This is a genomic window from Enterococcus sp. DIV0421, from assembly GCF_051713745.1.
Lineage (GTDB): Bacteria > Bacillota > Bacilli > Lactobacillales > Enterococcaceae > Enterococcus_D > Enterococcus_D casseliflavus.
Map to the genome: position 1 here is coordinate 2,076,715 of NZ_JBIOQM010000001.1, position 115,343 is coordinate 2,192,057.

The 115,343-nt window shown below is 42.0% G+C and carries 105 protein-coding genes and 3 pseudogenes (2 of these 108 only partly in view); 85 read left to right on the top strand and 23 right to left on the bottom strand.

The annotated features are described in order from the left end of the window. From IGI96_RS10015 to adhE, 8 genes are all read left to right on the top strand, one after another. Positions 1-569 carry the 3' portion of a YitT family protein gene (locus IGI96_RS10015; protein WP_086339079.1) on the top strand. Its footprint begins 274 nt before the window's first position, so only the last 569 of its 843 coding nucleotides appear in the window; the start codon falls outside the window, past its left edge; the stop codon is at positions 567-569. Between the two features lie 26 nt (positions 570-595). Next, positions 596-1,324 (top strand): GntR family transcriptional regulator, LSA1692 subfamily, encoded by a 729-nt coding sequence (locus IGI96_RS10020; protein WP_005227344.1) that lies wholly within the window; start codon positions 596-598, stop codon positions 1,322-1,324. Between the two features lie 25 nt (positions 1,325-1,349). After that, complete coding sequence (locus IGI96_RS10025; RefSeq protein WP_086339080.1) at positions 1,350-2,651, top strand: Sapep family Mn(2+)-dependent dipeptidase; 1,302 nt, start codon at positions 1,350-1,352, stop codon at positions 2,649-2,651. A 124-nt stretch (positions 2,652-2,775) separates the two neighbouring features. Beyond that, positions 2,776-3,723: a N(4)-(beta-N-acetylglucosaminyl)-L-asparaginase gene (locus IGI96_RS10030; protein ID WP_086339081.1), complete on the top strand. Its 948-nt coding sequence runs from the start codon at positions 2,776-2,778 to the stop codon at positions 3,721-3,723. Positions 3,724-3,762: 39 nt separating this feature from the next. Beyond that, complete coding sequence (locus IGI96_RS10035; RefSeq protein WP_005227348.1) at positions 3,763-4,095, top strand: PTS sugar transporter subunit IIB; 333 nt, start codon at positions 3,763-3,765, stop codon at positions 4,093-4,095. A gap of 68 nt (positions 4,096-4,163) precedes the next feature. After that, positions 4,164-5,519 (top strand): PTS cellobiose transporter subunit IIC, encoded by a 1,356-nt coding sequence (gene celB, locus IGI96_RS10040; protein ID WP_086339082.1) that lies wholly within the window; start codon positions 4,164-4,166, stop codon positions 5,517-5,519. Positions 5,520-5,536: 17 nt separating this feature from the next. Then, the gene (locus IGI96_RS10045) at positions 5,537-6,055 is read left to right on the top strand and encodes a GrdB-related putative oxidoreductase (RefSeq protein WP_074934382.1); all 519 of its coding nucleotides are present in this window, start codon (positions 5,537-5,539) and stop codon (positions 6,053-6,055) included. Positions 6,056-6,438: 383 nt separating this feature from the next. After that, the gene (adhE, locus tag IGI96_RS10050; RefSeq protein WP_010748754.1) at positions 6,439-9,030 is read left to right on the top strand and encodes a bifunctional acetaldehyde-CoA/alcohol dehydrogenase; all 2,592 of its coding nucleotides are present in this window, start codon (positions 6,439-6,441) and stop codon (positions 9,028-9,030) included. A gap of 244 nt (positions 9,031-9,274) precedes the next feature. On the opposite strand, the gene arfA is transcribed toward adhE, so the two are convergent. Then, positions 9,275-10,807 (bottom strand): arabinosylfuranosidase ArfA, encoded by a 1,533-nt coding sequence (gene arfA / locus IGI96_RS10055; protein ID WP_438785085.1) that lies wholly within the window; start codon positions 10,805-10,807, stop codon positions 9,275-9,277. Positions 10,808-10,908: 101 nt separating this feature from the next. Here arfA and IGI96_RS10060 point away from each other — a divergent pair, with 101 nt between their 5' ends. From IGI96_RS10060 to sufB, 10 genes are all read left to right on the top strand, one after another. After that, positions 10,909-11,676: an AraC family transcriptional regulator gene (locus IGI96_RS10060; protein WP_015508907.1), complete on the top strand. Its 768-nt coding sequence runs from the start codon at positions 10,909-10,911 to the stop codon at positions 11,674-11,676. Between the two features lie 91 nt (positions 11,677-11,767). Then, positions 11,768-12,253 carry a hypothetical protein gene (locus IGI96_RS10065; protein ID WP_086339084.1) on the top strand — a complete coding sequence of 162 codons (486 nt, stop codon included), beginning with the start codon at positions 11,768-11,770 and terminating at the stop codon, positions 12,251-12,253. 110 nt (positions 12,254-12,363) lie between these two features. Continuing rightward, positions 12,364-12,906: a GNAT family N-acetyltransferase gene (locus IGI96_RS10070; RefSeq protein ID WP_086339085.1), complete on the top strand. Its 543-nt coding sequence runs from the start codon at positions 12,364-12,366 to the stop codon at positions 12,904-12,906. 169 nt (positions 12,907-13,075) lie between these two features. Then, entirely contained in the window at positions 13,076-13,318 is a 243-nt protein-coding gene (gene mazE, locus IGI96_RS10075; protein WP_016611354.1) for a type II toxin-antitoxin system PemI/MazE family antitoxin, read from the top strand. Further along, a complete protein-coding gene (locus IGI96_RS10080) occupies positions 13,311-13,661 on the top strand; it encodes a type II toxin-antitoxin system PemK/MazF family toxin (protein ID WP_086339086.1) in 351 nt (116 codons plus the stop codon). The genes mazE and IGI96_RS10080 overlap by 8 nt, the downstream gene beginning before the upstream one ends. 305 nt (positions 13,662-13,966) lie before the next feature. Beyond that, positions 13,967-14,740 carry a Fe-S cluster assembly ATPase SufC gene (gene sufC / locus IGI96_RS10085; protein ID WP_005232112.1) on the top strand — a complete coding sequence of 258 codons (774 nt, stop codon included), beginning with the start codon at positions 13,967-13,969 and terminating at the stop codon, positions 14,738-14,740. 13 nt (positions 14,741-14,753) lie between these two features. Beyond that, on the top strand, positions 14,754-16,094 hold the full coding sequence (gene sufD / locus IGI96_RS10090; protein ID WP_015508910.1) for a Fe-S cluster assembly protein SufD: 1,341 nt from the start codon (positions 14,754-14,756) through the stop codon (positions 16,092-16,094). Beyond that, positions 16,091-17,335, top strand: coding sequence for a cysteine desulfurase (locus tag IGI96_RS10095; RefSeq protein WP_074934372.1), 1,245 nt, complete (start codon positions 16,091-16,093; stop codon positions 17,333-17,335). Before sufD ends, IGI96_RS10095 begins: the two co-directional genes overlap by 4 nt. Further along, a complete protein-coding gene (sufU, locus tag IGI96_RS10100) occupies positions 17,313-17,807 on the top strand; it encodes a Fe-S cluster assembly sulfur transfer protein SufU (RefSeq protein WP_005232105.1) in 495 nt (164 codons plus the stop codon). The genes IGI96_RS10095 and sufU overlap by 23 nt, the downstream gene beginning before the upstream one ends. Before the next feature lie 29 nt (positions 17,808-17,836). Continuing rightward, entirely contained in the window at positions 17,837-19,228 is a 1,392-nt protein-coding gene (sufB, locus tag IGI96_RS10105) for a Fe-S cluster assembly protein SufB (protein WP_005232103.1), read from the top strand. A gap of 133 nt (positions 19,229-19,361) precedes the next feature. Here sufB and IGI96_RS10110 read toward each other — a convergent pair. Both IGI96_RS10110 and IGI96_RS10115 read right to left on the bottom strand, forming a co-directional pair. Next, positions 19,362-20,655: pseudogene (locus tag IGI96_RS10110) on the bottom strand (ISL3 family transposase). Positions 20,656-21,029: 374 nt separating this feature from the next. Next, complete coding sequence (locus IGI96_RS10115; RefSeq protein ID WP_438785088.1) at positions 21,030-22,046, bottom strand: MATE family efflux transporter; 1,017 nt, start codon at positions 22,044-22,046, stop codon at positions 21,030-21,032. Between the two features lie 390 nt (positions 22,047-22,436). Here IGI96_RS10115 and IGI96_RS10120 point away from each other — a divergent pair, with 390 nt between their 5' ends. Together IGI96_RS10120 and IGI96_RS10125 are read left to right on the top strand one after the other, a co-directional pair. Next, the gene (locus IGI96_RS10120) at positions 22,437-22,952 is read left to right on the top strand and encodes a hypothetical protein (protein WP_008377855.1); all 516 of its coding nucleotides are present in this window, start codon (positions 22,437-22,439) and stop codon (positions 22,950-22,952) included. A 13-nt stretch (positions 22,953-22,965) separates the two neighbouring features. After that, on the top strand, positions 22,966-24,252 hold the full coding sequence (locus IGI96_RS10125) for a hypothetical protein (protein ID WP_074934370.1): 1,287 nt from the start codon (positions 22,966-22,968) through the stop codon (positions 24,250-24,252). A 270-nt stretch (positions 24,253-24,522) separates the two neighbouring features. Here IGI96_RS10125 and IGI96_RS10130 read toward each other — a convergent pair whose 3' ends face one another. Beyond that, on the bottom strand, positions 24,523-24,831 hold the full coding sequence (locus IGI96_RS10130; protein WP_008377858.1) for a hypothetical protein: 309 nt from the start codon (positions 24,829-24,831) through the stop codon (positions 24,523-24,525). Positions 24,832-25,712: 881 nt separating this feature from the next. Between IGI96_RS10130 and IGI96_RS10135 the strand changes: the two genes are divergently transcribed. From IGI96_RS10135 to IGI96_RS10220, 18 genes are all read left to right on the top strand, one after another. Continuing rightward, positions 25,713-27,407, top strand: coding sequence for a DUF2075 domain-containing protein (locus IGI96_RS10135; RefSeq protein ID WP_074934369.1), 1,695 nt, complete (start codon positions 25,713-25,715; stop codon positions 27,405-27,407). Continuing rightward, a complete protein-coding gene (locus IGI96_RS10140; protein ID WP_061053736.1) occupies positions 27,370-27,705 on the top strand; it encodes a nucleotide pyrophosphohydrolase in 336 nt (111 codons plus the stop codon). The genes IGI96_RS10135 and IGI96_RS10140 overlap by 38 nt, the downstream gene beginning before the upstream one ends. A gap of 482 nt (positions 27,706-28,187) precedes the next feature. After that, on the top strand, positions 28,188-28,931 hold the full coding sequence (locus IGI96_RS10145) for a hypothetical protein (RefSeq protein ID WP_074934368.1): 744 nt from the start codon (positions 28,188-28,190) through the stop codon (positions 28,929-28,931). Positions 28,932-29,637: 706 nt separating this feature from the next. Beyond that, a complete protein-coding gene (gene celB, locus IGI96_RS10150; protein ID WP_074934366.1) occupies positions 29,638-30,918 on the top strand; it encodes a PTS cellobiose transporter subunit IIC in 1,281 nt (426 codons plus the stop codon). Beyond that, complete coding sequence (locus tag IGI96_RS10155) at positions 30,919-31,818, top strand: DUF7916 family protein (protein ID WP_074934365.1); 900 nt, start codon at positions 30,919-30,921, stop codon at positions 31,816-31,818. 290 nt (positions 31,819-32,108) lie between these two features. Further along, a complete protein-coding gene (locus IGI96_RS10160; protein ID WP_074934364.1) occupies positions 32,109-32,690 on the top strand; it encodes a GNAT family N-acetyltransferase in 582 nt (193 codons plus the stop codon). Positions 32,691-33,186: 496 nt separating this feature from the next. Beyond that, positions 33,187-34,206 carry a serine hydrolase domain-containing protein gene (locus IGI96_RS10165; RefSeq protein WP_086339089.1) on the top strand — a complete coding sequence of 340 codons (1,020 nt, stop codon included), beginning with the start codon at positions 33,187-33,189 and terminating at the stop codon, positions 34,204-34,206. A 261-nt stretch (positions 34,207-34,467) separates the two neighbouring features. Next, positions 34,468-34,704 carry an addiction module antidote gene (locus IGI96_RS10170; protein ID WP_016609673.1) on the top strand — a complete coding sequence of 79 codons (237 nt, stop codon included), beginning with the start codon at positions 34,468-34,470 and terminating at the stop codon, positions 34,702-34,704. Then, positions 34,701-35,111 carry a type II toxin-antitoxin system death-on-curing family toxin gene (locus IGI96_RS10175; protein ID WP_074934362.1) on the top strand — a complete coding sequence of 137 codons (411 nt, stop codon included), beginning with the start codon at positions 34,701-34,703 and terminating at the stop codon, positions 35,109-35,111. The genes IGI96_RS10170 and IGI96_RS10175 overlap by 4 nt, the downstream gene beginning before the upstream one ends. 393 nt (positions 35,112-35,504) lie before the next feature. Beyond that, complete coding sequence (locus tag IGI96_RS10180; protein ID WP_086339090.1) at positions 35,505-37,742, top strand: ATP-binding cassette domain-containing protein; 2,238 nt, start codon at positions 35,505-35,507, stop codon at positions 37,740-37,742. A 241-nt stretch (positions 37,743-37,983) separates the two neighbouring features. Next, positions 37,984-39,459 (top strand): helix-turn-helix domain-containing protein, encoded by a 1,476-nt coding sequence (locus IGI96_RS10185; protein WP_074934360.1) that lies wholly within the window; start codon positions 37,984-37,986, stop codon positions 39,457-39,459. A gap of 374 nt (positions 39,460-39,833) precedes the next feature. Next, positions 39,834-44,414 (top strand): hypothetical protein, encoded by a 4,581-nt coding sequence (locus tag IGI96_RS10190; protein WP_086339091.1) that lies wholly within the window; start codon positions 39,834-39,836, stop codon positions 44,412-44,414. A 39-nt stretch (positions 44,415-44,453) separates the two neighbouring features. Further along, a complete protein-coding gene (locus tag IGI96_RS10195) occupies positions 44,454-44,972 on the top strand; it encodes a hypothetical protein (protein WP_015508953.1) in 519 nt (172 codons plus the stop codon). Positions 44,973-44,997: 25 nt separating this feature from the next. Further along, the gene (locus IGI96_RS10200) at positions 44,998-45,561 is read left to right on the top strand and encodes a hypothetical protein (protein ID WP_074934358.1); all 564 of its coding nucleotides are present in this window, start codon (positions 44,998-45,000) and stop codon (positions 45,559-45,561) included. A gap of 34 nt (positions 45,562-45,595) precedes the next feature. Further along, positions 45,596-45,925: an LPXTG cell wall anchor domain-containing protein gene (locus IGI96_RS10205; RefSeq protein WP_016609681.1), complete on the top strand. Its 330-nt coding sequence runs from the start codon at positions 45,596-45,598 to the stop codon at positions 45,923-45,925. A gap of 172 nt (positions 45,926-46,097) precedes the next feature. Further along, entirely contained in the window at positions 46,098-46,493 is a 396-nt protein-coding gene (locus IGI96_RS10210) for a hypothetical protein (RefSeq protein WP_086339092.1), read from the top strand. A 124-nt stretch (positions 46,494-46,617) separates the two neighbouring features. Next, positions 46,618-46,965, top strand: a complete 348-nt coding sequence (locus tag IGI96_RS10215; RefSeq protein WP_016609683.1) for a DUF7006 family protein — start codon at positions 46,618-46,620, stop codon at positions 46,963-46,965. A gap of 156 nt (positions 46,966-47,121) precedes the next feature. Next, the gene (locus IGI96_RS10220) at positions 47,122-47,970 is read left to right on the top strand and encodes a MerR family transcriptional regulator (protein ID WP_074934356.1); all 849 of its coding nucleotides are present in this window, start codon (positions 47,122-47,124) and stop codon (positions 47,968-47,970) included. A 295-nt stretch (positions 47,971-48,265) separates the two neighbouring features. Here the strand turns inward: IGI96_RS10220 and IGI96_RS10225 are convergent, their stop codons facing one another. Beyond that, positions 48,266-49,009 (bottom strand): EAL domain-containing protein, encoded by a 744-nt coding sequence (locus IGI96_RS10225; protein WP_010748787.1) that lies wholly within the window; start codon positions 49,007-49,009, stop codon positions 48,266-48,268. Positions 49,010-49,143: 134 nt separating this feature from the next. Between IGI96_RS10225 and IGI96_RS10230 the strand changes: the two genes are divergently transcribed. The 3 genes from IGI96_RS10230 (at position 49,144) to IGI96_RS10240 (ending at position 51,635) form a co-directional block, all read left to right on the top strand. After that, positions 49,144-50,268 (top strand): GGDEF domain-containing protein, encoded by a 1,125-nt coding sequence (locus tag IGI96_RS10230; RefSeq protein ID WP_228074223.1) that lies wholly within the window; start codon positions 49,144-49,146, stop codon positions 50,266-50,268. Positions 50,269-50,716: 448 nt separating this feature from the next. After that, positions 50,717-51,034 (top strand): hypothetical protein, encoded by a 318-nt coding sequence (locus IGI96_RS10235; RefSeq protein ID WP_086339094.1) that lies wholly within the window; start codon positions 50,717-50,719, stop codon positions 51,032-51,034. 58 nt (positions 51,035-51,092) lie between these two features. Beyond that, positions 51,093-51,635, top strand: coding sequence for a DUF3267 domain-containing protein (locus tag IGI96_RS10240; protein ID WP_086339095.1), 543 nt, complete (start codon positions 51,093-51,095; stop codon positions 51,633-51,635). A gap of 193 nt (positions 51,636-51,828) precedes the next feature. Here the strand turns inward: IGI96_RS10240 and IGI96_RS10245 are convergent, their stop codons facing one another. After that, positions 51,829-52,248 (bottom strand): DUF2000 domain-containing protein, encoded by a 420-nt coding sequence (locus IGI96_RS10245; RefSeq protein ID WP_005232083.1) that lies wholly within the window; start codon positions 52,246-52,248, stop codon positions 51,829-51,831. Further along, positions 52,241-53,074, bottom strand: coding sequence for a helix-turn-helix domain-containing protein (locus IGI96_RS10250; protein ID WP_086339096.1), 834 nt, complete (start codon positions 53,072-53,074; stop codon positions 52,241-52,243). Before IGI96_RS10250 ends, IGI96_RS10245 begins: the two co-directional genes overlap by 8 nt. A gap of 368 nt (positions 53,075-53,442) precedes the next feature. Between IGI96_RS10250 and IGI96_RS10255 the strand changes: the two genes are divergently transcribed. Continuing rightward, positions 53,443-53,559 carry a putative holin-like toxin gene (locus IGI96_RS10255; RefSeq protein ID WP_086339097.1) on the top strand — a complete coding sequence of 39 codons (117 nt, stop codon included), beginning with the start codon at positions 53,443-53,445 and terminating at the stop codon, positions 53,557-53,559. Positions 53,560-54,091: 532 nt separating this feature from the next. Here the strand turns inward: IGI96_RS10255 and IGI96_RS10260 are convergent. Then, positions 54,092-55,483: a PLP-dependent aminotransferase family protein gene (locus IGI96_RS10260; RefSeq protein WP_086339099.1), complete on the bottom strand. Its 1,392-nt coding sequence runs from the start codon at positions 55,481-55,483 to the stop codon at positions 54,092-54,094. 90 nt (positions 55,484-55,573) lie between these two features. On the opposite strand from IGI96_RS10260, the gene IGI96_RS10265 reads away from it, so the two are divergent. The 7 genes from IGI96_RS10265 (at position 55,574) to IGI96_RS10295 (ending at position 63,147) form a co-directional block, all read left to right on the top strand. Then, positions 55,574-56,542: an ornithine cyclodeaminase family protein gene (locus tag IGI96_RS10265; protein ID WP_086339100.1), complete on the top strand. Its 969-nt coding sequence runs from the start codon at positions 55,574-55,576 to the stop codon at positions 56,540-56,542. Next, the gene (locus IGI96_RS10270; protein ID WP_086339101.1) at positions 56,539-57,324 is read left to right on the top strand and encodes a PhzF family phenazine biosynthesis protein; all 786 of its coding nucleotides are present in this window, start codon (positions 56,539-56,541) and stop codon (positions 57,322-57,324) included. The genes IGI96_RS10265 and IGI96_RS10270 overlap by 4 nt, the downstream gene beginning before the upstream one ends. Before the next feature lie 278 nt (positions 57,325-57,602). Further along, complete coding sequence (locus IGI96_RS10275; RefSeq protein WP_086339102.1) at positions 57,603-59,642, top strand: BglG family transcription antiterminator; 2,040 nt, start codon at positions 57,603-57,605, stop codon at positions 59,640-59,642. Further along, complete coding sequence (locus IGI96_RS10280) at positions 59,639-59,920, top strand: PTS sugar transporter subunit IIB (RefSeq protein WP_005227537.1); 282 nt, start codon at positions 59,639-59,641, stop codon at positions 59,918-59,920. The genes IGI96_RS10275 and IGI96_RS10280 overlap by 4 nt, the downstream gene beginning before the upstream one ends. A gap of 16 nt (positions 59,921-59,936) precedes the next feature. Further along, positions 59,937-61,301: a PTS ascorbate transporter subunit IIC gene (locus tag IGI96_RS10285; RefSeq protein ID WP_005232062.1), complete on the top strand. Its 1,365-nt coding sequence runs from the start codon at positions 59,937-59,939 to the stop codon at positions 61,299-61,301. Between the two features lie 22 nt (positions 61,302-61,323). Further along, entirely contained in the window at positions 61,324-62,181 is an 858-nt protein-coding gene (locus tag IGI96_RS10290; RefSeq protein WP_086339103.1) for a transketolase, read from the top strand. Positions 62,182-62,184: 3 nt separating this feature from the next. Continuing rightward, positions 62,185-63,147: a transketolase family protein gene (locus tag IGI96_RS10295; RefSeq protein WP_086339104.1), complete on the top strand. Its 963-nt coding sequence runs from the start codon at positions 62,185-62,187 to the stop codon at positions 63,145-63,147. 117 nt (positions 63,148-63,264) lie between these two features. Here IGI96_RS10295 and IGI96_RS10300 read toward each other — a convergent pair whose 3' ends face one another. Next, the gene (locus IGI96_RS10300) at positions 63,265-64,731 is read right to left on the bottom strand and encodes a PH domain-containing protein (RefSeq protein WP_086339105.1); all 1,467 of its coding nucleotides are present in this window, start codon (positions 64,729-64,731) and stop codon (positions 63,265-63,267) included. Next, the gene (locus tag IGI96_RS10305) at positions 64,721-65,212 is read right to left on the bottom strand and encodes a PH domain-containing protein (RefSeq protein WP_086339106.1); all 492 of its coding nucleotides are present in this window, start codon (positions 65,210-65,212) and stop codon (positions 64,721-64,723) included. The genes IGI96_RS10300 and IGI96_RS10305 overlap by 11 nt, the downstream gene beginning before the upstream one ends. Positions 65,213-65,476: 264 nt before the next feature. Between IGI96_RS10305 and IGI96_RS10310 the strand changes: the two genes are divergently transcribed. The 4 genes from IGI96_RS10310 (at position 65,477) to IGI96_RS10325 (ending at position 69,019) form a co-directional block, all read left to right on the top strand. Continuing rightward, the gene (locus IGI96_RS10310) at positions 65,477-66,196 is read left to right on the top strand and encodes an ABC transporter ATP-binding protein (protein ID WP_086339107.1); all 720 of its coding nucleotides are present in this window, start codon (positions 65,477-65,479) and stop codon (positions 66,194-66,196) included. Continuing rightward, positions 66,193-66,933: an ABC transporter permease gene (locus tag IGI96_RS10315; RefSeq protein ID WP_016609706.1), complete on the top strand. Its 741-nt coding sequence runs from the start codon at positions 66,193-66,195 to the stop codon at positions 66,931-66,933. Before IGI96_RS10310 ends, IGI96_RS10315 begins: the two co-directional genes overlap by 4 nt. Positions 66,934-66,954: 21 nt before the next feature. Next, positions 66,955-67,788: a MerR family transcriptional regulator gene (locus IGI96_RS10320; protein ID WP_086339108.1), complete on the top strand. Its 834-nt coding sequence runs from the start codon at positions 66,955-66,957 to the stop codon at positions 67,786-67,788. A 388-nt stretch (positions 67,789-68,176) separates the two neighbouring features. After that, entirely contained in the window at positions 68,177-69,019 is an 843-nt protein-coding gene (locus tag IGI96_RS10325; RefSeq protein ID WP_086339109.1) for a class I SAM-dependent methyltransferase, read from the top strand. Between the two features lie 123 nt (positions 69,020-69,142). On the opposite strand, the gene IGI96_RS10330 is transcribed toward IGI96_RS10325, so the two are convergent. The 3 genes from IGI96_RS10330 to IGI96_RS10340 form a co-directional block, all read right to left on the bottom strand. Continuing rightward, positions 69,143-69,604: a GNAT family N-acetyltransferase gene (locus IGI96_RS10330; protein WP_034868779.1), complete on the bottom strand. Its 462-nt coding sequence runs from the start codon at positions 69,602-69,604 to the stop codon at positions 69,143-69,145. Between the two features lie 99 nt (positions 69,605-69,703). Further along, positions 69,704-70,222, bottom strand: coding sequence for a helicase (locus IGI96_RS10335; protein WP_086339110.1), 519 nt, complete (start codon positions 70,220-70,222; stop codon positions 69,704-69,706). 40 nt (positions 70,223-70,262) lie between these two features. Beyond that, positions 70,263-71,171, bottom strand: coding sequence for a helix-turn-helix transcriptional regulator (locus tag IGI96_RS10340; RefSeq protein ID WP_015508973.1), 909 nt, complete (start codon positions 71,169-71,171; stop codon positions 70,263-70,265). A gap of 93 nt (positions 71,172-71,264) precedes the next feature. Between IGI96_RS10340 and IGI96_RS10345 the strand changes: the two genes are divergently transcribed. From IGI96_RS10345 to IGI96_RS10360, 4 genes are all read left to right on the top strand, one after another. Next, on the top strand, positions 71,265-71,693 hold the full coding sequence (locus tag IGI96_RS10345) for an effector binding domain-containing protein (RefSeq protein WP_015508974.1): 429 nt from the start codon (positions 71,265-71,267) through the stop codon (positions 71,691-71,693). A 15-nt stretch (positions 71,694-71,708) separates the two neighbouring features. Next, positions 71,709-72,221 carry a ClbS/DfsB family four-helix bundle protein gene (locus IGI96_RS10350; RefSeq protein WP_015508975.1) on the top strand — a complete coding sequence of 171 codons (513 nt, stop codon included), beginning with the start codon at positions 71,709-71,711 and terminating at the stop codon, positions 72,219-72,221. A gap of 422 nt (positions 72,222-72,643) precedes the next feature. After that, a complete protein-coding gene (locus IGI96_RS10355; RefSeq protein ID WP_086293993.1) occupies positions 72,644-75,007 on the top strand; it encodes an HAD-IC family P-type ATPase in 2,364 nt (787 codons plus the stop codon). 229 nt (positions 75,008-75,236) lie between these two features. Further along, positions 75,237-76,163 carry a LacI family DNA-binding transcriptional regulator gene (locus IGI96_RS10360; RefSeq protein WP_176324019.1) on the top strand — a complete coding sequence of 309 codons (927 nt, stop codon included), beginning with the start codon at positions 75,237-75,239 and terminating at the stop codon, positions 76,161-76,163. Positions 76,164-76,577: 414 nt separating this feature from the next. Here IGI96_RS10360 and IGI96_RS10365 read toward each other — a convergent pair whose 3' ends face one another. After that, complete coding sequence (locus IGI96_RS10365; protein ID WP_005227564.1) at positions 76,578-76,766, bottom strand: hypothetical protein; 189 nt, start codon at positions 76,764-76,766, stop codon at positions 76,578-76,580. Positions 76,767-77,369: 603 nt separating this feature from the next. Then, entirely contained in the window at positions 77,370-80,117 is a 2,748-nt protein-coding gene (locus IGI96_RS10370) for a sigma 54-interacting transcriptional regulator (RefSeq protein WP_086339111.1), read from the bottom strand. A 252-nt stretch (positions 80,118-80,369) separates the two neighbouring features. Here IGI96_RS10370 and IGI96_RS10375 point away from each other — a divergent pair, with 252 nt between their 5' ends. The 9 genes and pseudogenes from IGI96_RS10375 to IGI96_RS10415 all read left to right on the top strand — a co-directional run bounded on the left by IGI96_RS10375 (position 80,370) and on the right by IGI96_RS10415 (position 88,777). After that, entirely contained in the window at positions 80,370-80,810 is a 441-nt protein-coding gene (locus IGI96_RS10375; RefSeq protein ID WP_086339112.1) for a PTS sugar transporter subunit IIA, read from the top strand. A 1-nt stretch (position 80,811) separates the two neighbouring features. Beyond that, entirely contained in the window at positions 80,812-81,294 is a 483-nt protein-coding gene (locus IGI96_RS10380; protein ID WP_086339113.1) for a PTS system mannose/fructose/N-acetylgalactosamine-transporter subunit IIB, read from the top strand. 2 nt (positions 81,295-81,296) lie between these two features. After that, positions 81,297-82,070, top strand: a complete 774-nt coding sequence (locus IGI96_RS10385) for a PTS mannose/fructose/sorbose/N-acetylgalactosamine transporter subunit IIC (protein ID WP_086339114.1) — start codon at positions 81,297-81,299, stop codon at positions 82,068-82,070. Beyond that, positions 82,067-82,891 carry a PTS system mannose/fructose/sorbose family transporter subunit IID gene (locus IGI96_RS10390; RefSeq protein ID WP_074536577.1) on the top strand — a complete coding sequence of 275 codons (825 nt, stop codon included), beginning with the start codon at positions 82,067-82,069 and terminating at the stop codon, positions 82,889-82,891. Before IGI96_RS10385 ends, IGI96_RS10390 begins: the two co-directional genes overlap by 4 nt. A 48-nt stretch (positions 82,892-82,939) precedes the next feature. Beyond that, the gene (locus IGI96_RS10395) at positions 82,940-85,522 is read left to right on the top strand and encodes a family 78 glycoside hydrolase catalytic domain (RefSeq protein WP_086339115.1); all 2,583 of its coding nucleotides are present in this window, start codon (positions 82,940-82,942) and stop codon (positions 85,520-85,522) included. A 203-nt stretch (positions 85,523-85,725) separates the two neighbouring features. Then, positions 85,726-86,250: pseudogene (locus IGI96_RS10400) on the top strand (hypothetical protein). 231 nt (positions 86,251-86,481) lie between these two features. After that, complete coding sequence (locus IGI96_RS10405; protein WP_086339116.1) at positions 86,482-87,789, top strand: DUF3440 domain-containing protein; 1,308 nt, start codon at positions 86,482-86,484, stop codon at positions 87,787-87,789. Positions 87,790-87,825: 36 nt separating this feature from the next. Next, positions 87,826-88,317: a hypothetical protein gene (locus tag IGI96_RS10410; RefSeq protein WP_074934567.1), complete on the top strand. Its 492-nt coding sequence runs from the start codon at positions 87,826-87,828 to the stop codon at positions 88,315-88,317. Next, a complete protein-coding gene (locus IGI96_RS10415; protein WP_005227576.1) occupies positions 88,244-88,777 on the top strand; it encodes an IbrB-like domain-containing protein in 534 nt (177 codons plus the stop codon). Before IGI96_RS10410 ends, IGI96_RS10415 begins: the two co-directional genes overlap by 74 nt. 63 nt (positions 88,778-88,840) lie before the next feature. On the opposite strand, the gene IGI96_RS10420 is transcribed toward IGI96_RS10415, so the two are convergent. The 3 genes from IGI96_RS10420 to IGI96_RS10430 form a co-directional block, all read right to left on the bottom strand. Next, a complete protein-coding gene (locus tag IGI96_RS10420) occupies positions 88,841-88,993 on the bottom strand; it encodes a hypothetical protein (RefSeq protein ID WP_010748814.1) in 153 nt (50 codons plus the stop codon). A gap of 490 nt (positions 88,994-89,483) precedes the next feature. Then, positions 89,484-90,359 carry a LysR family transcriptional regulator gene (locus tag IGI96_RS10425; protein ID WP_016609730.1) on the bottom strand — a complete coding sequence of 292 codons (876 nt, stop codon included), beginning with the start codon at positions 90,357-90,359 and terminating at the stop codon, positions 89,484-89,486. A 459-nt stretch (positions 90,360-90,818) separates the two neighbouring features. Further along, positions 90,819-92,324, bottom strand: a complete 1,506-nt coding sequence (locus IGI96_RS10430) for a helix-turn-helix domain-containing protein (RefSeq protein ID WP_438785095.1) — start codon at positions 92,322-92,324, stop codon at positions 90,819-90,821. A gap of 267 nt (positions 92,325-92,591) precedes the next feature. Between IGI96_RS10430 and IGI96_RS10435 the strand changes: the two genes are divergently transcribed. Next, the gene (locus IGI96_RS10435) at positions 92,592-92,873 is read left to right on the top strand and encodes an LPXTG cell wall anchor domain-containing protein (protein WP_254907889.1); all 282 of its coding nucleotides are present in this window, start codon (positions 92,592-92,594) and stop codon (positions 92,871-92,873) included. Between the two features lie 167 nt (positions 92,874-93,040). Here IGI96_RS10435 and IGI96_RS10440 read toward each other — a convergent pair whose 3' ends face one another. Continuing rightward, entirely contained in the window at positions 93,041-93,616 is a 576-nt protein-coding gene (locus IGI96_RS10440; protein WP_086339118.1) for a recombinase family protein, read from the bottom strand. A gap of 177 nt (positions 93,617-93,793) precedes the next feature. Here IGI96_RS10440 and IGI96_RS10445 point away from each other — a divergent pair, with 177 nt between their 5' ends. Next, positions 93,794-95,284 (top strand): helix-turn-helix domain-containing protein, encoded by a 1,491-nt coding sequence (locus IGI96_RS10445; protein ID WP_034868770.1) that lies wholly within the window; start codon positions 93,794-93,796, stop codon positions 95,282-95,284. 196 nt (positions 95,285-95,480) lie between these two features. On the opposite strand, the gene IGI96_RS10450 is transcribed toward IGI96_RS10445, so the two are convergent. After that, positions 95,481-95,684: a hypothetical protein gene (locus IGI96_RS10450; protein ID WP_005232004.1), complete on the bottom strand. Its 204-nt coding sequence runs from the start codon at positions 95,682-95,684 to the stop codon at positions 95,481-95,483. Positions 95,685-95,866: 182 nt separating this feature from the next. Here IGI96_RS10450 and IGI96_RS10455 point away from each other — a divergent pair, with 182 nt between their 5' ends. After that, a complete protein-coding gene (locus tag IGI96_RS10455; RefSeq protein ID WP_254907890.1) occupies positions 95,867-95,989 on the top strand; it encodes a DUF7006 family protein in 123 nt (40 codons plus the stop codon). Between the two features lie 117 nt (positions 95,990-96,106). On the opposite strand, the gene IGI96_RS10460 is transcribed toward IGI96_RS10455, so the two are convergent. Continuing rightward, entirely contained in the window at positions 96,107-97,594 is a 1,488-nt protein-coding gene (locus IGI96_RS10460; protein WP_086339119.1) for a helix-turn-helix domain-containing protein, read from the bottom strand. Between the two features lie 478 nt (positions 97,595-98,072). Here IGI96_RS10460 and IGI96_RS10465 point away from each other — a divergent pair, with 478 nt between their 5' ends. The 13 genes and pseudogenes from IGI96_RS10465 to IGI96_RS10525 all read left to right on the top strand — a co-directional run bounded on the left by IGI96_RS10465 (position 98,073) and on the right by IGI96_RS10525 (position 109,734). Next, on the top strand, positions 98,073-98,468 hold the full coding sequence (locus tag IGI96_RS10465; protein ID WP_005227597.1) for a DUF7006 family protein: 396 nt from the start codon (positions 98,073-98,075) through the stop codon (positions 98,466-98,468). Between the two features lie 762 nt (positions 98,469-99,230). Next, complete coding sequence (locus tag IGI96_RS10470) at positions 99,231-99,518, top strand: hypothetical protein (RefSeq protein ID WP_086339121.1); 288 nt, start codon at positions 99,231-99,233, stop codon at positions 99,516-99,518. Positions 99,519-100,102: 584 nt separating this feature from the next. Next, on the top strand, positions 100,103-100,612 hold the full coding sequence (locus IGI96_RS10475; RefSeq protein ID WP_086339122.1) for a hypothetical protein: 510 nt from the start codon (positions 100,103-100,105) through the stop codon (positions 100,610-100,612). 22 nt (positions 100,613-100,634) lie between these two features. Then, positions 100,635-101,243 (top strand): hypothetical protein, encoded by a 609-nt coding sequence (locus IGI96_RS10480; RefSeq protein WP_086339123.1) that lies wholly within the window; start codon positions 100,635-100,637, stop codon positions 101,241-101,243. Positions 101,244-101,264: 21 nt separating this feature from the next. Continuing rightward, on the top strand, positions 101,265-101,588 hold the full coding sequence (locus IGI96_RS10485; RefSeq protein WP_086339124.1) for an LPXTG cell wall anchor domain-containing protein: 324 nt from the start codon (positions 101,265-101,267) through the stop codon (positions 101,586-101,588). Between the two features lie 443 nt (positions 101,589-102,031). Next, entirely contained in the window at positions 102,032-102,400 is a 369-nt protein-coding gene (locus IGI96_RS10490; RefSeq protein WP_086339125.1) for an LPXTG cell wall anchor domain-containing protein, read from the top strand. Between the two features lie 12 nt (positions 102,401-102,412). Further along, the gene (locus IGI96_RS10495; RefSeq protein WP_086339126.1) at positions 102,413-103,237 is read left to right on the top strand and encodes a WxL domain-containing protein; all 825 of its coding nucleotides are present in this window, start codon (positions 102,413-102,415) and stop codon (positions 103,235-103,237) included. A gap of 23 nt (positions 103,238-103,260) precedes the next feature. Beyond that, entirely contained in the window at positions 103,261-104,184 is a 924-nt protein-coding gene (locus IGI96_RS10500; protein ID WP_086339127.1) for a WxL domain-containing protein, read from the top strand. A 93-nt stretch (positions 104,185-104,277) separates the two neighbouring features. After that, positions 104,278-105,342, top strand: a pseudogene (locus tag IGI96_RS10505) (DUF916 and DUF3324 domain-containing protein). Between the two features lie 367 nt (positions 105,343-105,709). Then, entirely contained in the window at positions 105,710-107,128 is a 1,419-nt protein-coding gene (locus tag IGI96_RS10510) for a helix-turn-helix domain-containing protein (protein ID WP_086339128.1), read from the top strand. A gap of 76 nt (positions 107,129-107,204) precedes the next feature. Beyond that, positions 107,205-107,684 (top strand): signal peptidase I, encoded by a 480-nt coding sequence (gene lepB, locus IGI96_RS10515; protein WP_086339129.1) that lies wholly within the window; start codon positions 107,205-107,207, stop codon positions 107,682-107,684. Positions 107,685-107,758: 74 nt separating this feature from the next. After that, positions 107,759-108,523, top strand: a complete 765-nt coding sequence (locus IGI96_RS10520) for a hypothetical protein (RefSeq protein WP_086339130.1) — start codon at positions 107,759-107,761, stop codon at positions 108,521-108,523. Between the two features lie 47 nt (positions 108,524-108,570). Beyond that, positions 108,571-109,734, top strand: coding sequence for a hypothetical protein (locus IGI96_RS10525; protein WP_086339131.1), 1,164 nt, complete (start codon positions 108,571-108,573; stop codon positions 109,732-109,734). 54 nt (positions 109,735-109,788) lie between these two features. Here IGI96_RS10525 and IGI96_RS10530 read toward each other — a convergent pair whose 3' ends face one another. Next, complete coding sequence (locus IGI96_RS10530; RefSeq protein WP_015509014.1) at positions 109,789-110,238, bottom strand: MerR family transcriptional regulator; 450 nt, start codon at positions 110,236-110,238, stop codon at positions 109,789-109,791. Between the two features lie 89 nt (positions 110,239-110,327). Here IGI96_RS10530 and IGI96_RS10535 point away from each other — a divergent pair, with 89 nt between their 5' ends. Both IGI96_RS10535 and IGI96_RS10540 read left to right on the top strand, forming a co-directional pair. After that, complete coding sequence (locus IGI96_RS10535) at positions 110,328-111,377, top strand: zinc-dependent alcohol dehydrogenase (protein WP_254907893.1); 1,050 nt, start codon at positions 110,328-110,330, stop codon at positions 111,375-111,377. A 428-nt stretch (positions 111,378-111,805) separates the two neighbouring features. Then, the gene (locus IGI96_RS10540; RefSeq protein WP_086339134.1) at positions 111,806-113,284 is read left to right on the top strand and encodes a helix-turn-helix domain-containing protein; all 1,479 of its coding nucleotides are present in this window, start codon (positions 111,806-111,808) and stop codon (positions 113,282-113,284) included. Between the two features lie 100 nt (positions 113,285-113,384). On the opposite strand, the gene IGI96_RS10545 is transcribed toward IGI96_RS10540, so the two are convergent. Further along, positions 113,385-114,878 carry a helix-turn-helix domain-containing protein gene (locus tag IGI96_RS10545; protein WP_086339135.1) on the bottom strand — a complete coding sequence of 498 codons (1,494 nt, stop codon included), beginning with the start codon at positions 114,876-114,878 and terminating at the stop codon, positions 113,385-113,387. Between the two features lie 209 nt (positions 114,879-115,087). On the opposite strand from IGI96_RS10545, the gene IGI96_RS10550 reads away from it, so the two are divergent. Beyond that, on the top strand, positions 115,088-115,343 hold the start of the coding sequence (locus IGI96_RS10550) for a VWA domain-containing protein (RefSeq protein WP_086339136.1). The gene runs 1,874 nt beyond the window's last position; 256 of the gene's 2,130 nt are visible here — the first part of the coding sequence; it begins with the start codon at positions 115,088-115,090; the stop codon falls past the right edge of the window.

The following is a 115,343-nucleotide window of genomic DNA, read 5'->3' on the forward strand; positions in this document are numbered from 1 at the left end:
CTGTTATGATGAAGGTGGTCCCGGTCATTGCTTTAACGACCGATCCGGTGATCTGTGCCGTGTTTGGCGGATTGCTGCACGGGGTGTCGGTGGGCTTGACATTGAACGACGATTTTTCAACGGGTGGGCTTGACATTTTAGGGATTTTAGTGAAAAAAGCCACTGGTAGAAGTATCGGCAGTTTCTTTATCGGCTTCAATGTCAGTTTGCAGCTAGCAGCTGGGCTGATCTTTGGCTGGCCTTATGCTTTTTATAGTGCCATTTCCTTCTTCATCAGTGGGCGGATGGTCGACTACGTCAACCTGAAGCAGCGGCGTGTACAGCTGCTGGTCGTTACAGAAAAAGCAGAACCCGTCATTACGACGTTGCAATGTGCCTTGCAGCGAGGCATCACGGTCATCAACGATGTCGAAGGTGGATTTGATCATCAACAGAAAAAACTATTATTACTGGTCATTTCCCATAGAGAACTCAAGACCGTCGAAGGCATGATCCAAGGAATCGATGAACAAGCGTTTGTCAGTGTTTCTTCTGGCGTCAGTGCCAATCGATCGTTTTATGAATGGTAGCAAAGTGAAAGAAAGTAGGAGAGACGTTGAAAAAACAAGCAGTATTTCAAGAAGTTGCCCAGCAGATTGCGCAACGGGTTCATGAAGGTACGTACGTGACGAGCCAAAAGCTTCCTTCCGATTATGATTTAGCAGAGGAATTTCAGTGCAGCCGTTTAACGGTGCGCAAAGCCATCGATCTATTAATTGGCCAAAATTTGTTAGTGAAAGAAAAAGGCAAAGGAACCTATGTCATGAAACAGCCCAAGATCCAAAGCGGCTCTGGCGGGCTCCAAAGTTTTACCGAGACCGCCAAAATCCAAGGGAAAAAGACCCGTACGGAAGTTTTGCATATCGAAACCGTCAAAGAGCTCCCGATAGAGATTGGTCAGCTGTTTGGCGATTACGCCAAGGAACCAATCGTTTATTTGGTGCGCTTGCGCTACTTTGATGATGAGCCGATGACGGTGGAAAATCTTTACGTACTGAAACGCTATCTGCAAGAAGACACCGCAGAACTCACGAAAGCTCAATTAGAGTCGTCTTTGTATCAAGTCATTGAAGCCAACATCGAGATTGGTTATTCCCATCAAGAGGTGGAAGCTGTGAAAAGTCCTGCCGATATTGCGAAACTTTTACAGGTGCCTCAAGAGGAACCGATGCTTTTGGTCCATTCGATGACCTATTCCGCATCAGCCAAACCGATCTTATACGATATATCCTATTACCGAGCAGACAAATATACCTTCAAAAATACATTAGTGCGTCAAAAATAAAATCAATCCTTTAGAGGTGAAGACAATGGATCCACTCACAGCAAGTATTGAAGCCAATTGGTCAGAATTTCTCACGCTTTTGAGCGAGGTGATGCAGATCGCAAGCGTCAAAGGTGAGCCGGCGCCTCATGCGCCTTATGGCACAGGACCACGAGAAGTGTTAGCATACGTCATGGAAAAAAGCGCAGCATACGGTTTTCAAACAACGGTCATCGATGATGCGATCGGCTATGCCCATTGGGGACCAACGGATACCGACTATATCGGTGTGTTAGGACACTTGGATGTCGTCTCGGCAGGTTCTGGTTGGAGCTACCCACCGTTTGCACTAACTGAAAAAGACGGCAACTTTTATGGCCGAGGGATCTTAGATAACAAAGGCCCGATCATCAGCTGTTTGTTTGCCATGAAAGTATTGAAAGACCTTGGTCATCAACCGCAATTACCGCTGCGGATCATTTTCGGTACAGATGAAGAAAGCGGCATGTCGGATATCCCGCATTATCTAGCGGTTGAGCAGCCACCGCGTTTTGGTTTTACGCCAGACTGCAAGTATCCAGTGGTTTACGGCGAACGGGGTGTCGTCAATGTGCAACTTGATTTTCCATTGCCCGTCCAAGAACAGCAGCTGTTAGCTGCGTTTTCTGGCGATCAATTCCGCGATCATGTGCCAGACCACCTATCGGTAACCGTAGGCAGCCAGTCCTTTGAAGCACTAGGCAAACGCTCCCCTAGCAATGCCCCTGAGCTAGGGGACAATGCCATTACAAAACTTGCGCAGCAAGCGGCACCGCAACTGGCGGCGACACCGTCATTGCAAGCAGCTTTGCAGTGGATCACCCAAAGTTTTCACCAGCAGCACTATGGCGAAGGCATTGATTTGGTACTAGAAGATGCCGACTCAGGAAAATTGATCTTGACCCCTGTGGTTCTCCAAAAATCCGCCAGTGGACTAGCGTTAGAAGTGGCCTTTCGCTATCCTGTATCGGTAACGGAGGAACAAGTGCTCGCTGGGGTGCAAAAGGCATTGCCAAAAGGGGCAAGTCTTACGATCCTTCGCAGCATTCCAGGGTTCTGCCGATCAAAAGATGCCCCCGAAATCCAAAAGCTATCGACAATCTATCACCAAGTAACGGGCAATGATCCAACCCCCGTGACGACTACAGGAGCAACCTACGCCCGCAAGATGCCAAACATCCTTGCTTTTGGTCCGTCTTTTCCAGGGCAAAAAGGGATCGCTCATAACCAAGATGAGTACATGGCGGTTGCCGATCTACGGACGAATCTTGAAATTTATTTGCGCAGCTTACAAGCACTGACAAAATAAGCGAAGACACGAACGAAGAAGAGTTTTTCCAATTTTTTTGAGAAACTCTTTTTTTAGTATAGACATAGTAGTATATACCGTATAGAATATACTTGAAAGCGCTATGAAAAATGGAGGGATATTTATGTGGGGAATGATTGCTACATGGCGGATGGCACACGATGGCGTGCTCGCTGCTAAAGCAATATTAGAGCAACAAGGCTCCTGCCAAGATGCAGTAGAAACAGCCATTAAAGCAGTGGAAGATTATCCATTTTATAAATCGGTGGGGTATGGCGGACTGCCCAACGAAGAAGGCGTGTTGGAAATGGACGCTGCCTTCATGGATGGTGATACCTTCAAAATTGGTGCCGTCGCTGGGATCGTCGATGTGGAAAATCCTATTTCCGTGGCACGCAGCCTAAGTGAGGAGAAATTCAATAGTTTTCGGATCGGCCAAGGAGCGGTCGCTTATGCGCTTGCCGAAGGATTCCAGCCCAAAGAGATGCTGACACCGCGAGCTAAAACCATTTGGGAAAAGCGCAAAGCAGAGATCGCTGCCAACAACCTCGATCCCTATGACGGCCACGATACAGTGGGAGTAGTTGCGCTGGATGAACACCAAAGCATGGCAGCAGGAACCTCTAGTTCTGGTTTATTTATGAAAAAAAGCGGTCGTGTTGGCGATTCACCTTTATCTGGATCTGGTTTTTATGTGGATAGTGAAATCGGCGGTGCCGCTGCCACAGGGTTAGGGGAAGACTTGATGAAAGGCTGCCTTTCCTACGAGATCGTCCGTTTGATGGGAGAAGGGCTAGCACCGCAAGAAGCATGTGATCAAGCCGTTTACGACTTTGAAGCGCGATTGAAGAAGCGCTACGGCAAAGCCGGCGCCTTCTCGCTGATCGCCTTAGATAAACAGGGTCGCTGGGGGGTGGCAACCAATGTAGAATTTACCTTTAGTGTCGCAACCACCAATCAAGAGCCTGCTATTTTTATGGCAACACCAGGACCTGAGCAGACAACCATGATCGAGCCTATTACGAAAGAATGGTTGGAAGCGTATGAAGAACGAATCAAAGCGCCGGTCTAACAACCGCGATTGAGAAAAACAAACATTGGAGGAATGGATATGGCAACGAAAAAAATCTATTTGTTTTGTGAAGCTGGAATGTCAACGAGTATCATGGTCAATAAAATGATGGAAGTCGTCAAAAAGCACAACATGCCTTTGACGATCGAAGCATTCCCTGCGATCCATGCAGAAGAAAAAGTCGAACAAGAAAAACCAGTCGCTATTTTGTTAGGTCCACAAGTACGACACTTAGATAGCAAAATGAAAGCAACTTTCGAGCCAATGGGGATTCCAGTCGGCACGATCGCGACAGAAGCATACGGCATGATGGATGGCGAACGAGCGTTGAAAGATGCCTTAAGCTTGATCAAAAAAGCCAAAGCAAAGTAATAAAAGTGTTGGAGTAACAGGGGACTACGTGTTATCTGCCAGATAGCACGCAGATGGGAGGAAGAAAAATGCAGAAATTTTTAAACTGGTTAGAAAAAGTGTTAACACCGATGGCAAAGACGATCGGTGAAAACAAATACTTGATTGCGATTCGTGATGGTTTCTTATTATCCACACCGTTGTTGATCGTGGGTTCACTCTTTTTAGTCTTGACCAATTTTCCGATTCCAAATTGGAACGAGATGATGAGCAGTTTGCTGGGAGACAACTGGGCAACGATGTTGAATATGCCAGCAACAGCCAGCTTTGACATTATGACGATTTTAGCCGTTGGTGGGATCGGGTATAGTTTGGCAAAACAGTTTAAAGTTGATGCCATGCAAGCAGCCATTATTTCACTCGTTTCTTTTTTTATCGTGACACCATTTACGACCGTTTTCACACCAGAAGGCTCTACGGAAGTATATGAAGTTGGCAGCCTGCCATTACGATGGATGGGTTCTAGCGGTTTGTTCTTAGGGATGGTTGTTGCCTTGATTTCCACCAGAATGTTCGTTGCGTTATTACGCAAAGGGTGGACGATCAAAATGCCTGACGGTGTTCCCCCAACTGTGGTGAAATCCTTTGAGGCGTTGATTCCCAGCTTTGTGATCGTGACGGTCTTTATGATCGCCAACTGGTTAGCCAACTTGACGTCTTATGGCAATCTGCAAGAGATCCTCTTTAAGTTCTTACAGACACCGTTGTTAAGTTTAGGAAATACTTTAGGTGCCATGATCATAGCCTACCTATTTTTGCATTTTTTCTGGTTCTTTGGGATCAATGGTTCCAGTGTGGTCGGCGCTGTCTTCAACCCTATCTTACGAGCATTATCTATTGAAAATTTAGATGCTTTCAAGAATGGCGCAGAAATTCCTAACATCATCACCGGTCAATTTCAAGACATGTTCGCGACCTTTGGTGGGGGCGGTTCGACATTATCTTTGATTTTAGTCATGATCTTAGTCTGTAAAAGCCAACGGGTCAAAAAACTATCACAGTTATCGTTAATCCCAGGTATTTTCGGGATCAATGAACCCATCATCTTTGGGTTACCGATCGTCTTGAATCCAGTTCTGCTGATTCCTTTTGCTTTAGTGCCAACGATCAATATTATTATCTCTTACTTCTGTATGGATCTTGGGTTAGTCAACTATACCAATGGAATTCAACTGCCATGGACCACGCCACCGATTATTTCTGGTTTCTTAGTCAGTGGTTGGCAAGCGTCCGTGTTACAAGTCTTGTTGATCCTCTTAGGAATGGCTATTTATTATCCGTTTATCAAAGTCTTAGATAATCAATATCTAAAAGAAGAAGCGGATACCGTTGAACAAGAAGAAGAGGAAATCAATTTTGATGATTTCGATTTTGATGATCTATAAGAAAAGAGGCACCGCTCATGAAAAAAATAATTTTGATTCTCAATCATGTCACTGCAGGGATGGGAAGTGATGAAAATGCTCAGTTGCCGCCAAGCGGCAAAAAAGCTGCCCTTGGTCCAGGTCGAACCTTGAATCCACTTTTTCAAGAGCAAGACGCACAAATCGTTGCAACGCTTTATTGTGGTGACCAATATTATCACGAGCATCAAGAAGAAGTGAACAAAAAATTTGTGGGGTTTGCTAAAAAATTTGACGCCGATGCCGTTCTTTGCGGACCTGCGATGCATTATCCTAATTTTGGCGAAATGGCAGCAGGATTGACGAAAGTATTCAATGCGCAAGGAATTCCAGGGGCTGCAGCGATGTCAGAGGAAAATCCAGCAGTGACAATCTATGCCAAAGACATCTATATCTTGAAGATGCCGAAAAAAGGCGGAATCGGATTGAATGATTCCTACAAAAAGATGGCGCACGTTGTTTCCCAGCTTGCCCACGGAAAGCCTCTAACAGAAGCCGACCAAGAGGATTTGTTTTAAAGAGAAAGACGATCAGCGATGGCTGGTCGTTTTTTTGTCCTCGATAGACACTAATAGCCATTGAAAGAAGGGCAGAATACTAGAGGGAGTATACGGCAATCTTAGATAAAATAGTAGAAGGAAGAGTGATTTTTTTCAAAAGTGAACAAAAAGTTTTTTTAACCTATTGTTCAACTTAGCACATGACATTTTTCTTAATAAAAACCGAAACTTTTGTCCACTTCTTTTCCTTAAAAGTTCTTGAAAACGCTTAATTTAAAGGGAGTTTAATAAAACTGTGAAAAAAATCACAAAAACTATTTACAAACGAAAAAAGATGTTGTATGATCTGTATGTGAAGTAGTTAACAAACAAAACATGTTTAAAAACTAGGAGGACATACAATGGCTAAGACATTGGAAAAAGAAGTGACAATCGACGTACAAGCAATGATTGACGATTTAGCAACGAAGGCAAATGTGGCGTTAAAAGAAATGGAAAGCTTTGATCAAGAAAAAGTGGACCACATTGTTCATGAAATGGCAATGGCAGCATTAGACAAACATATGCCTTTAGCTAAAATGGCAGTAGAAGAAACTGGCCGTGGTATCTATGAAGATAAAGCGATCAAAAACATGTACGCTTCAGAATATATTTGGAACAGTATCAAACATGACAAAACAGTCGGCGTGATCAATGAAGACAAACAAAAAGGCTTGATCGAAATCGCTGAACCAGTTGGTGTCGTTTGTGGGGTAACACCAACAACTAACCCAACATCTACAACGATCTTTAAAGCAATGATCGCTTTGAAAACACGTAACCCGATCGTTTTTGCTTTCCACCCATCTGCACAAAAATGTTCAGCAGAAGCTGCACGTATCGTTCGTGATGCAGCCATCGCTGCTGGGGCACCTGAAAACTGTGTGCAATGGATCGAACATCCATCAATCGAAGCGACTGGCTTATTGATGAACCACCCAGGAATTGCGATCGTATTAGCAACTGGTGGCGCTGGCATGGTCAAAGCAGCATACTCAACTGGTAAACCTGCATTAGGTGTTGGACCAGGGAACGTACCTGCATATATCGAAAAAACAGCGAAAGTGAAACGAGCAGTCAATGACTTGATCGTATCAAAAACTTTTGATAACGGAATGATCTGTGCCTCTGAACAAGCAGTGATCGTTGATAAAGAAGTCTATGCCTCTGTGAAAGCAGAATTTGAAGCACATCAAGTCTATGTTGTAAAAGCAAAAGAATTACAAAAACTTGAAGATGCCGTGATGAACGAAGGAAAATATGCCGTAAATCCAGCAATCGTTGGACATTCAGCAATGGAAATTGCGAAATTAGCAGGCATCAACGTACCAGAAGGAACAAAATTATTGATCGCTGAACTTGACGGTGTCGGTGCTGATTACCCACTATCAAGAGAAAAACTTTCTCCAGTTTTAGCAATGATCAAAGCAAACAACACAGAAGACGCGTTCGAAAAATGTGAAGCAATGCTTGATTTAGGCGGATTAGGCCATACAGCGGTGATCCACACTGAAAACGAAGACTTGCAATTAGCATTCGGCCTACGCATGAAAGCTTGCCGTATCTTAGTTAACACACCATCTGCAGAAGGTGGTATCGGAAATATCTACAACGAAATGATTCCATCATTGACACTTGGTTGTGGTTCATACGGGAAAAATTCTGTATCACGAAATGTTTCTGCTGTGAACTTGATCAATGTGAAAACTGTAGCGAAACGGAGAAATAATATGCAATGGTTTAAATTGCCACCAAAAATCTTCTTTGAAAAGAACTCTCTAATGTACTTGGAGAAAATGGAAAACGTTGAACGTGTCATGATCGTTTGTGACCCTGGTATGGTTCAATTCGGCTATTGCGATACGGTTCGTGAAGTACTTGCTCGTCGTAAAAATGACGTGAAAATCGAAGTCTTCTCTGACGTAGAACCAAACCCATCAACAAACACCGTTTACGCTGGAACAAAAATGATGGTTGATTTCAAACCAGATACAGTGATCGCCCTTGGTGGTGGATCAGCAATGGATGCTGCCAAAGGCATGTGGATGTTCTATGAGCACCCAGATACTTCATTCTTCGGCGCGAAACAAAAATTCTTAGATATCCGTAAACGGACATACAAGATCGACAAACCAGAAAAAACGCAATTCGTTTGTATCCCAACAACGTCTGGTACTGGTTCTGAAGTAACCCCATTTGCGGTTATCACTGACAGTGAAACACACGTGAAGTACCCATTAGCTGATTACGCATTGACACCAGATGTAGCAATCGTTGACCCTCAATTCGTAATGTCAGTACCTGCTTCTGTTACAGCAGACACTGGAATGGACGTTTTGACTCATGCGATCGAATCTTATGTGTCAGTAATGGCATCTGATTACACTCGTGGATTGAGCTTACAAGCAATCAAGTTAGTCTTTGACTACTTAGAAAAATCAGTGAAAACACCTGATATGGAATCTCGCGAAAAAATGCATAATGCCTCAACAATGGCAGGTATGGCCTTCGCCAATGCATTCCTAGGTATTTGTCACTCAGTAGCCCACAAAATCGGTGGTGAATATGGTATTCCTCACGGACGTACAAATGCGATTCTTTTACCGCACATCATCCGTTACAATGCCAAAGACCCACAAAAACATGCAATGTTCCCTAAATATGACTTCTTCCGTGCTGATACAGATTACGCAGACATTGCGAAATTCTTAGGCCTTAAAGGCAAAACAACGGCTGAATTGGTTGAAGCATTGGCAACAGCTGTTTACGAATTAGGACAATCTGTTGGTATCGACATGAGCTTGAAAGCGCAAGGCGTCACTCAACAAACACTAGATACAACAGTTGATCGCATGGCTGAATTGGCTTATGAAGACCAATGTACAACAGCAAATCCAAAAGAACCACTAATCTCTGAATTGAAACAAATCATCGTTGATGCCTATAACGGCTAAACAATGAATCAAGAACACCCTGCGGTATCTTAGCTGCCGCAGGGTGTTCTTTTGTCGTCTCTTTTTTTGGAAAAGTAAGCCGGCAGTTGCCGCCTTTTTGCCCAGATCAGTTAAGAATGCGAAAAATAGCAAGTGAACAGGGGGGACCATAAAAAAGGAGTGGATTTCTCCACTCCGTAAAAGTCTCGTTTTTTCAGGATGTCACCAAGGCTGCTGCTTTTTTTGGCTAAAACAGATACGCTCGTTACTTGCTGACGTTTTTCTTCAAGCGTAGCATCTGGAAGCTTTGTTTTTCCAAGACGACACGCAAAATGCCGTCATTCAATTCCGCTGTTTTTCCATTGACGGGCACAACGTTGTTCGGGGTTGCTTCGGTATTGACGGCATGCAAGTCTGGGTGGTGTAAGACTTGATGGGTAGCGATTTGCAATGAATCATATTGACGCAAGTCGCAAGTGAATTCATTGGCATCCTGCAAATCCTTATTTACTAAGAAAAAGGTCAAATAGTCATCTTCGTTTTCGATCGCAATGGCATCCACATAAGAAGCTTTTCCGTGGCTGCTATCGAAATCAGCTCCTCGAAGGATGCTATGCAACACGTGACCGCGACCATAGTTGCTGATCATTTCATAGGGATAAAAAATCGTTTGTTTCCAAGCGGCAGTATCGGAAGTCATGATCGGTGCGATCACGTTGACCAGCTGTGCCATGCAGGCGATTTTGACGCGATCTGCGTGATGAAGCATCGTGATCATCATGCTTGCGACGAGTAACGCATCTTCAAAGTGATAGACGTCTTCTAATTGTGGTGGGTGTTGACTCCAAGGTTCAATTTTTTGATCCTGTTCATTTGAGTGATACCAGACGTTCCATTCGTCGAAGGAAATATTGATCGTCTTCTTGCTTCGGCGTTTGGCTTTCACTGCATCACAGATTGCTGCGACTTGACTGATGAACTGATCCATTGCGACATTGCTTGCTAGATAATCTTGGCTATCGCCATTACGGTTGCCATAATATTGATGCATGGAAATGTAGTCGACTTGATCGTAACAATGACTTAATACTGTATCTTCCCACATGCCAAAGGTCGGCATCGTGAGAGAAGAACTACCACAAGCGACGATTTCGATCGTTGGGTCCACCAGACGCATCGCTTTGCCAGCTTCTTCTGCGAGACGGCCATATTCATCGGCTGTCTTATGTCCTTCTTGCCAAGGACCGTCCATTTCATTGCCTAGACACCAAAGTTTGATGTCATGAGGATCGGCCACCCCATGGGCACGACGGAGGTCACTATAATAGCTGCCGCCTTTTAAATTGGTGTATTCGATCAAGTTTTTTGCTGCTTCGATTCCTCGTGTCCCAAGATTGATCGCCATCATCGGTGCCGTATTGACTTGCTTGGTCCAATCCATAAATTCGTTTAAGCCGAACTGATTGCTTTCGATTACCCGCCAGGCCAAATCGATTTTTGCTGGCCGTTGCTCTTTAGGGCCGACGCTATCTTCCCATTTATACCCAGAGACGAAATTGCCTCCTGGGTAACGGACGATCGGCACATTCAACTGCTTGATCAAGGCAGCGACATCTTGACGAAAGCCTTGCTCATCGGCAAAAGGACTTTCTGGTTGATAAATCCCTTCGTACACACAGCGCCCTAAGTGCTCCACAAAAGAGCCGTAGATCCGTTCGTCGACTGGTGCCAAAATAAAGTGTTTGTCTAAATACATCGTAGTTTTCTTCAATTTTGCAACCCCTTTCTTTTCTTTCATTGTAGCGATAGTCCATGAAAATAAACACTACATTCTGTCTTATTCTATTGACGTTTTGTCCGTTTTCTTTATACTAAAGGCAAGTAGGAAGGAGTGAGAAGTTGAACGTAACCTATTCAGGATTTCAAATGCACAATGCTGTTTCCGATCATATTTATCGCCCCTCTGGCTTAAAGCATTATCTTTTCGTGTTGACGTTGTCTCCAATGGTTTTCACTTTTGAAGATGGTCATCAAGAAACTAGTGAAAAAGGTAGCTGCATTCTTTTTCCTCCAACCGTCTATCAAGATTATCGTGGCAAAGAAGATTTTTTTAATAGCTTTGTTGAGTTTCAAACGGATCAGGTGATCGAAGAAACCTATGCGATCCCTTGTAACCAACTGTTCCAGCCGAAAAATATTCAACAAATCAACAAATTGATCCAAAAGATCAATCATGAATCCTTGTTGCCACAACGGCACACGGAAGAATTGATCGCGGCGTATATGACAAATCTATTGGTCTTACTTGAACGCAATTTTGAAGAAAGCATCCCGCAACCACAAAACGAACACTATCAACTGTTTCAAGCGATGCGGTTGAAAATGTTAGTCAATTGTGAACAGCAATGGGATTTTTACCAGTTTAGCCGAGAGCTTTCCATCGGTAAAAGCCAATTCTATAAGCTCTATCAACAATTTTTTCATACCACGCCCAAAGAAGATTTATTGCAAGCTCGGTTTCAAAAGTTTTTTTATTTACGCAGCAACGAAACACTGACGATTCGAGAGGCGGCGTTTCAATCTGGGTTCCAAAACATCAACCATTTTAATCGGCTCTTTGCGAAGCGCTATGGCTGTGCACCGACAAAGTACCAACAGGAGCAATAGGCAGGTCTGATCGGTAAAAACGCAGAAAAAAGTCCGACGAATTCTTGACGGATGAAAGAGAAAACGGGACAATGTCATTAGGAGGTGGCGTATGGATACAGAAACGATCGTAAGCGAACTTTCTAAACGTTCAAACGAATTGGAAGCGCTACAAAGCAAGTTGAGTCAAAGCCAATTAATGAACAATGAAGCGGCACAAACGTTCATTTTTGACTTAAAGGATTATTTAGATAGCTTAAAGCTCGTAACGGATTTAGTACCGTCAGCGGCCACTACAACAGTGGAAGTTGACCAGTTGTCGTTCGTCTTAGGTGAACAAAATCAAAGCATCCAGCAGCTGCTGGTTATTTTGGAAGAAGCCGAAGCAAATGACGACCAGCGCTTTTTCGGCAAAAGTGCGGGAGAAGTGCGGCGGATGATTGGCAGTCTGTCTGGGATCCTGGAACTAAACGGTCTGTTGCTGCAAGACAATCGGGGCTTTCAGCAAGTCGTGAAGGAAACTGGACCGCTTCAGGTGACTGAAACAAAGGAAGTCCCTGAGAAAAAAGGGTTTCTCCAAAAGCTTTTTGGGAAATAAGCACTGATCGTCGATCGCAATACGTGTACTTGTATCTCAAACGGTTCTCCATAATGCGTGAAGAACCCTTTAAGGAGACGACTTTTTTTAGGAGAAAGGGGGGCTTGAAGATGGCAGAAACAGTCACACTTCAATCGATTACGGAAGAAATGATTGCTGAACTTTGGTCGATCAGCTATGGGCCTAAGGCAGATTTAGAATGGAAAAAATGGGACGGACCGTATTTCCAAGACCCCGTGTTGACGTGGGAAGAATTTCGAACGGGGTTTGGCGCTAGCTGTATCGACAACCCGTTACGTAAAGCGATCAGCTATCAAGGAAGAATCGTAGGGATCGCGACCGCTTATTGGGAAGACAATACCTTGCAGCAGTGGTTGGAATTCGGGATAGCCATCTATGATGCTTCCCTTTGGAATCAAGGCATTGGCAGCCAAGCAATTCGTCAGTGGATCAATGAGTTGTTTGAATCACAGCCTCATATCCAGCGTGTCGGTTATACCACGTGGTCGGGCAATCACCGCATGATGAAACTAGGAGAAAAGCTAGGGATGACCAAAGAAGCCCAGATCCGCAAAGTCCGTTTCTGGGAAGGCACCTATTATGATTCCATCAAGTATGGCATCTTGCGAGAAGAATGGGCACAGCAGAAGTGAAGGTAGGGGATGCGAGATTTTTTCGTGTCCTCTTTTGTTGTTGATGATTTATCAGATGCATTTTGCGTATAGTAAAGTACCTAGTAAAAAAGGGGGCTGATCTCCTAGCTGTATTTTGTAATTACAGTAACTACGTGGTGAAATAGACTATATATGTTATGAAGGAAAGGTGATTGTTTTGGATACAGTGAAAACAAGAAAGCAAGGAAATGCGGTAATGGTCACGCTAGCAAGTAAGTTTGAGATTCCTGCTGGTAAGACCTACTTTATCAGCAAAGAAAACGATGGTACGATTTCCTTGATTCCTAAGATCGATGATTATTTTTTAGCTGCGAAAGAGAAAGAATTTGTTGATGAAGAAGATATGCTAGCTGCTGATTTTATTGTTGAAGGCAGGCAGCTTGATGAATAGGCTCGAACAAGGGACTCTTGTATTTATTGATTTTGATCCCTCGAAAAGGAGTGAAATCAAAAAGCGCAGGCCTGCTTTAGTCATCAGCAGGGATGAGTACAGTTACACCTCAAATTTGATCATTGTTTGTCCAATAACGAGTACAGATAGGAAGCGTCCTTACTTTGTCGATATTCAACACGATAAATTGAAACCTGGGAGTAAAGTAAATACAAAGCAAGTTTATACGCTATATTATTCCGAGCGTGACGGTAGAAAGATTGAAATATTAGGGAAACTATCAAAAAAAGAACTGATTAATGTTGCACAGCATTTTATGATGAACTTTAATTTTCCATTATAGTTAAAAAAACAGCAGGATGGAAAAAGTGAAGGACCCTCACAAAAAACGAGTGAGGGTCCTTCACTTTGTTTTCCTAAGAATACAAGGTTTCAACAATAGAGAAAAGAAGATAGTGGAAAGATAAAAGTAAAATTTCAAAAATAGTCGACTTTCTGAACAATAACCATGTACTATCTCTATGTAATACTTTATAATAATTCCAATGTACAGATTATAAATATTTTAAAAAAGTCGGGAATAGCGTTTGAAGTTCATTCTCAATTAGTCTAAAATAGTGAGAAAGAAAAGATACTGGAGGGAAAGAAATGTCAGTTTTAGAAATCAAAAATCTACACGTCCAAATCGAAGATAAAAAGATCTTAAAAGGCGTTGACTTAGTGTTAAAAACTGGAGAGATCCATGCCATCATGGGACCAAACGGTACAGGGAAATCAACCTTGTCCGCTGCCATCATGGGTAACCCGAATTATGAAGTGACAGAAGGGGAAATTTTGTTCGACGGCGAAAACGTCTTGGAAATGGAAGTGGATGAGCGAGCTCGTTTAGGTCTGTTCTTGGCGATGCAATACCCAAGTGAAATTCCAGGCATCACCAATGCGGAATTCATGCGGGCAGCGATCAATGCCAAACGTGACGAAGACGACAAAATCTCTGTCATGGATTTCTTGAAAAAATTAGATGAAAAAATGGATTTATTGAATATGCCAGAAGAAATGGCGGAACGCTATTTGAATGAAGGCTTCTCTGGTGGAGAAAAGAAACGAAATGAAATCTTACAATTGTTGATGCTAGATCCAACCTTTGCGATTTTGGATGAGATCGACTCTGGTCTAGATATTGATGCCTTGAAAGTCGTAGCAAAAGGCGTCAATGAAATGCGCGGCGAAGGCTTTGGCGCTTTGATCATCACCCATTACCAACGTCTGTTAAACTACATCACACCAGACGTGGTTCATATCATGATGGAAGGCCGTGTCGTGATGACCGGTTCGGCAGATTTAGCCAAACGCCTAGAAGCAGAAGGCTATGCTGGGATCAGTAAAGAGTTAGGGATCGACTACAAAGAAGAAGAAGCGTAAGGAGGCAAGGTAAATGGCAAAATTACAGGATTATCTTGAACAAGTCAACGTTTTTTCAGCGTTAAAAGAAGAGCCTGAATGGATGTTGGAATTACGCCAAGCAGCCCTTGCGAAAGTGGATGAACTTGCGTTTCCAAAAATCGAGCGGGTGCGTTACGAGCGTTGGCCATTGTTCAATATCGACGAACAAGCACTTGCTGGTGAAAAAGAATTTGCAGGCTTCATCGATCCAACCTTACCTGCAAGTGAATCTAAGGAGACAGGTGCTGGCTTGGTTCCCGCCTTTGACGCGATGGATAACCATCCGACTCTCGTTCAGTTTGATGACACCACCATCTTTGAGCAATTACCGCAAGAGCTGATTGACAAAGGCGTGATCTTCACCGACTTGTTTACAGCAATGAAAGAAGTACCAGAGTTGGTCAATCAATACTACATGACCAAAGCAGTACCAATGGATGAAGACAAAATGACCGCAGCACATGCGGCGTTTATGAATAGCGGCATGTTCTTGTATGTACCAAAAAACGTGGTGATCGAAGAACCCCTTGAAGCGATTTTCTATCACAATGGCAATAGTCAAGCGCATTTCTTCAAACACATTTTGATCGTTGCTGATGAGCACAGTGAGTTCAGCTACTTGGAACGTTTCCAAACCAAAGGCGACCAAGCGAAAAAACTGTCTGGCAATATCGTAGTGGAAGTGATCGCCAAAGCAGGTGCGAAGGTCAAATTCTCTGCGATTGATCAGTTAGGTGTCAACATCACTACGTACATGAATCGTCGCGGCTACGTATTACGAGATGCGATGGTAGATTGGGCAATTGGAGTCATGAATGACGGCGACGTCGTGGCGGACTTTGATTCTGATCTTGTAGGCGAAGGCGCGCATTCGGAAGTCAAAGCGGTCGCCATCAGTGCTGGGCGTCAAACACAAGGAATCGACACTCGCGTCACCAACAAAGCACCGCATTCCATTGGCCATATCCTGCAACACGGCGTCATTAGAGAACGCGGCGTCTTAACCTTTAACGGTATCGGACACATTTTAAAAGGAGCAAAAGGGGCGGACGCGCAACAAGAAAGTCGTGTCTTGATGCTTTCTGACCAAGCCCGTGGCGATGCCAACCCAATCCTTTTGATCGATGAGCACGAAGTAACCGCCGGACACGCAGCCAGTGTGGGACGGGTCGATCCAGAAGAAATGTACTACTTGATGAGTCGTGGGCTGCGCAAAGCAGAAGCGGAACGTTTGGTGATTCGTGGCTTCTTGGGCTCCGTCTTGACCGCGATCCCAGTCAAAGAAGTGCAACAAGAATTGGTTGCCGTTATCGAAGGGAAGTTACTCGCATGATCGATGCCCAAAAAGTGAAACAAGCGTTTCCCATCTTGGATCAGCTCGTAAATGACGAACCATTGGTCTACCTCGACAATGCTGCCACTACGCAAAAGCCAGAGGCGGTGCTGCAGGCGATCACCGATTATTACCATCAAGACAATGCCAACGTTCATCGTGGGGTCCATACCCTCGCAGAACGGGCGACCCATTCCTATGAAGGCGCACGGGAAAAAGTGCGCAGCTTTATCCATGCGAATGAAACGGCGGAAGTGCTGTTTACTCGAGGGACGACCACTGGTTTAAATTGGGTCTCCCGCAGCTACGGCGACCGTTTTGTCAATGAAGGCGATGAAATCGTGATTTCCTATATGGAACATCATTCCAATATCATCCCTTGGCAACAATTAGCAGCCCGAAAAAAAGCTACCTTGAAATATATCCAGCTGACGCCAGAAGGCACCTTGGACATGGAAGATGCCAAGAAACAGATCACTGAAAAAACCGCTATCGTTTCGATCGCTCATGTTTCCAATGTTTTAGGCGTGATCAATCCGATTGCGGAGCTAACCAAATTGGCGCATCAGCACCAAGCCGTCATGGTGGTGGATGGTGCTCAGGCTGTTCCACATATGACAGTTGATGTCCAAGCACTGGATTGTGATTTCTATGCCTTTTCTGGCCATAAAATGTGCGGACCAACTGGCATCGGTGTCTTGTACGGCAAGCGGCAATGGCTGGATCAGATGGAGCCCGTCGAATTTGGTGGGGAAATGATCGATTTTGTCCATCTGCAAGAAAGCACGTGGAAAGAACTGCCGTGGAAATTTGAAGCTGGTACACCAAATATTGCCGGTGCGATCGGTTTAGGTGCATCGGTGGATTACTTAACAGAAATCGGCTTAGAAAATATCCACGCCCATGAAGCAGACTTAGCTGCTTACGTTTTGCCAAAACTGCAAGCCATTGAAGGCTTGACCATCTATGGCCCCCAAGAAGCAGCAAAACGCACGGGAGTGATCGCCTTTAATCTAGCAGGCATCCATCCTCATGATGTTGCCACCGCTTTAGACATGGAAGGCATCGCCGTACGGGCAGGTCATCATTGTGCCCAACCCCTCTTGACCTATTTGCAAGTCCCAGCGACTGCACGGGCCAGCTTTTACCTGTATAATACAAGAGAGGACGCCGATCGACTGGTTGACGCCATCAAGCTGACGAAGGAGTTTTTCCAACATGGCACTAACGAAATTAGATAATTTGTATCGACAAGTCATTCTGGATCATTCCAGCCACCCACATCATCGGGGCACCTTGGATGATTCAACGTACAAAGTCGAATTGAATAACCCTACCTGTGGCGACGTGATCCACTTGGAGCTCGCTGTCGAAGGAGACACCATCAAAGACATCGCGTTTACTGGCGAAGGCTGTTCCATCAGTACCGCCAGTGCATCCATGATGGGGGATGCGATTATCGGTAAGACACTAGCAGAAGCTGGTGAGCTATCAGGCTTGTTTTCTGAACTCGTCCAAGGAAACGACATTCCCCAAAGCGATCGCTTAGGCGATGCTTCCATGCTTGGAGGTGTGGCGAAGTTTCCTGCACGCATCAAGTGTGCGACCTTAGCTTGGAAAGCATTAGAAAAAGCTATTGCTGCCGACAGTACACAAGCATCTGTCAGTCACAGCCACGCCAATGAATCTGACACTGAAGAAACCAGCGAATAGACAACCGCACTACAAAAGGAGTGAGAACCATGGGTGTACCCGAATTAGAAGAATATAAATTTGGCTTCCACGATGACGTGCAGCCTGTTTTTAGTACCGGCGAAGGATTGACCGAAGACATCGTCCGTGAAATCTCACGGGTCAAGCAAGAGCCAGAATGGATGCTTGAGTTCCGCTTGAAGTCTCTTGAAGCCTTCAACAAGATGCCCATGCAAAACTGGGGCCCAGACCTGTCTGACATCGATTTTGATGCCATCAAATATTACCAAAAACCAAGTGATCGTCCTGCCCGTGATTGGGATGACGTACCAGAAAAAATCAAAGAGACCTTTGAGCGCATTGGTATTCCAGAAGCCGAGCGGGCATACCTGGCTGGCGCTTCTGCCCAATACGAATCAGAAGTCGTTTACCACAACATGAAAGAAGAGTTTGAAAAACTTGGCATCGTTTTTACCGATACCGATTCAGCCTTGAAGGAATACCCTGAGCTGTTCAAACAATACTTCTCAAAATTAGTCCCACCAACCGATAACAAGCTTGCTGCTTTAAACTCAGCCGTTTGGTCAGGTGGTACCTTTATCTATGTACCAAAAGGCGTTCGTGTCGATGTGCCATTACAAACCTATTTCCGAATCAATGCCGAAAATACCGGTCAGTTCGAACGCACATTGATCATCGTTGACGAAGGCGCCAGCGTCCATTACGTCGAAGGCTGTACCGCCCCAACCTATTCAAGCAATAGTTTGCACGCAGCCATCGTTGAAATTTTTACCCTAAAAGACGCTTACTGCCGCTACACCACCATTCAAAACTGGTCAGACAACGTCTACAACCTAGTAACCAAACGGGCCAAAGCCTTAGAAGGTGCTACCGTTGAATGGATCGATGGCAACCTAGGTGCCAAAACAACCATGAAATACCCAAGTGTGTATCTTGATGGCAAAGGCGCACGGGGCACGATGCTTTCCATTGCCTTTGCAGGTGCCAACCAAATCCAAGATACTGGTGCAAAAATGATCCATAACGCACCAAATACCTCCAGCTCCATCGTCTCAAAATCAATTTCTAAAGACGGCGGTGCAGTAAACTACCGTGGACAAGTCACCTTCGGCAAGAAGAGCGCAGGCTCTATCTCCCATATCGAGTGTGACACCATCATCATGGATGACCTATCGAAATCCGATACCATCCCATTCAATGAGATCCACAACAGCCAAGTGTCCCTAGAACACGAAGCCAAAGTCTCCAAAATCTCAGAAGAACAACTGTACTACCTAATGAGTCGCGGTCTTTCCGAAAGCGAAGCAACCGAAATGATCGTCATGGGATTCGTCGAACCATTCACCAAAGAATTACCGATGGAATACGCAGTCGAATTGAACCGGTTGATTAGTTATGAGATGGAAGGTTCTGTGGGGTAATTGAATTGCATAAGCTAGAAATGCCTATTTGAAGGCGTTTCTGGCTTTTTTTGCTCTTTGTCAATAAGGACTGATGAGTTGTGCAAAATCAAATCTGGGTCAGAATGAACCACATTCTGGCTCAGATTTTTTGTTATCTTACATTGATTATTTGATTGATCAAAAAGATTCTAATTCTCATGTTCTCGAATGATTTAAATCCGTAGGATACTCGTTTCATTGTCTTTATGTGGGTATTCTTCGCTTCTATTTTCCATTGGAATAAGGTTAGATCATTGCGTTGGTAATGCCTTCTTCATAGGTCAGAAGGTTTTGAAGCTTCTCCCGAAAGCCACCATCTAACGTTTCTGGAAGTTCTGCCAATAAGGAGAAAAATAAGTCAGGGTCTTTGTCTCGAAAGGCTTCAACTAATTCATGAAAAATGGGATACGCCTCCTTTAGGGGCGTAGAAAACTCAAGCAATCGATCAATCATCATTGCTTCAGTAAGAAATGGGTATTTTGGTGCTCGGAAACTTTTCCATGTTTTGTATTCATAATGGTTGATGTTTGCACGATTTTTTAGCAAAAAGCGCCAGTTCTTTTTCAGTTTTTCTGCCTGGTTTTTCTGTCCTGCTTTACGAAGTTCATTCATTTCACGGATACGCAACTCATTGAACGCTTGATTCATGTGTTTGACAATATGAAAACGATCAATCACTACTTTCGCATTTGGCAGAACACGTTTGGTGAGCTGGAAGTAGGCAGCGTTCATGTCTGTCACCAAGAATTCTACTTCTTCTGGATTGGTACAACCTAAGAAATAGCTTGTTAATCGAGGTAATTTACGCATAGGCAAAACATCTAATAATTTTCCTGTTTCGCCATCTGCGCAAATAAAGCTCATTTTATCTTCTATGGAAGCATGCGAGCGAAATTCATCAACCATCAATACTCTGGGGAGAATCTTCTTAGATTGCTTTGGCAAATAGCTTTTAAACTCTTTCAATGTACGAATAACGGTGGTCAAAGATACCTGACAGCTTTTCGCAATAAAAGATAAAGATACTTTTTCAGTCAGTAAAGAAGCAATTTTATATCTAACATGATTTGCGATTGAATGTCTGGGTTGGACGAAATAACTTTGAGCAGTCCAATGGGTGCGGCAGTTTTTACAGGTATAGCGCTGCTTTTTTAGGCGCATAACCAAAGGCATATGATTGCATTGTTCAAAACGGACAATCGTTTCCTTCTTCCCATTTTTCACTATAATTGCTTTCCCGTTTCCATCTACCACAGTAGAACCACAACTTCTACAAGCTCGAGGAGTAGGCGAGAGAACAGCATCGACGACCAACGTCTTTTTCTTCTGAAGGGTCTCGTAAGAGACCTCTGTAATCATCAAATCTTTCTCTATTATTCTCAGCATTTTTTGATAGAATCATTCATATAGCATATCGTCCTCTCAGTTTGTTTATTTTGTGGTGATTTAATCATACTAGAGAACGATATGTTTTTTAATATCTAAAATGAAAATGGGGCTGAAGAATCAATTCTGATTCATCAGTCCCATAAATTATAGAGCCCTTTTTTCATGTGAAAACAATTACCACTTACGTCAACGTATGCTGATACCATTTCTTCCCTCAAAATCGCAGCAAGAAAATCAGGCCCCGAACGCCCCATTCGATGGTCATCACGACATAAATCCCTGTCAATCCATAAAACAAAACGATACGAGCCAAGTACCCCATACCAATCCGGAAAATTTAAATCGAAAGCAGCGAAGCGATGGTCGTGAAGTTGGTATCGCCAGCAACGCGCTATGCAGCAGGCAAAATGAAGACAATGCTCCAAGTTAGAAAGTGCATCACGATGGCAATCAAATAAAGCCGATAAATCGCTGGAACAATAACTGCCGGCGGATTGAACAGGCGCATCCCATATGAAAAGAAGGGCAGCAGACTTAAGTTAATCACAAGAAACGCCACCATACCAGTCAAAACAAAGGCCTTCGTAAACTTCTTGGCGTCTGCGATATTGCCCCGTCCAATACTTTGGCCCACGATTGGCACAAGTGATGTGGCCAAGGCGCTAGGAATGATTTCTAAAATCTGAATCCCTGAAGACGCAATCGCGTTGGTAGCAATCACATTGGTTCCAAAACTGACGATCATTGTTTGGATAATGATTTTTCCGCCATAAAAAAACAAAGAGTCAGCAGCAAAGGGAATACTGATCTTTAACACTTTGCTGATGACTTTCATGCGAATATGCATAAGTCTTCTTTCTTTAATATAAAGAGCCCGCGATTGATGCGCAATGTGTAGACAGCAAAGAGCAACCCAATCATCCCCATGCCTAATACATGCAAAAAGAGAATATTGAAGACAATGTAGACAAAGTTCATTAGCAAAGATAATTTTAAATGAGGCCTTCGTGTGGCCAATCCATCTCAAACTGCCATTGGTTCCTTCTAATATTGCTTGCAATCGGTATGAGGCCAATAGACCCAACAAATAAATCTTGGCATGGTCCAAAACCAGCGACTCTGCTTGTCCGAATAACAACTGCAAGATACCTTTCTGAAAAACAGCAATCAAAATACTGACTGAACAGGCCAAAAAGACGGTACCGTAGACTGTGCCACTGCACACTTTGCTATGTTGTTTGCGCTCTTTTTTGGCGAAATATTGTGCCATCAAGACTGTTCCACCCAATCCGACAGCAGTAAACGTATTGACCAAGAAGAAATGCAAACTGCCAACCATACTGACCACACTAACTGTTTCTGTACCAGCGGAGCTGATCATCGCTGTATTGACAAAATTAAAACTCACATGAAAAAATTAATCGAGGATCACGGGTAACACAAGAGCGAGGATAAACGGATAAGCAATATCTTGCCCGAAATAAACATTCTTTAGCCAATTGCCGCTATGATGCAGGATAGACTTGATCATATTCAACGAGGACACACCTTATATTTAATTTTGCACACGGTTTCATTTTTATGCTATCGTTTATGGTAGCTTATGTCAATATGGAATAAGTCGAAGGATGTGCAAATTGGCGAAATTGTAAAGGTTTATCTCGGATTTTTTATCACCTGACAAAAAGGATTAGGTGTTTTATGAAAAAGACAGTGGAAACGCAAAATATACCTTGCTACGACTGAAAGTAAAGGCTATTATAATCTTGTTAATAAATAAAATAAGGGTGGTAAAAAAATGAAAGAGTACCAAGATATTATGGGTAAATATCAGAAACAAAAGCAATACTATAAAAAAGTCATAGTAGTATCTATCGGATTGATCCTACTAGCAAGCCTCATCGTTTTTTTAGATGTGGTAAGAATCAATCCTTTGCTTGTTTATTTGGTGGGAATGAGCACTGCTCTTTTTTATGCAAATAAAACTCGTGTTGAAAGTAAATCATATGCACAATTAAAAAAATATTTGCGAAAAGCAAATCCAAAATTATTGCAACAAGAAGCGCTTGTCTTTTTTATTGACCAACAACTCAATAAACTTCCTCAAGAAGAAGCAAGTGGTCTTTTTGATTGGTTAGCAGAAGAAAAAAAATGGCAAGACAAGAAGGAACGGTCATATTTCCATGGAAAAGTGGATGAATTGCGTGCGTATTATTTGTTCCTCAACGATATGACCGATGATGAAGAGAATGGGGAAATCACTTTGGATACATTTCGGGCATTAGGAATAAACAAATATAAAGAGTTGGTCTAATAGGAGAGAAAGAATGAAATTAAGAAAAGAGTTATTAGGGATTGTTTTGGCTTTTTCAATGACAGGGATCATTGCAACCTCTGTGAATGCAAATGCCTACCAAGATGTCTATGATCAGCAAGAAAAACAAGAACAAAAAATCAATAAATTGCTTCAATCAGTGTTTATCTCAGAAGATGAACAAAGCACATTAGAACATGAATTGACCTCGTTTGATCAAGTGAAGGATCGTGAAAATAGACAAGGTTTATTGGATTTGATTGCGCAAAGTGAAGCAACGCTCGCAAAAGTTGAAAAGAATGTGTCATCTGCAGAAGCCAATGCCGTTAAAACAGAACTTAGCCAAATCAAAACACAACTAGATGCGTTGGCTAAAAAAAGCGATGAAGCGTTTATTACCAAAGATGATCAAACGCAAATCAATGAAATCACAGAGAAGTATCAAACGGTATTTGGAACCAGTGAAATTACACCTGTCAGGTCTTTAGCAAATGAAGTAACAACACTGGCTAAAGCAGTCGAGAGGCATCAAAAAGAACTGATTTCTCTAGTTGATAAGCTCAAAGAAGATAACAAAGCAACAGATACATTGCTGAAAAAAGACTATTTGTCAGAGCGCGATAAAAAAGACTTAACGCAAAACAAAGCAGTCAACCAAACATTTTTCGAAGATGCAGATGAAAAGACAGCTGTTGAAGAACGACAGAGTGATTCGGCGAAGCTGATTGAAAACATCAGGCAAAAGCAAGAAGCGACTGCTAAAGAATTCAAAGACTATGAATTTAAAGCCAAATCACTGATTAAAGAAACAACATTATTGCTTGATGATGGTGATCTTACGAAGGATGAAACAAAAGAGCTTACAACTGCGAAAACAACTCTGGAAGATTCATTGGCGTTGAAAGATTACTCACCAGGTACCTTAAAAGATGACTTTGCTGCATTGGATAGTCAATATGACAGTGCAAAGACAAGCAGTGACAAACGGATCGCTGATAAGAAGAAAGAAGCCGAAGCGGCTGCAAAAGCTGAGCGTGAGAAACAGGCCAAAGAACAAGCAGAAGCCGCAGAGCAAGCGAAAGCTAATGAGGAAGCAAATCAGGCGAATGCCAACCAAGCCACCCCATCTCCTTCATTGGTTGGCGAATGGTACCAAGCACCTGCAGGGTATAAGTTCTTGAAGGTCGAAAGTGGCAAGACCTATGGACAAGTAAAGATTCCAGAGAACTTCACGTTGATTACAGATTCAGAAGCACAGAGTTATAGTCCGGGTCATGGTAACGGATATGCGAAGCAATAATGAATAGCCACGTCAGACAGACCAAATTTGAGTATTTGGTCTGTTTTTCTATATGCAAAAAATAAACGAATAATAACGATGTAACAGATGCCTTTGTTTTCGTTCATCAAAATACTACCTTATTAATAATTGGAATAATTTTATCGTAAAGTAATAGTTTTAGAATATTCGGACTGTTTTCTCGTCCAAAAAGAAGTTGGCAAATCGAAGAAAAAAACTGATTGATAACGGTATCAATCAGTAAGAGCTTAAAACGATCGAAGATTAGTATTACTTAGCATCGTTTTCTTTAAAGTAGTCATCAATGTAATCCTTAATTTTTTCAAAGTCCTTAGTCAGAAAAAATTTTGAAGGAACTTTTATGATAGGGAGGTTATTTTCATTATCAAAAGGAGCAAATGGCTCAGGAAGGACCAAGTAATCAACAGTATCTTTATCTCTCAGATAATTGATTGAAACGTCGTAAAACGGTGAAAAATAGTCTTTGAGGCTTGTGTCTCTTTGATAAAGAACACCTGGAGTTAATGGTGTGTAAGATAATCCATTGCTCAAAACTAAGACAAAACAAATTCTTTTCATAAAAAATCACCTTTCCTTTCGATTAAATACTAGCGTCATCTCAACAGTCAAGGATTCGTTATTCATTTAATAAATCCATTTTAATAGACAAATGGATAAAATAGTGAGCAATAGAAAAATAATTCAGTTGTTGGGTAGAAGGGAACCAACAATCACAAGTTGTTCCTTTAAAAAACAAGAGATAGGAAAATACCAAGAACAATTGTGGTTAAGATTTCTAGAGCTCTTTCCAGAAACAAATTGTTGCTTTTTAAAAATATTGTTTTCTTTTTATAAGGGAACCAAAATGACTGGTTTGCGTAGTCTGGCGGGTACACGAGATCTAAAATACCACTGATTAACAGTAATGGAATTGCTTCGAAAATATTGTCATGGACGGCTAAATAAATATAGTATGTTAACAAAGAAATTTGAGCGATCCGTAGATATCTTAGGCTGGTAACTGTATGGTTCATCAAATCATCCTTTCGTAAATGATTATCTCATATTGAATGATTTGGTCAAATTAAAATTATAAAATATTTATTTTAATGTTGAAAAATAAATTCTTTTGATTTAATAAACAATTTATAAATATCCTAAACAGAGGATATTTGATGAATTATCAAAGGGGATTTTCAGCTATTTATTTTAGAACGTTTTAGAGAGGATTCGTTTGAAAAGAGTTTCAGGATAATAAGTTAGTCTATTAAATCATTAGCAAAGTATGCACGTTGGACGAAATTAGTAGATTAATCAACAGCGATTTTTTTAAATAATGGTTATTTTGCTAAAACAAAAAATTACCAATTTTGTCTTTAATGCTTTAAGAGCAAAATATGCAATGATATACTAAAATAAATAACCTTAATGGAATAGACACTAAACGGAGACTCTAAAATATGACCAACCAACTAATCATAGAAGATCATCATTTCAAGAAAGGTGAGCTATCTAGCATAACGACGGCTTATATCGATCAGTACCCAGTCGTTTACATACTCTACAACCGAAATGAAAAGAAAAGACCTGTTGCGTACATTGGTCAAACGGTTCAAGTGAACAAACGATTGAAGCAGCACTTGAATAACGCTAAGCGCAGAGAAATTAAAGAAGTCCTGCTGATTGGTCATGAAAAATTCAATCAATCAGCGACCTACAATATCGAAACCAATTTGATCAATCACTTCATTGGGGATGAGCAGTTTCAGTTGCAAAATGTCAGTCAAACAAGACAGGTGCAGATGCATCAGTATTATGAAAAAGAGTATTATGATGAAGTGGTCTTCCAAGAGTTATGGGAAGAATTGCAAAGGCGTCAGTTGGCGAAGCACTCAATCGATACGATTCGCAACAAAGATGTGTATAAATTATCCCCTTTTAAAGAACTGACGCCAGAACAGTTAGATATAAAACTTGAAATCATTGAGTACTGTAAACAAGCGATTCAGCAGGATGAAACACAAAAAGTCTTGATGATTGAAGGAGAAGCTGGAACGGGAAAGAGCGTCTTATTAGCATCTCTCTATAACACCCTTCAAGACTATACAAAATCAGAGTCTGTATTAAAAGGCACTGATAATTATTTGCTGGTCAACCATTCAGAGATGTTAAAAACCTATCATACAATGGCAGAAAGTTTGCCAAATTTAAAAAAGAATCATATGTTAAAGCCAACTTCCTTTATTAATAAAACAGATAATCAGAAGTTGCACCCAGACATCGTTATTGTGGATGAGGCCCATTTGCTTTTAACGAAGAAAGACAGCTATAACAGTTTTCACTATGAAAACCAACTAGAAGAAATTATCAAGCGAGCAAAAATCACGATTTGTATCTTTGATCCGAAGCAAGTATTGAAAATCAAAAGTTATTGGGATCAGGACCAATTGGATCAGTTTCAGAAAAGGTACAATGCTTCTCGCTTTCAGCTAAAAGATCAATTAAGAATGAAAAGTAGTCCACAAATTATTCAATGGATCGATGATATCGTAGAAAAACGTGTAACACCGATTCCAGAATCAACAGCATCTTTTGAGCTTCAGATTATGGAAACCCATGATGCGTTGAAGAATAAAATCTTTTCTCTCGATAAAAAGGAAGGTCTGTCACGGATCATCTCAACATTCGATTATGTTCATAAAAAAGACGGAGCTTCTTATCTTGTAGATCCTGGTGGGATCAACCTGCCATGGAATACGACCGACACGAAGCGAACATGGGCGGAGCGACCAGAGACAATCAGTGAAGTCGGATCAATCTACACCGTCCAAGGTTTTGATTTAAACAATGTAGGAGTCGTCATTGGCCCTTCCGTTGATTACGATCCAGAGACCGACCAGCTTGTCATCGATATCGATAAATATGAGGACAAAGGGGCGTTTACGGGACGTGACGATATGAACCAAGAATTGACGAAGAAAGCCAAAGAAACGATCATCCTTAATTCATTGAATGTATTAATGAAACGAGCAATCAAAGGGCTTTACATCTATGCAATCAATCCCAATCTCCGCCAAAAACTCATAGCCCTACAAAACGAAAGGAGCCAGTCCAACCATGCAAAACCAACCCTCTTCAATGGAACGGATCAATAAATTCCGAGATGATCGCAATTGGCGACAATTCCATAATGAAAAAGATCTAGCTATTTCTATCTCCATCGAAGCCGCCGAATTGTTGGAGATTTTTCAATGGAAAACACCTGAAGAAGCCACTCAAGATTTCGAACATCTAAAAGAAGAAATTGCCGATGTTCTGATTTATTCCTATATGCTGGCAGACAATTTGGGTCTTGATATTGATGAGATCATCAAAGAAAAGCTGGAAAAAAACAACATGAAGTATCCGGTGAAAGAAAGTAAAGATTCGAAAAAGAAGTATAATGAATTGTAACAAAAAAGAAGCAAGGACGCTGCAAGTTCTTGCTTCTTTTTTTTAATGGAATAGGAGCAACAACGGCTTTCTGAATTCATCAGTGATTGGTTACGAACGTCAAAAATCTGTCATAATTGAGAAAGTTGAAGATAACTTCAAATTGGTTACAATTTTTCGGAAATTTGAAGTTAACTTCAAATAAGCGCAATTTTTTATAAAAATGAAGTTAGACCTAGTGTCTGCTAGAGTAAAAACAAGATTATCCTATCCGAAAATGAAGACAAGGTCATTGGGAAAAAATCGGCAACAATGAAGGTCATTTTCTATCAAAAATATTTCTCCCCAAAAACCTAAAAAACCTATTGCCCCCCGAGCCCACTTACTGTATAGTAAACAAGAATATTTCATGAAAATAACCAAAAATAACTAATTACAAAGACTTTGTTATTGAAAATTGCGCTTAAACGATGCCGCGAACGGAATGTAAGAAGGAGAAAACAATGACGTATCTAACAAACAATTTTGTGAATTGCATGATCACTTTAGGGTTTATCTTCATCCATCTATCTTCAAATGTTATCTCATCCAGAAAACTAAACGTGCAATACATGAGCTCCTTTGCCGCTGGGGTAGGGATCTCCTACGCGATCGTTCATCTATTGCCCCATTTGGCGTATTTTCAAACGGTGTTGATCGATGAATTTGGCTGGGATTCGGGGATTTTTTATAGTCATGGGGTCTATGGCATCGTTTTGTTTGGCTTAGTCTTCAGTTACGTGATCTACAAAATCGATGAGCGGACGTTTATGGTGTTAGAAAAGAAAGACATCACCAGTGCCAAAAACGCCTTTTTTTGGTCGGATATCGCTTTTCATGTGATCTACAATATCATGATCGGCTATATCGTGATTGCCAATACGCTATCAGAGCGTTTTTACATTTTGACCTACTTTATTGCCTTTGGTTTGCACTTTCTCATGAACGATTGGCTGCTCTATCACCATCATGGTGCCCTCTATAACAAATATGGCCGTTTTGTGCTTTCCTTCAGTATTTTCGCGGGAGCTGCGTTCTCCCTCTTTGTTTCATTGCCCTACTATTTGGTGGTCATCATTGAAGCCTTGATCACCGGCGCTTTGCTGGTCAATATCATCAAATTTGAGTTACCCAATGAAGGAGAAGGCAGTATTCGTGGGCTATTGGTAGGCACGATCTGCTCTGGAATTTTGTTTGTATTTGTCTAGCGCGAAAAGGAGGACTGAATCATGGATGATTCGGTCCTCTTTTTTTATAAATACGCAAAGTAATTACTATTTTCTGTTTCAATCAAACAAATCACAATAGTTTTTTATTTTTTTGACCATTATTTACAATTTTGTTACGATGTTCGCTTGCTTTTCCCAAAAACATTCTATAAAATGTAAGCGAATAGAAACCAAAAAAATAGGCACCTCGTATCTCTGCGCCAACAGATTTACGAGGCCCTGATCAGTCACACCCTTAAGACGGATGACCAATCAAGTTGCCATAGTTGATCGCCAAAGGCATCAACGTGTTTATTGTACCCGATTTTCTTGTCGATTTCTAGTAGATTCAGGCAGGTTTTTGGGCAAAAACCGTGGGATGCTGGACGCTTATTTTGCTATGCCAAAGGCATTGGACAATCTTGTCCAATGCCTTTTTTGTCGTTTGAAACGGTTCATGCGCAGGATCGTTTGCGGCAAATAACAGGTGTGAAGATCAGTTGAGGACAGTCGCATGGAAAATAGGCAGTCATAGTTGAGAAATCCAATGCCATGCGTTCTTACTGTGTTCATAGAAATAGCGTTCTGGCGATCAGCACTTCAATCCTAGGTTCTTGAAGGTGGCAAGCCTTGGTTTCTATTCACACTTCGAAAAGATACCTGAAAGCAATCTGTCAGCGTTCTTTTAAGGTTAAGGAGGAAGCTTATGAAGGATTCGTTAAAGAAATTTATGGAAGAAAAAATGCTGCCATGGGGAATGAAAATTGGCGGTGAAAAGCATCTAGTTGCCATCCGTGATGGACTTGTCACCACGATGCCTTTGATTATTATCGGTTCCATTTTTGTTATTTTATCTAACGTTCCATGGGAAGGCTTTAACCTATTTGTTACTAGTATTTTTGGCGGGGAATGGCGCAGCAAATTAGACTTTGTCGTACAAGTGACCTTTGGTGTGATGGCGCTGTTCAATTCCTTTGCTATTGCGTATAGTTTAGCAACCACTTACCGCGTCAGCGGTTTATCTGCCGGTGTATTGGCAGCTTCGGTTTTTCTTTTAGTCACTCCGATTGAAGATGGCGGCATTCAAATGTCTTATCTTGGTAGCCGCGGGCTGATCGTAGCAATCATCACTAGTCTAATCACGGCGGAGATTTTCCGATTATTCGTACAAAAGAATATCGTGATTCGCATGCCAGAAAACGTTCCCCCGGCGGTCAGTCGCTCCTTTATTGCATTGATCCCCTCATTCTTTTGCCTCTCGCTTTTCTGGGTGATTCGTTTATTAGTGGAATCATTCGGCAACACGAATGTTCATGATCTGCTGTACAGCCTTGTGGGACAACCACTATCTATCATTGGCGGAGGCTTTGTAGGCGGTCTGTTTGCCATTATGTTTACGTCATTGTTTTGGTCAGTGGGTATCCACGGGTGGGACTTGGTCTTGAGCGTCTTGCAGCCGACATGGATTCAAATGATCGATGAGAATCGAATCGCTTTTCAAAACGGCGAAACGATTCCGCATATCATCAATTATACCTTTATGAATACCTTTGTCTGGATTGGCGGTAGTGGGGTGATTTTGGGCTTAGCGATCTTGCTATTAGTCAGAAGTAAAAGCAAGTATTTAAAAGAGTTGGGGAAACTCGGATTTCCATCAACGGTTTTCAATGTCAATGAACCCATCATGTTTGGATTGCCCGTTGTCATGAATCCATTGATTTTGTTCCCTTATATTCTGACGCCGGTCGTTTGCTATATCATCTCTTATACGACAGTTGCCATGGGGATCGTCCAACCTGCCGTCGTTTTGGTGCCCTGGTCGATGCCGCCAATCATCGGCGGTTATCTAGCCACAGGCGGACATATTTCGGGGGCAATCTTACAACTGGTGAATCTGACGGTTTCTATCGCCATCTATTATCCATTCTTCAAAATGCTGGATAATCGGACATTAGCCAGTGGACTAGGTTCAGAAAGTGAGGAGTAAATGGAGACAAAACGATTATTGAATTGCACGGCAGCTGATTTTAAATCATTTGATAAAGACCAGCTATTGGAAAGTATCCGAGGAAGTGCGGGGCGGACGATCGTAGCAGAAAATGATGTCCAAATCGATCCGATGTCTAGAGGAATCACCAATGCTGAATTCGTCGCTGCATTTGGGGCGGATTTGATTTTGCTGAACCTATTTGATTGCGAAAACGGCGCTATCAAAGGATTACCGACAACGGATGACCCCATTCGCTTTTTGCAATGCTTAACGGGGCGGCCTATTGGAGTCAATCTTGAGCCTGTCGACGATTGTGCGGAGCAGATGGAACAGCTGACAACTATCGCTACTGGGCGTTTGGCAACAAAGAAAAACATGGCTCGTGCAGAAGCACTTGGATTTGATTTTATCTGTCTGACAGGAAATCCTTCCACTGGCGTTTCAAATAAAGAGATTACAGCGGCAATCAAACAAGCAAGAGCCATTTTCTCTGGGATCATTATTGCTGGAAAAATGCACGGAGCTGGTGTCAATGAACCCGTGTTAGATGAAGAAATTGCGTCTGCGTTCATTCAAGCTGGAGCCGATGTTATTCTTGTACCCATCGCGGGCACGATTCCTGGGCTGAGTGAACAACATATGAGTGATCTAGTGGCCTTTATCCACCAAAAAGAGAAGTTGGTCATGGGCACCATTGGCACTACACAGGAAGGTGCAGATACAGGTACGATCCGTGCCTTGGCATTGACTAGCAAACGTGCCGGCTGCGACCTTCATCATATCGGAGATGCAGGTTTTTCTGGGACCGCTGATCCCGAGAACATCTTGCAACTATCCATCGCCATCAGAGGCAAGCGCCATACCTATCACCGAATGGCCATCTCAGTGAATAGGTAGGTGGAACAAATGGGCACATGCCTATGAAAGGCAAGAAGTGTTAGAAGAATTTTTCGTAGACTAATGAAGTAAGACCGAAACAGAGAGGAAGTCTGCTGTTTCGGTTTTGTTTATGTATGTAACCTACATAGTAAGTCTTTGAAAAATGAAAGAAAGCAATTGGTTTTTTGTTTTCCTAAACGAAATCTATATTTAATAAACGAATTGGCGAGCAGTTGTTTTCTAAAGTACCTTTGATTAAAATAGGCACAGCAGCTATCATATACTAACTAAGCAAAGGAGTATGCCACATGCTAATAGGCAACAAAGTCACTTTAACCCCTGCGGAAATCAAAGATAAAGAAGCGGTCTATCAATGGTGTTTTCACTCTGAAACCACAAAGTATCATTCCGGACCACCTTCTTATCCTAATGCACCGATCGCCACTGAAGCAGAGTTTTTTGAGGACTATCAAGAGTATTACTTTACTGGTGCCCAACCGCAAGATGGCAGAGGCTTTTTGATTCTACATGCAGGTGAACCTATTGGCTTTATTAGCTACTCCTCATTTCATCTAAAAGACGGCATAGCAGAACTGGATATCTGGTTGAATCGGGAAATTCATTGCGGCAAAGGATTTGGCACCGATGCGATCGTCACCCTCGGTGATCATTTACATGAAACATTCGGCATAAAAAAATTGATGATGCGACCATCGAGAAAAAATATTGCTGCAGTCAAATCTTACGAAAAGGCTGGTTTTACGCAATCTTCCCAAGACCTTGCTGACTATTTGTTGGAAGAGTATCTTGATTTATATGCCGAAGGGGATTATGGGGCAGAAGAAACGGTGACATTGATCAAAACGTTTCCGTCAACTGCATTGAGCTGATCTATAACAGTCGGCTTCAAACGGTTAAAGGTTATTTCATGAAAACAGTCCATTTCACTTTGCAAGCAAGGGGAAATGGAATGTTTTTTTACCTTTTAGCAATTTAAGGCCATTCAAAATACTCGTTCTTCGCTCTGTCTTATAACTTCGTACGCACTCTAAATTCCTTCCTATGCAATAGTTATCGAAAAATCGTATAAGCCCTCACCATTGATAAGCTAACATTGAGAACAAAACATAAAATAAACATAGTTTTTTTTCAAAATTCCGAGAAACAGCGAGTAGATTGCCATTGCTCATGAAATGACAGATGGATAGAATGGTCGGGTATCTTTGCACACAAAGTACAAAGATACCACCATTGTGAAGCGCTTTATTCTATGATACCCTGATAACAGATAGGAGGAGATAAGGATGTTGCGTTTCCAAATATGAAAAGGGTAGGCTGGTGTTGACGACAAGTTGTCCTTGTACGAAACATTCGGAGGAAGAGAAAATGAATACCCAATTAATTGATAAGAGATTAGAACAAAAGCAAAAAGAGTACGCTTTTTATGGCAATATTCGTGTGGTCAAAGCTGACAAGGTTTTGGTGGATCGCACTTTTGGCTATGCAAACGATGCAGACAAATTGCCAAATCGTGCCCATACCCGTTTTGGCATTGCCTCAGGTTGCAAGCTTTTTACGGCACTAGCCATTTGCCAATTAGTTGAAGCAGGCAAACTGAGCTTTGACACGACACTGCAGGAGTGTGTTCCCGATGTATTGCCAAACTTTGATCAAGCTGTGACTGTTCATCATTTGCTGACACATACCTCTGGTATCCCTGACTATTTTGATGAAGAAGTATCCGATGATTTTGAAGCACTTTGGCAAGACTTGCCGACCTACCGAGTGCGAACCCCCCTTGATTTTTTGCCGCTTTTTCAAAGAAAAGCCATGACTGATCCAGTGGGAAGCAAGGTCAAGTACAACAATGCAGGGTACATCCTCTTAGGAATGGTGGTGGAAGCAGTTAGCGACTTACACTTTACCGACTATATTGAAAAGAATATTTTTGAAAAAGCAGAAATGACAGATGCTGGTTACTTTGCCCAAGACACGCTGCCTCGCAATACGGCATTGGGATATATTGAAACGGAATCAGGACTTAAAACCAATATATTTTCCATCCCAGCCAAGGGCGGACCGGATGGCGGTGCTTATGTATCAGTTGAAGACTTAGAAAAATTCTGGCATGCATTGATGAGCGGGCAATTACTGAGTAAAACAATGACCGAGATATTTTTGACACCACAAGTCCATGAGGAAGATGAATTTTTTTATGGCTATGGCGGTTTAATGAAAGTGATAGAACAAAAAGTGGTGAAGTACATCCAGATGGGCTACGATCCCGGGGTCAACTACCATTCCGTCTACTACCCAGATCAGCAGTTGTTGATCGCGGTATGTTCAAACAAATCGGCACATGCCTATGAAATGCAAGAAGTGTTAGAAGAATTTTTCGTAGACTAATGAAGTAAGACCGAAACAGAGAGTGAGTTCTTTGTTTCGGTTTTTTTATAGTAAGTTTTAATGCGTGATCAAGAATTCGCAACAATTGTGGTGAGTAGGAAAAAATTAGGAAATATATTTTCAAATTGGATTGATTATTCTTTGGTATGTCGGATCATAGAGTTGAAGGTTATGCTCTTTAAGACATATTTTGACGGCATGTATCTATTGTTGTATAATGTATATACAAATTCATTTGTATATACATTGGGAGGGTAGAAATTGAAAAAAACAAAAAAATATAAAGTCAGAAGATCTGGTAATAGTGATATTACAACGATACCTGCAGAAGTAAAGGAGTATATCGGTGTTCAGACCGGTGAATCAATCAGTTATGTTTTTGAACGGGATGGATCTGTAAAAATGATTAAAGCGGTTGAAGAAGTTTCTATTGATTCAATCGTAGATTCAGTCATGGATCAATACGACAAAGCTTTAAAAGACTTGGTTGACTTATGATTTTTTTGACGGCGGCAGATGTGATCAGAATCAATGCGAAAGTAATTGTACAGTATTCTAAAGGAGAAATGATTGGTGTAAAAGATGCAAGTGCGTTGGATATGGCAATAAATCAACCTTCACAAGCTGTGTTTGGCAAAGAATTATATCCGACAATTTTTGATAAGGCATCAATTTTAGCAATTAACTTAGTAAAAAGACACCCTTTCCATAATGGTAATAAACGGACCGCTTTAGTTTCTATGATTACTTTTTTGCAGCTTAATGGATATGTTACAAATTTTTCTCAAGATGAAGCGGTCCATTTTATTCTGACTATTACTACTAGTAAAAAAGAATTTAACGATTTAAAAGAAGAGGTGGCAAGCTACTTACAAGATTCTAATCGCGTAAGGCCTAACTTTTAAGTAAAGTGTGCAAAGAAATATTTCAATTAATTGATGGTTGTTTCGTAATCAAACGGAATTGTTCGCTTAAAGGTTAGTAGCTAATCATTACTTTTCGTTAAACACATCGACGCGAAAGCAGATCAAATCCTTATAAAAAGGGATTTGGTCTGTTTTCGTCTTTTCTATTCGCCACTTGCGCCACGCATTTTTTATTCAATAGTTATTCTTCTAACCCTCGGTTCATCTATCAATCGAAAAATCGCATAAGCCCTCTATCCTTGCTATTCCAACATTTAGAACAAAACATAAAATAAGCATAGTTTTTTTTCAAAATTCCGAGAAACAGCGAGAATGTTTGTGCTATAATGGTCGCTCACTGAAAAAATTCAACAGAATCTGGGAGGGTATAGCATGCAGGAATACATTACGATCCACAACGCCAGGCAGAACAATTTGAAGGGCTTTGACTTGAAGATTCCCAAAAGAAAAATCACGATTTTCACGGGTGTCTCTGGTTCAGGCAAGTCATCGATCGTCTTTGACACGATCGCACAAGAAGCTGGGCGACAGCTGAATGAGAACTTTTCGAAATTTGTCCGCAACTTTTTGCCAAAATATAGCCAGCCCGATGCGGATGCCATCGACAATCTTTCGATGGCGGTAGTAGTTGATCAAAGCCGTTTAGGCGGCAATTCCCGCTCCACATTAGGGACGATCACGGATATCAATCCCTTGATCCGCTTGCTTTTTTCTCGTCTTGGTCAACCGTATTTAGGTCCTGCATGGAATTTCTCTTTCAATGATCCTCATGGGATGTGTCCCACTTGCGAAGGGATTGGGCGCATCGTCGGCTTAGATTTAGAAAAGGCACTGGATCTTGAAAAGTCCTTAAACGAAGGGGCGATCCTGCTTCCTGGCTATAAAGTCGGCTCTTGGCTGCTGAAGTCTTTCACCAATACGGGCTTTTTTGACAATGACAAGCCATTGAAAGAATATAGCGAAGAAGAAATGAACCGCTTTTTGTATGCCCAAGGAGAAAAAATCGATTCCTTGTATATGGAAGGGATGAGTTCCACCTATGAAGGCTTAGTCGCTCGTTTTAATCGCTCCAATATCAAAGGTGGCAATGAAAGCTCCGCTGCTACCCAGAAGAAAATCGCTTCTTTCATGAATGAGCAGAAGTGTCCTGACTGTCAGGGAAAACGATTCAATCCACAAGTACTCGCGTGCAAAATCGCGGGCTATTCGATTGCGGACTTTTTGGCGATGCAAGTGGATGAACTATTGACGGTTCTTCAAGAAATCTCGGAGGAGAGTGTCCAACCACTGCTTCAAAACATCCAAGCGAGAATCACTGATCTAATCAATATCGGGTTGGATTATGTTTCCTTAGACCGTGAAACGACGACCCTTTCTGGTGGGGAAAGTCAGCGGGTAAAAATGGTCAAACACTTGTCTTCTAGCTTGAACGATGTGATCTACATTTTTGATGAACCGAGTATTGGGCTACATCCAAGGGATGTCCATCGATTGAATGAATTGTTAGTCAAACTACGGGACAAAGGAAACACCGTCATCGTAGTGGAGCATGATCCAGATGTCATTAAAGCAGCTGACCATATTATCGATGTTGGTCCTAAAGCGGGGAAAAATGGCGGCTATATTACCTACGAAGGAACCTTTGAAGGATTGCTGCGCTCAGATACACTGACTGGCAAAGCTTTTGGACAGATGGTGGACTTTAAAGAAGCACCTCGCCAGAGTCATCAGGTTATCGAAACGAAAAAATCGACGCTGCATAACTTGAAAAATACAGCACTGCGGGTGCCATTAGGAGTATTTACAGTGGTGACCGGTGTTGCTGGTTCTGGAAAGAGCAGTTTAGTGAATGGGGTTTTTGCTAAAGAATACCCCGAAGCCATTACGATCGATCAATCAGCGGTGGCGGGAAATATCCGCTCCAATCCAGCGACCTATTCTGGGATCATGAATGACATTCGGAAGTTATTTTCCCAAGAAAACAAGGTCTCAGCAGGTCTTTTTTCCTACAATTCCGAAGGCGCCTGTGAAACGTGTAAGGGCCACGGGACCATCAAGATGGAGCTGTCCTTTATGGATTCCGTTGAGGTTTTGTGTCAGGCCTGTGGCGGCAAACGGTTTAAAGAAGAAGTCTACCAGTATCGCTTGAAAGGCAAGTCGATCGATGAAGTCCTTGCCATGAGCATCACAGAAGCGGTGGAATTCTTTGAGGAAAAAGCGATTCAAAGAAAACTAAAACAGATTTTGGCTGTGGGACTAGGATACATGACCCTTGGACAGCCATTGAATACCTTGTCTGGTGGTGAATGCCAACGACTGAAGTTAGCAAAAGAATTAAGCAAAAAAGGCAATATCTACATTATGGATGAACCAACGACCGGATTGCACATGGCAGACATCAAGAGCATTTTGGCGATCATCGAACGGCTAGTAGAAAAAGGCAACACGGTGATCGTGATCGAACACAACCTTGAGGTCATGAAAGCAGCGGATTGGCTGATCGATGTCGGCATTGATGGCGGGATTCGCGGTGGCGAAGTGTTGTACGAAGGGATTCCAGAAAAACTGATCGAGTGCCAGTCCTCGATTACTGCCCAGTATTTATTTTAATGAGAAAACCAAAATAGCCGCAAGCAGCTCTTTCATCGAGCGCTGCTTGCGGCTTTTTTTCTTTTTCCTCCAGCAAAAAGAATATGATAAGTCTAAAAAATTAATTTCTCCTTGTTATTTTTTTCATTTTTAGTAGGTTTTTTGATTAAAAATATATAAATTTGAGTATATAATTACCAAATAGTGTGCTATTTATGTAATAGTATAGAAAAGAATTTCTTGAAAAAAAGGAGTGGGATGAATGAGAGAGTTGCAATTGGCCTTCATCAGCAACCGTACGACTGCGCGCTTGTTTCGGCTGCTGAGTACGATTGAGCGAGACCGTGTGTTCACGATTGGCGACTTAGCAGAACGCAATCAGGTGACGCAACGAACGATTGCCAATGATATCAAATACATGAAAGAATATTTTGGGGACAGTATTGCCCTCGTTTCGGGCAATAGCGGGTTTGTTTTCGAAGAGAAAAAGCCAGCAGACTATCAAAAAAGAAAACAAAGCTTGTTAAAAAATGAATGCTTATTTGAAATTATCGGGAATATTTTCCATGGCAAACTATCTAAGGTGGATGAGCTGGCACATCATTATCATTTTTCAGAGAGTACGTTTCGGCGTCTACTCAATCAGCGAAACCCTATTTTAAAAAGCTATGGCTTGCAGTGGGCATCTAATCCCTTAACGATTGAAGGAAGTGAAGCCAACTTGCGTAAGTTTTTCAAAGATTTTTATTACGAAGGTGTGGAAACGATCTATACGTTGGTTCCAGATCAAGCCTTGCATGACTTGATCTTAGGTCAATTGGAGGACAAGTTCGGCTATTATGAAATCGGATCTGGGGCGACTCCCGCAGCGTTTTACTACACGTTTTATATTGCCATCAAGCGTGCGAGCCTCGGCTATCGTATCACTATGCCGAAAGAACTGGTTAGACAGGCGTATAAAGGGAACAGTTTTTCCAAGCTATACGCACTGAAGGAAGGCATTGAGAAAATCTATCAGGTTCAGCTGCCCAAAGAAGAATTCGCTTGGATCTACTTAGTCACCTTGTGCAAGCGAACCTTGGATCAAGAAGAACGAGAGGAAAAGTTTTACCAACAATTTCATCAAGGCGAAGCCATCACAATTGTGACGGACTTGTTTCTTCAAAACCATGAGGTGCACCAAGCACAAGCCAAAACGGTTGCGACTTTTTTACGTTCTTTCTTTTTATCGAGAAAAATTAACCATGCGATTGCGCCGGTTTTGAACAAGGAAATGGATGATATCAAAGAGGTGATCATGCGTTCCAACAGTGAGAGTTACCAAAAGAACTTACAATTTCTTAAGGAGCAGAGCAAAAAACTCTCTTTGTCTACTGCCTACTTAGAAGACATCTGTGTCAGTTTAACGATTTATAGCGAGCTGATTTTCGATTATTATGCACCAGCAAAAACCATTTATTTTCTCTTAGAAGGAGATCATTTTGTGTGCCAGCATATCCAAACAAGAGCGATCCAGCGATTTGGCAGCAAGCATAAATTGACGTTTGTTCAACTGCAATATTTAACAAAACATACGCTTCATGCTGCCCATATCGATTTGATCGTGACCAATTACAATCGCTACCTCGTTGATTATAAAGTCAAAACAGATTACTTATTGTTGAAATCTCTCCCGGATGATCGCGATTGGGAACACCTCGAAAGGAAAATAAATCCCTATCAAAAACCGCTCTTTTAAACCAATTGCTGTGCTGTTCACGCGTTTAAATAGGTATGTTATTTATTCATCTATTTCAGGTGTTTATGAAAATAATGATTTTCCTTTGAGAAACGACCACGCTATTCTTAGTTTAGTAAGCAACACGCGTGTCATACTTACAAATAGTTTGTCTCAATAACCTTCGTTTTTGAGAATACAGAACTCGTATGTAGTTATTATTTTATGAAAACTTAATCTAACAACTTTCTCCAGACATTTGATTCATCAAAATGTCTTTTTTTGTCGTTCCCTCAAAAACGAAGAATATTGAGACAGCTTTGCGTGAAAAAGCAAGGAGCTATTCTCTAGTTTTCAGCTTTCTTAACGCAACAAAGACTTGAAGAAAGGAGGATATGATGAAATTACTTACATTGTTTTCTGCCGTATTACTACTGAGCAGCACGGGCGTCAACACGACGATGGCGTTCCAGCAAGTTGCTTATGCAGAAACAGAGTCACTTTCTGAAGGGACGCAACAATCTTCTGGGGAGGAAACCAATAATTCTGCTGATCAATCGGAAACGCAAGAGTCAACCGAGCAAAGCAGCGAGGAACAAACAACCTCATCGGAAGCCACCGATGATTCAACGACCGCTAGCCAAGAAGAAGCAGAGGAAAATGAAGCACTGTCCGAAGCAGAAACGCCAGATAGCTCAGAAGATGAAGCGGAGCCAGAAGCTGAGAACGAGCAAGTCGAAAGGTTTGATGCTGGAGCTTCAGCGGTCGCATTGACTGTAGCAAGTGAGGCGCAATTGCGGGCAATTTTACTTGGGGAATCCTTCACCGATGAAGAGGGCACGGAGTATCGTTACGAAGAAATCGCCAATGAGCAATCGCTAGTGCTTACTTTTGCCAGCAACTTGGCATTAACTGGGCCAATCAGTGGGATCCAACGGATGAACGTTACCTTTCGTAGTCAAGAAACACCTGTGATCGTTTCGCAGACGGCGGCAGAGAACCTGATGCAGTTTGCGGCACCTGTTCAACTGACTTGGCAAGGGGTGCAGCAACAAGGCATCCAGTCAGCGCAAGGGCTGGCTCAAACAACTGGGGCATCAACGATTACTTTTGAAGATACCCAACTGGAGCTGACCACTACCGCAGGACGCGTGGTGAATAACAACCAAGCACATCTTCATTTCAAAGGAACCAATGTGGTGACGACAGCGACGTCTTCCATTCCAACGTTATTCATGGCTGAAGGACTCTTTGTCGAAGGGCAATTGACGGTCAATCATCGCTCATCAAATGCCACACCAATCTTTGAAATGAATCAAGTAGCAGTCGCTAGCCAAGCTGAAATTTCTGTCACCCGAAGTACCAACAGCAATACTGGCACCGTCTTTCATATGACAGGTACCGCAGCAAGCCTTGATTTTGGTCAAGGAAGTATGACCACGATTCGCCAATCTGGCGCAATGGTTTCCCTGCCAAATGCCAATCAAGATAGTCGGTTGACGCTAGCAACCGGGGCAACACTAGATGTTGGCACGGGACAGGGGCTTTCTGGGGACTCTACCAGTACGTTAGGGGAGGTACGATTACAAGCAGGTAGTCAGTTAAAACTATCTGAGTACGGGACGGTCAGCGAGACGCCCGCCATCAATGTCGGACACCGATTCATCGTTGAAAATAGTACCGCAGACCAACCTACCATTATTGAAGGAACGCGGACGGGCACAACGGCCGGAGCTTTTATCCAGCTCCAAAGTGCAAATTCCTCCATCGATTTTGGGGAGAATACACAAACGCGAATATCGCAGCATGGACCGATGTTTACGGGTGTGGCTAGTACCACGATAGTGATTCAAGACCACGTGAAAATGAACAATCAGCATAGCAACGGGTTTAATGGCAACGTAGCAGTCAACAGTATTGCGATTGGTGATCAGGTGGATATAACCATCAGTGAACCTAGTAATGCCACTGTTGGTCAAGCGTATCGAACCTTTTTCGCAACGTCTTCGGTTCAAATCGGAAGTCATACAACAATTGACGTACCGAGAACGCGAACGACCTCTTCAGCAAGTACATCGAATGTCGTCATCGGTTTAGCATCGAGCAACGGAAAAATCACCATTGGTGACTATTCAGAAATAGCTGTGAATCAGCGTGGGGCGTTCGTCAACGCAAGCTTGGCTCAGGTAACTCTAGGAAAATACTCAAAACTAACGGGCGTATTAGGGAATGGCTTTACCGCTGGAACGCTGGTCGATCAATTCGAGCTGCTTGAAGGGGCTGAAATCAATGTTGCTGAGCATTCAACGAGTGCAGCAGCCAATGCTTTTTCCGTGCAACGGCGTTTCTTCCTAGGAGAAAAAGCAGCAATCAATTATTCTCGCACATCATCAGCAGCAAACCCTCTCATTGCCTTAGGATCAACGACCACAGCTTCCCAATTTTTGTCAGAAGCAAATGCAACCATCACCCTCAATCAAGTAGGACCATTGGTGACTGGTCGCAGCACAACAGATATCTATATTGGTGAAGCAAATACGATCAGCCTACAAACCGCACAAGGCTTTACCGGTGGTACCTCATCTGCTGCTTCTTCAACCATTCGCCGGTTGCATGTGGGCGATCACTCTGAAATCACCGTTTCTGGACGAAACAATGCAAATGTCGATTTTTTCCGGTTTAGAGAAGAAATCAAACTAGGACGTGAAGCGGAAGTAACGGTCAATCATACTACGCGACAAGCTGCACGAGCCGTTTTTCGTTTAACCTTGGCGAATTCGAAATTTACGATGGAAGAAGCAAGTAAAGTTGAAGTTGATACTGGTGGTCGATTTATTCAAGGTGTTAGTACGAGTGACTTAGTATTTGGAGAAAATTCATATACTAGAATAAATGCAGCTAGGGGAATGACAGGAAACACCTCTGTTCGCTCTGTTATTCTTGCGCAAAAAGCTGAAGTTCATATGACAGAGCCAACGACTAGTAATATTCAAAATTCAGCAGTCGGACATAATTACGCACGAATAAGAGTAGCTCAACGGGTTGAGTTACTTGATAACGCTAAAATGACTTCTAAAAGGGATCGCACAACATATGATTCACGCTTTATCCAACTTGGAAATGCGAATTCCTTTGTCCGAATAGGAAAAGGTGCGCAAATGGATGTCAACCAATCGGGAGGAATATTTAGGGTAACCACGACATCGAATTTAATTCTTGAAGACGAAGCAGTATTTAATGGGGTTGCCAGAGGATTGAATACGCAAGGCGGTGGGAACGGCTCAAGCAATCATTCAAATTCTTTCGCAAACATTACAGTCGGTAAACGAGCGGAATTTTTCCTTACAGATAATCGGAATGGGATGGGGACAACAGCAGAGTTTACCAATCGTCCGCTTGTTAATGTACGAAATACCTTTATTGCCGATGAGGACTCAACCGTTACGTTAGAAACCATTAGAAATAAATTACAAGTTCTTTACTTCAGAACGGCAAATGCACAATTAAATGTAAAAAATGTTGAGCTATTTGAAATTAGTCATCCTATGACAAGAACAGGTCAAGCAAATGCACAATTACAGCGATTGATACGTTCGGAACAATATACAGTTGCAAATGGTCTTAAAATCAATGTAAATAACCAAAAATTCTCAGTATGGGAGAATGCTGCTTTGGAAACGCCAACCGAAGAGTTTATCAATATTTATGGAACGATGCGTATTAATCGTAACGGGGGAAATCCCTTTCCCTATGGGGGGACCGGTAGTGCAGAAGCTCGTTCAAGATTACTGAGTGGCGAACAATTCGATGGTTCCTTAGAAAGTCTTGAAACACAAACAGATATTTATCAAGTGATTGCCAAAAATAATTACAATAAAATTCGTTTTTCAGAACCAGAAGGTCTGGTTGCCCGAATCGACGCATTGAGTGATCAGTCGACTGAAATCACTGGTTCCATGTATGAGGATACCGATATCACAGTGATCTCCTATACCAATACTGACGGAGAACTCGTTGAATTAGACAAAAACTCTGAACGAATCGAATGGGGCGACTATCGGGATGAAAATCAGCTGTATCGCTATTTCCGCATTCCCTTAAGAGAAAATGAGCGATTGGAAACCGAGACAGAAGTGTCGATTTTCTTATCGAAACCTTCGATTGAGACCTATGTCGATGTGACCGCTCGTCAAACCGTGATTAAAGGTGTGAATTTTGAAGCATACAATATCACCTTAGATCGCTATAAAATTAATGAATTAAGCATGCAAGAAGAATTAGATGCTTTGATCCTTCAAGAAAGCCGAGCACAAGCCGCAAACGTCTTGACGGAAGCGGATATGACGGATGACTTTCGCATCGTAGAAACGGATCTTACACGAGAAGTCGACGAAGATGGTAGCTACTTTGCTGTTCTTGAGGTGGGGAATAAAGCCTACCAGCTGACAGTCGGTATCGATGTGACATCGAAACTGGAGCATATGCGGGTGACGATCCCAACCAAAATGGTCTTCGAATCCTTGTACAACACAGCGGAATCGAATCGTAATTTTGAAAGCCAAACGTATGAGATCCGCAATCAATCGCCACTTGCCGTGGATACCTACGTCAATCAACTGGCGATCGATGATAGTGCCAGTATTGTCTTATTAGAAGCGGGAGAAGATCCTCTCGACTATGCCGAAAGTGAAAGCGAAGAAGAAGACCCAACCCTGACCTATGACGATATTTCAACCCCGCTGTTGCGATTGAATCTAAAAACGGAAGAAACACAGATCCAACTCTATGAAGCGATGGAGGAACAACACTTGGTTCGCCTAGAAGAAAGAAGCCGCGTGCCGATTTCCTTAACGGGGGACTTCTATGGAGACTATCCCCAATGGATCGTTGATACAGAAGCCGATCAAGGTGGGTATTATGAAGACTTGCTCGTACCGAAGTATCGCATCGTCTTACGCTTTGTCCCACGAGATTAAAGAAAAAAGATCGTACCAAACGTGAAGGAGGTGAATCCATTGGAGCAAACGAATCAAACCGAAACGAAGGATCGACGGAAATGGATCTTGTGGTTGTTGCTATTGCTAGTACTTATCGGTGGGATCGGGTACTACTTTTACCAATCAAAAACAGCAGTCCCTTTGATCAGTGCCGACCTGTTGCCAGAATCTGGCGATGCCACCGATCAGCGGGTTTCTGAACGAGCGCAGGAGATTGCGGATGCGAATTATTTCACGCTGCAAATCAATCCAGAAGCCATTTTTGAAGATGGTCAAAGCACAGGATCCATCGAGATCGTCAATCCAGGCACCAATGTGTACCCAATCGCCGTGGATATCTCTTTACTGTCGAGCGGGGAAGTCATCTATTCTTCCGGTGCGATCTATCCAAACCAATTTGTTGAAAATGTCGCCTTGGCGACACCGTTGGCAAAAGGGGAATATCCCGCCAAAGCCACCATCAATATTTACGACCCTGAAAGCAAAGAAAAACAAGGGGTCACTGAAGCTGAATTAACGATTATCGTTAAGAATTAAAAAAAGGAAAAGTGAGGAAATAAAAATGAAAAAATTTGTAGCAGCCATTCTAAGTACAGCAACAATCGCAGGAGTAATCGCAAGCGGCACCACCGCTTTTGCGACACAAACCATTGACGGACGTGAAGGCGATACGTCAGGAGATGTCCAAGTAAACGGGATCATCGGATCATTCGATAACACAACCCCTGGACCAAATCCCGACGATTTGAACCAATGGATCAATGTGACGATTCCAACGACTGCTTTGTTCTATACAACAGAAGAGTCAAGCCACAAAGAGATCGTTTCACCTAGCTACACTGTGACAAATAACTCAGCAGTTGGTGTGATCGCTTCTGTTGCGGGTGTCGATACACCATTGAATATGGATGAAGTAGACTTGTTAAACGTAAACAGTATTGAGTTGTTTGAAAACGGCACACCAACCGTAGCAGAAACAGAATTATTTACCCTTGAAGGCAACCAAGGTACGAATGTAGGAACATTTGCGTTCACTGGTGAAGCAACACCGACCGATGCATCAGAAGAATCAAATCCAAGTTTCAAATTGGTCTTGAGCTTTGCGCCGGATGTAGAGGAAGACTAAGAATTGAAATCCCAGTAAAGAAGGGATCTATCGTATGAAAAAACGAAAACGAATCGTTCTTTTCGTCGCTGTGTTACTGACTCTGACTGTCTGGGATCTATCGGAAACCAGCGTCGCAGAGGCGACGACAGGGCAAGTCTCTGTGACCGGTCGAATCGGTGAAACGGTGACGCAAGAGGAAGAAGCAGACGATGACAATAAGAAAACGATCGTAGCAGATGGTTCTCAAATCGGACAAGGAAAATTACCACAAACAGGTTCATCAAACACAAGCAGTTTGATCATTCTTGGGTATACACTCCTAGTACTGTTTGTCGTCGCAGTAACAAGAAAAAAGAAACACGGTGAAAGCGTCGCTCCTTAACTATAGGCATCGCTAGAAGCGTAAAGGAGAAACTGTGGGGAAAACTTGCAGTTTCTCTTTTTTTGATGAAAGATTTAACAAAAAATCGACCAAAAGAAGAAACAGTACTTAGTGATACCACAAACGCTGCATAAGTGAGGTCAGTGATAGTTTTGAAAGAAGGATACAGAAGATGAAAATCAAGAAAGAAGCGTTTGAAAGAACCATCCTAAATAGTGAATACATCGGGTACTATACCCATCTGCTGAGTGCAGATACTTGCCCGTATCACCAAGGGAAACAACTCGATACCATGCGTTACTTACTAGAAAACGATCGTATAGAAGAAATAAAAGCCAGTGCTCGCTATTTATTTCCATTACGTAAATATAAATTACCCAGCAACCTGCAAAAAGAGTATCAATTAATGGAAGAATGTGTCTCCTTTATCTCAAGCTTAAACACCCATCTGCTGATTCCTCAAGCAGCCATTGAGCAAAGTCTGTCAATCAAGGCAGAAAATGGAGCAAAAGATCAAAAAGAGCATTACAAGCAGCTGGTCAGAGGATTGCTGGATATTCTGCATTGACACCTGTACCTGGGTGCTTTTTCAGCAGCTAGAAAGAATAGTGAATGAATAACTAGAAAAAAAAGCTGAGCTTTAGGAAGAAAATAACGGGACTTGTTCCCCTCAAAGAAAGGAGTAAAAAAGCATGACGGTATTTACTTCAAAAACAGAATACCTTGATGGATTTCAAAAGAAATTTGCGGAGTCACACCGCGCCAATGGCGCTTTAGCGGCGTATGTTGAAAAGCAATTGGCCCTCCTTGATGAATTGGTAGCAGCCATTTCACCAGAAACATTTTGGGCGATCACCCCAGATATTTTGGGCATCGACGCCAAACTGGTCTTAGTCACAGAAATGATGCGATTCGACGATTTTTCCGACAATGAGATCATTCGAATCGTTGAAAATGATTATCGCTTTTATCTAAAAGAACTGTGTGGTTACAATCTAGGAACAAAAGCGAAACATTCTCTGGTTTTCAATGTGAGATAAACAGTAAAATGAGTGAACTTTAGGGAATAGAGGCCTCAAAGGGCTTTTCAAACAATCCTGCAAAATCAAAAAGCAATCGTATAAGCCATTTCATTTAAGTAATCATTGACTCTACCCCTAGGGGTGGGGTTATTCTTGTTTTAGGAGGGAAATAGAATGAGAATAAGTGAAGTGGCAAAACGGGCAGAGCTGACAAAAAAAGCTGTTTTATATTATTGTGAGCAAGGTTTACTTTTCCCAAAAATTCTAGAAAACGGCTACCGTTCCTTCTCTGAAGCAGATGTTATACGGTTGCAGACGATTGGCTTATATCGAAAACTAGGGTTGAGTGTTGTGGAAATCAAAGCATATTGCGCGCATCCAGAGTATTTGAAACAAATCATTCAGGAAAGAAAACAAGCAGCCCGAAAATTAGAAGAAACGATCCAGCTCTTGGACGCGCTCGCTGATGGAAGACCAATAGAGGAACTGGCAGAAGAAATCGGATCCCTAGACAAGAAAAAGACGATCATGACAAAGCTATTCGAATTGTTTCCTAGTAACTACGGGCGTTTGATTGGATTTCACTTTTCTTGCTATTTAGACGAACCAATTGAAACAAAGGAGCAGCAGCAAGCTTTTCAAGAAATCGTGGAATTTTTGGATACTACAGATCCGTTCGTTTTATCAGAAGAATTGACGCTTTTTTTGGAAGAACACACGCCTTCGTTTACGAAAGAACAAGTAGAGGAAATGCGCGTGTTTAAAGAACAAAGTCTTAGTAATTACAGTGATTTTGTCAAAAACAATAAAGAGACAATCCAAGCATACCATGCTTTTAAAGCAAGTCCTGCATATCTCGATTCACCATTAAAACAGATCGAAGAGCAGATGAAGCATTTTTACCAATCAAGTGGTTATTATGAAAAATTTATTCCTGCTATGAGGCGAGTAAGTCCTTCTTATGAAGCCTATTACCAAAAGTTGTTAGCAGCAGATGAGATGGAACAAAAACATCTAAAATGAAAAGAAAGCGAAACACCACTGGAACGTATCCTGTAGAGTGTTTCGCTTTCTTTGATTTCTGTTTGTGGGATGGATTGGATAAAGCAATGTTCCTATCGTTTCTTCCCCTGTTTGGATAAAATCTCTGTTGGAATGATTGAATTGAGTTCAGGAAAATCACCGTTAAAGCGATGCCGAATCAGCAAAAATTCTGCAAATAAAATTATTTGTGTTATATTTGAAGGGCATCTGTTCGTTTTTTTAATAATCGTTTATTTTTGATCGCGTATAGTGAGAAAAATAAACGATGCGAGGACTATTTTTTTCGCTTTAATTGATCAGCTGGGGCAGGTTTGTCCAAATAAAACCCTTGTTGAAGAAAAATCTCTTCTTCAAGCAGGTACTCATGGATATCCGAGGTTTCGACCCCTTCGACAATAAATTGGATTTTACGATTGCTGGCGATATTTCGCCAGAAGTCGATCAAAAAGAAAATCTCTTTTTGGGACAGGACTCGCAACGAGATAGGCGAAAACTTGATCACATCGATTTTATCCAGCATCGGTGCAATATTTGTCAGTGAATGAATGCCTGTCCCTACATCATCCAATGCGACAGAGAAGCGCATCTTTTTTATTTGGTTGATTTTGTTCATAAGAAAGGACTTGGGATCACAAGCGATAGAAGGTTCTGTATCGTCTTCGGTGATCTCAATCAAAATACGGTCATGGTAGGGAGCTAAATCAGCTAACATCAAAAAGGTTTCTGGGTAGCTGAGTTGTTGCGGGTGGATATTGAGACTGATTTTTGTTTCTTCGTTCGGATGAAGCAAGCTGAAAATTTCATTTCGATACCACTGCAGTAAACGAGTATGTAATTTTTTGTATTTGATCACTTGCTGGAAGAAGGAAAGGGGAAACCTATTTCTTTCGGTACTTCTCAATAATAATTCGTAGCCAATCACTTTCTGACTATCTGCTTTCATTTGAAAGATAGGCTGGGCATCAAAATATAATTGGGGAAATATCGATAAGAGTTCTTGTTCTATTTTCTCAGACATTGGTTTCTGCTCCTTTCTGGGGTCGCTTTATTTTTGGTTTCATGAAGTGCAGGAAAAAAGCTTATTTCGTGCGCTGCATCGTTAAAGAATCGAGCCTTTCAAAATCATGGGCGAACGATTTTAAAGAAAAATCTATGAAAGAAAGAAGGAGTAGTGTGTTTGTCCATCTGATTTATGCTGCGATCTATTCTGTGTTAGTCGTGAGCTTGCTCATTTCGTATGATTTGTTTATCAAGAACTTCAAAGAATTGAATTTACGCCTGTCGTTTAAAATTCTTATTGGTATTGTTTTGTTTATTTCGCAAGTCTACTTTATTATATCATTTTCTTTGAACAGTATCGGTTATGTTGCGTATGAATATACGATTCCAATCTTTATTTATTATTTTGGCATTCTCAAAGAAAAAATCTATCTGGTTGGGTTAGTACCCGTCATTTTGCTGACCTTTTTTGCATTGATCAATAAATTTGAATGGGAAGCCATGCTCTTTATTATCGGATTAAATTATATCATTTTAATCGTTACGGGCTTATTAAAGAAAAGATTTTATGGACAACCAAATCACACAGCATTTTACCTATTTTCGATTTTCGTTACGGTTGTCTCGCCGATGCTCAACGCCTTGCTTTTTTATCGCCGCGAAATTAGCGTTTGGGATGTAGTGTCTTTAGGCATTGGATCTGTGGGGATCGTTTCTTTATGGAAGTATTATTTGCAGAATCAAAAAAATTTCCTGGAAAAAATTAACACAAAAATCATTGAACGCAATTATGATGAGTTGACCAAGGTGAAAAATTTCCGCAGTCTGAACGAGGATATTTCAAAGCTGGCGCTACTTGAGAAGGACCAGCTCGTCGTGGTGATGATGGATTTAGATCATTTTAAGCGCATCAATGATCACCATGGACATCAAATCGGCAATCAAGCCCTATCCTTCTTTTCGGAAAAGCTGATGACGTTTCTCTACCAGAAAAGTCCTTCCCATTTAGTCGAAGTCTATCGATATGGCGGCGAAGAATTTTTAGTCCTATTTAAAGAGAATACTTCTGATGCTGTGAAAAAAATTATTGAAGAATTCCATTTGTTTTTAAGCAATGAACAGTTGAAATTAGAAACCGCCCAACTGACCCTTTACTTTTCGGCAGGGATTTCAGAAGCAGCCTCTGCGTTAGACATTTCAGAAACCTTTTACCAAGCAGATCAAGCATTGTACGAAGCCAAAAGGAAGGGCAGAAACCGCACGATTATTTTTTCTTGAGACGTTTGCTTTTCTAAAGAAGGTTTCGCAGTCTTTTCTCAAGTAGATCAGGTGTTGTAAAAAACCAAAAGGAAAGACAAGGTCGTATGATTTTTTTAGACGAATGCTTTTCAGAAGAAATTTTAATAAAGAGACAAGGTTCGCAGGCTTCTTTGTCCAGCGTCGTAGCTTTTTCAAAAGGAAGAGAGGAAGCAATCTGGTAAGTATAACGGTTTACCGATTATCTTGAGAGGTTAATTGAAGGGAAAAAACAAGTAGAGTGCTTTTTAAGAAGTGGGAAGAAACCACTTCTTTTTTTGCACCAAGCATTGGGCAGTCGCGCTTGGCAGCATCGACTTGGTTTTCTGGCGTGTTTACAGTCTTTAAAAGCAATGGTATATTTATTTGATAAGTAAATAAAATTATTTTGTACCTGTGCGTAACGATTACTGACTAAGGAGACTTCCCCATGAAACCAATTCGGCGAATACTGTACCAAAGTGTTTTGTACGTAGCTATTCCTTTGATCGTGAGTCTACTGATTGGCTACCTAGCCAAATGCTCACTCCTGATTCCTGCCTCCATTATTTATGGCGTTCTTTTAGTGTTTATGATCCCTTCCGACAGCTTTTTATCAAGCAGCGTGGACTACCAAACGAAAAGCATGAATCCAAGTTTTCGTCCTCCGCCATTAAAGAGAAGGTTTGAAAGTGCGCCAGAGATGATCAATTTCCTCTTCGTTTTAACTGCACTGGTTTTGTGTTTGTTGCTCTTATTGGTTGGGTGAAGGGAATTCATAGAAATCATGTACTAAGAAGAATGACAAAAAGAAGAGGAGAACAGCGATGAAATTACTCAAACAAATCAATTTGATGGATGATAAAAAAACAATAAAGAGATTGAATCTCGCGGCGATTCCTAGTTTTATTTTTTTCTATGTGTTCTTTACACTCTTTGTCTTAGGTGGTCATGGGTCAAATGCTGAAACTTCGCTTATTTTCGATCTTTTGATCTTAATGGTTGCATATTTTATTCTCATCATTATTCATGAATTGATCCATGGTGCCTTCTTCAAGCTTTTTGACCCTGAAGGGAAGGTAAAGTTTGGGTTCAAAAATGGCGTAGCATATGCCACGAGTCCCCATTCCTTTTATTCAAAAGGGAAATTTGCCATCATTTTATTGGCGCCATTCCTTGGCATTTCTGTGGGTCTCTTTCTATTTTATTTATTTGGCTGGTTGACGGCATCTCTTTTTACCTTGATTGCTGCCGCACATGCCGCTTCTTGTGTGGGAGACTTTTACTTTCTTTTTCTGATTGTTAAAGCACCAGTGAACAGTTGTGTGGAAGATACTGAAGTGGGGTTGAATATTTATCAAGGAGAGTAGTTTATTTTTCAATTGATCTTGGCAAAATCAAAGAGCAAGAAAATGTCTGCTAGAAAATCTCTTACAAAAAAACAAACACCTCAAAAGTGTTTGTTTTTTTGTAGGACTGTTTATAAAAAACGTATATAGCAAGAAGACTGTTCGGCCGACAAAAAGAAAACTTGTTTTAAACGATCGTTTTCTTATTAGCGCTTTACCGATACAACGGTAAGCTGCCAGCGACTTTATTGATACTCTTTTTCTTGCCTTTTAAACAAAGACCAAAATAAGCCAGTGTTTCTGTGGGAATCGTCTCAAGCGTCTGGCGGTATTGCTCATAAGAATTGGTGGTCTGAGCAACGTCGGAAAAATCAATGATGGTTACTTCTGGATCCGCTTGTTGACTGATCGATTCACGAATGGTCTGCAACTGTTCCTTGTTCGTTTTTAAGATAGGAATGGGGAAGTTGACAATGCCAAGGTGTTTTCTGCCCGTCGAATCGTAAATATCTTCTCCGATTCCTTCGGGAAACAATTTGCCTAAGGTTGCGCCTAAAATTGCTGCAGTATTTGCAACTAAGCCAATCGGTAATTGTTCATCGATAATCATGACACATTTTTCTTGGTTATTCATACGTTCTCACTCCATCTTCTTGGTAAATTGTTTGGTAAGCTTTCGGGGTGACCCCAATCAAGCTTTTAAAGATACGGGTAAAATGACTTTGGTCACTAAAACCTGTCAGAAAAGCGACTTCTGCAATTGCTTCTTGTGATTCTAGTCTTTTCTTGGCAGCACTGATGCGCACCGTACTTAAATATTGAAACGGCGACAGCCCATACGCTTTGGTAAACTGCCGAATCAAGACGTACTGATTCATTCCAAGAACGTCACTTAATTCACTCAAGGACAATTTTTCGGCATAATGTTGATCGATATAGGCTTTTGCCGTTGCGGCTTTATTTGACACCGGGTCCGTTTGTTCGTGGGTGAAATCCGCATACTGAACAAGCAGGTCGTGAAGCAGACAAGTAAAGCGTTCTTGCTTTTCAAACTCATCACCGTGATCCGACAGCAACAGCTGGTGCACTGCATGAAATTCCTCTTTTTCTTTCACTTGGCGAATGACCGGTTCAGGAAAGTGGGGCGTCAATTGAGTGTTAAAAATTTTTTGTACTTGTACCGCTATGTTCTCCGGGGTTAAGTGGATATTGCGGTAAACCAGCTTTTCCTCCGTGAGTTGCTGGCAGCGGTGGGCAGCCTTTGGCGGAATCAAAATCAAGTCGCCTGCTTCAACGATATAGCAGGTGTTTTGACAGGTGAATTGACGCGTCCCGGCTTCCATCAAGCCAATCACATAATATTCGTGCCAATGGTTAGGAAACTCCTGCTGGATGCCGTTAAATAATAAAGCTTCTACACCAAGGGTGCTATCTTGAATGATTTTTCGTTCATTTCTCATCTGCATTCTCCTTTTTGTTACTATAACAAAAGTGGTTTTTGGTGAATAGAATGATATTGACTTTTGACTATTTTTCTTGATGGAAGTCACTTGATTGGGACTGAGAAAAGGGGCTGGAGAAGGTCGGAAAAGAGCGGATCAGACTTGAAGAGAGAACAGCGGGTTATTTTGACGATTCTATGGAATGAATCACAGCAGATGGACCATGCGCCGTGAAAAAAATAATGATAAATCCTTGGCATTTGAAAGTTTTATTGATGGAAGTATGGTACCATTTGACTGCAGTAAAGTTTGTGACGGTGGCTATCTTTGAAAGGTGGTGGTGCTTATGAATGTAAGTACTAACTCTTCAGAAAGGAGAAGCCTTTTTGTCCACAGCGGAAGCAATCGGGCTAATGATCAGTTTTGGTACATTTACCGCCATGCTGATCTTTGGTATCCTAGCCGCAGTGAAAAATGACAAAAAAAATAACCGTCAACTTTAACAGGGAAACGGTTATCTTTTAAGTTAAAAAACCTGTCGCCGTCTTAAATGGCGCTGCAGAGGGGTTGTGGCAACAACTCCTCTTTACATAGTTAGTATAGCAAGAAGAGAGTGATTTTTCAACTTTTAACAAGGATATTCTCAAACAAAATCGATAAGCGACATAGGCAAAACCTTATTCTCAATTGAAATAAGGTATTCGATGTAGTCATATTGGAAAAGTGTTCGAACATCTAAAAACGAATGCAATGTTTAAGGAAAAGGGAAGCATTATTATCGAAACTAGCGGCTAATAAGTTCCAGATAAATTCTGGTACATTTATTGCCATGCTGCTCTTTCGTATCCTAGCCACAGTGAAAAATGACAAAAAAATAACCGTCGACTTTAGCAGGGAAACGGTTATTTTTTTACTAATAAAACCTGTCGCCTTCTTAAAAGGTGCGAAAGAGGAGTTGTTGACGCAACTCCTTTTTATATGGAGCGTGTAAAAAAATTGCAAATCTGTTCAACGGATTGCTGATTTTTTAGACAGCTACTGATAGGTCTTTAAGGAGTCCTTTACAATACGCAATCCTTTTTCTAATACCTCTAAATGATTCGATGACAGGGACAATCGAATAAATGGGTCCATTTGCTTTTGGGTCGTAAAACGATTGGAATGATAGATGCGCACGCCTTTTGCCAAATAGTCTTGTTCAATATCGAATTGAGCAACATCTGAGCGAATCGGTAAATGACGATAATAGGGATAGACTGCTGGTTTTGATTGACAGTCAAAGATCACGTCAAAAAGTGCATTCGCTTGTTTCGTAAGAGCAAATTTTTGATGAAGAATGGTTTGCGCCACTTCACTGTTCAAAACCTCGGTAACGATCTCTGCCTCCAAAGGTGAGGTTTTTACATTGATCGTGAAAATGGCCTGTTCGATTTTCCCTCGGACCGCTTCTGGAAAAACAAGATAAGCGATCCGCAGTCCCGAACAGATAAATTTGGTCATTCCAGCAAGATAAATGACTTGTTGAGGGAGCAGCGCTTGAAAGGGAGCGATCACTTTATTTTGTTGATACGTCGTTAAAAAAGAATGAATATCATCTTCGATCACCCACAATGATTCTTCTACGATAATTGTTGCAAGCGCTTTTCGTCTGAATTCGGTGATTTGAAAACCAATCGGATTGTTGCAAGAAGGCATCACGAAGAGTCCGTGTATTTTTTTCTTGCGGCATTCTTGTGCAAGTACTTCCGGACGCATTCCTTCCTGATCGTAATCAATAGGAACAATTTCTAAATGGAAGAGGTGTGCCAATTCAATAAAATTTGAGTACGTGTAACGATCAACTGCGATCCGATCTCCTGGAGAAAATAAAGCTGCCAAGGCAATCGCTAAGCCGTTTTGTACACCAGAAACAATCGCAGTCGTGTCTTTGTCTGCTTTGACCCCTTGCGTCCTTAACCAGTTGCTGGCGGTCGTCAATTGATAATCGGATCCTTGAGGTTCTCGATAATTCATGATCCCAACAATATTTGAATGATTGACGACTTTTTGAATCGTGGGCAGTATCAAGGAATTGCATTCTTCAAAGGAACTGACGAGTCCCAGATCAATGATGTGCGTTGCCACATTGCTGGTAGAAATAGAGATCGAGTCGAATGCATTGGCAGAAACATACGTGCCACTGCCAATCTGGCTATAGAGAATTCCTTTCTCGACACCATATCTATAGGCTTGACCAATCGTAGTGAAATTAAGATCTAAGAAATCTGCTAACTCTCTTTGAGAGGGTAAGCGGGTATTTTTGGCGAGCTTGCCAGAGAGGATATCTTCTTCTAAGCGCTTGATCAAGGAACGATAAAATGGACGGGTAAGCTGCGTTTTGTCTGGGCGCCAACTAAGGGCATAATCTTCATAAGAATTGATGGGCATAAGAACACCTCCTAAATTGTATTCCATACAATTATATCATTGATTGTATGAATCGCTGAGAGTAGGATAATGAAAAAAGGAGGAATTTTTATGGAGATTATAACAGAAGAAGAGATTTTACGTGAACTGACATTTCCTGAAGCCATTTCGGCTATGAAAAACTGCTTTCGTGATTTTGAGCAGCAAGCTGTTTCTCAATGGCAAAGAGCGGTATTGCCATTGCCAGACCAAAAGCAAGGAAATCTCTTTGCTTTAATGCCCGCTTACTTAGGTCCGAACCGAGTGTATGGCGCAAAAATCATGTCCTTTTTCCCAGAGAACGGAACGTTACAGCTGCCGACTCATTTAGGACAAATTCTTTTGCTTGATAGTCAGAATGGGGCGCCACTCACGTTAATGGATGCGAATAGTATTACTTGGATTCGCACGGCAGCAGTATCAGCAGTAGCGACGAATTATTTAGCAAAGAAAGAAGCGACCAAATTGTCACTAATTGGTGCGGGACATCAAGCTTCCTCCCATCTACAAGCGATGCTGGCTATTCGTCCGATCCACACTGTATTTGTTTATGATCTAGATAAAAGAAAACTAGCGAACTTTGTTGAATCAGTCAAGAAAACTTATCCGCAGCTGCAGGTTATTGTCTGTAAACATCTGATGGAAGCGACACGTGAGACCGATATTATTTGTACCTTAACACCTAGCAAGCAGGCGTTTTTGGATAAAGATATGGTTTCACCTGGCACTCATATCAATACGATCGGAACCTTTACCCCAGAAACACGGGAACTCACCAGTGATTTAGTGGCTTCGGCTAGTGTAAATGTGGATGACTATCAAGCAGCGCTGCAAGAAAGCGGCGATCTTCTGATTCCAATCGCAGAACAATCCTTTCATCCTGCTGCTATCAAAGGGTCGTTAGGGGAATTGGTTACTCATAAATGTCACGGACGAGAGACAAAACAAGAATGCACGGTTTTTGATGCGGTGGGACTCGCAGTAGAAGATCTCTATTGCGCAGAGTACGTATACAACAAACGAAAAGGAGTAGGAAAATGAACTTAGCGTATTACGTAGTAGATGCTTTTGCCACAAAGGTTTTTGAAGGAAATCCAGCGGCCGTTTTTATTTTGCCAGAATGGCTACCAGAAGATTTGATGCAAAAAATCGCGATCGAAAACAATTTATCGGAAACGGCCTTCGCCGTAAAAGAAGCAGATTCTTATAGCCTTCGCTGGTTTACACCGGATCGTGAAATTGATCTTTGCGGACATGCGACGTTGGCAACAGCGTTTGTGCTGTTTCATTATTATGAACCTCAACGAACTTCTATCGTTTTCCAAACAAAATATAGCGGACAGCTGCGGGTGACGAAGGAAGGGGAGATTTTATCACTGGATTTTCCAGCGATTCGCCCAGAAAAAACGGCGATATTGCCTGTATATGAAGAAGCGATCGGTGCCAAAATCAACGAGGCTTACTTGGCAAGAGATCTTTTCTTTGTATTGGATAATGAAACCCAGATTCAACAGTTAACACCTAATTTTTCTTTCATAAAAACCTTTGAGCAAGGGGTCGGCGTGATCGTGACAGCTCCTGGGGAAACGGTCGATTTTGTTTCTCGAACCTTCTTTCCTAAGTTGACGATTGATGAAGATCCTGTTTGCGGATCGGCTCATTCGAACCTGATCCCCTATTGGAGCAGCCGATTAAACAAGACCCAAATGACCGCACAGCAACTCTCTGCACGAGGAGGATTTCTTGAGTGTACCTTAGCAGATGAACGGGTGATCATTGGCGGAAAAGGTGTGCTTTATGCGAAAGGAACCTGTTTCTTATAAGCAATCTAGATTTCATTTTCCTAGAGTTTAGTCCACTTTTGCCATCTGTTTCTATTACTTATCACTTTTGAAAGGCGAATCATCAAGTTGATTCGCCTTTTTTGCGTTAAAAAACAAATAATGGTCTTCGCATATCCTCTTTTTATGTAAAAATGTTATGGTAATCCTTGAAATCTCCTCTTCGGTCCATCGTTTAAAAAAAACGGAGCTTCAGTTGTGCCGAGAAATGATGGCGATTTCATTTTGTGCAAGCTATAGTTTAGGTGGGGGTAGCAAATATGATTCATTTCAAATTGACGTATCTGTTTTCAGAACCAAATATTGAGGCGTTTCTTCAGTTGACGAAGTGGAGGGATGAGGAATTTCTGGCGGAGATTGCCAAGATCAATCAAATCACTGAACAGCGGTTGAATCAACGAATCACGATGCATGAGGGAGAAGTTTTGATTCCTTCGCTGATTCAACGGAAATGGCCGGAAATTCTTTTCGATGTCCAGAAGAATACGTTGTTTTTTTCGGAAGAAGAGCGGCGGTCCATGATTTATCTTCTGACTTTTTCAGCAGTGAAAGATTTATCCGTCTATCAGTTTCAAGAGCTGTTCTATGTCAGTAAAAATACGATTTTGAAGGATGTAAAGGGGATCAGAGAGGAACTTGCAGCTTTCAAGATTCAACTATTGTACTCTCGAAAATATGGCTTTTATCTAGAGGGAGAGGAATATCAGATTCGCGCTCTTGCCTTTCGAAAGGTCAGCACGTTATCCAATACGAAAAACGGGAACTTGCTCTTATTTGAGGGAATCTATGAGCAGGATAAAACGATCTATGTTCAAATCAGAGATCGTTTGTCCGCAACACTGACTGATTTCAATCTGGTGATCGTTCCGAGTCGCTTCGAAGAAATGCTTTATTTTCTTAATTATCTATCCTTTCGGATGGCAGAAACGGCTGTTTCTTTAGCGGAGACAGAAATACCGCTGCTCCAGTCGCTGCATGTCCATCAAGTCAGTCAGCAGTTTTTAGCAGAATTTCCTGACATCAAAGATCGGAAAACAGAAGAACTTTATGTAACGATCCTGTTGAAAACGATTCTGCAAGGAGATATCGAAGATACTTCATTAGAGTTTTTATTGGAATGTGCCAGTAAGATCATTCATGAAATGGAACGGCTGGCAGCTATCGAGTTTGTGGACTATCGCACCCTTTTGATGAACACATTCTATCATCTTGTCCCAGCGTATTTTCGAATCCGCTACGGTTTTCCACTGGAGAATGTACTGATTGAAGAAATCAAGCTGCAATACAATGAGTTGTTTGAACTGACGAGACGAGCACTGGGTTCTTTAGAAGACTTAGTCGGCACGATCCCTGATGAAGAAATCGGTTATTTTACGATTTTGTTTGGTGGAGAAATCAGTAAACAAAAGGCCAAACGTGATTACTTCCAACTGAATGCATTAGTCGTTTGTCCCAGTGGCATCAGTTCATCCTTGATTTTGGAATCAGAATTAAAGGAACTGTTTCCCCAGATCCATTTTTTGCCGGCTCGTTCGATCGAAGAGTATGAAAATGTTCGGTTTAATGAAGAGATTGATCTGATTTTTTCCAGTGCGCCGATCAAAACCAAACGACCCTGTTATGTGATCAATCCGATTATGACACCCATTGAGAAGGATGAACTGGTTAAAAACGTACAAGCGGCATTTTTCCCTTCAAAAACTGGATTGCATTCCATTGACGATGTGTTAGAAGTGATTTTGCCCTATGTTGATTTAAAAGCAGGAATCAGTAAGCAAAAGCTGAGAAAAATTTTGCAAAGAAAAATCAATCGAGAATTGAATAGAAGGGAAGACCAACGTCCGATGTTATCAGATTTATTAACAGCAGAAACCATCAAATTTACCGAGGTGCCGCTGACTTGGCAAGAAGCCATTCGAGAAGCTGCTGCGCCATTAAAAAAGACCAATAAAATTGAGGAGCAGTATATTACCGCCATGATTAATAAAGTGGTGGATCACGGTCCCTTTATCCATATTGGAAAAGGCATCGCTTTGCCTCATGCACGTCCAGAAGATGGGGTCAATGCCATCGGGATGTCGTTATTAAAAGTCAAAGAACCCGTGCTTTTGAATGATGATCCGCAACACCCCATTCACGTGTTTATATGTTTGGCGGCGGTTGACAATGAACTCCATCTAAAAGCGTTAGCGAGTTTAACTAAAATTTTGTCGAATAATGAAAAACTAACTGCGTTACTTTCCGCAACCAATGCGGATCAAATAATTGAAGTGATTAGAGAAGGAGAAGATGAAAAATGAAATTTGCAGCAGTGTGTGGGTCAGGATTAGGATCAAGTTTTATGGTGGAGATGAATATCAATTCTGTTTTAAATGAACTGGGTGTCTCAGGCGTGGAAGTGTCCCATTATGATTTAGGAAGTGCTGCACCCGATATGGCGGATGTTTTCTTCGTTGGCGGCGATTTAGCCGATAGTGCGCAGCATCTAGGTGAGATCGTAGTTTTAGACAGTATTATCGATCTCGATGAATTGAAGCAAAAGGTTCAAGCCGTTTGTCAGGAAAAAGGATTACTATAAAAAGGAGTAGACAGTCATGAACGAATTTTTAGATATTCTTGTTGATATCGCGAGTACCCCAGCGATCTTAGTTGCGCTGATCGCCGTTTTGGGGAATGTGCTGCAGAAAAAAGACATTGCCACGATCGTCAAAGGGGGCATCAAAACCTTTGTTGGGTTTCTCGTGGTCACTGCCGGGGCTGGGGTGATCGAAAGCTCTCTGGCGCCATTTGGGGAGATGTTCCAAGCAGCCTTTAACATGCAAGGGGTCGTACCAAATAACGAAGCGATCGTTGCGCTAGCGTTGACGACTTACGGCACCTATACTGCACTTATTATGTTAGCCGGAATGGCCTTCAATATTTTGATTGCCCGTATCACTCGCTTTAAATACATTTATTTGACTGGGCATGCCACGTTGTATATGGCTTGCATGATTGCGGTGATTTTGAGCGTTACTGGAATGAATACTTTTAATCTAGTTTTATTTGGGGGCTTAGCGTTAGGGATCTGTAACACGATTTTCCCAGCGATCGCACAGCCGTTTACCCGAGAAATTACTAAAAATGATTCCGTCGCATTGGGGCATACGGGAAACTTCGGCTATGCATTGAGCGGGTTGATTGGGAAATACGTCGGCAATAAGGAAAAATCTACCGAAGACATCAATTTTCCGAAAGGCCTGTCTTTCTTGCGGGATTCTACTGTTAGTATCACGATTACGATGGCGGTTGTATACGTGATCGTAGCAATTTTTGCTGGGAGTGAATTTATTACGGAAAATCTAAGCAATGGCACGAACTCGATCATTTATTCGTTGCAGCAAGCAGGTTCGTTTGCCGCTGGTGTCTTTGTGATTTTAGCTGGTGTCCGTCTGATTTTGGCAGAAATCGTACCAGCCTTTAAAGGGATTTCTGAAAAGCTTGTTCCTAATGCGATTCCTGCATTGGATTGTCCAATCGTCTTTCCTTATGCGCCAAATGCTGTTCTGATTGGTTTTCTAACCAGTTTTGTCGGAGGGATCGTTAGTTTGATCATCATGGTCTTCACAGGAACAACCGTTATTATTCCAGGTGTCGTGCCCCATTTCTTCTGCGGCGCAACAGCAGGTGTTTACGGCAATGCAACGGGTGGTGTGCGAGGCGCCGTCATTGGTTCCTTTATTCATGGGATCATTATCAGCTTCATGCCGATCTTGTTGATGCCAGTCATGGGGGATCTTGGGTTCCAAGGATCAACTTTCTCTGATACCGACTATGGGGTTGCAGGGATCTTCCTAGGAAACTTAGCCAATATGGGCGGTCAAATCGCCATCTTCTCAGGGATAATTGCGGTAGTCGCGGTCTTGATCGGATTGACGATTTTCAAGAAAAACAGTCGGGCAAAATCTGTTTCTGAATAAATAGAGGATGGAGGGATAAATAGTGGCAATCAGTGAACAAAAATACCACGAGCTTGAAGAATTAGCGGCAAAGATTCGTTTAGATACCCTTTGCAGCATCAAGAAAATGGGACAAGGCCATCTGGGCGGCTCCTTTTCAATTGTTGAATTATTGGCCGTTTTGTACGGCAAACAGCTGCGAATCAATCCACAAGATCCACAGTGGGCGGATCGTGACCGACTCGTCTTGTCAAAAGGGCATGCTGGCGCCGCCCTGTATAGTGCATTAGCAAATACGGGCTATTTTGATCGGTCGTGGTTATGGACGATCAATGAGGGCGGCACGAGACTGCCTTCCCATCCGGATCGCTGGAAAACGCCAGGGGTTGATGCCACCACAGGTTCACTGGGGCAGGGAACTTCCATGGCTGCTGGGATCGCGACAGGCCTGCGCTTGGCAGGCAAGGAAAATTTTGTTTATTTGATCGTTGGAGATGGCGAACTAAATGAAGGACAGTGCTGGGAAGCCTTCCAATACATTGCCCACTTTAAACTGAATCACTGTATCGTCATTATTGATGACAACAAAAAACAGCTAGATGGGCCAACCAAAGACATTCTTGATCCCTTTGACATCCAGCAGAAGATGACTGCTTTTGGCTTTTATACAGAAAAAGTTCCAGGGGCAGACATGCAAGCCATTGATGAGGCAATCGAGCGCTGCAAAGCAATCGAAGACCAAGCGGTTTGCATTGTCTTGGACAGCGTGAAAGGACAAGGCGTTCCTTTCTTTGAAGAACTAGATGCCAATCACTCCGTGAAGTTTACCACGGATGAGATCAATCAAGCGGCAGAAGCGGCAATCAAAGAATTGACGATAAAAATCGAAGGAGGACGCTAAGGCATGTTTACATTAAGCAAAACCACTGCTGCTGGTAAAGAGCTGCGAACTTGTGTCGTTGACACATTGGTGGAACTCATGGATGAAAATAACCAGCTAGTTGCGTTAGATGCCGACCTTGGTTCTGCCAGCGGCTGGACCACGATTGCCAACAAACATCCCCAACGCTTTATCAACATGGGGATCGCGGAAGCCAATATGGTTGGTGTCGCGGCTGGCTTGAGTTTAACTGGTTATACACCTTTTATCCACACCTTTGGGCCATTTGCAACGCGTCGGGTATTCGATCAGCTGTTTATTTCTGGCGGCTATGGCGGCAATACGATCAATATTTACGGTTCTGATCCAGGGTTTGCAGTCGGGCACAACGGCGGCACCCATACGACATGGGAAGATGTGGCTTTGATGCGAATGATTCCCCAATCGATCGTCTGCGATGCAGCGGATGAAGTCCAAATGGCGTGGATCATAAAAACCTTTAGCCAATTATCAGGCATTCATTACGTACGAGGCAATCGGAAAGCGGTTCCGACGATTTATGAAAAAGGCTCGACCTTTGAACTAGGAAAAGGCAATATTTTAAGACCAGGCGATGAACTGTTGTTGATTGCTAGCGGACAATTGGTATCTGAAACACTGCAAGTGGCAGAAGAATTAGCAGAAAAAGGAATTAGCTGCGAAGTGATCGACATGTTTACCATCAAACCAATCGATAAAGAATTGATCCTCCGCGAAGTTCAGGGGAAACGGCAAGTCATCACCATCGAAAATCATTCTCTTACCGGTGGACTAGGAAGTGCCGTCGCCGAAGTGCTTGCTGAAACAGGCAGTGCTGTCCCCTTAAAACGTATTGGTGTCAACGAACGATTCGGTCAAGTCGGCACACCCGATTTCCTGCAAAAAGAATATGGCTTAGATGCTGCTTCAATAAAGCAGCAAATAGTCGAAGGGAAGGTTAAGGGATAGAAAAAGGAAGCATCAACGAATCAATGGTTGATGCTTCCTTTTCATTCCTTTCAGATCTTGTAAAAAAAGCGTCAAACAGCGCGTCAGTCCTACTGTTTGACGTTTTTTTTGTGTGAACTAAGACAAAAACCAGCGCCGTAAGTTTTCTGCTTCGGTTAATGGAAAGTAGAAAAGCTTACTTTCGGTGAGAGTATCTTCGGTTTTGATGGTTAGCTGTGACTTGCCAAGCCCTTTTTTGTGCTGCCAATACGTGGTGGTGACAGTGAAATCTTGGATTTTATTTTTCTTCAGATAAGCGGTCACCTTCGTAAGACCGCGAATCGTTTGGCACAACAATACGTGGTTATCTAAAAATTGATACCCTTGTATTTTGCCTCGCCAGATGCTTGATAACACGAAGGAGCCAAAGAACACGAAGAAAATCAGCGCTAACCACCAGAAAAAGAAGGCGGAGATTCCTACAGCAAGCAGTCCGATCAGCAGCGGCCAACGGCAGAAGTACCAAAAGTTGGGTCGTGGATTTTTCACTAGAGCAGTTTGTTGAAACGACCATTCGGGCAAAAAGCGGGTCAATGTTTCGGTCAGCTGCGCCTCTTTCAAAATGGGGAACAGATAGACCGTATCATCGCTTTCTGACGAACTGCCAGCAGCCAGCAGTAATTTGACGGAGCTTAGATGAAAGATTCTTCGATAAAGGTTTTGTTCGACACTCAGCCCTTGGATCCTAGCGAGGGGAATCGTTTGGTGTCGTTTAGAAAACAAGCCCTGCGTGATCAGCAGCTGTTGTTGGTTCGTTTCCACCGTAAAGCCATAATAACGGAAAAGATTCCTGGCGATCGCAAGGAAGAAAAACAAAATCAGCAGCCCGAGTAAAAGTGCAGCACCTAATAAAAGGCCAAGTTGTTGCAATTCCGATGCATAGGCAAAGAGATTGGGAATGTTGTCGATCACGTTGTAGCCGATGACTAGAACCAAGGTGAAAACAGAAAAATCAGTGAGAGAAAACAAGAAAATCTCCTTGAATTTCAAAGTGAATGTTTCTAGCGGCGGCTTGGCTGACTTCTCAGCTGAAAACGCAGCGTAATCGTCGGTTGGTTCTTCTCTACTAGTTGTTTGGGCAGTCGGCTGTTGTGGTGTCGCAGCCGCCTTTTTTGACGCTTCGATGGAGGCAATGAGAGCCAGCGGCAATGCAGGGAAAAGAATTTCGGCTTCACCACTCGAACTTGCGGCGCTTTCCAATTTCACTTCAGCTAGTTTAAACGGACGTAAATAAAAGTAATGATTCTCTTGAATCGTTTGGATGCGTTCAAATGGCAAAATCGTTTGTTTTTGGATAAAGAGTCCTTTGTTGACTAGTACACTCGTTTGATCGATTTGAAAGGTAAAGCGGGCGTAAGACAGTACCGCAAAAATCAGACACACCAGTAAAAATAGCAGAATGCCGCCCAGAATCATCGGAAAAGAAGGGGCGTCGTTGAATAATTTGAATACAAGCAGAAATGCTAGTACCAGAAAATTTTTGCAATTTTTGAACCAATAAAGACCGATACACAGCAACGGCAGTCGTTGTTTTTCATAGATCATCTTTGACCACCTCGACTAAATTCATGATGGTTTCTCGCAAGCGTTCGGCTTGCGCCACTGGCAAGCCTTCAATGGTGTGGTTGGTCGCAGCCGTATGGATCTGTAAGGAGACTAAAGCGTATTTTCGCAAAAAGATCCCTTGGTCTGTTTCGATGTGCTGGATTCGGCGGATCGGAATATACGTGGTGCTGCGAAATAGATAGCCACGTTGAATAGCGATATCCTTTTCTTGGATCTCGTAGCGATGGAATTTGTAACGATAGCTCATCAGCACAAAAGAAAGCAGATGACTGATCAAAGTCAGCGCCAATAAGCTTGACCAAAGGGCGAACACCCAGAAATGCAGCCAGTTTTGCATGGATAAAAACCAAAAAGAAGCAGCGAAAATCAGGCTGAAAATGATCAGTGAAGTAATTGTCCGCAACCGCCAAACACGGATGATGGTTTGCGGCATTTGTTCATTTAATAAGGGATAATTCAAGGGAAACGTCCTTTCTACATAGAAATAACTGGTTTACCCACAAATATAGTGGAGATAGAAGAAAAAAACAAGCTTAGAAATTAAAAATAGTTAATTGTGATTTAAATAGTGTGGCTCTATCGAACAAAAAGAAAAAGCCGCTTTTAGCTAACCAATGAGTATGGGGTTATGAGTATGGGGTTGTTCGTCATGAAAAAAGGCAAGTAGGCTATTGACTCTCCCTCAAGAGGAGACAGTATGCTTTAGTAGAAAGGGGCGATTGCTGTGGAAAAAATGATTGAGGTTGCCGAGCTATCTAAGAAAATCAACGGTAGGAAAATTATTGATCAACTTACCTTCACCGTAAAAAAAGGCGAGGTGTTCGGCTTATTAGGACCAAATGGAGCAGGAAAAACATCAACGATTGAAACAATTTTAGGTATCAAAACACCAGAGGAAGGTTCTGTCAAAATTCTCGGATCAGATCCTCAAAAAAAGCGACGTGAGGTATTTGAAAAAGTGGGGGTACAGCTTCAATCTTCAAGTTATCAGAACAATATTCGCGTCGGAGAATTGTGCAAAGAGATGACGCTCTTGTATCGACAGCCTCAAGACTATCAAGAGCTTTTGCGTTTGTTTCAGCTGGAACCATTCGAATCGCACTTCATCGACAAACTTTCTGGTGGGGAAAAACAAAAGCTTTCAATTGTACTCGCGTTGATCCCGAATCCCGAGGTGATTTTTTTGGATGAATTGACAACGGGACTGGATACAAAAGCACGGAGAAGTGTCTGGCAAACGCTCCTCAAACTAAAAGAAGCACAAATGACGATTCTATTGACGACCCACTATATGGAGGAGGCGGAGATTCTTTGTGATCGGCTATGCATCATCGCTCATGGGCGCAAGGTAGTTGAAGGCAGCACGAAGGAGCTATTAAAACAAAGCGGTCAGCAAAAACTTGAAGAGGCATATCTTTGGTTTGTAGGGGAGGAGATAGAATGAGCAAAGTAATGAAACTAGCAAAAATTGAAGGAAAGTTAGCGTTGCGAGGAATTGATGGGATCGTCTTTGGTATTGGCATGCCGCTGGTCGTCCTGTTTTTGACGAATATGATCGGTGGAGAGAAAGTGATTGGTGCTACTTCATATACATTTCAAGAGGGCAGTTTTGCTTCATTGCTGGTGGTGGGGATTTGCGCAACAGCCTTTATGGGGATTCCGTTAACTATCTGTGATTATCGAGACAAAAAGATTTTGAAACACTTTTTTGTTACCCCAGCTTCTCCAGTTCATCTGATTGCGGCTCAAGTGGTAGTAGCTGCAGCGACTGCACTACTCTCAGCGATAGGTGTCGCATTCGTGTCGGTGGTATTTCTCGACTATCAAATGAAAGGCAGCTGGATAGTATTGATAGCTAGCTATTTTTTCGTTATGATTGCCATGTATAGCCTAGGACTATTGATTGCTAGTTTGTGTAAAAATATAAAGATTGCCAATCTCGTATGCACAGTGGTTTATTTTCCCATGTTGTTTCTTTCTGGGGCAGTGATTCCCTTTGAGCTCTTTCCAGAAGGTGTACAAAAAGTCGCTAATGTTCTGCCATTGACACAAGGCGTTAAATTGTTAAAGAGTGTGAGTCTCGATCAACCAATCGGTGACCCTCGATTCATTCTTTTTCTATTGACAGTGGTGACGATCATAGGATTTGGTTTGGCAGTTAAGCTTTTCCGTTGGGAATAACAGGAAACGGAGGAAAGAGTTATGACACAAGAATGTGAAAAAACACCAGATAAGCTGTATCGAATCGGCATGTTTTCTAAAATGAATCAAGTGACGATAAAAACACTGCGTTATTATGATGAGGTGGGGCTGCTTAAGCCCCATTTTATCGATCCAGATAATGGGTATCGCTATTATATCTCTAGTCAGTTGGCACCATTGCATCGGTTATTAGCTTTACGCAGAATGGGGTATAACATCGATGAAATCAAACAAGTGCAAGCAGGAGAAAGCGAAAGGCGAATACTGCATCGCAAGAGACAGCAATTGATGAGAGAGATCACGGAACGGATGGCGATGCTCACGCAGATCGAAGGGTATTTGCAACAGGAAGAAGCCAATTACCAAATGATCGTGAAACGTTTGCCAGCGGTTATCGTCGCTTCAATGAGAATGGTCGTGCCAAGCTTCGATCGATTGTTTTCTATGATCCCAGAAATGGGGCTGAAGATGGAAACAGCTGGTTGCATCTGCGCATTGCCCGAATATTGTTTTACTATCTATCATGACAACGAGTACAAAGAAGAAAACATTGATGTGGAAGTTTGCGAAGCGGTCACAGAAATGAAAGATAATCAAGGAAATTTGACCTTCAAGCAGATAGAAGAAGTACCAGAGGCAGTTTGCACGGTCCATAAAGGAGCCTATACTGAGTTTCCGAAAGCCTATGCTGCGGTGATCCAGTTTGCTGAAAATAACGGTTATCGAATCACAGGGCCTTTTCGTGAAAGCTATATTGATGGTATTTGGAATAAAGAAAGTGAAGAGGAATGGCTGACTGAGATCCAGCTTCCTGTTGAAAAAATCAGCAGGTGAAGGGAAGTAAACATTCAGCGTTCTTGCAAAATTTCTACTCCGTAAGGCGTGAATTTCGGCAAGACCATCGTTTAATCGAGTGTCTACAGTCAATTCCCATTGACAAATCGACTGGCGCCTTCTAAACTAAAGGCAGAAAAACAAGAGAAAAAGGTGATGTCTCCGGCCTATCTGCTGTTATTCCTTCGTTAACAGGGGTAGGACTGGAAAAGAGTAAATAAAATCAATTTCATAGGCAAAAAATTGACTGCATGCAGTTTTATTTGAAGTGCCTATCATTGATTTTATTTTACTCTTCGCTTTTTGATCTTCATCGCTTGAAGATTGACCGCAGAGTAAAATCTGCGGTCTTTTTTGTTTTTCAATTATTTTGAAAGGGGAAAAGAAGATGTACCAAGAATTGAGAAAGGCAATCGAGCGGCCACCGCTCTATAAAAAAATGGCAGAGGCGTTTTGGGACGATGCGTATATTTCCAAGCAAATGTTAAAGGCTCATTTGGATCCTGATTTTGAGGGAGCGAGTAGAAAGGCTGACTTTATCGACGAATCCGTTCGCTGGATCAGTCGCATTGTTTCACCAGAAAAACAGACGCAACTTCTTGATATCGGCTGCGGACCAGGGATCTATGCGGAAAAATTTGTAGCGCTGGGCTATCAAGTGACAGGCGTTGATTACTCCAGAAGGTCCATCGCCTATGCGAGAGATTCCGCGAGTAAGCAGCAATTAAACATTACCTATCTATTTGATAATTATTTGGAGATGGCATTGCCTCAGCAGTTTGACTTTATTACCTTGATTTATTGCGATTATGGAGCCTTAAATCCAGAGGAACGAAAACTGCTGCTAAATAATGTGCTGGCGCATCTAAAACCGGGTGGCAAATTTTTGTTCGATGTATTTACGATTGCCCAGTTTTTAACGCTTGATGAAGAACAGACCTGGGAAAGTCATGAATCAGCAGGGTTTTGGCGGGGCGATCCTCATCTTGTGCTGAATCAACGATGGAAATATCCTGATCACGTCTTGCTGGAGCAAACAACGATTTTAGCAGAAACTGAGCTCACCAATTATTATTTATGGACGACCTATTTTACAAAAGATGCATTGCTGAAGGAAGTTCAGGCTGTAGGCTTTGATATCTGTGAGGTATTTGGCGATGTTAAAGGCAGTCATTATAGCGAAGAAGGTTCAACAATGGCGATACTACTGAAAAAACCACGCACTCAGTGAAAGAGTGGTTTTTATGTAAATAGAAGCAAAAAGAAACGACGATTTTTCGTCGTTTCTTTTTGTTTGGGTCGGAACTGATCGATCAATTCTTTCGTACTAATGATCGGGCATATTCAACACCACTCATTCAGCAAACCGTCGAACCATCGTAATATCTGTTTCCAAATAGCCCATTTTTTTGTATAGCTGATACGCAGACTGATTATGGGCAAAAACGTGCAAGCCGATTTCAATGATGCCTTGCTGGATCGCCCACTTTTCCAAAGCCTGTAACGCTTTGGTGCCATAGCCTTTTCCTCGCTGGTCTTCCTCGATGATAAAGTCATAGATGAAGGCTTTCTGGGCAGCTGTGTTGACCCAAATCACCCCGATCGGTTCACTAAAATCAGCTGCAAATAAAGAAAACAAGTGATTGTTTTCGGTGGCAGTCCCTTGAGGAAGCAGGGAAGCAAAGCTTTCTTTGGCTAGGGCGAGGGCCTCGTCTTTGGCCCATGTGCCTGCTTGGACTTTGTCATTGGCGTATTCGAAAACTGCATTGGTTAAGTAAGCAGCATAGTCGCTGTCTTTCATTGGGATTAAGTTCATCTGTTTCTCCTTTTGTCCTTTTCGGCTCTTCTTAACCTACAGAATGATTGTAGGCAATGAGAAACAAGGACATTTGATATGAAACGGTTTGTTTCCCCTTCAGTTGAGACGCTCTGACAGCGGGTCTCGTCGTTGAAACAAAAACAGGTCATCCGGTGCAAACTGGTGTCGTGCATCGCAAGTATAGCCTCGTAGCCAGTCAACCCCATCGATGCGGCGAACGTAGAATCCTTTGGGGAAATCGTCGGTTTTTTCCAAAGGCACAGAAGCGATCGTGATTGCGGCAGCTGGCGCTTTTCCTTGGGATTTCAGTCCGGTACTATTTGCCAGTTGGCGATAGCTAAGACGAAAGTGTAAGGCCATTTCCAAGGTACAACAAGTCAATCCATAAGAAGGCGCAGCTGCAAAAATCTCCGTCAAAGAGCCGCCTTGGGGGAGTCCCAGTTCTTTAAGGGGAACAATCACACAAGCAGCACGCTGTTTATCGGCACTGAGGGAGAGCTGGGGATGGTGCAAGAGCTGGTTGGCATACGCGTTTAAGTGAATCTGATTTTCTTCCAACTGCTGGCAAAGGCGGTTTAGCGAAACCCCGCCATACTGTACGATCACTTTTTTCAAATCAAACACTCCTTTCAATAGGGATCCTTTTTATGAAAAATCAGTTTACACCCTCGTTCTTGGACAAATTGGCATAAATCGCAGCAACTTCTTCTTGGTAACGATTCTTTAGTCGAGGGGGACTTAAAATGCGTAGGCTTTTTCCAAAAGAGAACAAATAGGGCACTACCCAGCTTTCCTCGGGCAAATCAACGGTAACCACAGCAGTGCCTTCCTCCGTCAAAGTAATATCCTGATGATCGAACTCATCATATACCCGATAAAGAACGTCGGCTTGAAAGAATAGACGCGCAGGATAGGTGTCAACAGTCAACTCAATGGCAGAATCAGGCGCAGTGACTGGGAAAAAATGCTGGTCAGTGACGTGGACTTGACTCATGCGGCTGATTTTAAATGTCCGAAAGGCATTCTTTTGCTGGTCGAAGGCTTGCAGATACCAAGCTTGCGAGCGAAAAAGCAGTTTATAAGGCTGGCAGATGCGTTTTTGCAGTCCCTGTTTACTGATATAGTCAAAGGTGATCACGTGGTTTGTTAAAATACTCTTTTTTAATAAATCAAACGTGTCGTTGCCGTTTTCTCGCCGATGCCAAGTGGAAAAATCCACTTCTAGCCAATCAGCATCGGGCTGCTTAAACAAGGATTGCAGTTTTGCCAGCGATTGCCCACTGATCTGTGGCGTCAGCTGGCGAATCCCTTTCAACGCCAAAAGCAGGTTTTTCCGTTCTTCCTCTGATAATAACACTTTATCCAACACAAAACTGCTTAACAGATAAACGCCGCCATTTCGACCCGTTTCGGTATAGATGGGCACGCCAATACTGCTTAGGGTATTGATATCTCTGGTGATGGTGCGAGTCGAGACTTCAAATTGTTTGGCTAATTCAGAAGTGGTTGCTTTTTCATGATTCAACAGGTGGTAGATAAGGCCGAATAGGCGTGTCGTGCTCACTTGGTTTACTCCTTTTATAAAAAGATGATAAAACACTGACACAAGGTGTCTAGGTTTCTATCGTATCATAAAGACAAAGAAGGAGGAACTCCAATGAAATTTTCGATAATGGCAACGGAAAGAACCAATAATTTTACTGATCCAGCGATTCAAGCAAAAATCACTGGCTTATGGGAGAAAAACAGCGAGGCGGTCAAGAAAGCCGCAGAAAAAGGAACGGTCATCGCTTGCGTTTACCACGAGTATGAGTCAAACTATCAAGGAGACTATGCCGTTTCGCTTTGTTTCGAAGAAACGGAGCAAGCAGACTTTGATACAGAAAAATATACTTGGAAAAAGTATCCGATCGATCGGCGCGATGCGCAGGGCATTTTGACTACTTGGCGTCAAATCTGGTCTGAGGAAGAAAACCAGCAGCTGCAGCGCAGGTATTCCTTTGATTTTGAACAGTATGCGCCAGACGGCGAAGTAACGATTTTTATCGCCATTGCTGAAAGCGACAAAGAGCAGCTATTTTCCTGAATAGGAGGACAAACAATGAGGCAGTATGAAAGCAAAGCAGCGCTGATCCAAGAGATCACAGAACGTTACCAAAAATTTCGCCAAGAATTTGATGAAATTCCTGAAGCCTTGCGAAATCAACGGATAGCAAGTGTCGACAAGACCCCTTCAGAAAACTTGTCTTACCAAATCGGCTGGGTCAGTTTGTTATTGTCATGGGAAGCACAGGAACAGCAAGGGATGAGCGTTCACACACCTGCTGAAGGGTACAAATGGAACAACCTTGGCGGATTGTATCAATCTTTTTATCAGACATACGGCAGTTTGACCTTAGCACAGCAACAAGAGCTCTTAGACCAAAAAGTGACGGCCCTTTGCCAGTGGATCGAGGGTTTATCCGATCAGGAATTGTTTGAAGCAAGGCAGCGGGATTGGGCAACCACCAAAGCACAGTGGCCAGTCTATAAATGGATCCATATCAATACAGTAGCACCCTTTACCAATTTCCGAACGAAAATCCGAAAATGGAAAAAGGAAGCACTGCATTGATCAATAAAAGAAGCAAGCTGGTTGAGCGTTTTTTAGCAACTGAGGGAACAGCTAACTTAAAGAATTGTTAAACAGTTGATCTGTGAAGATCAGCTGTTTTTTTGTTTTGTGTCATCGCAAGAAATCACCTGGAAAGTCTATGCTAGCTTATTGTCTAGTCGGTTCAGGTTAAGAAATAAACTGTTATTTTAATTCCTAAAGTGACGCGAAGGTGACAAAAATGAAACGCCAATTCGTAAAAGGGTATGCTATATTTTAAACAGTACTTGTTTTTTTACAGAAAAAAAGCGAGGAGTCGATGGCGTATCTTACGCAATCGACGCCAATTGATTTTATAGAAAAAACACAAAACCATTCCCAAGTCTGATGCAAGTTTGCTGAATATTCAGCAAAATAAAAGTAAATGACTAAGAATAGAAAGGGTGAGGATCATCGAAAACAACCAAACCATTGGCTTGACGTCAGGAGAAGTCAAGGCACGGGTGCAACGCGGTCAAGTCAATAAGACAAAAAAGGATACGACGAATACGTACCCGAAAATACTTTTTACCAATATCTTTACCTTTTTCAATTTGATCAACTGTGTCCTATTCTTTCTCGTCTGTTTGACGGGTTCTTATCAAAACGGCTTGTTCGTCTTTGTTGTCTTCAGCAATGTGATCATCAATCTCTTTCAAGAAGTTCGTTCCAAACGAACGCTGGATAAGCTGGCATTGCTAAAAGTTGCCAAAGCCGATGTTTATCGGGATGGCAAGCTGGAGAACTTGCCGATCCACAAACTCGTAATGGATGATGTGTTACGACTGAAAAGCGGGGATCAAGTGCCGACGGATGCCAAAGTCATTCAAGGATCTTTAGAAGTCAATGAATCCTTGCTGACTGGTGAAATGGATACGATCTACAAGCAGCCAGCAGACGAGTTGTTTTCTGGCAGTTTTATCACTGCTGGCGAAGCGTTATGCCAAGTGATCCACGTAGGCGCTGACAACTATATCGCAAAAATCAACAAAGAAGCCAAAACCATCAAACGACAAAAATACTTGATCCAAGGCAGTTTAAACAAAATCATTCGTTGGATCAGTCTGATTTTGGTCCCATTATGTACCCTCTTGTTCGTTAAACAGTTCTATTTCTCTCATGCAACTTTCAATACTGCCATCTTACGGACGGTGGCGGCAGCTGTGGGAATGTTCCCCGAAGGTTTGTTTTTATTGACGAGTGTCACGTTGACCATCAGTGCTGTCTATCTGGCGCGCAAAAAAGTGATGGTGCAGGAATTGAACTGCATTGATGCCTTGGCACGGGTCGATGTTCTTTGCTTAGATAAAACGGGCACGATCACCGAAGGCAAGATGACGGTGGAAAAGACGATTTCCTTTCATTCAGAAACACCGTTGGCAGAAATCACTGGTAACTTAATGGCGCAGCTGCCCGATCAGAATCCAACGGCAATGGCGCTGCGAACCTTTTTCCCAGAAAAAACGACGTACCAGATGCAGCAAGTCGTCCCTTTTTCATCAGATCGTAAATTCAGTTGCGTCACGTTTGAAGGACAAGGCACTTATTTTATCGGAGCTGCGTCGATTTTACTGGGAACCAACCATGAAGCTGTCTTAAAACAGGAAAGGCAGCTGGCAGAAGAAGGCTACCGAGTGATCGTTTTGGCTCACAGTACGCAAGGCTATGAGGAGGCAGGACTGCCGACGGATATTGAACCGCTGGGCTTTTATTTACTGTCAGACACGATTCGTGAAGATGCCAAGGAAACCTTGGAGTATTTTCGTTCACAGGCAATCCAATGCAAGATCATCTCTGGCGATGATCCAGTGACAGTCAGTCAAATCGCGAAAAAAGTCAATCTACCAGGGGCTGCTGATTTTATCGATGTGTCAAAATTAACTGCGACCGAATTAAAAGAAGCTGTCAGCAACTATCAGATTTTTGGTCGAGTGACGCCGCAACAAAAGAAAGAAATGGTGCTCTACTTGAAAGAACAAGGGCATACCGTCGCAATGACTGGCGATGGCGTCAACGATGTTTTGGCGCTGAAAGAAGCCGACTGCTCGATCGCAATGGCTTCTGGTGTTGATGCTGCGCGTCAAGTGTCAAATCTGGTTCTTTTGGAAAATCAATTTGATGCTTTGCCATCGGTCATGGATGAAGGCCGCCGAGTGATCAATAACATTACCCGCTCAGGTTCATTGGTGCTAGTGCAAGTCTTATTTTCCATCATGATCACCATGGGGACGTTGTTATCAGGAACGACCTATCCTTTTGAGCCGATCCAATTAACGATCATTAATGCCTGCTTTGTCGGCATTCCGACCTTCTTTTTAAACTTTGAACCAGACTTCAATCGGATCAAAGGGGACTTTATGACGACGATTTTCAAAAATGCTTTTCCAACAGCCTTGACGATTACGGTAGGAACTTTGCTGATCATCAACTTTGGTTATTGGTTCAACAGCAGCAGTAAAGCTCTATCGATCATGAGCATTATTTTTACTGCTTGGAACTATCGCTTGATCCAGAAAAAAGTCTATCCAGCGATCAACAGCTATCGAACGATGATTTTTTTCAGCACTCAGATCTTGTACTTTGCTGCTTTGATCGTCGGTCGCGACCTCTTTAACCTAGGCAATACCAGCTATCTCAACCTCATTCTCTTGATTGCCTTGTTGAATTTTTCCGCCTACATGCAACGCTTTGCGGATAAGGGCATCGAGCTGCTGATGCGAAGATATACGAAGAAACGTAAAAGTTTATCAAAAGAAATGATTCAGTAAATAATAGAAAAACTGATTGCTTAAGCAGCGTTTGCAGCCTGCTAGGCAGTCAGTTTTTGATTTTAAATAAATTTCTTTTCAAGGAGTCTAACTAAGTCTTGCTATGAAACTCGTTTCATACCGTACAATCAATCAAGAGACCTTTTCAGAAAATTGTCGAAAGTGGAACAACTAATTTTCTATGGTAGACTTAGGTCACGAGCAAAACAATCAGATAGGAATGAAAGAAATGGCAACGATTCGCGATATAGCAAAAATTACTGGTTTTTCGATCACGACGGTCTCTCGTGTGATCAATGGCCATCCTTATGTTGATGAGCAAAAGCGAGCAGCGATTTTGGCGGTGATCGAAGAACTGGATTACAAACCGAATAAAATCGCCCAAAAACTTAGCTCGGGGAAAACCTATAATATTGGAGTCATCGTACCGTTTGTCAATCACGCCTTCTTTGATGGAATTTTAAATGGCATCATGGAAGAAGCCTTTGCCCAAAAATACAAGGTGACGTTGCTTCCGACCAATTTTGATCGGAAGCTGGAGCTAGAATATCTAGAAGAATTCGCTGCAAAGGGATTTGACGGCTTGATCGTCATCACCCGCGCAAATCATATCGAGACATTTTATCCCTACATGGAAAAAGGACCGATTGTTTTTTGTGAAAATTCGACCGGTACTGCCGTTCCTTTCGTTGCGATCGACTTGGTCGGCTCTGTGACAGCCAGTATCAAGTATTTGAAAGAACAAGGTGTAAAACGCTTGGGACTGACGCTCGGGCGTAGCAAACGCCTCAGCTGCAATTCAGTCAACACGATTGCAAAAGCCAAGGAGCTGTTTCCTAATTTTTCTGAAGCAGATATTTATTGGGATTGTATCAAAGCACAAGATGGGATTCCCGCAGCTGCATTTTTTAAGGAACGAGGAATCGATGGGGTGATCACAAATGGGGACGAGATCGCAGCGATGATCTTAAATCAATACTCCCACGGGACAGCACCCATCGTGATTGGGCAAGAAAACCTGCTCATCAGTCATATGCTGCACTTTTCTTCCGTTGAGTTTCATCTGGATCAATGCGGCAAAGAAGCCTTTCGCTTGTTTCAAGAAAGAAAACAAGAGCAGATCATTCTGCCTTACGAACTTATTATTCGTGAATAATCATCGTTATAAAAAAACCCACCTTTTCGTCGAGAGGTGGGTTTTTGCCTGCTTTTTAAAGGGAATTTGAGGAAGGAAAATAAAAAAATAAAGAAAAAATCAATTTTGAATGCTTGCTTTTCACAGAGTAAAGGGCTACCATTGGTCTGTGGCTTTTTCGCCACAAAAATAGGAAACGTACCAGACAAGAGTACTTGGGGAAGATTCTCTTGGGGGAAGCCTGATACGTTTCCTTTTGTTCATTCTAACACTATTTATATATAAAGTAGAGAGATATTGAGTAGATAAATAAAAATACTACTGTAATTGATGAATAGGAAAAAGGCAATCTCACAGACGAGTATCTCTGGAGCGATTTCCTACAACATGCTGGATGGCAAATTGCTCCATCATGTTTTGATTAATTACAAAGCATCAACTAACTAATTGTGTTGCACCCACTAGAAAATTACATAATTTCGCAACACCTGTTTCAGCTGTTTCTTTGATTAGAACAGTCGCAGTATTTTCGTAAACATGAATCACACTAACTTCTTGTAAACCGGTAAAGCCAATAACATTTGCCTGATAGTTTTGACCAGGGAACACTTGGTATTTTTCCATGTTTTTATCTCCTTCATTAATCTTATTTCAAAAGAATAATAATTAAAATTTAAGAAAAAGTAAAGTGAAACGATTTTTCATTCAAAAACTCGGCCTTTCGGCTATTTATTCGAGTGGAAATCAACTTTTTCTGTAATTTTTCATTTGGGTTTTCAATAAATATACGATGGCTAGTTGAATATTATTCAATGGATCGTACCAATTTACCGAGCAATCGACTACAAAGTTGAGGGAAAGAAAGCTGGAAATTTCCAGCTATATTGTTTGTTTTGTCCCGTCTTCACGCTTATAATAAAGGTAGGAAGAACGACCGGCGTTACCACTTCCTAATTCAATTGAAAAGGGCGTGCAAGTTATGGAAAACGTATACCGAAATAACTTTGTCAAGAGAACGGTTCAACTGATGTTTGCACCAAAAAAAATCAGAAAACGTCCACCCGAACAATGGATCAAAATGCCTACCGACCGAGGTATTCGGAGAAAGGACGCGTGATCCAGCATCTCGCAGCTATGCGTGAAATAGTTTTTGAAGAATGTAGAAAACAAAGGCAAACCTGTTTGTAGGTTTGCCTTTTTTATTTTACCAAGTAGTGATGGCGTTCATTATTTTTCCAAAATGATATCCAATAGGAAATAACATTCATCGTCAGAAATCGTGATCATAAACTGTTTTTCAATTTCTGTTAGTGCCGTTTTGATTGATCTTAATGTAGTTTCATCATGTTTGTTTGTATCGGGATAAGCCAATTCATTCCCTTTTAGTAACAAACGTTCAATCAAATAAGCCGTATGGACCAATGTGTTTAAGATGATCGAATTGGAAAAAGTCATGCCAAAAGCTGTTTCTAATTGGACGACCAAAGACTTTAAAGTGTCTTTTAGTTTAAAACCCGAAAGCAAGTAGAGGTATTTGTCTACGGATTCGATCCCCATGTCAATGACGATATCACGTGTGTAAAGCTCTGACGTAGCAGTTTGCTCTTTTTTTAATACACCACCAGCAAGTTTGATTAGCTTGTGCAGACCATTGTTTAAGATGATTTCTTGCAAGGAGATGAAAGGGATAAAGGCAATTTTAGGATCTAATGTACCGACCATTGCGAGAATTTCGTAATCGTTATGTTTATCAATGAATTCGGTGACGGATCGTGCATCATTGCCACTGATCGGTTTGATATCCACGTCGTAAATACCGAAATTCTGAAAGCTGCTCTTTAAATTTGTTTCTAAAAATTTGGCAGTTCCTTCACCAGTACGGCAAACAGTATAAATGACTTTTCGCTTTTTGATACCAAAGTATTGATTGATTTTTTGCTGAATACCGTGGCTTCTTTTTTTCTCCAAATCAGCCAGTGACATTGCGGTCAAAGCCAGTTCCATTGAAAGTAATTCTTTGTTTTTTGCGGCTTCAAGCAGTAACAGAGTATCGATTCGTTCAAGAATAAATAAGTTCTTACCGGTTTCTTCTTTGATTTGTCCTTCAATCCCAGTCATGGAGCCCATATCGACAAACAATAAACAGTTTTCATAGTCTAGTTCCACAATCAATTGCTTGATTTTATCATAGACTTCTTTTGGGGCAGCCTGAAGTGGCATATCAATCGGTACTATAATCTCTTTACCTAAAAGCTGATTGATCGTATGGCTTAATTCAGTCGCCACTCGGTCACCATGTGCACAAACGAGTATACCAAAATCGCTAGTTTGTTTTTCGTTGTTTTTTATCGATGTAATTATTTCCGATAGAACAAGAATGTCATCTTCAGAGAAGAAGAGTGAATATTGGTTTTCTAGCTTTCGTATGATCCTTCTCAGTGCATTCGTCACTTTTTTATCAGCGATTTTTTTGCTCAGATCCAAAGTCGGTGCTTTTCCTTCTGCAGAGCGACTGTACATGTACAAAGCAAAGGCAGTACTGATAGTGTCACTTATGATAATGTCACATTCTTCATACAAAATATCGGAAACGATCAACATGATATTTTTTATGTCTTCATTCAAAAGGAAAGTGAACTGTTCGTTCATCAGCCGTTGCTTAGCGATTTTTTGACTGTAATCATTAAATGCTTTGGTGATTGAGTAGCCGTCTTTCTTTTCTTGGAAAAATTCCAGAAAATCATAGTCACCTTCAATAGGTTCATGCAAGAAAGATTCACTCCCGAAAATAAAAGCTTCTCGGTCGATCAATGTGTTGATGATCTTTTTTTCTTTTTGAGTGGTCGAAATAAAAGCAGACATGACTGAAGGTGGGAAGAACTCTTGGGTAATCAAGACTTTTTCAGCCTGTGTCTTTTTCTTTTCTAAAAGCCCTCGGGCTACGGACAGCTGGATATCGCTTTTCAGTTGTCCGATGTTTCCAATTGGCGTGTAGGTCAATAAGGAGGCAACGGCTTTTCCATCAACAGTGATCTGAGCGTTGATTTTTTTACTTTCACGGTCATAGAGATGAAAAATAAGTTCCAGGCGTTCTGAAAGATCACGATTGTTCAAACTAGGCATCTGAATGGAAACTGGAATACGTCGTTTAAAGGTATCCAACAAAACAGAATTAGGTGGTTCAGTAGTGGCAATGATCAAGAGTGCAGACGCATACGTTTTATCTTGCGTTTCTCCTAGTTTATAGTAACTGCCTTTATCAATATATTGGAATAGCATCTCTTGACCTTCAGGAGGCAATCGATGGACTTCATCAAGGAATAATACACCGTTATCTGCAATCTCAATCAAGCCTTTTTTATCTGCTTCAGCCCCAGTATAAGCGCCTTTCTTACTTCCAAATAGCTGTCCCAGTAGCAGTTGCGGGTTGGTGGAATAATCCGCACAATTTAAGGTGACAAACTGTGCTTCTTGAGAAAACACCCCTTCTTTTTTACCATGCTCGTACATTTTTTCAGCCAGTAGGCTTTTTCCAGTTCCTGATTCACCCAAGATCATCGTATGTAATCCTCTCGGAGGATAATTGATTGCGGCTTCGGCTAATTGAATAACGGGTGCTAAGCTTTTATGAGCACCAATCAGTGTCTCGAATGGTCGGTCTGATGATTTACTTTTTGACAAAGCGACGATCTCCTCAATGCTAGAAATCGTTTGCAATGGAATATATCGCAAAGAAAAGAGCTTCTCAAGGCTACGCTTGCAGAGAAAACGAGTAGGTTTTCCTGTGATTTTGATCAGTTTGTCTTCTTTTACTAATGCATTTAGATCAGCCGAGACATTGTTTCGCATCAGTCCTAATTGCTTTGCCACAAACATTGCGGTGATTCCAACATCAGGTTGTTTTACTAAATCTGATCGCGTCAAATCGGCGGTTACTTCTAAACAAAAAGCATATATTTTATCTATTCGTTTCATCAATCGTTCACCTCATGTCTAACTATACCGATAATCTTCGTAAAAGCAATACTCCTTCCTAAAGGGATGTGTCTCTCATGCATTGTTGGATCGTCTCATGTGTATTGAAGCGTATCGCAGCGAAACATTTTTATAAAAGTGAACAATTATGTGTATGGGATGTGTCTTATTATCTGTGGGAAAGCCTATTATTTCAGTAAATAAAAAAGTTGGCACGCAAATTGCATAAAGAAAAGTGAAAGGAGCGAGGATATGGAAAACAAAATAGGCGTCTTATTAGCAAGCCATGGGAAATTTGCTCAAGAGGCATTGAACAGCTTGAAAATGATTTTGGGAACGGTAGAAAATATCGAAGCAGTAGCTTTAGAACCAGGTACTGATCTTTCTGGATTTGTCGAGGTGATGGAGGCAAAGATCGAGAAATTAAATACCGAGGACGGTTTGCTGATTTTAAGTGATATTTATGGCGGCACTCCTAGTAATGCTGCAGCAATTATTTTATTAAATCATCAACAGGAAAACTTTATCGCCTATTCTGGATTGAATTTAGCGGTCTTATTGGAGATTGCTAATAATCGTAATCAGTCATTTGTGAAGTTCGAAGATAGTATAAAGCAAGTGCTGCCGTTGATTTTTAAGAAAATCGAAGTGGCACCACTAGAAGCAACGGCAAAAGAAGAGGAGGAATTATAAAGTGGCTATTGAACTAGTTAGAATCGATGATCGGTTGATCCATGGACAGGTAGTGACGACTTGGGTCAAACAGAAAAAAATTGAGCAAATTTTGATTGTTAATGATGATATTGTAAATGACCCTGTTCAAAAATCAGTTTTTGACATGATGGCACCGCAGGATGTTTTAGTGAAAACATTTGGTATAGATAAGTTTATCGAGGTCTACCACAAGACGACGATCAAACGTAGAACGTTGATTCTGCTGACCAATTCGATTGATGCACTCAGTCTTTGTACAGGAGAAGTTGCCTTTGATACGTTGAATGTTGGTGGGATGAAAAACAAACCGGGCAGAAAGCAATATACCAAAGCTGTTTCTTTATCCGAAGATGAATTGAAAGCCCTTCAACTTATACAAAAAAAAGGAGTCGCTGTAGAAATTCAGATGATTCCTTCGGATAAAATCATCACCTTAAAAGAGATTGAAAGGAGTGAAAAATAATCATGTTGATACAGTGTTTAATGTTGGCGATTTGGGCAGGGATTTGTACGGTTGATGAAAGAACCTTATGGACAGGTACCCCGAAAGCAATCCTAGCAGGATCTGTTGCAGGTCTGATTATGGGGGATGTAACGACAGGGTTAGTGATCAGTGGAACGTTGCAGATGATGTGGCTTGCTAATGCGGCGATTGGGGCTTATGTACCACCGAATGAAGCGACAGGTGCAATCATTGGGGTGGCAATTGCAAGTATGACTGGAGGAGGCTTGGCTACAGGTTTAGCAGTTGCTGTTCCTACGGCATTGTTGTGTCAGCAAATTATTATGTTGACGAATACAGTCAATATTTTCTTCCTCCATCAAGCGGATAAAGCCGTTGAAACGGGTGATTTTGACAAAGTAGCACGCTATAACTATTTGGGGATTCCGTTGAGTTTTGTTGCTGGAGCGGTACCGGTCTTTTTGGCATCATACTTTGGTGGACCAGCGGTGGAATCTGTTCTTGATTTCATACCGGAGCAAGTGTTTGACGGCTTGACTGTCGCAGCGGGGATTATTCCTGTTGTGGGGATGGGAATGCTACTTATGATGATGATGGGGAAAAACATGTGGATCTTTTTGCTATTGGGCTTTGTTTTCTCCGCTTATTTAGGGTTAGGGACCATTGCCATCTCATTGATTGGGATTAGTTTAGCAGCGTTGTACGACTTGATTATCAATAAAAATGAAAAAGAAGCAGTCAATGTAGAAAGAAGTGAGGGGGACTATGATCTATGACGAACAAAGTACAACAAGATGACGTGATCAAATCAGAACTAAGAAAATCATTTTTTCGATCAAATTTGTTGATGGCGACAAGCAACTTCGAGCGGATGCAGGCATTAGGTGCATATTATTCGATCGTTCCAACGTTGAAACGGCTATACGGGGATAAGCCTAAAGAGGAACGTGTGGCAGCGATTCGTCGGCATCTGGAATTTTTCAACACTAACCCATATGTTTATGGTCCTATTTTAGGGATTACAATGGCGATGGAAGAACAGACACCGGAGACCCAAAAGGAGTCAGTTATTGCGGTTAGAACGGGACTGATGGGTCCGTTTGCCGGGTTAGGGGATAGTTTGTTAGCAATGACTGTTGTTCCGATTTATATGAGTATTGCATCAGGGTTAGCGATTGAAGGCAATCCAATTGGTCCGATCTTATTCTTTGTTTTATTCTCCTTAACTATTTGGCCCATCAAATACAAAGGATTGATGCTTGGTTATGAAAAAGGCTCGGCTCTTTTAACGGGGAAAGACGGCAACAACATTTTGAGACGTCTTTCAACAATGGGGAATGTCGTAGGTATGATGGTCGTGGGCTCGTTGATCGTCACAACCGTTCGAATCAACACTGCAATTGAATACACAGTAGGAGAATCAACGATCAATGTTCAAGAAATGCTTGATGGCATCATGCCGAACTTGTTTCCATTCCTGTTGACTATCGGAATTTACTATCTTCTAAAGAGAAAGAGTGCAAAAAATGCCGTTCGCATTATTATTGCTATCATGGTTGCTGGGGTAGCACTTTCTCTGCTAGGAATTTTGGCATAATCAACAACGGCTGCTAGTGAATGTCAGCAGTAAGAGAGGGAAGGTTCTATGGAAACAATGCGTGTCAACGGCAAAGAAAATAACTGGTCGGTGGATCTTGAACAGCCGATTAAAATTGATTGGGCAGCACTTGATATCGACTTACAAAACGCAGAACTGATCATCTATCACGAAAACAAACAGATATATCGATCAGCCGTAGGTAGTGACGAAGTGTTTCGATACTTAAAATTGTCCATATGTGGTAAAAAACGGAAAAAATTTGTTGTTCAGCTTCTGGATTTGTCAGAAGAGACCGCTGAGTCAATAGTAAGAGCGGCGACAGTGTTTTATTCAGCTAATGGACAATTAGAAACAGCTTCTTGGATCACACGCTTAGATGATCCGATTGAAAAAGAACATACCTTTTATCGTCCACGAGGCAATATCTGTTTTGAAAGACAACTGGTGATCAAGAATAAACAGGCAGATACCTTTTTAGATATCGCAGGGCTTGGGTATTATGACGTTTATATTAATAACAAGAAAATCAATGATTATTTTTTAAATTCTGATGTAACCAATTATTCGGCTTGTGTATATTACGACACGTATAAAATCAACGATTTTTTACATCAGGGTCAAAATCTAATTCAAGTGTTTTTAGGAAATGGTTGGTATACAGCAGCCCCATTGAAACTTTTAGGGAAATACAATATGCGTCATCGTCTAGCAGTCGGCAAACCGATGATGATTTGCCAAGTAAGTCAATATCAAAATGGAACGATTACTGAGTGCTTATGCTCTGATAGCAGTTGGCAAGCATCGGCGACAAATCTCGTGTTTGATAATCTTTATATAGGGGAAATAAGAGATTTTAGCGGTCGCTTCATGGCTGCACACGAATGCCGAAAAGTTGACTTGACGACAGTTGAAATACCTGGTCCCGGTGGAATACTTACTCCTAGTTTTATTGAGAAAATCAAACGAGAATCTGGACTTACACCCAAATCGATTGTGAAACAGGACAATCATTACTTGATCGATTTCGGTCGGATTATTTCGGGTCAAATCAGATTGGCTGTTAGGGCAGATAACCAGCAGATTTGTATCGAATATGCCGAAAAAATAACCGAATCGAATGAATTGGACTATTCTACAACGACAACCAGTACGTATGGGGTAGATGATCCTGAGATGAAGATTGCTGCGGAAGATCCTGTGATTCAAAAGGATCAATTTACGACAAGTGTGGGTGTGACTATTTTCGAGAATCAGTTTACGTATCATTCTTTTCGTTATGTTTCCATCTATGAAAAAAGAGGTGCTTCTTTCGAGATCGAGAAAATCGAAGCATTTCCGACTTATACAGAAATGAGTCAAATCACAACATTCGATTCTTCAGATGAATCATTGAATCAGCTTTTTGAGGCACATGTTCAGACGAAAAAAAACAATATCCATTCCTATTATGAAGATTGCGCGCGGGAACGTTTAGGTTATGGTGGGGATATCGCAGCCTTGTTGGAGTCACAGCTTACGTTATTTGATTCCGAAAATCTGCTGAGAAAAGTATTGGCTGATTTTCTCTACGACCAGACGATAATCGGTGGAATCACGCAAACAGCACCTTATATGGGGATTCAGACCTATGGACCAAGTGATAAAGCTGGGTCTTTGGGATGGCAGTTGGTCTTACCAGAAATAGCGATCAAATTGATCAAATATTATGGGACTCACTTCTTAACAACGCCTATTCGAGATGGGTTGAAACAGCACTTGAATTACTTGCTAAGCTTTAGTTATGACTATATCAAGCAATGCTGCCTTGGCGATTGGGGTGCTTTAGAGACTAAGATAATCAACGGTAAAGAAACACCACCTGATCGAGAATTTTGTTCTGCTGCAATGTACTTGATTTTATTGAAGAAGTATCGATTATTGTCGCCTAAATTAGCCTTATCATCGGAACAAAATGAACAGCTGAATGAAAGAATCGCTCAATCGGAGGCGCAGATCAATGAGGAGTTCAAAAATCCTGATGGTACTTTTCAAAGTGGCAGCCACTCTTCGTCCGTCTTTGCATTAAAAGCTGGTTTAGTAAAAGATGAAGTTGTGTTTATCGAACGTTTGGCAGCTCAGATTCAAGCAGCGGATTCGCTTATTACTTGCGGTATTTTTGGCATGGCATGGTCATATGAAATTTTTTCAGATCAACCACAGTTGATTTATCGTTGGTTAACTAGAAAAAAACACCCGAGCTTTTTCAATATGATTCAGCAAAACAGGGGTGTATTGAGCGAATACTTTGAAGCGATGCCGGGTTCTTCGCTGAACCATGCAATGTTCTCATCATATGGCAGCTGGTTTGTCACAAATCTACTAGGACTGAAAGTAACAGAGGACAGTGAAGGTACTGACTGCTTGTTCTTCTCCCCTTATGTGCCAGAGGATTTACATTTTGTTAAGGGAAGCTATCGATCCATACATGGGATGATCACCACTTCTTGGCAAAAATCCGAGAAGATTGTCACTTGTCAGCTTAAAGTACCTAAAGCAATAAAAGTGATATTTAGCGCACAAGTTCAAGTTCACCAAAAAGATTGTTGTGAGCAGGGAGATCAATACGTTTTGACGATTGCTCGAAGCTAATCCGAAAAGATAAAACGTAATAAAGTAAAAACGATCAGAGAATGATTCTGATCGTTTTTATTTTTCACATGAATAATAGGAGGAATACCAGAAAGAGGGGAAGAAGCATTTAGGTAGTCTTTTTCGTACTTGAATTCTGTTAAAATACATATATAGGTTCAAACATGAAAAATAATCTTATAATTTTTAAAGAAGGTGAAAGCATGGACTACCAAGAAATCGCGCGTCATTTTCAGACAACATCGTTTGATCCCCAACCGTTTGTGCAAACGGCGATCGATGATCGAAAGGTAAGAGAGAGGCTAGTGGAGAATATCGTTGATGGTCAAAATCATATCAATGAGTATTTTAATAGTTATTTGATCATTAAAGAAGTAGCCGTTAAAAACCCTTAGCTGATTTATGATGAATGGGAACGGATCTGGGCATTGCATACCCATAAAAACTCCTATCATCGGTGGATCGCTCATGATTTGATCACTCAACTTTTGGTGATTGATCATGAAGACAAGTTTGAAGGGATCAAGCAAGAGTATGTACTGCTGCCTAAAGGAGAAAAAATTAGTAATTTCTTGAAGATGACTGAAAACATCCAGGAAGCCAGTCGATACAAAGACCTTCAGCAAGAGATTCAGCGTTTACTTGCGGATCAAGAATGGCTGTCCCACTTCAATGAAAAACAAGTGAAGCGTATTGAAAAAGTCCTTCAAACCCTTTTGGCTGAATGAATCAAGAAAAGCAATAAAACTTGTTTCAGAAGGAATTTTTCTACTATTTTTCTTGATTACTAGGAATAGTAGTGAGCAATGAGGAACACATTGCAATGATAGCTAACAATTATTTGCATGTATCGAATGCAAAATCTCCCTTAAGTCCTTGTAAGAAGCTAAGTGAAACTTTATACTAGAATGTAATACTTATTCAAAAAAAGGACAAATAAAATGAGGACATGAGCTTTTATGAAGAAATATTGTAAGGATAATGTGCTGGAAGCGGCGATGACGCGCCTGGAATATATTTTTGATACCTTTCCCCATGTTTATTTCTCTTTCAGTGGTGGAAAAGATAGCGGTGCCATGATTCAGTTGGCTGACCAAGTCGCCCGACAAAAAAAGAAAACTTTTGATCTGCTGATTTTAGATATCGAGGCAAATTATGATGCTACGAGAACGTTCATGGAAAAAATCAAAGCGTTACCAAGTATCAATCAGACCTTCCACTTCTGTTTGCCCTTTTACGAGGACAACAATACCAGCGTCTTTCAGCCACAATGGCTGATGTGGGATGAACAAGAACATGAGAAGTGGGTGCAGCCGATGCCAAAAGATGCGATTTCACTTGCTGATTTAGATGAATCATTGATGGAAATCTATCAGAGTGCAAATATGAACCCTGATAAGTTCTTACGAAACTTTGCTCATTGGTACGCAAGCTATCATCAGTTTGAGCCGGTTGCTTGTGGTGTGGGGATACGAACCCAGGAAAGTCTGTATCGGTATCGATCGATCACATCGCCAAAGTATAACTTTCGGAAGCAATGCTGGATCAAACGGCAAGTAGCAGATTCAATGGTCGTTAATTTTTACCCCATCTATGATTGGAAGACCGAAGATGTGTGGGGAGCCTATGCCCATTTTGACTGGCCGATCAATGGCTTTTATGAAAAATTATATGATCATGGCGTTCCGATCCATCAAATGCGGATCTGTCAGCCTTACGGTATGCAGCAACGAAAAGGCTTGTACCAATATGCTTTGGTGGAACCGGAAACGTGGGAACGCGTCGTAAATCGTGTGTCAGGAGCCAATTTTGGTCGCTTGTATGCCCAGACGGGATTATTGGCGCATTACAATACGAGAAAGCCCAGTCATATGACTTGGCAAGAGTATGCGGTCTTTTTACTGGAATCAATTGGACTTTATTCAAAGAAATTACAGGATCATTATTACCGCAAAATCACGATTTTGATTGATCATTATCGAGAAAAGCACGGGATCGAAGTGGAAGATATACCCGATGTGACCAAACGTAAGGACTGGCTGAAAAACGAAGTACTCTGGCATGACTGGAAAGGGATCGCTCGTGCGTTAGAAAAAAATGATTTTTCTTTGAGTACGCGACAATATAGTTTGACGAAAAAAGATGAGTCTGAATTGTATGAGTTGGCGGTCGATTTTGGGGCGGCTTTGGGGATCGAGCATTTACCCAAGTATCAGTTAAAAAAATTGAATGCCAAATACGAGTATTTAACGAAAAAAATCACCTAACGATGGACGAGTGCGTCCTTAGAGAGGAAGGGTTTTGTGAACGAACGATTGGTTTTATTTTTTCCACCGTATAAGAAAAGCCAATTCTATCAATTGATGGGGGCTTTTTTTGCAGAACGGGTGTATCAGCAGCAATTTCCGTACTTAGTCAATGATGAGAACTGCTACTGGTACGTGATTCTTGATGACGAAAAACGGGTGACTGCTTTTTCTTATTATGAAAAAGGCGCCAACAAAGTGGAGCTAGGGGAATTTTATGAAAAAAATCCAGCCGCTCAATTTAAAAAGTTTCTTTTACGGAAAATGTTGGTGGATATCAGCCGCAACTACCCAGAAGCAGAGATTCTCGCTTCTAGTAACCAGCCTAGTGAAATTGCCCTTTTGGAATCAAAAGGGTTTGCGGTCTATCGCCAAACAAAAAATTATTCATTTCTAAAAAGGAGTGTAGTCCCTCATGAGCGATATCGATTTTCCAGTGTTAGCGGCGAAGCTGATCCCAGTCAGCAAGATTCACGCGAATACGTATAATCCCAACACCGTGGCTGCTCCAGAAATGGATTTACTGGAACTGTCGATTCGAGAAGATGGCTTTACGCAGCCATTGGTTTGTTACCACGATAAGGAGCAAGACAAGTATATTTTGATCGATGGGTTTCATCGGTACATCGTAGCAAAAGACCGCTTGGAATTGCCAAGTGTTCCGGTCACGGTGATCGATAAGCCTTTTGAGAATCGCATCGCTTCAACGATTCGCCACAATCGAGCACGTGGTACCCATGGCATCGAGAAGATGGGAAACATCGTGCAGCAGTTGGTGGCTAACGAGTGGTCGGATGAACGAATTGCCAAGGAATTGGGGATGGACCGCGAAGAGGTCTTTCGCTTTAAGCAGCGTTCAGGTTTAAAAAGTGCCTTTTCTAACCATGAATTCAGCAAATCTTGGATTGAGTTTGAAAAAAGATACTACAAAGGCAAAAAAGAGACCTGAGAGGTTGAAAAAACCATTGAAAAAACTATCTAAAAAAGCTATCTATTAGAAGATAGCGATTCGTTAATAATTCTTTTTAAATTTTGAATAGGTGTTTTTTACAACGATAACGATCAAATTGACTACCATCGACAAGCAAAGCGTCCCTAAGAGAATAGCTAGGATCACACCTAATGCGTCTCTTAAAAAGCTGAAGATCGCTTCAATGATAAACATGGTTTTTCCTCCTTTTCTCATCGTCTATTTTTTCTGACAATTGCAAAAACAGCTTCCTTGAGCAATAACTACCCAAAGACTTTGCCCTGCGGGGTACAAGCCTCAGTTTCTTGAGAACTCGTCGCTTCAAAATTGAGTATACTTTGTAAATGATGAAAAAACGTTTCTATTTTTTACAATCGGAGAAAAAATCGGAAATGTTAAGAATAACGACATCTTTTCTGATTTTTCTTCGGTTTACATGAATAATCGTATCAGGTTGCATAAAAAAAGTAAAATGATAACAAAAAATCGAATCGAGAGAAAAGATACCATCTCATAACTTTATAACCGTAAGCGAATTCAAAAAACCTGCTGCACCAAGTCTTTAATACGTAAAGACTTGGTGCAGCTCTTTTGTTTCCCGCTGTGACGAAGTTTACAAAATGACTGACATTATTTTTCTGGAAAAAGCATCATTGCATAAAAATCAATGCGGATTAAAACCGTTTTATAACAAAGATAGTAAACGCATTTTTAGCTCGACGACAAAATTTTTTGTGATGCTGGGAGAAAGCATCAGTGGATGTTTTGACAATAAGCCGATCGACATGTGGGGATGAGGCAAAGGAAGCGAGACGATTTTTACTCGAGCATGAGTTTGCTCAATGATGGAACGAGGGATCAGACTGCAGTATCCAGTTCGTTCGATCAAGTAAGGAATCGTACTGATATTGCTGACAGACTCCCAATGGATCGAAGGAACCTGATTGTCAAGATAGCTTTCAATTTTTGTGCGAGCTGGACAATCAGACTTGGAACGATAGAGATGGCTCCCTTCAAGGTCGGCTAGCTTATTGATGATTAATGGGTTTGAGATTGAGGTAATGCAGCAAAGCTCTTCTTGAAACAATTCCTCGTAGGCAAAATGTTTCTCGTGAGGAAGTGAGCATAAGGCGAAATCAATTCGGTTTTCATTTAGTGCATTGGCTAATTCCAGTGTTGAGCCCACGATGATCTCGAAGTTTATTTTTGGATAGTGCTGCGAAAAATCGTGAAGCAGTGCAGGCAAAACCAAAATGTCATACGGTTGAAGGATGCCCATCCGCAACGAATACTCGACCGTATGGGAAGCATTGATCAACTGTTCTTTGACCCGCTCCCAGTGAGCAATCAGTTCGGGTACTTCCTGTTTCAACAATTCGCCTTCCAAGGTCAATACATTGCTTTTTCCTTCCAAAAATAACGCTACTTCTAATTCATCTTCTAACTTTTTGATATGGTTCGTAACGGTCGACTGGGCATAGTTTAGTTTGGCGGCAGCTCTAGTAAACGTACCTTCCTCGACGATTGTTTTGAAGGATTGCAGCTCCTTGATAAAATCCACGTTTGTTCCCCTCTCTTTTTACCTATTATACAAAAAAGGAGCGGGGAGAAAATTTCTTTTTTTTCTAGTAAATAAAAAAATTAGATACAAAAGTTATTTAAAACATGCAGTCTGTTATGACCGTATGTTTCTTTGCTTTTAAAATAACGAATTTCACATTTGTGGCTAAGGATATCCGCTAAAATTTCATTTATTAAAAAATCCACGAAGCAGGCCAACTTTTCAGGGATTACGAACAGCACATAAAAACAAGACAGGGGCTTTCTCCGCTGCGCTTGAATGGAAAAGCGTTTATTAGGAGAGGAATCTTGCAAAAAAGGTCTGATTTTTTTCTGATGTGAAAAAAATAGACACGCTAAGAGAAAAGAAAAATGGATACTTAGGAAAGGGTCAAAATAGCAAACCGCGCAATGAAAAACTGGCGGCGCTTCCTTCAAGAAGGCCGTCAGTTTCCTTAGGTCAACGAATCGGTGTGATTCTTGGCTGAATCAGCTGTTCAATCGTTTTGTGGATGATCGTCCAGTCCGAAAGGGTGGGGACATTTGAAATGCGTAGTTGCTGAAATTTGGTGTTGCTTTTCAGATGCAAGTCAAAATTGCTGACGATCAAATCTATTTCCCGATGGATCAATTCTTGTTCATCAGGAGCCACTTCAAAAAAGTAACTGATTTCTGTATGGTCGTTTTTAAATAATTCCGTTGATGCGGCTAAGAAAGCATCTAGACCAGCACCGCCTTGAAAAGCAAAGGCTACTTTGAGGTGTTTTTTCAGCTGGGGATTAGGCGCTAACTCGCTTAACAAAGTCAATGTGACTGCGATATGTTCCAAGTGAGTAAAGGAAAAGAAGCGGCTTTGATCGTTGAAAGGTTTCAACCACTCATTCCAAGCAAGGTAATCCGTCTTGAATGTCGTTTCAACAAAGGCTTTGATCTGCGGATCAGCAAACTCATAATTGGCAGAAATCATCGTCAGCAGGCGAAGATTTACGAGATAAGCGATGATCTTGTGGGCGGCTGCAGGTGGAATAGCGACGCCGGATTTCTCTAAAAAGGCAGCCGCTTCTGCAATAATTTCTGGTCTTTCTGTATGGTGAAAAATGTAATCCGCATCGCTTTCTCCGTTGATGTCCATCGTACTATAGGAAAGACAGTTGAGCGCATTGACAAAGATCCAAAGCAGCTCTTGTTGCGGCAAGTGGATGATTCGGTATTTTTTCAAGTAATGTTCGTTTAATATTTCTGAGAAAATAGCGAAGCGTTCTTTCTCCAATAGATTGCGTTCTAAAGACGGCGGCAAGGTCAAAAAGTAAGAATAGCGCCACCTACGCTTGGCGATACTTAGCCACAGAGCAAGTCGGTAATGGCTGTAATGCAAATCTTTCGTGTTGGCTTCCTTGGCTTTTTGGACCAGCAGGCGGGCATCCGCTGGACTATCCTTATCTAAAATCGTGCTATCGCCATAAGCAGAAAAAAAGACGAACAGACAAAATCGGATGTCCGCTTCGGTACCAATAAAGTCAAGATGATTCGTGGCAATAGTTACAGAATAGGTTTGCAACGACTTGTTCATGTAGCTGATCGTCCGTAAAAGATGACTGCGAGAATAACCGAATTCAATCGTTGCTCGGTGAATAGAGTATTTTTTATTATCGATAATACTCGTCATGATTTTAAACTCCAGCGTCTCCATCCCCAGGTATTGAATGGCAGAATTGATGGAAGCGTTCGGCGCATAAGCGATCGAGACGATGTTCGTTTCTGAGAGTGTGATCTTGACCAGGTCTTTTGGCAAACTGTCACTTAAAATACTCAGCTCTTTAGTAACTGTAGGCAAAGATAGCCCTAGTAATGTCGCTAATTCTTGTGGATGATACCCTGTCGGTGCAGCATTTAGCACTTGCAAGATTTTTACTTGTCGAGAAAATGCTTTGTCCCGATGCAAGTTGATAGATAAATTTTCTAACATTGAAGTCACCACCTATCCATTGAAATTACGCTCGTTTTAAGTAAATTATATAATACTCTGCGCCAATCAAGAAGTCTTATCCCTTGAAAATTGGCGGATTTCATGTTAATGGTGCGCCGCATGTTTCATCGAGTGTGAAGCAGTCATTGAAAACAGCTTTTTTAGAAAAAACAACCTTGCCAGTTGCAGACCTAAAACGCTTGGATAGATTGGTCCAAAGATAAGTGTGAATAACGTTGGGGAAAAGAAAAAGGAGAAAAAATGAAAATGAAAAAACACGTAGTTATAAGTAAGAGCGCTTTAGTAGGGATGCTGATTTTAGGGACAACCTTTCCAAGCACATGGCCGATCGCTCAGGCAACAGAAACACAACAAACAGAGCAGCAAACACCATCAATAGACTCATCGGTTCCCTTGCTGACAGATTCAACAGGAAGCATGGACACAGGAGAAACAAGCAGTGTCATGCTAAGTGTGACAGGTATCTTATTCTTAATCGGCGTACTAGTGCTCTTGTACCGTAAGAAATCATGGAGAAAACAACAATAGGATCAGCAGAAAAGCTAGCAGAATAAAACATACAGGACGAACAAGCTGGATGAATTGCTTTAAGAGAACAAATATCGATCTTTAAGCAATCACAAACATCAGCAATGTTCGTCCTGTTTTTTATATAGTGAGCAGCCGAAAGTACTAAGTTCAGCCAGCACGTGTATTTATGAAATGACCTCATCCTTCTCCAGACTAAGATAGCGATAAAAAGTCGAGCGCTTTAAGCCTGTTTGGGCACAGATATCCACAACGGCTTTTCCTTCCTTTTGATAAAGGTTCAATGCGTGTTGGATCAGTGCGGGATCGATTCGTGGACGACCGCCAATATTTCCTCTAGCACGTGCGGATTCTAAGCCTTCTTTGGTCCGTTCAACGATGATGTCTCGTTCGAATTGGCTGAAGGCTTGGAAAACAGTCATCATTAATTTTCCTTGAGGGGTTTGTGTATCAAAATTTTCTTTGATACTGATGACTTTTACACCTTTCTTTTCGAAAAAGTAGACGAGATCAATCAGGTCTTTGGTACTTCTTCCTAGCCGCGAGAAACTTTCAATAATGATTTTATCGTTTTCTTTCACTCGTTTTTTTAGTTTATTTAATTCAGGACGATTTGCGCGTACACCACTGATCTTTTCAGTATAAATTTTGTTGCATTCATACCGGTCAAGTAAATCCAATTGACGAGAGAGATCCTGTTGTCTTGTGGATACACGGGCGTATCCATAAACCATATTTGTCATACAAATTCCTCCAGTTGCACAAAAGAGTCTACATAGAGAATACCTTGTTTGTTCACTTAAGTACATATTCTAACACCAACTTAAGTAAATTTGGGAAATAGGAAGGTTTTTTTATAGACGCAAATATTGTACTATAGAAAAGAAACCAATCGGTGAAGGAGAAACACGGAGGGCAAAATGAGAGAATTGCAGTTAAATTTTATGCTAAACAAAACGACCGTTCGATGGCTTCAAATGTTAAATACCTTTGAGCGAGAACGGACTTGTTCCATCGCAAGTTTAGCCAACAAGCTTGATGTGACCCAAAGGACGATCAGCTCTGACATCAAGGAATTGAAAACCTATCTGCAGGAGGCAGCGGAATTTACTCTTGAAGCCAATGGCTATCATTTTAGGGAAACTGATCCGAAAAGATACTTGTCTCAAAAAAAGGAGCTTGTTGCAGAAGAAGGCATGTATCAAATCGTGGAAGCCATTTTCCACGGGGAATTCTGTTCGGTTGAAGAGTGGGCGCAGCGCTTGTATGTATCAGAAAGTACGATGCGTCGCTATTTGAATACCGCTTCTGCGACGTTACGAAAGTATCATTTGGAGTGGATCTTGCAACCGGTCAATTTGAGTGGATCAGAAGCCAATATTCGCAAGTTTTTTAAAGATTTTTATTACGAATCAGATGTCACGCCGCATACGCTCTTGCCCCCCAAAGAACTGATTGCGTTAGTCAGTGATGCCTTCTCAAAAATTCCCACAGCGCTGGTGAATACAGGCGTTTCTCCGAGTGATTTTTATTATAGTTTGTATATTGCGATCAAGCGCTATCAACTGGGAAAGACCGTTCAGATTCCTCGATCGTTGGCAGCAATCGTCGAAACGCATGAGGCGTTTGCGATAATGAAGAATTTAGCACCTAAAATCGAAGCGCTATACCGAGTAAGACTACCGCAACAAGAAATGATGTGGCTTTATTTAGTGACCGTGATGAAACGAACTTTGACCGAGCCTGAAAAAGAGCAGCAATTCGTTGCAGCGTTTGGGCTGTATCCTGAACTCGAAGAACTGAGTCAGCGCTTCGTGCAAGAATGGGGCATTTCCTTTCAAGAGCCTCAACAAGTCCAGACGATGATCCACGCCTTTTTTCTGTCAAAGAAAATCAATGAGCAGCTGGCGCCCGTTTTAAATCACTTGCTAACAGAAGTAAAAAATGAAGCGCAAAAGCATGGTTCTGCTGCTTATCAAAAAAATCTGGCATTTATGAAGCAGCACCAAGCGATTCTAGGGATCAAACAGGAGTATCTGTCAGATATTTGTGCGGCACTGACCCTTTACAGTGAAGCAATCAGGGAGCTTTATGCTCAAAAAGTCAAACGGATCGCGTTGATAATAGAAGGCGATCTCTATGCCTGTCACACGATTCGTGCGCGCTTCTTGCGTTATGTCGGCAATGATCATCGGGTATTTTTTCCAAAAATCAATGAATTGACGAGCGATTATTTGAAGGAAAACGCCATTGATCTTGTGGTCACGAATTATAGTGAATATTTATCAGAGTTCATCTTATCGACTGACTCTCTTTTACTTAAAGCAATTCCCGATCATCAAGATTGGCTACGAGTGATTGAAAAAATCGATCCTCAGTTAGGGCAAGCGTTAAGCGTTCCCACAACGTGATACACGTGTTGCAAAACAGCATGACGAGGACATAGGTGGATAGATCAAAGAGAAAAGCCGCAACCGTTACGATCGACGGGTGCGGCTTTTATTCGTTTGTCTAATAAAAAAGGGAGTTATCTGAAAATATGCCCACTGTTCCTGAATACCAAAAGATTGGGTTGTTTTGGTGAAAGAACAGCCTATGCTCAAATAATTAGTTGGCATTTACTAGTTTATCAAAAATCGCTTCAAAGGTTTTGAACGTATCACTATCTAACTGACAAAGCCATAAAAGGTAGCTTTTTTCTTTAAATGTCCATTCGATTGAAGGGTAAGAGGCAATCAAGGCATGGTATTTCTCTCGTTGTTCACTGGTAGCTAATAACCACCGCTTCTCAAAAATCTTTTTCTCTTCCATTTTTTATCTATCCCCCATAAAGAAACGTTGTCTGAAACTTCACTAACGGGCAACGTAAATCTAATGATACGCAGATCTATATTTAGTATACCAAAGAAAAATGAATTTTTTTAGAAGATGTGTAAAATTACAAGGAATTTCTTTTATTTTGCTTTTTTTCGGACTTTTTTAAAGAAATCGAATTGGCAGAAGAAGAGATCGTCAAAATGATCAAAAAGGACAAAAATGTCTATTACCGACAAATGGCAGGGATCGGTACGAACCAAAAAGCGCCCCATGGGTTGATCTACCTCAGCGAGAAATGAACACTCTGATCGGCTTGATCGATCAGAGTTTCAACCACTCGTTGTGTAGGAGATGCTCTTATAAAATAACGATTTGCAGCTGTAACGATTCCGCAAAATAGTGCCCGAGAAAATGTCCTACGCGTTGTTCAAAACGACTAGACGCAAGATTCGTGGATTGATTTGGTTAAGTAATCGATTCCAATCCGTGGCATCTGGAAAAGATTTTAGCAGGATACACTCGACTTCAAGCAAATATTCCATCGTATATTCCGAATAGTTGGTTACTAGCAGATCAATTTGCTTTTCCTTTAAATAGGCTGGGGAGAGTTCGCTGGCATCAGGATAATACAACGTGTGGAAGCGTCCTAGATATTTCCGTACGATACTTTCGGCATATTCGCAGACATATTCATTTCCTTCAAAAATTACGGCGATCGTCCGTTGTGTCCCCCAATTTTCTTCTTTGATCGCTTCCATGTGAATCGTTAGACTGGCACAAAAGTCTTCGAGATAGGAAGGCGAATAGAGCTTTTTGACTAGCTTATGCTTTGCCAAAAATGCATAGTTTCTCTTATATTCGTAGGAAAACTTGTCTTTGACGAATTGGGTAAGATCGTCAATATTGACGTTCATGATGGGAGAGAGCATGTCGCGTATTTTCACGATCGTAAAAAACGACTCTAACCAGTGCAAGTCTTTTTGTTCATCGTAGGAATTGCCACGATTGATGGCATAGAAATCTTTTGCCACTTGTTTGATCTCAGGCCAGCGATTGTAGGTTTGGCAAAACTCTTCGATCGAAGGATGATTGATTTTTCGGCGACAGATAAGGCAAAGAAGCAAATAAATGATTTCATCTTCAGGTAGGCGATAATGAAAATAAGAATAAAGGATCTCCGTCAACGTATCGGGTGAAATCAATGAATCGTAAGCATAAAAAATCTCCTTCATCTCAGGAGAAAGTTCGACCTGCAACCCTTTCTTGCTGCGTTCCAGCGTAATGTAGAGAATATAGGAAAAGTAAGAAAAGGTAGAAGCTGGCTGTTTTTTTGAATGCAAAAGATTCGTGATCTCAATCACGGCATCTTGGACATCCAATGACGGGAAGATCGTATTGACATTGATATCGGACTCATAATAAAACAGACAAAAAAAGCGGCGAATATCGATCTCGGAACCCACCAGTGTGACAGGATTCGTTGATAGGCGAAGGTTGAAGGGCTTTAATAAGCCATTCATTTTTTTTAAGTAGCCAAGCAATGCTTGTTCAGAAAGATTAAGGGTCAGGCTCCAATCCAGCACCGATTGTAATTCATCGAAAAAAATACTTTCGAGAATCATAAAAAAAGGTTCATCTTTGACTAAATTTTGTTTTTGTTTGATATATGCCTCGGGATCCAGTTCTTCAAATAAATAACCAAACTTCGAGGAGTAGATTTCGATTGCATCATTGAAATGTTCACGAATCATAGCAATGTCCGCAATGATCGTGCGAGTACTGCTTTTTGTTACTTCTGATAAATCGCCCAATGTTGAAGACGGATTCTTCTCAAATTCATTTAATAATTGCAATCGTCGAATTAAAGAACGATTTTTGATAAATTTTAACTGAAAATTTTTCATAGATGCCCCCGTTGAATTTTAAAAAGAATTAATCATATTATAAACAATTGCTTAAAATACTTCAATTTTTATGTTTATTTTTAATTTATTTGACTAAATAAAAAGTTTTTATTATTCTAATGGATGTAAACGTTTGAAACTATTTTGAACAATGTAGGTTTTTTCACCGACAGGTGAAAATTGCTATTTTTTTTTAATGAGATTTGACGCTATAGTGAAACCATAGTCCGATGCTTAGGAGTATTTGTTTTTTCTCAAGAGGAAACCTGTGAATTGTTGGTTGGATCAAAAGAGAGAAGATGGAAAATAAATGGAACTAGCAAATGCGTGAATGTGCCATCAATACCTAGAAATGCAATGTCGTTGAAGGCTGTCCACGAATGAGATAGAAGGAAAAGAGATTGGTTGAAGAAAATTTACGGTTACTAGAAGAGGGAAACTGGGAACGATCGTACAGATAGATTACGAGGAGGCTAATATGCTGGCAGAAAAGATAGCGGGAGCAGAAGAATATTTGGCGCATTTTCAAACAGAGCTAGAAAAACAAGGGGTGTTACGCTTTTTTCCAAAACTAAATGCCTTTTATCACCGGTTAGCAAAAGAGTTTTTAACGATTTTTCATAGCAAGGAAGAAAACCTGTTTGTTCAATGGGGCAACTTATTGGCGATTGATGCACAATTGCAAATATTGATGGAAATCAGCAACAATCGCAAAGAAGGATTGCTAGATGACCTTGGGATGAGTGAGGAAGAAGTCATTGAAATGATTGAAAATGACCATAAGTATTTTTATCGTGAAATCACGGGGGCAAAGCTAACGCAAAAACCTAAAATGGGCTTGATTTATTTGAGCGAACATTTAGCAGAGTCCTGAACATTCATTCTTGGTGCGCCGAGTTGTGTCTGAGAATTGGGAGAAAAGCTTGCGATAAATGGAAAACGATGACGAGCAATAGACTATTGGGGAAGTTTTATAGATAGAGCGTTTTTGGGATAGAAATGAAGAGTAGTAGTGGGGCGAAACGGACGATTTTCAGGTGGTAAGGACCCTTGAGAATAACCAAGAGCAAAAGGGCTACTCAAACAACGCAGTGGGGAAGGCAATTGGTTGGTCTTCCTTGCTTGAGTAAGAGCTTTTTTAGAAACGTTAGACTGACGGGTCAGGATCGTGGCAATGACGAACGCTGGTTGACCTTTTCGGCGAAACGAGGTACCTTGTAAGACAAGTTATAGTAAGGCAAGTCACAAAGAATACAAAAAGCGTATGAAGGTAGGACATCAATGGAATGAAACTTTTTATCATTTTTGCCTGCTTATCGGTAGGCATATCGGTGACACAATATGGCATATATTATTTCTTTCCCAGCATATCTGTGATCCTTCGCAGCTGGTTTCAATTGGGACAAATCATTCTTTTGCTGGGTTATTTCTTTCTGCTGGTTATGTATTTTTGGGTGCAGCGCTACAGGACAAGGAAAGAGAAGCAATCTTTAGGAGAATGATCAATAGGTAAAGCACATGGATCTGCAAAGAAGCGTTTTTTTATAGGAAGAAATAGCTTGTTTGTAAGAAACAGCATACATAAATGAAATGACCCAGACGATCCTTTTCGTAGGGGCTACTTAACATAAGAGAATTGGTAGCAAATGCTTCTCCTTTTGGTGAAAATCAAGGAGTGACGTTTGCTGCTTTTTTAGTGCAAACAAATGGGGCTTTTTTCAAACCATCAGCGGAGTGTTTTTTAGAGGAAATTGAGAAATTCTTAAGGTTTCTGTCGCATCAGGCGAGCTTCTCAGCACGTAGCGGAGCGAAAAAAGAGATGTGGGAGAGAAAGAGGGAGATTGTGAAAAATCTCTCTACATCAACCGTCTTAGCAGCTAAATCATTGGTTATTTTTTCGTTTAAAACTAGTTCATGCACATAATTCACTGGGCAGTGAAATCCTTGATTTCAGTTTTGAGAAAAAGCTCGTTATAATGATAGCGTCAACAAGGATTCGCTTGATTCGATCAAAGTGCTGCTTTGCTCTGCCTAGGTTTGATGGGAAAAAAGAGGCAAGGATTAGGCAATCTAGTTCTTTTTTCTTGAACGAAAGGCTATTTTTCGCTCATATTTTCACATGTTTGCTAGAGGATGTATGGTGAGGAAGCAATTGCTTCGCTGCGCTTCACTCGACGAGAAGGAAACAGGAAAGGAAAAATGGAATCGACCGTTGTCATTTTATCGATCCAAGGAACTCTTCTCAGGGAAGATTCGGCTGGTTCACAAACCGACACTTTTGTTTGGGAAAAAGCAATCATTTTAAAGAAGTAAGTGAAGCTGCTAATAAATAGGAAGAAATAGGACAGGATACTAGCGAACAAAAACAATCGATCGTTGACAACAAAAAATAAATAACGAAAGCATGAAGGACGAAAGCGTTGAAAAGGCGATCTATTCAGGAATGATTTCATTTGGTGAAACACGATTGCTAAGGATTGCCCAAGGAGAACATAGAGGTGAAAAAGGATGGAAGAAAAAGAGCAAAAGAAGAAAAAGTGGTTGTTATGGTTATTGCTTTTATTGTTGTTGGGTCTAGGGGGTGTTTGGTATTACTTAAACAATCAAAGTACGCCTACTCCGCTAGCCAGTCGCGATTTGATGCCAGATATCATTGACGCCACCGATCGTGAATTGGCAGAACGGGCGCAGGAGATCGCAGATGCCGATTATTTTACATTGAACCTTAATCCAGAAGCCTATTTTGAAGACGGAGAAAGCGAAGGCAGTATTCAGATCATCAATCCCGGGACAAATGTGTACCCTATTGCGTTGGAGTTGTTTTTAGAAGAGACGGGGGAACTAATCTATGAATCAGGTGGTATTTTACCCAATCAAGAAGTGACCTCTGCTCGTTTGCTGATTCCTTTAGAAGCGGGAGAATACCTGACCAGAGCAGACGTGCATATTTTTGATCCAGATACCCTGGAAAGGCTAAGAACTACCCATGCACAGGTAAAAATTTTTGTTAACAATTAAATTATTTTAGGAGGAAAAGGAAATGAAAAAAATGAAAAAAGCCGCTGCTGCGTGTTTTACGACGATGGCATTGCTTGGCGGTGTCGGGCAAGTTCTTGCAGATGAGTACAGGCATATTAATGGAAATGATGGTCAAGGGAATGAAAGCTCACTCCAAGTGGACGGAATTATCGGTGAATTTGATAATACAGATATTTCCCAGCCTAATCCACCAGATATTAATCAATGGATCAATGTAACATTCCCAGCAAGAACGCTCTTTTATACGACCCGATGGTCTGACCATCGAGAAATCATGTCCCCTGAACACGAGTTTGTGAACCACTCCGGACGACCGGTGCAAGTCTTAGTCACTAGGGTGAGTGAGGCAAGAGATATGGAAGAAGTTGATTATTTGGAGGTCAATAAATTATTTCCCGTGATTATCGATGGAAAAATCGTTCCGGATTCGGAGTTTGACCCGCCGAAGGAATTATTCGTACTAACGGACCGTACGGATATAGATTCTGTAAATACTCTCTTTTTCACAGGGAATGCCACGCCGGTTGAAAAAGAATATAATATGTACCCGGAATTCGAGCTGCACTTAAAATTCGTTCCATTAGATCGTGATGGAAATCCATTTAGCTAAGAAATCTATGAGGACAAACAGATGAAGCCAAAATTCTTAAGAGCTGCACTAACCATCGGCTCACTCTTTGTTTTGACTGCATCACCTGCATTGGCAGCGACGGCTGTTCAGCAAAATGAAGGGCAAATGAAAGTGCAGGGTCAAATTGGCGAGCCGAAGGTAGAAGAATCGATCATTGAGGAGCGAATCGTTGAGGAACCACCCGAGAAGGAACCACCCGCTCGTTTGCCCCAGACAAATAGCGAAACGAGCAGAAGGTTGCCATTGCTAGGCATGGTTCTCGTTGTAATCAGTTTAGCAACTCTAAGAAAGCGGCACAAAAAAAATGACACCTCAAAAATTTAGTATAGGGGTGTTCGTTAGAAAGAGAGGAACGTCCTTATTAGTAAGAATGTTCCTCTCTCTTTTTTTACTGTTATTTTATTTCGGTTATTGCAAAAACATGAGTGCAGATACTTTTTAGTGATTTGTTTTAATTTCTTTTGATAGCAAGGGTTTTTAGGTATGCAAAGGATTTCTCGTTTTAGCAAGAACTCAAGATACATGTTTTGTTTAAAACGGGGGTTTGTTTTTTTATTCAGGCATCGATTTCATCAGCCAGTGAATTTATTGATTTTTCCCGCATCACAAAGATAGCTATAATGAAGTATATCGAGGATAAAAACCAGCGTTTTTGAAAGCCAACTGAAACAAAGACCAATCGACTTTGTTCAAGGTTACCGTCTAAGTGAGGGTGTCTAAAAAATGGTGGTTTTTAGGCTTGATGATGTCAAAAAGGGGGAGGGAGAATGAAAAAAGCGAGGGGGAATGTTTGGGTCCACCTGATGATCTTCGCTGCTTTTTTTCAAGTGATCAGTGCGTCGACGATTTTGGTTTCGGCACAAGAGCAGCGTTCCGTCGATACAGAAGGCTCAGTGCAGTTCACGGGTGTCTATGAAACAGACAAACCAGAACCTTCACCACCGAGCGGACCGTCACAGCCTGGCGGCGATGGGGGACGTTTGCCCCAGACGAATACCCGAAAAAGTTCCAGTGCCACGGCACTCGGATCCTTGCTGCTATTGATCGCTGGCTATGCAACAGTGAAGAAGACACGCAGGTACCAAAAAGAACAAGCAACCTCACGAACACCAGAAAAATTGAGCAAGAGAGAATAAGGGAATGATCTTATGAGATTTTTGCGATTTGCAACGAGTACCATACTTGCCGCAACCCTTTTGATTGGCGGGTTCCAAGGGACCGCCGCTGAAGTAAGAGTCGCTGAAACCGATGGTCAAGTCAGCTTTGTGCCCAATGACCGAGACCCGACGGAAGTCATCCCACCTGATCCAGGACCAGAAGGACCGGATGTGGAGATCCCGCCGATCAGACCAGACGGACAAACAGGGCCATTGACGATCGCTTATGCGCCGACTTTGGATTTTGGTACCCAAGAAATCTCCAACCGCGATGCTGTCTATTCGATGGTGGCAGAAAAACAACAACTAGCCGATACCCAAGGGGAAGAAAACAAAGTGCCCTATGTTTCCTTCGCCCAAGTACAAGATACCCGTGGGTCAAATGCTGGCTGGCGTTTGACGGTGGCATTGAGTGCGTTTGAGTCTGGGACGCAGCACAATGAACTGCGAGGGGCGCAAATCATCTTTGCCTCACGCGAAGTCGAGTACCTCAGTTTTAATCAAGAGAATGCACCGAGTGCCCATGAAGCGGGCTTACGTTTGGATGCCAATGGGGCGGCACAAGCTGTTCTGACCGCCGATGCGGGCAAAGGGGCAGGCACTTCATCCGTTGTTTGGGGCGATCAAGATGAGCTGAATGCACAGTTCCATGACCAAGCGCCGGTGGTTCGCAATGAGGCGATCCAGTTGTTCATTCCGGGAGCCACCGCCAAAGATGAAGCCCTCTATGTGGCGACATTGACATGGCAATTGAGCACCACCACCCCCCAATCAGGAGAAACAGTTCCAACGGCGCAAGCCGATGAAAAAAACTAATTTAAAAGAAAGAAGGAATAAAAATGAAATGGATTCGCTTAGCAACAGTCGCTGCACTGACCTCTACGATCTTCGCAGGTGGCGTACAAGTAGTAGCAGATGAGGAACCAACGCCGAACCCAGAGCCGAGTGGAGAAAGACGTAGTCAGGAAACAGAAAACAATATTGAGTTCCGAGCTGGTGATGGTGAGGGCGTAGAGGTCGTTCCTCCTGTACCGTATCCGCCAGTAACAATCGTTGATCCAGATCCACCAACCGGACCGTTAACGATTGCCCATGTACCGAAAAAATTTGATTTTGGTATACAAAGAATTTCAACTGCTAATGAATTTTATCCAATATTCGCCGAACATGAAAAGCTTGTCACCGGTGATGATGAGGAGGAAATCACAAGAGATAATGACGAGGATGTAAGAGTACCATATGTATCCTTTGCACAAATCGTTGATACTCGCGGGTTGATTGATTCACAGTGGGAACTGAATCTTGATTTAACAGAGTTTACTACATCAAGCGGGAGTAATTTGAGAGGTGCTTATTTAGAATTTCTTAATCCAACCATTGTTCACAATGATTACACTGAGGAAGAGCTGAAGGCACTGCCTGATGACCATGAGGATAAGGTTTATTTACTGCAATTACTTCCAAATGCATTTACCACACCAGACGAATTAGGAAACGAGAGTTTGATTGTCCCTGCAAACTCGACCAACGTTACAGTGATGGCTGCTACCGATGGGCAAGGGCAAGGTGTATCGTCAATTTACTGGGGGGATCAAGAGGAATTGAATGCTGCTTATGAGGCAGAAACAAATCCAATTTTGAATCAAGCTATTCGCTTGCATATCCCGGGAACGGCTACACCACAAGCTGCTGAATATACGGCAACACTAACTTGGCATTTAACAAGTGCGACGGATGGAAATGGCGAAACAGTACCAGACTAAGAAGACTAATCTTTAAAGCAACGCAACAATAATGTGAAACAACTGGCAGGAGTAGACCGTTATTCCTGCCTTTTTTTGGAAGGAGAACCAACAGTGATCGAACAACCAACAAACCAACGCTGGCTGCGGCTTTTGACTGCAATGATCGTGCTTTGCTCATTGATTACTTTGCCGACAGCAGTACGAGCAAATGATGACATAGAATCAGAGTTGAATTTTTTTGTCACCCCGATTTTCCCTGACAGCCAGATAGAAGGCGGTGCCAGCGGCTATTTTGATCTGAATTTAGGCGCAGGGGAACAAGAGGAATTGCAGTTACGCATCCAAAATACATCGGAAGAAACCATCGACGTCGAAGTATCGGCTCATACTGCCTTCACCAACGTCAACGGAGTAGTAGAATACGGTCGTGATGCCGAATATCCTGATCCGACATTGCCGGCCTCGATTGCCGAATTGATTGAAGCACCCGGGGTCATCACCTTAGAAGCCCAAGAAGAACAGATCCTTACCCTTCCTCTGACGATGCCTGAAGAAGAATTTGAAGGAGTACTGGCAGGATCGATCCGAGTAGAAGAGGTCCGCGATGCAGCGGCAGCGGAGGCGGAGACAGAAGGAATCGGGATTCGTAATGAGTTTGCCTTTATTTTAGGAGTCGTCGTAAGCAATAACCGCTCGTCAACGGATCCGGGACTTGAATTACTGGAAGTTTTTGCCAGTCAAGTCAATTATCGGAACGTGATCAGTGCCAAGATTCAAAATTACACACCGACTTTCGTCAACCATATAGAAATTGATGCCGAGGTTCGTGCCAGCGGCAGCGACACCGTCTTGTATGAAACGCAGCGCACAAGCATGCAGATGGCACCAAATTCCCATATGGATTTTCCAATCCCTCTAAACGGCGAGCGTTTCCGTCCAGGAGACTATGTCCTGACTATGACGGCCCGTTCACAAGGGGAGGAATGGCATTAGGAAGAACCCTTTACGATTGCGGCTGCTGATGCTCGACGTTTGAATGAGGAAGACGTGACATTGGAACCAGAAACAAATTGGTGGCTGATAGGCGGAATCGCCGCACTTGTTTTGTTGCTGATCATCGTTGTTGTTTTAATCATTAACAAGAAAAAAAAGGCTAAGGAAAACAGTGAGCAATAGAAGAAAAGACACAGAAAAACGAGCGATCACATAAGATAGAAAGGTTTTGTATTTCCTTGTCTTGCTTAGCTGGTGATGTTTCCTTCATGGAAAAAAGGCAAGCGGCAGCTGCAGTTCCGTTACGCTTTTTTAGTTGTTCTTGAAAAATCAGACAGGCAGACAGCAATACCCGAGCTTTGCTGCTAGCGACCATCGATTTACTGGTGAGAGGAGCAGTGAAAGCAAAAGGGAGGAAGCGTTGTTTCGATGGAAACCATTGATACCATTATGTGAGCGCAGAAAAACGAGGTTTTAATAAGAATCAAGCAGAAGCTGCTGGAAATTGCCTGCAGCTTCTCTTCTTTCGGATGTGTGGGGAGGTGAAACGATGAGAAACAAGCCGTCTTTATTGATGAACAGTTTATTTTCAATGACGCGCAAACGGCAACTGACGATTTTGCGGCAGTTGGAATGTTACGGACATTTAAGTGGGCAACAGCTGGCACAAGCGTGCGGCGCTTCACGGCGGACGATTATTTCAGACATTGAGGAACTACGCCAACGGTTTGGGGCTTCGACGATCCTCGCATCTGCCAGCAATGGCTATGAATTGGTGATCCAAGAATTGGCGGAGTATCAGGAAAAAAAGCGAGCATTGCTGGCGGATGACCCAAATCTGTTGTTTCTGCATTTCTTGTGTCAGCAAGAAACGGCGATACCTGAAAAACTGGCTGCCATCACTGGATTAGGCAATCAAACCTTTTTGAAACAATGCCGCCAGCTTCAGACCTTGTTCGCTGCTTATGAGCTGACTTTGAATAAAAAGCAGTGGTGCCTAGAAGGGGCAGAAGGAAATATACGGTATTTCTATAAAGCCTTTTATTTTGAGGAAGAGGAACAGCCTCACCAACTCTTTGAGCAGCTGGCTGAGACGTTGACACTGCGGTATCGTCCCTCCTTGCCGATCGATCCAGTGGTTTCGCTGCAGTGGACGAAGGTCTTTCTTTTGCGGGCGCAACAAGGTGGGCGCTTGGAGGAAAATTGGGAAATGGCTGACTTTTGTCGGTTGTTTCTTGAAAAAACGGGCTTTGTCATCGAAGGCTTGGAGGTCTGCAGGTCCTTGTCGCAGCAAGAACGGTGTGTCCTATTGTTTTTGATGATGGCAGATGAAGGGGTACTTTCGTTTTTATTGAAACATCCGTGGGTCGAAGAAACGGTGCCCTTTGATCCAATCGATAGTTTGCGAGAGACGTTTCCTAAGCAAGCAGAGACATTGAGAGAAGATCGCGTCTTCGTGCAAGTGACGTTAGCAGTCATGTTATTGGATCGACTCTTCCATGTGCCACCTTCTTTTCTGCGAGATCGTCAAAAGCCAGCAGCGTCTGGTATTGGAAAGTCTACGGCACTTTCTAGCGCTGCTTCTCACTATTTGGTGACATTGGGGGAGACGTATTTAAACAAGCAGCAGTTAAAAAACAAACAGCTGATGATCACCTATCATTTGAGTGGAAATGAGAAAATCAAAGGCTGGATCAAGCAACGTCTGAGGGATTGGCTGGTTGCACAAGGAGTGGATGTCGTCGTCGAGGCTACGAGTGAGCTGTCGATTTTCACCGCCCGCCAGGTGTTGGTCACCGATCAACCGCTCTTTTTGCTGGAATTGGAACAGCCCATCTATCGGTTGGAACGACCGATTGAGCCAAATTCCATCGAACGCCTCGGCAAGGCAATTTTAGCCGATTTTCTTGGTTCATGTGAAGGCTCGATTCCTAGTGAAGAGCTTCCAGCAACATCTGCCCTTCGCTAAAAGCGGTAGAGTCAACGGTATAATCAGTCAAAGGCTACGTACGACGTAAAATTATGGTAGAGGAGCAACAGGTATCATGGGTCGATTCCAAAAGCAATGGACACTTCGTGTGTTGGGAATAAGTTGTCTGCTACTGCTGCTGTTCTTTTTCTTTTCAAACTACAAGATTGCTCGGGTCAGCGGTGAGTCGATGGTCCCCATCATTCAAAACAACGAATTAGTCGTTATTCAAAAGAATCAGCTGCCCCATCGCTATGACCTCGTGGCTTTTGAGCATGAAGGGCGGCTGATCGTAAAACGAGTGATCGGGGTTCCTGGCGATTCTTATGCCCGCAGTGGCAATCGCTTGCTATTGGGTGCGTCAGGTTCCTATTATGATTTTTCCTATACCTTTACGCTGACGCAAGAAACGGCGAGGGAACTGCCAATCGGGGGCATCTTGCAGCCAGGTGAGTATTTCGTCGTCGGGGATGCCATCATGCACTCGATCGATAGTCGTGAATTTGGGATGGTGACGAGCGAGGCGCTTCGTGGGGTCGTCTTGAATTTATTTTAAGAGTTCAATGAGGTCAGTCAGCGTGTCGGATTGAAAATCGAGGCTTATTTAGAGACCGAAAGCTGGAAAGGGGGATGTCCGTGAAGATGGTTTATGGCAGTATACTGCTGCTTTGTTTTGTGGCGATCGGGGTACTTGCTCAACGGGGATACCTCGAAATCTTTGTTCGAAGGCTTGAGCGGCAAACAAACATGACGGAGTTGGAAAAAAGAAAACTGGCTTTTTTTAAGCATAAGATTCGTAATGAACATCCGTTAGCGTTGCTGATGGTCAGTGGTCTGTTTCTTTTAAGTCTGCTGCTTTTTACCTTTCCCCATTTTTCCTTACAGACGCAAGTTCGTAGGATTGAAAAGGAAAGCCAGCAGCTGAAACAGGAAATCTTACATTTACAAAAAGAACAGATGGAAGGGATGCAACAATCGTTATCGGTGTACCCGTCTGCGGGACTCCCTTTTGAAAGCCTTGCTTGGCAGACGCTGCTGATGGCGGATGATCGAGAAGCACGTTTTCAGCTAGAAGAAGAATTTGGGGCGCAAGTGACGCCCTTTTTAGGACCGACCGTCGTATTGATCCATATTGATCAACCGCTGCAAGAAATCACCTTAACGAGTGCCAGTCATTTGCACTCGGTTGCCGATTTTTCCACTTGGGAGGCCAACTTGGAACGAATCATCGATGATCTATCACAGGCACAAGGCGTGCAACGGTGCCATTTCGTTTTACAAGTAGCAGATGCGCCCGATACGTCATTTGAACAAACGATCGTCCGCGATGCCCAGGGACAGTGGCAAGTACTCAACCGAAAAGAGCTTGCTCAAGCTTCAGACACGGGCGCTTAGAAAGAAACAATCAAAAGAGTTATTGATGAAAGGGAGGGATTCATGGGATGAGTAAGAAGAAGGGGCGTGGGTGGTTTTCTGCTCAGACGCTATTCGATGAAATGAACCAAGTATCATTGAAAGAATTAAAAGGATTTGAAGAAACGTATGAGAAAGACAACGGATCTGCTGAGGCAGCTGTTGTCAGTGGACCAGCGAAAGAAACGATCGCCGATACCTCAAAAAAGAAGGCTACGAGTAACGATCAAGGGCTAACGGATACCAGTAGTAAACCCCAAAAAGGCAAAAAGCAGGGGCAACGAAGCGGGCAGGCGCTGGCACCGTCTCCCTCCGCACAAGCAGGGCTAGAGGAACGATCAGGGCCAAAAGGATCGCCTAAGCACTCTGCGCAATCTTGGTCGTCAGAAACGGGCATGCCACATCCGACAAGCAGTAAAGGGAAGAAAAAGCGTAAAAGCACCAAAAAGCGCAATGACACCGTCAATGCGCCCTTACACGGCTATCAAGAAAAACGTTCCTTTGAAGAGTTTAGCGCAGAAGCCAACAAGGAGCAGTTGGAGCTGGCGCCTGACCTACCAGCAGATATGTGCTTTGAACAAACCCATCAAGAGTTAGCATTGGCACGTACGAGAATCACCGAACTTGAAAAACGGCTCCATGCAGAAGCCTTGCATCGCTCACAATCGGATATCCAGCAAGTGAAAGAAAAAGCGATTTTTGAACGCTTGGATTGGGCGAGAGAAAAACAATGGTATGAAAGCAAAGCCCAAGAACAAAAACAGCTGCTGCTCCAAAAAGAAGAAGTCATCACAAATCTGGCGAACCAACTCGCTGAAAAAGAAGCACAGCTGGAGGAGCAGGCTCGAGGCGTTCAGGAAGAAGAAGCCGCTGCGCTTCGCAAAACAGTCAATGAGCTGCAAAAAGAAAACCAAGAGTTACAAAAAGAAAATCAGCAGTTTCAAGCGGAAATGCGGGATATTTTGCTATTTGCTAGAAAGAAAGCAGATCGAACGCTTGAAGAAGCGCAGGTTGAAGCAGAACGGATGATCTACAACGCTGAAATGCGCTTGAATATCGCTCATCGTACGGCAAAAGAGATCCTTGATGAAGTGAGCGATACGAAAGAAAACATGAATACCCTCTTTGATTATTTGTATGAACAAGTCTATTCACTAGCAGACAAGCAAGTATTTGAAAAGTACCAAGAGTAGGTTTGCTTCGGGTCACTAGAAGCAGGCAGATAGTCCTGTGAACGATACATAACGTTAGCGATCTTCGCTTTGGGCGGTGAGCGCTTGAAACTTCTCTTTGTTTCTCAATGACATTTTGATTGGGAAATGGATTTGTTCTGTACCGGCTGCGATCGCTGATTCATAATACCAGCACTTATGGTCGATCAGCGCCATCGATTGCTGCAAAGCGTCTATCTGCGCTTGCAGCGCTTTTTTTTGTTCAAGAAACATTTTATGGCGTTCTTGCAGCGAGTCATCACCAAGGCGTGTCAATTGTGCATAATCTTTGATCTCTTTAATGGTCATGCCTGTTTCCTTCAGACATTCGATCAATTCCAGCATCTCAATTTCGGTATCTGAAAACAAACGGTAGCCAGATTCTTTGCGCGCCAACGTCGGCAAAAGGCCTTCTTTGTCGTAATAGCGGATGGTTGACGTAGGGATATTTAAAGCTTTCGCAACTTGGGATATTGTATAGGTCATTTTTTCCACTCCTTAACATTGACTTTGAAGTTAACTTTAATGTTAGTATGACAGTAAGCAAAGGAAAAAGCAATGAGGAGGAAACAGAAATGACAGAAAAAACCAGGAAAGCTGCTGTATTAAAAGGACCAGAAACAATCGAGGTCAAACAAGTCCCTGTGCCGAAAGTGGAAGAAGGACTGATCGAGATCCAAGTTTCAGCGTGCGGCGTCTGCGGCAGTGACGTGCATATGTGGCAAGCAGGGAAAGGTTGGGGCAAAACAGGGGAGTCCGATTTTATCATGGGTCACGAGTTTTGCGGTGTCGTGACGGATGCAGGCGATAGTTCCTTTAAAATCGGCGATCGTGTTGCTTTTTGGGCCAATCTTTATTGCGGGAAATGTGATATGTGCCAAAAAGGGCAAGAGCATTTGTGTCGGGAAGTAAATGGCACCAATTATATCGGCTTTGTCTGCAATGGCGCCTATGCCGAACGGTTTGTCGGAAAAGCGTCCAATGCTTATAAATTGCCAGATACAGTTTCAGATACAGCGGCTAGCTTGATTGATCCTTTGATGGTTGCCTATCATGCCGTCCGCAAATCCAACATCAAGTTAAATGACAAAGTCTTGGTTTCTGGGAGTGGGATCATCGGGCAATTGATTGGCGAATTGGCAAAAAAAGCTGGGGCTTCTTATGTGGCGATGTCCAAAATCAACGATACAAAAATTGAGAAAGCCAAGGAAGTGGGAATCTTTGACGATTACTTTGATGCCAAGGATCCAAACCGTGGGGAAGTATTGAAAGACGCGTCTGCTGGTGGGTTCGATTTGATTTTTGAAGCGGTCGGTTCCAGCAGTTCCTTAGCGACGTGCATTGAGGCTGCTCGTCCTGGTGCAACGATCGTGGCGATCGGAAATTCCGTTGCTCCTGAAATTCCTTTTTCATTCAATCGGTTGGTCTTGCAGGAAATCAAGCTCATCGGCAGCGTTTCATGCACCCGCCAAGAGTTTGAAGCAACGATCGACTTGATTGCTAGTGGCATGATCGATCCCACAAAATATATCACGGAAGAATACCCATTAGAAAAACTGCAAGAGGCGCTAGAACGCCAAACGTTAGAAGATGATCCATTGGTCAAAGCGGTTGTGACGTTTTAACTCGGAGTTAGAGAAGAATATCAAATGAAAATCGGGCACCGAGTATTGAACAAACATAGAATGATAGTTGATTCTGCTTAACATCTACGAGGTGTTAAGCTTTTTTATTTGAATCTGTAATAGAAAATCTGCTGCGCACAGGCAAAAGGTTGTATGTGTACATGGAGGTCAGCACTTTTCTTATTTGTCGCGTGTCGCAGTGCCATCATTTGATCCAGGAAAAGAATGGTGCTTGTCTTGCTACGGATTGAAAGAAAGCCCGCAGCAAGTTCAAAAAAGCGAAAGCGAACTTTTCTAACAATGGATGTTTCGTGCCACATCTTATGTTTTCAGAAAGAAGTTCATTTGACGTAGCGAAGAAAGGGGTTTCTGTTGTATGGTAGAATGAATAGAGCCAAGTCAGAAAAGGAAATGAGTGAAGAGATGGCATGAGGGAACTTCAGATGTCTTTTATTACAAGCCCGAGTACAAAGCGTTGGATGCAAATATTAACGATTATTGAACGAGAACAAGTTTTTAAAGTTGGGGTTCTTTCTGAGCGATTGGCTATTTCTCAGCGGACATTGGTGAAAGACATACGCTTGATCAAAGAGCATTTTGGCGAATGCATTGAATTGGTATCAAGCAATAGCGGATTTCATTTCGAAGAACGAAATCGTGTTCTTTTTAAAGAAAAAAAAGAGCAGCTATTAAATCAGGAAATTTTATTTGAGATCATTGGGAATATTTTTTATGGAGAAGTAGTTGATCTGAATGAATTGGCTTATCGATACAATTATGCGGAAACAACTTTACGGCGGTTTATTGCACGTGTGCAACCAGCCTTAAAAGAGTATGGACTTTCTCTAAGTTTCACACCGGTTACTTTGGTAGGCGATGAAGCAAGTATTCGTAAATTCTTTTTTGATTTTTACTATGTAGGTGAGCCTACCCCTTATACGATCAGACCACCAGAAGGTCTGCATCATATGATTCTCAAGGGACTTTCTGATAAATTGGGAAAATATGAAGTAGGGACTGGTTTGACGATCTCAGCTTTTTATTCATTGCTGTATATAACGATTGTACGGGCGCAAAAAGAGCACTATGTTTCGATTCCTGAATGGGCAAAAGAGCTTGTCTATCAAGAAAATGATTTTAAATTGCTTGAGATTCTAAAAGAAGTTATTTTCAAAGAGTATGGGGTATCTTTACCCAAAGAAGAACTTGCTTGGCTTCACTACATGATTATATGTACGCGAACAATCAATCAATACGATCGAGAAAAAACTTTTCTAGCTCGATTTAATTTCTGGCCAGAAGTAAAGCCGATCGCAAAAGCATATTTTGCTAGTGCGGAATTTAAGGGCTGGGATCAGTCACTGTTAGAAGATTATTTAACCTCCTTTCTGGTGTCTAGAAAACTCAATGAAGTGATTTGTCCATCTTTGAACAAGCGACAAGCTGAAGAAGTCACCTCAATAAAAACATACCATCAAGAGTCCTACTACAAAAATAAAGCATTTTTGGAAAAGTACAAAGAAGAGTTAGCTTTTGCAACAGAATTTATGGAAGATATTGCTATCAGTTTTACAACGGTAAGTGACTTACTGCTCGACTATTATCAACCCAAAAAAAATATTTTATTTCTTATAGAAGGGGACTCAATGGTCGTTCAAATGATTCGACTACAAGCAATTCGGCTCTTTGCAAACAAGTATCAAGTCATTTTTCTTTCATTGCACGAATTAACAGAAGAACGATTAAAAGCGGACCAGAAGGTTTTGATCGTCACAAATTATCGCCCCTATGTCCTGGATTATGGTTTGACGGATGATTATATCTTGTTAAGTAGCATACCAACGAAGAAAGACTGGGAGCGAGTGATTTATCGATTACATCCTCAAACTAAAAAGTGCCCTCTGTGAAGTGATCCAAGTGAAGCAATAGGGAATGGGAAGTTAGGGAGTATTTTTAAGAATAGATTGACCGCTCTTGTCATTCAGCCAAGAGCGGGTTTTTTATCCTTTATTTATCTAACGTTTCAATCGCCTGATGAATCGCTAGCAAATCAGGGACGGTGATTTGCGCATTGATCAACAGGACGGGTCCTTTTTCAAAGGTTTCAGACAATGGAGTGGTGCTTAGACAGAGATCGTAGTCGTCGTCGACAAACTGATCACGAATATCAAGGTTGTAGAACCCTTGAAATGGCGCTTTGATCAGTTCTCTGATGGTCAGTGAAATCGCCAGCGGCAAGTCTGTTTCCAGTTTGATCTTGATTTTTTGCTGAAAATCAGCTGGCGGCAAAATCAACGTCCACGCCGTAGCGACATAAAGAGAAAAGCCACTGCGTTTCAGCGGATCTGCTTGGTAGAACGAAGTTTTCGTCACTAGCTTTTCGGCTTGCTTTTGTAAATCAGGAAAATGTTCGGTTAAAAACTGTGCAGTATTATAGCCAGCTAATGTATGGTCGACTGGCCCAAACAATTCGATCGTTAAAAGCCCATTCAAGAGGGTATTCACGATCCTACTTTTGCAAGGACGGGTCAACTTGGATTTTGGTGCGAAAGCGGTCATCGACAAGAGCAGTTTTTGGATGCTGGTCGTTGGTTTTTTTGGGGAAAACGCAGCGTCCAGTTGCGCAGCGGCAAACGTTCGATCGAGATTGGATGCCAGCCATAGAAAACAAAAGCGGCATTCATTTGCATCGAGAAAGAAGTGTTCCGCTAGTTCTGACGATAAATGGCTGTAAATAGCGGTCTCTTCATCAATCAGAGGGTGAAACAGGGAAAGATCTGACCCAATCAAGGGCGGTTTGATCGCCACTGCTTCTGGCGAAATCCGTTGTCCTTTGCGAAACCGCAAAATAGTGACGGCCAAAATGTACGTGGTCATTTTCAATTCGATCGGGTTAAAGGGAATCTGGTTGTTTTGGTAAAAGTCTTGAGCGATGGTTTCACATTTTTTCTGGGAAAGACCAGTAAAGGGCCAATGCAGACCAGCAAATGTTCGCCAAAAGAAGACCATCATAAAGTAGCGGATACGGGCTTCACTGCCTACGAGTCGAACCGTCCCTTTTTGCTTTTGCAGCTGAAATCCCAATGGAGCAAGCAGTTTTTGCAACGCATAGATTCGTTTGCGAACGGTTGATTCGGAGAAGTAATGATCAGCGGCGAATTGGATCAAATTGATCTCATTTTGCAGCAAAAGAGTTTCCAGCAAATAAAAAAAGGGATTTGCTTCCAGCAACTGCCGACTCAATCGCTTGTAGTCTCGCTTCGTCCCAATAAAGGATAACCCCAAGCCGTGTTTGGCAACCAAAAGCGGTGAGGGATCGTCTTGCAAGGAAAGCGAGCGTTTGCTTAAAGTGTCGAAGCTTTTTTGGATGGAGCGGCGATCCAAAGCCAACGCTTGACTGATCTCTTCAATGGGAACAAAGCGTTTTTGAAGATACAAAAACCGCAGCAAGTCGATATCTCTCTTGAGGGTGTGTCCAAAAAATGGATAAAAGCGTTCCATAATCCAAGCTCCGTTCTAAAGGTTTCTCTATGTACTCGATTCTCTTATGATAGCACAAAAAACGTGATTTTTTTGCAAATGAAATCGGCATTTTTTTGTCTCCTTTTCGCAGCAAAACCTTCTATACTGTTTTCTGATAAAGACTCGCTTTCCTCATTACTCAAGGATTTTTGTGAGGAAAGCAGTGCGGAAATAAAGGAGCGAAAGCGATGAAACACAAAAGAGGTTGGCAAAAGCATGCAGGGATTTTTTTCCTGTTGTTGATGGGGTTTCTTATAGGCAGTCTGACTGTAAACAGTGAAACCACCACGTATGATTTTGACTATCAAACCGATGCGACCGGGCAGTATTTGACAAATGGAACGGCGCAAGGAGATACGTACAATTACAAGTATGGACAGGCGCCGGGGGTTGCTTTTGATGAAGAGAACTATGTCAATTATGCAGATGAAGCGTATCTGAAAA

Coding starts and splice junctions, on each gene's coding strand:
- IGI96_RS10025 (WP_086339080.1), top strand. CDS start 1,350: ATGGATCCACTCACAGCAAGTATTGAAGCCAATTGGTCAGAATTTCTC.
- IGI96_RS10030 (WP_086339081.1), top strand. CDS start 2,776: ATGTGGGGAATGATTGCTACATGGCGGATGGCACACGATGGCGTGCTC.
- IGI96_RS10035 (WP_005227348.1), top strand. CDS start 3,763: ATGGCAACGAAAAAAATCTATTTGTTTTGTGAAGCTGGAATGTCAACG.
- celB (WP_086339082.1), top strand. CDS start 4,164: ATGCAGAAATTTTTAAACTGGTTAGAAAAAGTGTTAACACCGATGGCA.
- IGI96_RS10045 (WP_074934382.1), top strand. CDS start 5,537: ATGAAAAAAATAATTTTGATTCTCAATCATGTCACTGCAGGGATGGGA.
- adhE (WP_010748754.1), top strand. CDS start 6,439: ATGGCTAAGACATTGGAAAAAGAAGTGACAATCGACGTACAAGCAATG.
- arfA (WP_438785085.1), bottom strand. CDS start 10,807: ATGAAAGAAAAGAAAGGGGTTGCAAAATTGAAGAAAACTACGATGTAT.
- IGI96_RS10065 (WP_086339084.1), top strand. CDS start 11,768: ATGGATACAGAAACGATCGTAAGCGAACTTTCTAAACGTTCAAACGAA.
- IGI96_RS10070 (WP_086339085.1), top strand. CDS start 12,364: ATGGCAGAAACAGTCACACTTCAATCGATTACGGAAGAAATGATTGCT.
- IGI96_RS10080 (WP_086339086.1), top strand. CDS start 13,311: ATGAATAGGCTCGAACAAGGGACTCTTGTATTTATTGATTTTGATCCC.
- sufC (WP_005232112.1), top strand. CDS start 13,967: ATGTCAGTTTTAGAAATCAAAAATCTACACGTCCAAATCGAAGATAAA.
- sufD (WP_015508910.1), top strand. CDS start 14,754: ATGGCAAAATTACAGGATTATCTTGAACAAGTCAACGTTTTTTCAGCG.
- IGI96_RS10095 (WP_074934372.1), top strand. CDS start 16,091: ATGATCGATGCCCAAAAAGTGAAACAAGCGTTTCCCATCTTGGATCAG.
- sufU (WP_005232105.1), top strand. CDS start 17,313: ATGGCACTAACGAAATTAGATAATTTGTATCGACAAGTCATTCTGGAT.
- sufB (WP_005232103.1), top strand. CDS start 17,837: ATGGGTGTACCCGAATTAGAAGAATATAAATTTGGCTTCCACGATGAC.
- IGI96_RS10120 (WP_008377855.1), top strand. CDS start 22,437: ATGAAAGAGTACCAAGATATTATGGGTAAATATCAGAAACAAAAGCAA.
- IGI96_RS10125 (WP_074934370.1), top strand. CDS start 22,966: ATGAAATTAAGAAAAGAGTTATTAGGGATTGTTTTGGCTTTTTCAATG.
- IGI96_RS10130 (WP_008377858.1), bottom strand. CDS start 24,831: ATGAAAAGAATTTGTTTTGTCTTAGTTTTGAGCAATGGATTATCTTAC.
- IGI96_RS10135 (WP_074934369.1), top strand. CDS start 25,713: ATGACCAACCAACTAATCATAGAAGATCATCATTTCAAGAAAGGTGAG.
- IGI96_RS10140 (WP_061053736.1), top strand. CDS start 27,370: ATGCAAAACCAACCCTCTTCAATGGAACGGATCAATAAATTCCGAGAT.
- IGI96_RS10145 (WP_074934368.1), top strand. CDS start 28,188: ATGACGTATCTAACAAACAATTTTGTGAATTGCATGATCACTTTAGGG.
- celB (WP_074934366.1), top strand. CDS start 29,638: ATGAAGGATTCGTTAAAGAAATTTATGGAAGAAAAAATGCTGCCATGG.
- IGI96_RS10155 (WP_074934365.1), top strand. CDS start 30,919: ATGGAGACAAAACGATTATTGAATTGCACGGCAGCTGATTTTAAATCA.
- IGI96_RS10160 (WP_074934364.1), top strand. CDS start 32,109: ATGCTAATAGGCAACAAAGTCACTTTAACCCCTGCGGAAATCAAAGAT.
- IGI96_RS10165 (WP_086339089.1), top strand. CDS start 33,187: ATGAATACCCAATTAATTGATAAGAGATTAGAACAAAAGCAAAAAGAG.
- IGI96_RS10175 (WP_074934362.1), top strand. CDS start 34,701: ATGATTTTTTTGACGGCGGCAGATGTGATCAGAATCAATGCGAAAGTA.
- IGI96_RS10180 (WP_086339090.1), top strand. CDS start 35,505: ATGCAGGAATACATTACGATCCACAACGCCAGGCAGAACAATTTGAAG.
- IGI96_RS10185 (WP_074934360.1), top strand. CDS start 37,984: ATGAGAGAGTTGCAATTGGCCTTCATCAGCAACCGTACGACTGCGCGC.
- IGI96_RS10190 (WP_086339091.1), top strand. CDS start 39,834: ATGATGAAATTACTTACATTGTTTTCTGCCGTATTACTACTGAGCAGC.
- IGI96_RS10200 (WP_074934358.1), top strand. CDS start 44,998: ATGAAAAAATTTGTAGCAGCCATTCTAAGTACAGCAACAATCGCAGGA.
- IGI96_RS10205 (WP_016609681.1), top strand. CDS start 45,596: ATGAAAAAACGAAAACGAATCGTTCTTTTCGTCGCTGTGTTACTGACT.
- IGI96_RS10210 (WP_086339092.1), top strand. CDS start 46,098: ATGAAAATCAAGAAAGAAGCGTTTGAAAGAACCATCCTAAATAGTGAA.
- IGI96_RS10215 (WP_016609683.1), top strand. CDS start 46,618: ATGACGGTATTTACTTCAAAAACAGAATACCTTGATGGATTTCAAAAG.
- IGI96_RS10220 (WP_074934356.1), top strand. CDS start 47,122: ATGAGAATAAGTGAAGTGGCAAAACGGGCAGAGCTGACAAAAAAAGCT.
- IGI96_RS10225 (WP_010748787.1), bottom strand. CDS start 49,009: ATGTCTGAGAAAATAGAACAAGAACTCTTATCGATATTTCCCCAATTA.
- IGI96_RS10230 (WP_228074223.1), top strand. CDS start 49,144: ATGAAAGAAAGAAGGAGTAGTGTGTTTGTCCATCTGATTTATGCTGCG.
- IGI96_RS10235 (WP_086339094.1), top strand. CDS start 50,717: ATGAAACCAATTCGGCGAATACTGTACCAAAGTGTTTTGTACGTAGCT.
- IGI96_RS10240 (WP_086339095.1), top strand. CDS start 51,093: ATGAAATTACTCAAACAAATCAATTTGATGGATGATAAAAAAACAATA.
- IGI96_RS10245 (WP_005232083.1), bottom strand. CDS start 52,248: ATGAATAACCAAGAAAAATGTGTCATGATTATCGATGAACAATTACCG.
- IGI96_RS10250 (WP_086339096.1), bottom strand. CDS start 53,074: ATGAGAAATGAACGAAAAATCATTCAAGATAGCACCCTTGGTGTAGAA.
- IGI96_RS10260 (WP_086339099.1), bottom strand. CDS start 55,483: ATGCCCATCAATTCTTATGAAGATTATGCCCTTAGTTGGCGCCCAGAC.
- IGI96_RS10265 (WP_086339100.1), top strand. CDS start 55,574: ATGGAGATTATAACAGAAGAAGAGATTTTACGTGAACTGACATTTCCT.
- IGI96_RS10270 (WP_086339101.1), top strand. CDS start 56,539: ATGAACTTAGCGTATTACGTAGTAGATGCTTTTGCCACAAAGGTTTTT.
- IGI96_RS10275 (WP_086339102.1), top strand. CDS start 57,603: ATGATTCATTTCAAATTGACGTATCTGTTTTCAGAACCAAATATTGAG.
- IGI96_RS10280 (WP_005227537.1), top strand. CDS start 59,639: ATGAAATTTGCAGCAGTGTGTGGGTCAGGATTAGGATCAAGTTTTATG.
- IGI96_RS10285 (WP_005232062.1), top strand. CDS start 59,937: ATGAACGAATTTTTAGATATTCTTGTTGATATCGCGAGTACCCCAGCG.
- IGI96_RS10295 (WP_086339104.1), top strand. CDS start 62,185: ATGTTTACATTAAGCAAAACCACTGCTGCTGGTAAAGAGCTGCGAACT.
- IGI96_RS10300 (WP_086339105.1), bottom strand. CDS start 64,731: ATGATCTATGAAAAACAACGACTGCCGTTGCTGTGTATCGGTCTTTAT.
- IGI96_RS10315 (WP_016609706.1), top strand. CDS start 66,193: ATGAGCAAAGTAATGAAACTAGCAAAAATTGAAGGAAAGTTAGCGTTG.
- IGI96_RS10320 (WP_086339108.1), top strand. CDS start 66,955: ATGACACAAGAATGTGAAAAAACACCAGATAAGCTGTATCGAATCGGC.
- IGI96_RS10325 (WP_086339109.1), top strand. CDS start 68,177: ATGTACCAAGAATTGAGAAAGGCAATCGAGCGGCCACCGCTCTATAAA.
- IGI96_RS10330 (WP_034868779.1), bottom strand. CDS start 69,604: ATGAACTTAATCCCAATGAAAGACAGCGACTATGCTGCTTACTTAACC.
- IGI96_RS10345 (WP_015508974.1), top strand. CDS start 71,265: ATGAAATTTTCGATAATGGCAACGGAAAGAACCAATAATTTTACTGAT.
- IGI96_RS10350 (WP_015508975.1), top strand. CDS start 71,709: ATGAGGCAGTATGAAAGCAAAGCAGCGCTGATCCAAGAGATCACAGAA.
- IGI96_RS10360 (WP_176324019.1), top strand. CDS start 75,237: ATGGCAACGATTCGCGATATAGCAAAAATTACTGGTTTTTCGATCACG.
- IGI96_RS10365 (WP_005227564.1), bottom strand. CDS start 76,766: ATGGAAAAATACCAAGTGTTCCCTGGTCAAAACTATCAGGCAAATGTT.
- IGI96_RS10370 (WP_086339111.1), bottom strand. CDS start 80,117: ATGAAACGAATAGATAAAATATATGCTTTTTGTTTAGAAGTAACCGCC.
- IGI96_RS10375 (WP_086339112.1), top strand. CDS start 80,370: ATGGAAAACAAAATAGGCGTCTTATTAGCAAGCCATGGGAAATTTGCT.
- IGI96_RS10385 (WP_086339114.1), top strand. CDS start 81,297: ATGTTGATACAGTGTTTAATGTTGGCGATTTGGGCAGGGATTTGTACG.
- IGI96_RS10390 (WP_074536577.1), top strand. CDS start 82,067: ATGACGAACAAAGTACAACAAGATGACGTGATCAAATCAGAACTAAGA.
- IGI96_RS10395 (WP_086339115.1), top strand. CDS start 82,940: ATGGAAACAATGCGTGTCAACGGCAAAGAAAATAACTGGTCGGTGGAT.
- IGI96_RS10405 (WP_086339116.1), top strand. CDS start 86,482: ATGAAGAAATATTGTAAGGATAATGTGCTGGAAGCGGCGATGACGCGC.
- IGI96_RS10415 (WP_005227576.1), top strand. CDS start 88,244: ATGAGCGATATCGATTTTCCAGTGTTAGCGGCGAAGCTGATCCCAGTC.
- IGI96_RS10420 (WP_010748814.1), bottom strand. CDS start 88,993: ATGTTTATCATTGAAGCGATCTTCAGCTTTTTAAGAGACGCATTAGGT.
- IGI96_RS10430 (WP_438785095.1), bottom strand. CDS start 92,324: ATGTTAGAAAATTTATCTATCAACTTGCATCGGGACAAAGCATTTTCT.
- IGI96_RS10435 (WP_254907889.1), top strand. CDS start 92,592: ATGAAAAAACACGTAGTTATAAGTAAGAGCGCTTTAGTAGGGATGCTG.
- IGI96_RS10440 (WP_086339118.1), bottom strand. CDS start 93,616: ATGACAAATATGGTTTATGGATACGCCCGTGTATCCACAAGACAACAG.
- IGI96_RS10445 (WP_034868770.1), top strand. CDS start 93,794: ATGAGAGAATTGCAGTTAAATTTTATGCTAAACAAAACGACCGTTCGA.
- IGI96_RS10450 (WP_005232004.1), bottom strand. CDS start 95,684: ATGGAAGAGAAAAAGATTTTTGAGAAGCGGTGGTTATTAGCTACCAGT.
- IGI96_RS10460 (WP_086339119.1), bottom strand. CDS start 97,594: ATGAAAAATTTTCAGTTAAAATTTATCAAAAATCGTTCTTTAATTCGA.
- IGI96_RS10465 (WP_005227597.1), top strand. CDS start 98,073: ATGCTGGCAGAAAAGATAGCGGGAGCAGAAGAATATTTGGCGCATTTT.
- IGI96_RS10475 (WP_086339122.1), top strand. CDS start 100,103: ATGGAAGAAAAAGAGCAAAAGAAGAAAAAGTGGTTGTTATGGTTATTG.
- IGI96_RS10480 (WP_086339123.1), top strand. CDS start 100,635: ATGAAAAAAATGAAAAAAGCCGCTGCTGCGTGTTTTACGACGATGGCA.
- IGI96_RS10485 (WP_086339124.1), top strand. CDS start 101,265: ATGAAGCCAAAATTCTTAAGAGCTGCACTAACCATCGGCTCACTCTTT.
- IGI96_RS10490 (WP_086339125.1), top strand. CDS start 102,032: ATGAAAAAAGCGAGGGGGAATGTTTGGGTCCACCTGATGATCTTCGCT.
- IGI96_RS10495 (WP_086339126.1), top strand. CDS start 102,413: ATGAGATTTTTGCGATTTGCAACGAGTACCATACTTGCCGCAACCCTT.
- IGI96_RS10500 (WP_086339127.1), top strand. CDS start 103,261: ATGAAATGGATTCGCTTAGCAACAGTCGCTGCACTGACCTCTACGATC.
- IGI96_RS10510 (WP_086339128.1), top strand. CDS start 105,710: ATGAGAAACAAGCCGTCTTTATTGATGAACAGTTTATTTTCAATGACG.
- lepB (WP_086339129.1), top strand. CDS start 107,205: ATGGGTCGATTCCAAAAGCAATGGACACTTCGTGTGTTGGGAATAAGT.
- IGI96_RS10520 (WP_086339130.1), top strand. CDS start 107,759: ATGTCCGTGAAGATGGTTTATGGCAGTATACTGCTGCTTTGTTTTGTG.
- IGI96_RS10525 (WP_086339131.1), top strand. CDS start 108,571: ATGAGTAAGAAGAAGGGGCGTGGGTGGTTTTCTGCTCAGACGCTATTC.
- IGI96_RS10530 (WP_015509014.1), bottom strand. CDS start 110,238: ATGACCTATACAATATCCCAAGTTGCGAAAGCTTTAAATATCCCTACG.
- IGI96_RS10535 (WP_254907893.1), top strand. CDS start 110,328: ATGACAGAAAAAACCAGGAAAGCTGCTGTATTAAAAGGACCAGAAACA.
- IGI96_RS10540 (WP_086339134.1), top strand. CDS start 111,806: ATGAGGGAACTTCAGATGTCTTTTATTACAAGCCCGAGTACAAAGCGT.
- IGI96_RS10545 (WP_086339135.1), bottom strand. CDS start 114,878: ATGGAACGCTTTTATCCATTTTTTGGACACACCCTCAAGAGAGATATC.